The 115,343-nt window shown below is 64.9% G+C and carries 102 protein-coding genes (2 of these 102 running past the window's edge); 36 read left to right on the forward strand and 66 right to left on the reverse strand.

The genetic code is table 11. From position 1 onward, the window contains the following. From VSX77_RS04575 to rplQ, 5 genes are all read left to right on the forward strand, one after another. Positions 1-548, forward strand: the 3' portion of a protein-coding gene (locus tag VSX77_RS04575; protein WP_338426480.1) for an inositol monophosphatase family protein. It extends 244 nt beyond the left edge of the window; the window shows 548 of its 792 coding nt (coding positions 245-792); its start codon lies beyond the left edge, outside the window; its stop codon occupies positions 546-548. A 607-nt stretch (positions 549-1,155) separates the two neighbouring features. Further along, the gene (gene rpsM, locus VSX77_RS04580) at positions 1,156-1,524 is read left to right on the forward strand and encodes a 30S ribosomal protein S13 (RefSeq protein WP_338426481.1); all 369 of its coding nucleotides are present in this window, start codon (positions 1,156-1,158) and stop codon (positions 1,522-1,524) included. A 76-nt stretch (positions 1,525-1,600) separates the two neighbouring features. Beyond that, a complete protein-coding gene (gene rpsK / locus VSX77_RS04585; RefSeq protein ID WP_003040416.1) occupies positions 1,601-1,990 on the forward strand; it encodes a 30S ribosomal protein S11 in 390 nt (129 codons plus the stop codon). A gap of 104 nt (positions 1,991-2,094) precedes the next feature. Further along, positions 2,095-3,153: a DNA-directed RNA polymerase subunit alpha gene (locus VSX77_RS04590; RefSeq protein ID WP_338426482.1), complete on the forward strand. Its 1,059-nt coding sequence runs from the start codon at positions 2,095-2,097 to the stop codon at positions 3,151-3,153. A gap of 163 nt (positions 3,154-3,316) precedes the next feature. Next, positions 3,317-3,736, forward strand: coding sequence for a 50S ribosomal protein L17 (gene rplQ, locus VSX77_RS04595; RefSeq protein WP_338426483.1), 420 nt, complete (start codon positions 3,317-3,319; stop codon positions 3,734-3,736). 354 nt (positions 3,737-4,090) lie between these two features. On the opposite strand, the gene ctrA is transcribed toward rplQ, so the two are convergent. Further along, complete coding sequence (gene ctrA / locus VSX77_RS04600) at positions 4,091-4,798, reverse strand: response regulator transcription factor CtrA (RefSeq protein WP_037557325.1); 708 nt, start codon at positions 4,796-4,798, stop codon at positions 4,091-4,093. A gap of 195 nt (positions 4,799-4,993) precedes the next feature. Then, positions 4,994-5,929, reverse strand: a complete 936-nt coding sequence (locus tag VSX77_RS04605) for a LysR family transcriptional regulator (protein ID WP_338426484.1) — start codon at positions 5,927-5,929, stop codon at positions 4,994-4,996. A 243-nt stretch (positions 5,930-6,172) separates the two neighbouring features. Between VSX77_RS04605 and VSX77_RS04610 the strand changes: the two genes are divergently transcribed. Next, positions 6,173-6,871, forward strand: coding sequence for a pirin family protein (locus tag VSX77_RS04610; RefSeq protein ID WP_338426485.1), 699 nt, complete (start codon positions 6,173-6,175; stop codon positions 6,869-6,871). A 106-nt stretch (positions 6,872-6,977) separates the two neighbouring features. After that, positions 6,978-7,574: an FMN-dependent NADH-azoreductase gene (locus VSX77_RS04615; RefSeq protein WP_338426486.1), complete on the forward strand. Its 597-nt coding sequence runs from the start codon at positions 6,978-6,980 to the stop codon at positions 7,572-7,574. Between the two features lie 66 nt (positions 7,575-7,640). Here VSX77_RS04615 and VSX77_RS04620 read toward each other — a convergent pair whose 3' ends face one another. Both VSX77_RS04620 and ald read right to left on the reverse strand, forming a co-directional pair. Beyond that, positions 7,641-7,874 carry a hypothetical protein gene (locus tag VSX77_RS04620; protein ID WP_338426487.1) on the reverse strand — a complete coding sequence of 78 codons (234 nt, stop codon included), beginning with the start codon at positions 7,872-7,874 and terminating at the stop codon, positions 7,641-7,643. A gap of 21 nt (positions 7,875-7,895) precedes the next feature. After that, positions 7,896-9,011, reverse strand: a complete 1,116-nt coding sequence (gene ald / locus VSX77_RS04625) for an alanine dehydrogenase (protein WP_338426488.1) — start codon at positions 9,009-9,011, stop codon at positions 7,896-7,898. A gap of 157 nt (positions 9,012-9,168) precedes the next feature. Between ald and VSX77_RS04630 the strand changes: the two genes are divergently transcribed. From VSX77_RS04630 to VSX77_RS04645, 4 genes are all read left to right on the forward strand, one after another. After that, positions 9,169-9,636, forward strand: coding sequence for an Lrp/AsnC family transcriptional regulator (locus tag VSX77_RS04630; RefSeq protein WP_338426489.1), 468 nt, complete (start codon positions 9,169-9,171; stop codon positions 9,634-9,636). Positions 9,637-9,736: 100 nt separating this feature from the next. After that, the gene (locus tag VSX77_RS04635; RefSeq protein ID WP_338426490.1) at positions 9,737-11,089 is read left to right on the forward strand and encodes a methyl-accepting chemotaxis protein; all 1,353 of its coding nucleotides are present in this window, start codon (positions 9,737-9,739) and stop codon (positions 11,087-11,089) included. A gap of 164 nt (positions 11,090-11,253) precedes the next feature. After that, positions 11,254-11,946, forward strand: coding sequence for an SDR family NAD(P)-dependent oxidoreductase (locus VSX77_RS04640; protein WP_338426491.1), 693 nt, complete (start codon positions 11,254-11,256; stop codon positions 11,944-11,946). Continuing rightward, positions 11,947-12,918: a 50S ribosomal protein L11 methyltransferase gene (locus VSX77_RS04645; RefSeq protein WP_338426492.1), complete on the forward strand. Its 972-nt coding sequence runs from the start codon at positions 11,947-11,949 to the stop codon at positions 12,916-12,918. Positions 12,919-13,034: 116 nt separating this feature from the next. On the opposite strand, the gene phhA is transcribed toward VSX77_RS04645, so the two are convergent. From phhA to VSX77_RS04715, 14 genes are all read right to left on the reverse strand, one after another. Next, complete coding sequence (phhA, locus tag VSX77_RS04650; RefSeq protein ID WP_338426493.1) at positions 13,035-13,904, reverse strand: phenylalanine 4-monooxygenase; 870 nt, start codon at positions 13,902-13,904, stop codon at positions 13,035-13,037. A gap of 39 nt (positions 13,905-13,943) precedes the next feature. Next, positions 13,944-14,564, reverse strand: a complete 621-nt coding sequence (locus tag VSX77_RS04655) for a molybdenum ABC transporter ATP-binding protein (protein WP_338426494.1) — start codon at positions 14,562-14,564, stop codon at positions 13,944-13,946. Next, entirely contained in the window at positions 14,554-15,249 is a 696-nt protein-coding gene (gene modB, locus VSX77_RS04660; protein ID WP_338426495.1) for a molybdate ABC transporter permease subunit, read from the reverse strand. Before modB ends, VSX77_RS04655 begins: the two co-directional genes overlap by 11 nt. Beyond that, positions 15,249-16,010, reverse strand: coding sequence for a molybdate ABC transporter substrate-binding protein (gene modA, locus VSX77_RS04665; RefSeq protein WP_338426496.1), 762 nt, complete (start codon positions 16,008-16,010; stop codon positions 15,249-15,251). Before modA ends, modB begins: the two co-directional genes overlap by 1 nt. A gap of 8 nt (positions 16,011-16,018) precedes the next feature. Beyond that, the gene (locus VSX77_RS04670) at positions 16,019-17,377 is read right to left on the reverse strand and encodes a PepSY-associated TM helix domain-containing protein (protein WP_338426497.1); all 1,359 of its coding nucleotides are present in this window, start codon (positions 17,375-17,377) and stop codon (positions 16,019-16,021) included. Between the two features lie 14 nt (positions 17,378-17,391). Continuing rightward, complete coding sequence (locus VSX77_RS04675; RefSeq protein WP_338426498.1) at positions 17,392-19,398, reverse strand: TonB-dependent receptor family protein; 2,007 nt, start codon at positions 19,396-19,398, stop codon at positions 17,392-17,394. Positions 19,399-19,464: 66 nt separating this feature from the next. Further along, a complete protein-coding gene (locus VSX77_RS04680; RefSeq protein WP_338426499.1) occupies positions 19,465-19,857 on the reverse strand; it encodes a hypothetical protein in 393 nt (130 codons plus the stop codon). Positions 19,858-20,063: 206 nt separating this feature from the next. Then, the gene (gene ligA, locus VSX77_RS04685) at positions 20,064-22,208 is read right to left on the reverse strand and encodes an NAD-dependent DNA ligase LigA (protein ID WP_338426500.1); all 2,145 of its coding nucleotides are present in this window, start codon (positions 22,206-22,208) and stop codon (positions 20,064-20,066) included. Next, entirely contained in the window at positions 22,205-22,603 is a 399-nt protein-coding gene (locus VSX77_RS04690) for a putative quinol monooxygenase (RefSeq protein WP_422397286.1), read from the reverse strand. The genes ligA and VSX77_RS04690 overlap by 4 nt, the downstream gene beginning before the upstream one ends. Next, positions 22,600-23,283, reverse strand: a complete 684-nt coding sequence (locus VSX77_RS04695; protein ID WP_338426501.1) for a GNAT family N-acetyltransferase — start codon at positions 23,281-23,283, stop codon at positions 22,600-22,602. The genes VSX77_RS04690 and VSX77_RS04695 overlap by 4 nt, the downstream gene beginning before the upstream one ends. Continuing rightward, on the reverse strand, positions 23,280-24,269 hold the full coding sequence (locus VSX77_RS04700) for a restriction endonuclease (RefSeq protein WP_338426502.1): 990 nt from the start codon (positions 24,267-24,269) through the stop codon (positions 23,280-23,282). The genes VSX77_RS04695 and VSX77_RS04700 overlap by 4 nt, the downstream gene beginning before the upstream one ends. Positions 24,270-24,278: 9 nt before the next feature. Then, on the reverse strand, positions 24,279-25,961 hold the full coding sequence (recN, locus tag VSX77_RS04705) for a DNA repair protein RecN (RefSeq protein WP_338426503.1): 1,683 nt from the start codon (positions 25,959-25,961) through the stop codon (positions 24,279-24,281). A gap of 134 nt (positions 25,962-26,095) precedes the next feature. Next, the gene (locus VSX77_RS04710; protein WP_338426504.1) at positions 26,096-26,890 is read right to left on the reverse strand and encodes an outer membrane protein assembly factor BamD; all 795 of its coding nucleotides are present in this window, start codon (positions 26,888-26,890) and stop codon (positions 26,096-26,098) included. 85 nt (positions 26,891-26,975) lie between these two features. Next, the gene (locus tag VSX77_RS04715; protein ID WP_338426505.1) at positions 26,976-27,668 is read right to left on the reverse strand and encodes a peptidylprolyl isomerase; all 693 of its coding nucleotides are present in this window, start codon (positions 27,666-27,668) and stop codon (positions 26,976-26,978) included. Positions 27,669-27,805: 137 nt separating this feature from the next. Between VSX77_RS04715 and VSX77_RS04720 the strand changes: the two genes are divergently transcribed. From VSX77_RS04720 to VSX77_RS04730, 3 genes are read left to right on the forward strand one after another with little or no spacing between them, the layout of a single operon-like run. Next, a complete protein-coding gene (locus VSX77_RS04720; protein WP_338426506.1) occupies positions 27,806-28,486 on the forward strand; it encodes a hypothetical protein in 681 nt (226 codons plus the stop codon). 36 nt (positions 28,487-28,522) lie between these two features. After that, positions 28,523-28,927, forward strand: coding sequence for an ArsR/SmtB family transcription factor (locus VSX77_RS04725; RefSeq protein WP_338426507.1), 405 nt, complete (start codon positions 28,523-28,525; stop codon positions 28,925-28,927). Beyond that, positions 28,911-29,444, forward strand: coding sequence for an SRPBCC family protein (locus VSX77_RS04730; RefSeq protein ID WP_338426508.1), 534 nt, complete (start codon positions 28,911-28,913; stop codon positions 29,442-29,444). The genes VSX77_RS04725 and VSX77_RS04730 overlap by 17 nt, the downstream gene beginning before the upstream one ends. Positions 29,445-29,754: 310 nt before the next feature. Here VSX77_RS04730 and pnp read toward each other — a convergent pair whose 3' ends face one another. The 7 genes from pnp to VSX77_RS04765 all read right to left on the reverse strand — a co-directional run bounded on the left by pnp (position 29,755) and on the right by VSX77_RS04765 (position 37,176). Then, positions 29,755-32,070, reverse strand: a complete 2,316-nt coding sequence (gene pnp, locus VSX77_RS04735; RefSeq protein ID WP_338426509.1) for a polyribonucleotide nucleotidyltransferase — start codon at positions 32,068-32,070, stop codon at positions 29,755-29,757. A gap of 273 nt (positions 32,071-32,343) precedes the next feature. Next, complete coding sequence (gene rpsO, locus VSX77_RS04740; RefSeq protein ID WP_136173326.1) at positions 32,344-32,613, reverse strand: 30S ribosomal protein S15; 270 nt, start codon at positions 32,611-32,613, stop codon at positions 32,344-32,346. A 25-nt stretch (positions 32,614-32,638) separates the two neighbouring features. After that, on the reverse strand, positions 32,639-33,604 hold the full coding sequence (truB, locus tag VSX77_RS04745) for a tRNA pseudouridine(55) synthase TruB (protein WP_338426510.1): 966 nt from the start codon (positions 33,602-33,604) through the stop codon (positions 32,639-32,641). 204 nt (positions 33,605-33,808) lie between these two features. Next, a complete protein-coding gene (locus tag VSX77_RS04750) occupies positions 33,809-34,345 on the reverse strand; it encodes a GNAT family N-acetyltransferase (RefSeq protein ID WP_338426511.1) in 537 nt (178 codons plus the stop codon). Next, complete coding sequence (locus tag VSX77_RS04755) at positions 34,338-34,931, reverse strand: thymidine kinase (RefSeq protein ID WP_338426512.1); 594 nt, start codon at positions 34,929-34,931, stop codon at positions 34,338-34,340. Before VSX77_RS04755 ends, VSX77_RS04750 begins: the two co-directional genes overlap by 8 nt. Before the next feature lie 174 nt (positions 34,932-35,105). Further along, on the reverse strand, positions 35,106-36,050 hold the full coding sequence (locus tag VSX77_RS04760; RefSeq protein WP_338426513.1) for a hypothetical protein: 945 nt from the start codon (positions 36,048-36,050) through the stop codon (positions 35,106-35,108). A 166-nt stretch (positions 36,051-36,216) separates the two neighbouring features. Further along, positions 36,217-37,176 carry an IS1595 family transposase gene (locus VSX77_RS04765; protein ID WP_338426514.1) on the reverse strand — a complete coding sequence of 320 codons (960 nt, stop codon included), beginning with the start codon at positions 37,174-37,176 and terminating at the stop codon, positions 36,217-36,219. Between the two features lie 199 nt (positions 37,177-37,375). On the opposite strand from VSX77_RS04765, the gene VSX77_RS04770 reads away from it, so the two are divergent. Next, complete coding sequence (locus VSX77_RS04770) at positions 37,376-38,806, forward strand: WS/DGAT/MGAT family O-acyltransferase (protein WP_338426515.1); 1,431 nt, start codon at positions 37,376-37,378, stop codon at positions 38,804-38,806. An 86-nt stretch (positions 38,807-38,892) separates the two neighbouring features. Here the strand turns inward: VSX77_RS04770 and rbfA are convergent, their stop codons facing one another. Genes rbfA through rimP form a run of 7 tightly spaced genes read right to left on the reverse strand, consistent with a single transcriptional unit; the run spans position 38,893 to position 45,732 of the window. Next, positions 38,893-39,303, reverse strand: coding sequence for a 30S ribosome-binding factor RbfA (gene rbfA, locus VSX77_RS04775; RefSeq protein WP_338426516.1), 411 nt, complete (start codon positions 39,301-39,303; stop codon positions 38,893-38,895). Then, positions 39,300-39,854, reverse strand: coding sequence for a DUF1697 domain-containing protein (locus VSX77_RS04780; RefSeq protein WP_338426517.1), 555 nt, complete (start codon positions 39,852-39,854; stop codon positions 39,300-39,302). The genes rbfA and VSX77_RS04780 overlap by 4 nt, the downstream gene beginning before the upstream one ends. A gap of 47 nt (positions 39,855-39,901) precedes the next feature. After that, on the reverse strand, positions 39,902-40,198 hold the full coding sequence (locus VSX77_RS04785) for a GIY-YIG nuclease family protein (protein ID WP_338426518.1): 297 nt from the start codon (positions 40,196-40,198) through the stop codon (positions 39,902-39,904). Positions 40,199-40,255: 57 nt separating this feature from the next. After that, positions 40,256-42,790 carry a translation initiation factor IF-2 gene (gene infB, locus VSX77_RS04790; protein WP_338426519.1) on the reverse strand — a complete coding sequence of 845 codons (2,535 nt, stop codon included), beginning with the start codon at positions 42,788-42,790 and terminating at the stop codon, positions 40,256-40,258. Positions 42,791-42,807: 17 nt separating this feature from the next. After that, positions 42,808-43,578, reverse strand: coding sequence for a DUF448 domain-containing protein (locus VSX77_RS04795; RefSeq protein ID WP_338426520.1), 771 nt, complete (start codon positions 43,576-43,578; stop codon positions 42,808-42,810). Further along, on the reverse strand, positions 43,559-45,187 hold the full coding sequence (nusA, locus tag VSX77_RS04800; protein WP_338426521.1) for a transcription termination factor NusA: 1,629 nt from the start codon (positions 45,185-45,187) through the stop codon (positions 43,559-43,561). Before nusA ends, VSX77_RS04795 begins: the two co-directional genes overlap by 20 nt. Then, the gene (gene rimP, locus VSX77_RS04805; RefSeq protein WP_338426522.1) at positions 45,187-45,732 is read right to left on the reverse strand and encodes a ribosome maturation protein RimP; all 546 of its coding nucleotides are present in this window, start codon (positions 45,730-45,732) and stop codon (positions 45,187-45,189) included. The genes nusA and rimP overlap by 1 nt, the downstream gene beginning before the upstream one ends. Positions 45,733-46,024: 292 nt before the next feature. Here rimP and VSX77_RS04810 point away from each other — a divergent pair, with 292 nt between their 5' ends. Both VSX77_RS04810 and VSX77_RS04815 read left to right on the forward strand, forming a co-directional pair. Further along, the gene (locus tag VSX77_RS04810; RefSeq protein WP_338426523.1) at positions 46,025-47,152 is read left to right on the forward strand and encodes a cell wall hydrolase; all 1,128 of its coding nucleotides are present in this window, start codon (positions 46,025-46,027) and stop codon (positions 47,150-47,152) included. Positions 47,153-47,193: 41 nt separating this feature from the next. Next, positions 47,194-47,580: a VOC family protein gene (locus VSX77_RS04815; RefSeq protein WP_338426524.1), complete on the forward strand. Its 387-nt coding sequence runs from the start codon at positions 47,194-47,196 to the stop codon at positions 47,578-47,580. A 547-nt stretch (positions 47,581-48,127) separates the two neighbouring features. Here the strand turns inward: VSX77_RS04815 and VSX77_RS04820 are convergent. The 5 genes from VSX77_RS04820 to VSX77_RS04840 all read right to left on the reverse strand — a co-directional run bounded on the left by VSX77_RS04820 (position 48,128) and on the right by VSX77_RS04840 (position 54,302). Further along, complete coding sequence (locus tag VSX77_RS04820; RefSeq protein WP_338426525.1) at positions 48,128-49,837, reverse strand: ATP-binding protein; 1,710 nt, start codon at positions 49,835-49,837, stop codon at positions 48,128-48,130. A gap of 73 nt (positions 49,838-49,910) precedes the next feature. Continuing rightward, on the reverse strand, positions 49,911-50,684 hold the full coding sequence (locus VSX77_RS04825; protein WP_338426526.1) for a TIGR02186 family protein: 774 nt from the start codon (positions 50,682-50,684) through the stop codon (positions 49,911-49,913). Further along, complete coding sequence (locus tag VSX77_RS04830) at positions 50,681-51,589, reverse strand: sulfite exporter TauE/SafE family protein (RefSeq protein WP_338426527.1); 909 nt, start codon at positions 51,587-51,589, stop codon at positions 50,681-50,683. Before VSX77_RS04830 ends, VSX77_RS04825 begins: the two co-directional genes overlap by 4 nt. A gap of 107 nt (positions 51,590-51,696) precedes the next feature. Then, positions 51,697-52,824, reverse strand: a complete 1,128-nt coding sequence (locus VSX77_RS04835) for a hypothetical protein (RefSeq protein ID WP_338426528.1) — start codon at positions 52,822-52,824, stop codon at positions 51,697-51,699. Then, positions 52,821-54,302 (reverse strand): glycosyl transferase family protein, encoded by a 1,482-nt coding sequence (locus tag VSX77_RS04840; RefSeq protein ID WP_338426529.1) that lies wholly within the window; start codon positions 54,300-54,302, stop codon positions 52,821-52,823. The genes VSX77_RS04835 and VSX77_RS04840 overlap by 4 nt, the downstream gene beginning before the upstream one ends. 78 nt (positions 54,303-54,380) lie before the next feature. On the opposite strand from VSX77_RS04840, the gene nhaA reads away from it, so the two are divergent. Both nhaA and VSX77_RS04850 read left to right on the forward strand, forming a co-directional pair. After that, positions 54,381-55,655 carry a Na+/H+ antiporter NhaA gene (gene nhaA / locus VSX77_RS04845; RefSeq protein ID WP_338426530.1) on the forward strand — a complete coding sequence of 425 codons (1,275 nt, stop codon included), beginning with the start codon at positions 54,381-54,383 and terminating at the stop codon, positions 55,653-55,655. A gap of 9 nt (positions 55,656-55,664) precedes the next feature. Beyond that, positions 55,665-57,008: a hypothetical protein gene (locus VSX77_RS04850; RefSeq protein WP_338426531.1), complete on the forward strand. Its 1,344-nt coding sequence runs from the start codon at positions 55,665-55,667 to the stop codon at positions 57,006-57,008. A 5-nt stretch (positions 57,009-57,013) separates the two neighbouring features. Here the strand turns inward: VSX77_RS04850 and VSX77_RS04855 are convergent, their stop codons facing one another. Next, positions 57,014-58,021 (reverse strand): zinc-dependent alcohol dehydrogenase family protein, encoded by a 1,008-nt coding sequence (locus VSX77_RS04855; RefSeq protein WP_338427216.1) that lies wholly within the window; start codon positions 58,019-58,021, stop codon positions 57,014-57,016. After that, positions 58,021-59,760, reverse strand: a complete 1,740-nt coding sequence (locus VSX77_RS04860; protein WP_338426532.1) for an N-acyl-D-amino-acid deacylase family protein — start codon at positions 59,758-59,760, stop codon at positions 58,021-58,023. The genes VSX77_RS04855 and VSX77_RS04860 overlap by 1 nt, the downstream gene beginning before the upstream one ends. A gap of 293 nt (positions 59,761-60,053) precedes the next feature. On the opposite strand from VSX77_RS04860, the gene VSX77_RS04865 reads away from it, so the two are divergent. Together VSX77_RS04865 and VSX77_RS04870 are read left to right on the forward strand one after the other, a co-directional pair. Continuing rightward, positions 60,054-60,797, forward strand: coding sequence for a class I SAM-dependent methyltransferase (locus tag VSX77_RS04865; protein WP_338426533.1), 744 nt, complete (start codon positions 60,054-60,056; stop codon positions 60,795-60,797). Between the two features lie 4 nt (positions 60,798-60,801). Next, entirely contained in the window at positions 60,802-61,113 is a 312-nt protein-coding gene (locus VSX77_RS04870) for an alkylphosphonate utilization protein (protein ID WP_338426534.1), read from the forward strand. An 11-nt stretch (positions 61,114-61,124) separates the two neighbouring features. Here the strand turns inward: VSX77_RS04870 and VSX77_RS04875 are convergent, their stop codons facing one another. From VSX77_RS04875 to VSX77_RS04925, 11 genes are all read right to left on the reverse strand, one after another. After that, positions 61,125-62,012 (reverse strand): energy transducer TonB, encoded by an 888-nt coding sequence (locus VSX77_RS04875; RefSeq protein ID WP_338426535.1) that lies wholly within the window; start codon positions 62,010-62,012, stop codon positions 61,125-61,127. A gap of 207 nt (positions 62,013-62,219) precedes the next feature. Further along, a complete protein-coding gene (locus VSX77_RS04880; RefSeq protein ID WP_338426536.1) occupies positions 62,220-63,590 on the reverse strand; it encodes a DUF389 domain-containing protein in 1,371 nt (456 codons plus the stop codon). 11 nt (positions 63,591-63,601) lie between these two features. Further along, positions 63,602-64,531, reverse strand: coding sequence for an electron transfer flavoprotein subunit alpha/FixB family protein (locus VSX77_RS04885; RefSeq protein ID WP_338426537.1), 930 nt, complete (start codon positions 64,529-64,531; stop codon positions 63,602-63,604). 107 nt (positions 64,532-64,638) lie between these two features. After that, positions 64,639-65,388: an electron transfer flavoprotein subunit beta/FixA family protein gene (locus VSX77_RS04890; protein WP_338426538.1), complete on the reverse strand. Its 750-nt coding sequence runs from the start codon at positions 65,386-65,388 to the stop codon at positions 64,639-64,641. 273 nt (positions 65,389-65,661) lie between these two features. Further along, complete coding sequence (gene sucC, locus VSX77_RS04895; protein ID WP_338426539.1) at positions 65,662-66,870, reverse strand: ADP-forming succinate--CoA ligase subunit beta; 1,209 nt, start codon at positions 66,868-66,870, stop codon at positions 65,662-65,664. Positions 66,871-66,997: 127 nt separating this feature from the next. Next, positions 66,998-67,309, reverse strand: coding sequence for a hypothetical protein (locus tag VSX77_RS04900; protein WP_338426540.1), 312 nt, complete (start codon positions 67,307-67,309; stop codon positions 66,998-67,000). A gap of 7 nt (positions 67,310-67,316) precedes the next feature. Next, positions 67,317-68,447, reverse strand: a complete 1,131-nt coding sequence (locus VSX77_RS04905; protein ID WP_338426541.1) for a serine hydrolase — start codon at positions 68,445-68,447, stop codon at positions 67,317-67,319. A gap of 173 nt (positions 68,448-68,620) precedes the next feature. Next, entirely contained in the window at positions 68,621-69,286 is a 666-nt protein-coding gene (gene msrA / locus VSX77_RS04910) for a peptide-methionine (S)-S-oxide reductase MsrA (RefSeq protein ID WP_338426542.1), read from the reverse strand. Positions 69,287-69,726: 440 nt separating this feature from the next. After that, a complete protein-coding gene (locus tag VSX77_RS04915) occupies positions 69,727-70,938 on the reverse strand; it encodes a pyridoxal phosphate-dependent aminotransferase (RefSeq protein ID WP_338426543.1) in 1,212 nt (403 codons plus the stop codon). Positions 70,939-71,052: 114 nt separating this feature from the next. Next, on the reverse strand, positions 71,053-72,894 hold the full coding sequence (gene pabB / locus VSX77_RS04920; protein ID WP_338426544.1) for an aminodeoxychorismate synthase component I: 1,842 nt from the start codon (positions 72,892-72,894) through the stop codon (positions 71,053-71,055). 33 nt (positions 72,895-72,927) lie between these two features. Continuing rightward, positions 72,928-73,476: a hypothetical protein gene (locus VSX77_RS04925; protein WP_338426545.1), complete on the reverse strand. Its 549-nt coding sequence runs from the start codon at positions 73,474-73,476 to the stop codon at positions 72,928-72,930. A 137-nt stretch (positions 73,477-73,613) separates the two neighbouring features. Between VSX77_RS04925 and VSX77_RS04930 the strand changes: the two genes are divergently transcribed. Further along, entirely contained in the window at positions 73,614-75,278 is a 1,665-nt protein-coding gene (locus VSX77_RS04930) for a long-chain-fatty-acid--CoA ligase (RefSeq protein WP_338426546.1), read from the forward strand. Between the two features lie 159 nt (positions 75,279-75,437). Here the strand turns inward: VSX77_RS04930 and clpA are convergent, their stop codons facing one another. The 4 genes from clpA to VSX77_RS04950 all read right to left on the reverse strand — a co-directional run bounded on the left by clpA (position 75,438) and on the right by VSX77_RS04950 (position 80,492). Then, complete coding sequence (gene clpA / locus VSX77_RS04935) at positions 75,438-77,777, reverse strand: ATP-dependent Clp protease ATP-binding subunit ClpA (RefSeq protein WP_338426547.1); 2,340 nt, start codon at positions 77,775-77,777, stop codon at positions 75,438-75,440. A 150-nt stretch (positions 77,778-77,927) separates the two neighbouring features. Then, a complete protein-coding gene (locus VSX77_RS04940; protein ID WP_338426548.1) occupies positions 77,928-79,409 on the reverse strand; it encodes an AMP nucleosidase in 1,482 nt (493 codons plus the stop codon). Between the two features lie 189 nt (positions 79,410-79,598). Continuing rightward, positions 79,599-80,081 (reverse strand): peroxiredoxin, encoded by a 483-nt coding sequence (locus tag VSX77_RS04945; protein ID WP_338426549.1) that lies wholly within the window; start codon positions 80,079-80,081, stop codon positions 79,599-79,601. 90 nt (positions 80,082-80,171) lie between these two features. After that, the gene (locus VSX77_RS04950) at positions 80,172-80,492 is read right to left on the reverse strand and encodes a putative quinol monooxygenase (protein WP_338426550.1); all 321 of its coding nucleotides are present in this window, start codon (positions 80,490-80,492) and stop codon (positions 80,172-80,174) included. A gap of 165 nt (positions 80,493-80,657) precedes the next feature. Here VSX77_RS04950 and VSX77_RS04955 point away from each other — a divergent pair, with 165 nt between their 5' ends. Then, positions 80,658-81,221 (forward strand): YqgE/AlgH family protein, encoded by a 564-nt coding sequence (locus VSX77_RS04955; RefSeq protein WP_338426551.1) that lies wholly within the window; start codon positions 80,658-80,660, stop codon positions 81,219-81,221. 91 nt (positions 81,222-81,312) lie between these two features. On the opposite strand, the gene VSX77_RS04960 is transcribed toward VSX77_RS04955, so the two are convergent. After that, positions 81,313-81,711: a hypothetical protein gene (locus VSX77_RS04960; protein WP_338426552.1), complete on the reverse strand. Its 399-nt coding sequence runs from the start codon at positions 81,709-81,711 to the stop codon at positions 81,313-81,315. Positions 81,712-82,114: 403 nt separating this feature from the next. Here VSX77_RS04960 and ahcY point away from each other — a divergent pair, with 403 nt between their 5' ends. The 9 genes from ahcY to trxA all read left to right on the forward strand — a co-directional run bounded on the left by ahcY (position 82,115) and on the right by trxA (position 98,644). Further along, positions 82,115-83,533 (forward strand): adenosylhomocysteinase, encoded by a 1,419-nt coding sequence (gene ahcY, locus VSX77_RS04965; protein WP_338426553.1) that lies wholly within the window; start codon positions 82,115-82,117, stop codon positions 83,531-83,533. 148 nt (positions 83,534-83,681) lie between these two features. Further along, positions 83,682-86,687, forward strand: a complete 3,006-nt coding sequence (locus VSX77_RS04970; RefSeq protein ID WP_338426554.1) for a TonB-dependent receptor domain-containing protein — start codon at positions 83,682-83,684, stop codon at positions 86,685-86,687. A gap of 241 nt (positions 86,688-86,928) precedes the next feature. After that, a complete protein-coding gene (locus VSX77_RS04975) occupies positions 86,929-89,286 on the forward strand; it encodes a PAS domain-containing sensor histidine kinase (protein ID WP_338427217.1) in 2,358 nt (785 codons plus the stop codon). Positions 89,287-89,562: 276 nt separating this feature from the next. Further along, positions 89,563-90,012 carry a tRNA (adenosine(37)-N6)-threonylcarbamoyltransferase complex ATPase subunit type 1 TsaE gene (gene tsaE, locus VSX77_RS04980; protein WP_338426556.1) on the forward strand — a complete coding sequence of 150 codons (450 nt, stop codon included), beginning with the start codon at positions 89,563-89,565 and terminating at the stop codon, positions 90,010-90,012. After that, on the forward strand, positions 89,997-90,980 hold the full coding sequence (locus tag VSX77_RS04985) for an aminoglycoside phosphotransferase family protein (protein ID WP_338426557.1): 984 nt from the start codon (positions 89,997-89,999) through the stop codon (positions 90,978-90,980). Before tsaE ends, VSX77_RS04985 begins: the two co-directional genes overlap by 16 nt. Continuing rightward, the gene (locus VSX77_RS04990) at positions 90,971-91,696 is read left to right on the forward strand and encodes a nucleotidyltransferase family protein (protein ID WP_338426558.1); all 726 of its coding nucleotides are present in this window, start codon (positions 90,971-90,973) and stop codon (positions 91,694-91,696) included. The genes VSX77_RS04985 and VSX77_RS04990 overlap by 10 nt, the downstream gene beginning before the upstream one ends. 100 nt (positions 91,697-91,796) lie before the next feature. Beyond that, positions 91,797-94,805: a double-strand break repair protein AddB gene (gene addB / locus VSX77_RS04995; RefSeq protein WP_338426559.1), complete on the forward strand. Its 3,009-nt coding sequence runs from the start codon at positions 91,797-91,799 to the stop codon at positions 94,803-94,805. Then, complete coding sequence (addA, locus tag VSX77_RS05000) at positions 94,802-98,290, forward strand: double-strand break repair helicase AddA (RefSeq protein ID WP_338426560.1); 3,489 nt, start codon at positions 94,802-94,804, stop codon at positions 98,288-98,290. The genes addB and addA overlap by 4 nt, the downstream gene beginning before the upstream one ends. Positions 98,291-98,323: 33 nt before the next feature. Further along, positions 98,324-98,644 (forward strand): thioredoxin TrxA, encoded by a 321-nt coding sequence (trxA, locus tag VSX77_RS05005; RefSeq protein WP_338426561.1) that lies wholly within the window; start codon positions 98,324-98,326, stop codon positions 98,642-98,644. Between the two features lie 40 nt (positions 98,645-98,684). Here trxA and VSX77_RS16435 read toward each other — a convergent pair whose 3' ends face one another. The 11 genes from VSX77_RS16435 to VSX77_RS05055 form a co-directional block, all read right to left on the reverse strand. Further along, entirely contained in the window at positions 98,685-98,813 is a 129-nt protein-coding gene (locus VSX77_RS16435; RefSeq protein WP_422397304.1) for an SEC-C metal-binding domain-containing protein, read from the reverse strand. 186 nt (positions 98,814-98,999) lie between these two features. Then, positions 99,000-100,226, reverse strand: a complete 1,227-nt coding sequence (gene argJ / locus VSX77_RS05010) for a bifunctional glutamate N-acetyltransferase/amino-acid acetyltransferase ArgJ (protein WP_338426562.1) — start codon at positions 100,224-100,226, stop codon at positions 99,000-99,002. Between the two features lie 169 nt (positions 100,227-100,395). Beyond that, positions 100,396-101,829, reverse strand: coding sequence for an aldehyde dehydrogenase family protein (locus tag VSX77_RS05015; protein WP_338426563.1), 1,434 nt, complete (start codon positions 101,827-101,829; stop codon positions 100,396-100,398). A 91-nt stretch (positions 101,830-101,920) separates the two neighbouring features. Further along, entirely contained in the window at positions 101,921-103,222 is a 1,302-nt protein-coding gene (locus VSX77_RS05020; RefSeq protein WP_338427218.1) for a M20/M25/M40 family metallo-hydrolase, read from the reverse strand. 75 nt (positions 103,223-103,297) lie between these two features. Then, positions 103,298-104,764, reverse strand: a complete 1,467-nt coding sequence (locus VSX77_RS05025) for a PQQ-dependent sugar dehydrogenase (protein ID WP_338426564.1) — start codon at positions 104,762-104,764, stop codon at positions 103,298-103,300. Positions 104,765-104,948: 184 nt separating this feature from the next. Continuing rightward, complete coding sequence (glnA, locus tag VSX77_RS05030) at positions 104,949-106,361, reverse strand: type I glutamate--ammonia ligase (protein WP_338426565.1); 1,413 nt, start codon at positions 106,359-106,361, stop codon at positions 104,949-104,951. Positions 106,362-106,432: 71 nt separating this feature from the next. Then, positions 106,433-106,771, reverse strand: a complete 339-nt coding sequence (locus tag VSX77_RS05035; RefSeq protein ID WP_011540464.1) for a P-II family nitrogen regulator — start codon at positions 106,769-106,771, stop codon at positions 106,433-106,435. Positions 106,772-107,109: 338 nt separating this feature from the next. Then, the gene (locus tag VSX77_RS05040; RefSeq protein ID WP_338426566.1) at positions 107,110-109,296 is read right to left on the reverse strand and encodes a PQQ-dependent dehydrogenase, methanol/ethanol family; all 2,187 of its coding nucleotides are present in this window, start codon (positions 109,294-109,296) and stop codon (positions 107,110-107,112) included. A 279-nt stretch (positions 109,297-109,575) separates the two neighbouring features. Continuing rightward, entirely contained in the window at positions 109,576-110,415 is an 840-nt protein-coding gene (map, locus tag VSX77_RS05045) for a type I methionyl aminopeptidase (protein ID WP_338426567.1), read from the reverse strand. 80 nt (positions 110,416-110,495) lie between these two features. Further along, the gene (locus VSX77_RS05050) at positions 110,496-110,960 is read right to left on the reverse strand and encodes a Fur family transcriptional regulator (protein WP_338426568.1); all 465 of its coding nucleotides are present in this window, start codon (positions 110,958-110,960) and stop codon (positions 110,496-110,498) included. A 100-nt stretch (positions 110,961-111,060) separates the two neighbouring features. After that, positions 111,061-111,516 (reverse strand): MerC domain-containing protein, encoded by a 456-nt coding sequence (locus tag VSX77_RS05055; RefSeq protein ID WP_338426569.1) that lies wholly within the window; start codon positions 111,514-111,516, stop codon positions 111,061-111,063. A 172-nt stretch (positions 111,517-111,688) separates the two neighbouring features. On the opposite strand from VSX77_RS05055, the gene VSX77_RS05060 reads away from it, so the two are divergent. The 4 genes from VSX77_RS05060 to VSX77_RS05075 form a co-directional block, all read left to right on the forward strand. Continuing rightward, positions 111,689-113,212 carry a fumarate hydratase gene (locus VSX77_RS05060; protein ID WP_338426570.1) on the forward strand — a complete coding sequence of 508 codons (1,524 nt, stop codon included), beginning with the start codon at positions 111,689-111,691 and terminating at the stop codon, positions 113,210-113,212. A gap of 91 nt (positions 113,213-113,303) precedes the next feature. After that, positions 113,304-113,555, forward strand: coding sequence for a type II toxin-antitoxin system HicA family toxin (locus tag VSX77_RS05065; protein ID WP_338426571.1), 252 nt, complete (start codon positions 113,304-113,306; stop codon positions 113,553-113,555). Then, positions 113,552-113,782, forward strand: a complete 231-nt coding sequence (locus VSX77_RS05070; RefSeq protein ID WP_338426572.1) for a type II toxin-antitoxin system HicB family antitoxin — start codon at positions 113,552-113,554, stop codon at positions 113,780-113,782. The genes VSX77_RS05065 and VSX77_RS05070 overlap by 4 nt, the downstream gene beginning before the upstream one ends. A gap of 85 nt (positions 113,783-113,867) precedes the next feature. Further along, positions 113,868-115,343, forward strand: partial view of a M20/M25/M40 family metallo-hydrolase gene (locus VSX77_RS05075; protein ID WP_338426573.1) — the 5' portion only. The gene runs 57 nt beyond the window's last position; 1,476 of the gene's 1,533 nt are visible here — the first part of the coding sequence; the start codon lies at positions 113,868-113,870; its stop codon lies off the right edge, out of view.

The raw sequence follows: 115,343 nt of genomic DNA on the forward strand, positions 1-115,343 counted from the left end.
CCATGTGGTGCGTCGATCCCATCGACGGGACGCGCGATTTCATCCGCGGCCGCCCCGGCTGGTGCGTGTCGGTCGCGCTGATCGTCGATGGCCAGCCCGAACTCGGCGTGCTTTATGCCCCCGCGCTCGACGAATTGTGGGTCGCGCAAAAGGGCAAGGGGGCGACGCTCAACGGCGACGCACTGCGCGCCAGCCGCCGCATGATCTTCGACGGCGCGCGCGTGCCTGCCGACAGCCTGCCCAAAATCGACCGCGACCTCATCATGGTGACCAAGCCGAACAGCATCGCGCTGCGCATGGCGCTCGTCGCCGACGACCGCGCCGACCTCGTCGCGACGCTGCGCTGGGGCTTCGAATGGGACGTCGCCGCCGCCGCCTTGATCGCGAGCGAAGCAGGCGCGACCGTGAGCGATGCCTTTGGCGAGCGGCTCGTCTTCAACACCCCGCGCGCGCAGGCCTTCGGCGTCATCGCCTGTGCGCCGGGCATCCACCGCGCGGTCGTCGGCCGTCTGGCCGGGCGGGCAGAGGAATTGACGGCGCCGCGGTGAGGGCGGTTTTGGAGTGGTTAGCGGGCATACTATCCTCCCTGTGGCCGCAGGCCATGGGGAGGGGGACCGCCGCGAAGCGGTGGTGGAGGGGCTGAAACGTCGGCGCCAAAGCCCCTCCGTCAGCGCTTCGCGCTGCCACCTCCCCATGGCTTCGCCACAGGGAGGAGCTTTTTGGCCGCAATTGGTCGCTTCCAGCCATCTGGCATCCCGGCACGCGTATCCGCCGAAGAGAAGAATATGCACTTTCCTATTCGGTCGAAGGCTGGCATCTCCGCTCATGGACCGTGCCCGAACCGTCTAAAAGCGACAAAGGAGACAGTCTGGACGCGACCATGCGTATCTTTTGTCTCTTTAAGGCGGGCGCGGCGATCTCCGGCTGGGCAATGTCGGCGAGGCAGCATCTGTGGCGCTCAGGCGCGTCGCCGCAAATGACAGCGCTTCGCTTGACTTTCCGGGCGACTCAGCCTAGTTGCGCAGCCATTCCGACAGCATGACCGGACGGCGAAGCGCAACGGCGCGTTCGTGGTCCGTTTTTTGCGTTGGAAAACAGACGCTTTGAGATGGGGACGTTTGCCAGCGCGCCCTGTGGAGCAGGAGAAAGAATCACATGGCACGTATCGCGGGCGTCAACCTGCCCACCAACAAGCGCGTGATCATCGCGCTCACCTATATCCACGGGATCGGCCGCAAGACCGCCGTCGACATCGCCGACAAGCTGGGCATCGACCACCAGCGCCGCGTTCAGGACCTTTCGGACGCCGAAGTCCTGCAGATCCGCGAGACGATCGACGCCGACCTGACGGTCGAGGGCGACCTTCGCCGCAACACGGCGATGAACATCAAGCGCCTGATGGACCTCGCCTGCTATCGCGGCCTGCGCCATCGCAAGGGCCTGCCGGTTCGCGGCCAGCGCACGCACACCAATGCGCGCACCCGCAAGGGCAAGGCCAAGCCGATCGCCGGCAAGAAGAAGTAAGTCGGTTTTCCCGCGCCGGTGGCCGCCCTTATGGCTGCGCCCTGGCTGCACTACGGATTTAGGTTAGGATTTCATCATGGCTCGTGAACCACAGCGCCTTCGTCGGCGCGAACGCAAGAATATCTCGTCGGGTGTGGCCCACGTCAACGCGACCTTCAACAACACGATGATCACCATCACCGACGCCCAGGGCAATGCCATTGCCTGGTCGAGCGCCGGCATGATGGGCTTCAAGGGCAGCCGCAAGTCGACCCCCTATGCGGCGCAGGTCTGCGCCGAAGACGCGGGCAAGAAGGCCGCCGAACACGGCGTCCGCACGCTGGAAGTCGAAGTCAAGGGCCCCGGCGCGGGCCGTGAATCGGCGCTGCGCGCGCTGCAGGCCGTCGGTTTCCACATCACGTCGATCCGCGACGTGACGCCGATCCCGCACAACGGCGTCCGCCCGGCCAAGCGCCGCCGCGTCTGACGTCTTTCCGGGCGCGCCCCAACACCGGGGCGCCGCCCGCACCATATCCTCGCTGGACCGATGGCCGACCCCCCATCCGTCCCGCCCAAAGCAAAGGGAAATCCATGACTGTCAATATCCGGAACTGGCAGGAATTGAAGAAGCCCAGCAACCTGGAAATCAAGGCCGGCGGCGACGGCAAGCGCAAGGCGACCTTCGTCGCCGAACCGCTCGAGCGCGGTTTCGGCCTGACGCTGGGCAACGCGCTGCGCCGCGTGCTGCTCTCGTCGCTCCAGGGTGCGGCGATCACGTCGATCAAGATCGAAAATGTGCTGCATGAGTTCAGCAGCCTTGCGGGCGTGCGCGAAGATGTCACCGACATCGTCCTCAACGTCAAGCAGATCGCGCTCAAGATGGAAGGCGAAGGTCCGAAGCGGCTCCAGCTTTCGGCGACCGGCCCCGCGACCGTCAAGGCCGGCGACATCATGGTGTCGGGCGACATCAAGGTGATGAACCCGAACCATGTCATCTGCCACCTCGACGACGGTGCGACGCTGAACATGGAACTCGTCGCCGACACCGGCAAGGGTTATGTCCCCGCGACCGCCAACCGTCCGGCCGATGCGCCCATCGGCCTGATCCCGGTCGACTCGCTCTATTCGCCCGTGCGTCAGGTCGCCTACAAGGTCGACAATGCCCGCATCGGGCAGGAACTGGACTATGACAAGCTGAACCTGACCGTCGAAACCGACGGCACGGTCACCCCGGAAGACGCCGTCGCTTACGCCGCGCGCATCCTCCAGGACCAGCTCCAGGTCTTTGTCCACTTCGAAGAAGCGATGAACGACGGCGGCCTGATCGGCATGGCAGCGCCCTCGACGACCGCCGACGAATCGGACGTCAACCAGCTCAACCGCTTCCTCCTGAAGAAGGTCGATGAGCTCGAACTGTCCGTCCGTTCGGCCAACTGCCTGAAGAACGACAATATCATCTATATCGGTGACCTCGTTCAGAAGACCGAAGCCGAAATGCTCCGCACGCCGAACTTCGGCCGCAAGTCCCTGAACGAAATTAAGGAAGTACTGTCGTCGATGGGTCTGCGCCTCGGCATGGACATCCCCGGCTGGCCGCCCGAGAATATCGAGGAAATGGCCAAGAAGCTCGAACAAGAGCTGCTGGGTTAAGGCACGTCGTCCCCGCGAAGGCGGGGGCCGCCTGCTTGCCTTGCGCTATGCCTCCAGCGGCCCCCGCGTTCGCGGGGGCGACGGGGCAGGGAATGGGTCGGCCCGCAATCGACCTGGCTTGGGGTACCTCACACGGCCCCTCTGACAAACGAAGGAAGAAATCATGCGTCATAAATCGGGTGGCCGGAAGCTGCAGCGCACGAGCGCGCACCGCACGGCGATGTTCCGCAACATGTCGGCCTCGCTCATCAAGCATGAGCAGATCACGACGACCGTCGCCAAGGCGAAGGAACTGCGTCCCTACGTCGAAAAGCTCGTCACGCTGGCGAAGCGCGGAGGCCTTGCCAACCGCCGCCTCGCGATGAGCCGCCTGATGGACGACGCCCAGCTCACCAAGCTGTTCGACGTGCTCGCCGACCGCTACAAGGACCGCAACGGCGGCTATACGCGCGTCATCAAGGCCGGCATCCGCGCATCGGACGCCGCGCCGATCGCGATCATCGAATTCGTCGATCGCGACGTCGATGCCAAGGGCCAGGATTCGGGCCCCGTCATGACCGACGAGGAACTGGAAGACGCGTAAGCCGCGCTTCCGGAATACAGGAACAAGGGCGGCGTCCAATGGGACGGCCGCCCTTTTTCTTTGGTGCAGCCGGCGGCTTTGGGGTGGTGAGCGGACCTTAAATCCTCCCTGTGGCGCAGCCATGGGGAGGTGGCAGCGCGAAGCGCTGACGGAGGGGCTTTAGCGCAACCGTTGCCGCCCCTCCACCACGCCCTTCGGGCGCGGTCCCCCTCCCCACCGCTTCGCGGCAGGGAGGATTTTATGTGCGAAATCGGTCGTTACCGGACTGCCACCGCGCCCAAAAAAAGGAAAACCGGCGCGGATTGCTCCGCGCCGGCTTCCCTCGGTTAACTTATGTGTGCGATGCGCGGCGCGTCAAGCGACGCGGCGCACCTCATTGCCTTCGTCGTCGATGTCACGAAGGACATAACCGCGGCCCCAGACCGTTTCGATATAATTTTCGCCACCGCAGGCGAGCGCAAGCTTCTTGCGGAGCTTGCAGATGAAAACGTCGATGATCTTCAATTCGGGTTCGTCCATCCCGCCATAAAGGTGGTTCAGGAACATTTCCTTGGTGAGCGTCGTGCCCTTGCGCAGGCTCAACAGCTCGAGCATCTGATATTCCTTGCCGGTCAGATGCACGCGGATGCTGTCGACCTCGACCGTCTTGGTGTCGAGATTGACCGCAAGCTTGCCCGTCTTGATGACGCTCTGGCTGTGCCCCTTCGACCGGCGGACAACCGCATGGATGCGAGCGACCAGCTCGTCGCGGTGGAACGGCTTGGTGACATAATCGTCGGCGCCGAAGCCGAACGAGCGCACCTTGCTGTCCATTTCCGAAATGCCCGACAGGATCAGCACCGGCGTCTGCACCTTGGCGGTGCGCAGCTTTTTCAGCACGTCATAACCGTGCATGTCGGGCAGGTTCAGGTCGAGCAGAATGATGTCGTAATCATAGAGCTTGCCCAGATCGAGGCCCTCTTCGCCCAGATCGGTCGTATAGACGTTGAAGCCTTCGGTCGTGAGCATCGTGTCGATCGCTTTCGCGGTCGTCGGCTCGTCCTCGATCAGCAGTACGCGCATTGGGCACCCCTTGACTGTTTCCACGATGATCCCGCGAACCGATCGCATGACCATCAAGGATGTCACCGACCAACCCCCGTTGCAGGACTGCCGGAACATTAACCATGAAAGCAATGAAGGGAAAAGGTTAATTTTGATTTAACCCGCAGGAATCCACGAGTCGCGCCTTATTTGCAACAGTCGCCCGCCGCGCTTTCACTCCTTGTGGAGCGTCGCATAGTGCTCGTTGGCACCGCTGCACGACAGTTTGAGCGTATCGACGAGATGGTCCGAAAAGGCGCGAACGCGCGCCGGACGCAGCCGCGAGGGCGGCGAAAGAAGGTGCAGGTGCGATTGCGGCAGCGACCATTCGGTCAGGATGGGCACCACCGTTCCAGCGGCAAGTTCGTCGGCCGCGATGAAATCGGGCAGCACCGCAATACCGCCGCCCGCGACGATCATCGGCACCATCACATCGCCATTGTTCGTAAACAGCGGGCCTGTCGGGAGCACGGTCGCCTCTTCTCCCTTGCGCGAGAAATGGAGCGGCATCGCGCGCTGGCGGTGACCATAACCGATGAGACGATGGCGCGCGAGGTCGAGCGGATGCCGGGGCGTGCCATGTTTCTCCAGATAGGCGGGGCTGGCAATCACCGACGCCGCGACGGGCGTGATGGTGCGGGCGAGCAGGCTGGAATCGGCGAGCGGCGCGATGCGCAGCGTAAGATCGATGCCCTCGGCAATCGGATCGTTGCGCGCGTCGCTGAGCAGCAGGTCGATCTCGACCGCGGGGTGGCGATCGAGAAAGGCCGCGAGTACAGGGCCCAGCACCTTGATCCCGAAACTCATCGGCGCCGCAAGACGGATCGGGCCGGCAAGGTCGTTCCGGTCGCCCCGCGCTGCCTCGGTCGCCGCGGTCGCCGCCGCGACCATCGCGCGCGCATCCTCGAGCAATCCCGCACCCACGGTCGACACTGCGACGACGCGCGAGCTGCGGTGGAGCAAGGTGATGCCGAGCGCAGTTTCGAGCCGCGTCACGGCCTTCGACACGCTCGCTTTCGAAAGGCCGAGCGCGGCAGCGGCGGCGGTGAAGCTGCCGCCGTCGGCGACGGCGACGAAGCAGGCCCAGCCTTCATAATCGGGAAGCGCCAACAACTATCTCCTACCCACTTGTTCGTCATTGCGAGGAGCCCCGAACGCGGCAATCTCCAGCTTTCGTCCATGCGCTAGGCCGATGGCAGGAGATTGCTTCGCTTCGCTCGCAATGACTACAATATGGAAACGATGGTTTTCCATCTATGCTATTTTAGAAACGATCCCAATTCCTATTTTGTCCTCAACAGATGAACGCCGCCGGGCACCCCGGCCCAGCGGCGCCAGAGAAAGGACAAGGCCATGATCGACATTCGCAAATTCGACACGCTGGGCCACGCCAACCATGTCTGGCTCGACGCCCGCCATCATTTTTCCTTCGCGAACTATCACGATCCCGACCGCATGGGCTGGGGCGCGCTGCGCGTGTGGAACGACGACCGGATCGCAGGGCAATCGGGTTTCCCCCCGCACCCGCACCGCGACATGGAAATCATCACCTATGTCCGCACAGGCGCGATCAGCCACCGCGATTCGATGGGCAACGCCGGCCGCACCGCCGCGGGCGATGTTCAGGTGATGAGCGCCGGGACCGGCGTGACGCACAGCGAGTTCAACCTTGAGGATGAGGAAACGACGCTGTTCCAGATCTGGATCATCCCCGATCAGGCGGGCGGCAATCCCGGATGGGGGGCACGGCAGTTCCCCAAGGCCGATCGGTCGGGCCAGTTCGTGACGCTGGCAAGCGGGATCGAAGGCGACACCGACGCGCTGCCGATTCGCGCCAATGCCCGCGTTGCCGCGGCGACGGTGAACGCCGGTGAGAGCGTCTCTTATGACCTCGAAGCCGGACGCCACGCCTATCTGGTCGCTGCCAAGGGCCGCATCCGCGTCAACGGCCACGACGCCGACCCCCGCGACGGCATTGCGCTGCGCGATGTCGGCACGATCGAGGTCGAGGCGATCGACGACGCCGAACTCGTCCTCGTCGACAGCCTGTAACGAAGCCCCGGGCCGCCGACGTCCCTCCCTGACGGCGGCCCCCGGTGCCGCGAGCTCCCCCCGGCTCGCGGCACCCCCTCCCCGCTTGAATCCAAGGAGCCATATGATGTCCAATATCCTTCGTATCGATGCCAGCGCCCGCACCAGCGGATCGACCACCCGCCAGCTGACGGACCAGCTCGTCGCCCGCCTTGTCGAACAGGGCTATGACGCAGCGGTAACCATCCGCGACCTCGCGGCCACCCCGCCGCCGCTACTGACCGAAAACTGGGTCGGCGCCAATTTCACCGCCGATACCGAACGCAGCGACGACCAGAAGGCGGTGCTGGCCAGCTCCGACGAGCTGATCGCCGAGCTGGAAACCGCCGACACGATCGTCATCGGCGTCCCCGTCTATAATTTCGCGATCCCGGCGGCGCTCAAGGCCTGGGTCGACCTGATCGCCCGCGCGCGGCGCACCTTCCGCTACACCGAAGCCGGTCCCGAAGGGCTGCTGAAAGGAAAGAAGGCTTATCTGGTCGTCGCGTCGGGCGGCGTGCCCGTCGGCAGCGACTATGATTTTGCGACAGGTTATCTGCGCCACGTCCTTGGCTTTGTCGGCATCACCGATGTCACGGTCATCGCCGCCGACCAGCAGATGATGGATGGCGAAGCGGTCGCGCGCGCGACCTCGGTAATCGAGGCGCTGAAAGAAGCAGCCTGATCGACCGCATGATGAAAAAGGGCGGCCGCGATGGCCGCCCTTTTTGATTGCCGCGGTGCGGCGAGCCTATTTGAGCTTGTCGCGGTTGGCGTAAAGCAACGCCGCGATCACCGCCGCCGAGCCGATGCCGATCCCTGCCGCGGCGGCCGTCTTCCAGCCGCGCTTTGCCTTGGCCGCTTCCGCATCAGCGGCCTCGGCGGCTTCGGCCGCCTCGCGCTGTTGCCGCAACTCGCGCGCGGCGCGCAGCACTTCATTTTCCTGGGCTTCGTCGTCGGCGGGCGGCGGGCTTTGGTCGGTCATCGTCGTGTCTGATCCTTGTCGTCAGGCGAGCGCCTGTTCGACAGGCACATAATCGGTTCCGATCGCTTCGGCTACCGCTTCGAACGTTACCTTGCCATTCCATACGTTCAGACCCTGCAAAAGATGCGGATCGCGGCGCAAGGCTTCTTGCCAGCCCAGGTCGGCGATGCGCAGCGCGTGCGGCAAAGTGACGTTGTTGAGCGCGTAGGTGCTGGTGCGCGCGACCGCACCCGGCATGTTCGCGACGGCATAATGGACAATGCCGTCGACGACATAGGTCGGATCGGCGTGCGTCGTCGCATGGCTGGTTTCGAAACAGCCCCCTTGGTCGATCGCAACATCGACGAGCACCGAGCCGGGACGCATCGTGCCGAGCATTTCGCGGCTGACCAGCTTGGGAGCCTCGGCGCCGGGAATCAGCACCGCGCCGATCACCAGATCGGCCTCGGCAACGCATTCGGCCAGATTCGCGCGGTTCGAGAAACGCGTCTTGGCGCGTGCCTCGAAAAAAGTGCCGACGCGTTCGAGCACTTCGGGGTCGCGGTCGAGGATGGTGACGTCGGCACCGAGCCCCGCCGCCATCTGCGCTGCGTTGAAGCCGACGACCCCGCCGCCGATCACGCAGATCTTGCCCGGCGCGACGCCGGGAACGCCGCCGAGCAGCACGCCGCGGCCGCCATGCGCCTTTTCGAGCGCAGTCGCGCCGGCCTGGATCGACATGCGGCCGGCAACCTGGCTCATCGGTTTGAGCAAAGGCAGGCCACCGTGCGGGCTGGTGACGGTTTCATAGGCGATGCACACCGCCCCAGATTTCATCAGGTCGCGCGTCTGGTCGGGGTCGGGCGCAAGGTGAAGATAAGTATAGAGGATCTGCCCTTCGCGCAGCATCGCGCGCTCGACGGGCTGCGGTTCCTTGACCTTCACGACCATGTCGCACCGGGCAAAAATCTCTTCTGCGGTCGGGACGATCTCGGCGCCCGCCTGTTCGTAGAAGCTGTCATGCGCCCCGATGCCCTCGCCCGCGCCGGTCTGCACCAGCACGCGGTGGCCGTGGACGACCAGCTCGCGCGCGCTTTCGGGGGTCAGCCCGACGCGATATTCGTGATTCTTGATTTCCTTGGGGGTGCCGATGATCATGGTCGCTCTCCAGATATGCTTGCCCGCAGCATAGCCGATGGCCGCGCGAAGCCTTCGGACAAGAATAACAGAATAGCCCCGCGAGGTGCTTGCATATGATCTCTCAATTTGCCACGAATGTGCAAGATTTTGGCGTCATTAGGGGATTTTACGCACAATGATCGATCGGATCGATCGAAAGCTGCTCCATCTGCTGCAGCGCGAGGGGCCAAAACCGGCGGCTGAACTGGGTGAGATTGTCGGGCTTTCGCCTTCAGCCTGCCATCGCCGCATCCGTGCTCTCGAGGCGGCCGGGATCATCACCGGCTATGCTGCACGCCTGTCGCCCGAACGCATCGGGCTGGGCCTCGACGTCTTCGTTGACATCAGCCTGACGTCGCAGAGCGAGGAGGCGCTGACCGCGTTCGAAAGCGCGGTCAAAAGTTTCGACGAGATATTGGAGTGCCAGCTGTTGTCGGGCGCCTCCGATTACCGGCTGCGCGTCGCGGCGCGCAGCGTTGCCGATTTCGATCGGCTGCACCGCCATTGCCTGTCGCGCCTGCCGGGCGTCGCGGCAATGCACAGCGCTTTTGCGTTGCGGACGATCAAGGCGTTTGAAGGCTATCCGGTGCCTGTGCCGGGTTAACCCTCAATTTACCGTTCTTGCCGCATATTCCGTTCACCAGTTTCATGGGACGCAAGCGGGCGGCAGACTCGCGCGGCTCGGGTCGACCAGGGATGGGATCATGGTGAAGGATAATCCGATTCATAAACAACAGATCGATCCGATTTTGATGTCGGACCGTTTTCCCTATTATGATCTCGACGGACGGCTGGCCGCAAACGCAGCGGAGATTCATGCGATCGTCGGAGGCCGCGAAGATGCCGTCGCGCGCGCCTATTGGGACGCCTTCAATGCGCTGCCCAATATGGAGCGCCGGATCGAAGGCGAACTTCACGAAAGCTATGTCCGCGGCAGCGCGCGTCACATCTGGGTCAAATATGCCGACGCGGCAGGCCAGGAGGCCGCGACGATCGCGTGTCAGAATACACACATGGCGCGTCGCGTAAAAATGCCGCTTGCGTCGGTGATGTCGTGCATCGCCGAAAGCGAGCGGCTGACGGTCGAATATATCGTCGAAGCCTGTATCGGTGACGCCGAGCGACTGACACGCCTTATCAGTGCGACCAATCGCCTCGCGCTGCTCGAATTCGACATCATGCAGCGCTATGCGACCAAGCTCGACCGGGCGTTGGTTTCCAGCGAACGGCAGACCCTCGCGGGTGATTTCGACCGCTCGATCGCATCGCTGGTCCAGGACACCGAAGGTGTGCGCGAGCAGCTCGCCAAACAGGCGGCGTCGGCCGACCAGGCGGCCAAAGGCATGATCGCCAAAACAAGCGAAGTCGCCGCGGCGTCCGAGCAATCGGCAATGGCGATGCGCGAAGCCGCCTCCACCGCCGCAGGACTGATCCGCGCGATCGAGGATGCGCGCAGCGAAGTCGAAGCATCGGCCAGTGTCGCAACGCGCGCGTCGGAACAGGCGGGCGAAGCGGTCGCCATGTCGGAAACATTGTCGCATCATGCCGAGTCCATCGAGTCTATCCTCGGCCTGATCCGCGAAATCGCGGGGCAGACCAACCTGCTTGCGCTCAATGCGACGATCGAAGCCGCCCGCGCGGGCGAATCTGGCCGCGGCTTTGCCGTCGTCGCGCAGGAAGTGAAGAGCCTGGCCAATGAAACTGCACGCGCGACCGACGACATCGCCGGCAAGATCGCCGCGATCCAGCAGGCGACGCGCGGGTCGGTGAACGCAAACCAGTCGATCCAGCAGACAATTGTCGAAGTGCAGCAGTCGGCGCAGCGCATCCGCGACGCGATGGATGCGCAGGCGCAGACGGTTACGTCAATCACCGCGGCGGTCGACGAAACCGCGCTGGCGGCTGACAGCATGTCGTCGACGATCGCGAGCATTCGCAACGATTCGGGCATGGTCGCGAGTGAAATCAGCGTGCTGAGCCAGGAATTCGCCAAGATGGGCGGCCGGTTGCAGCAGCTCGAACAGGCCGCGAGCGAGTTCAGCCGCCGGGTGGCGTGACGGGGCGATGCGTTCATTCATTCCGTTCGTGCTGAGCTTGTCGAAGCACCGTCCTTCTTCGTGCGATTCTTGAAGAAAAGGACAGCCCTTCGACAAGCTCAGGGCGAACGGATATTTTGTGCGCGGACTTTGCGCCGAGCGCGCAGCGCCGCTAAAGCCGCATCATGACCACCCACATCCTGATAACCGGCGCGAGCCGCGGCATCGGCGCAGCCATCGCCGAAGCGCTGACCACGGACACAACGAAAGTCGTCGCACTGTCGAGCGCCGACGGTGACCTCGCCGACTCCGCGACCCCAGACCGGTTGTGGCAGGCAAGCCTTGACCGGCTGGATGGGCACATCGACATCCTGGTCAACAACGCCGGGGTGTTCGAGGCGAACCCGATTGACGCGGCCGATGCCGATTGGCTCGCGAACTGGAACCGCACGATGCAGGTCAACCTGACCGCGAGCGCGCAGCTTTGCCGCCGCGCGGTGCTACACTGGCGGGAGCGCCAATCGGGCGGGCGCATCGTCAATATCGCGAGCCGCGCCGCCTATCGCGGCGACAGCCCGGCGCACTGGCATTATGCGGCGTCGAAAGCGGGGATGGTCGCGATGACCAAGACGATCGCGCGCGCTTATGCCAAGGACGGCATCCTGGCCTTTGCGATCTGCCCCGGCTTCACGATGACGGGCATGGCCGACGACTATATGGAGAGCCGCGGCGGCGACAAATTGCTCGCCGACATCCCGCTGGGCCGCGTCGCGATGCCGGGCGAGGTCGGCGAAATGGCCCGTTGGTGCGCGATGCAGGCGCCCGCGTCGATGACCGGCGCGGTGCTCGACGTCAATGGCGCCAGCTATGTCCGCTGAATGAGCTGGATCGTCTCCCTCCCCTGCACGCGCGCCGAGGCCGAAGCGCTGTCGGGCGAGATTCCCGCGCTCGATGCAATGCTCGAGGCACCCGTGGTGGTGACGCGCGAGATCGACGAGGATGCGGGGCACTGGCAGCTCGACGCCTATCTGGATGACAAGCCCACCGCGGCATTGCTGACGCTGCTCCAGTCGCTGGTCCCGAGCGCCAGCGGTCAAAAACCCGTCGTCGCGGAATTACCCGAAGAGGATTGGGTCACGCTCTCGCAGCAGGGGCTGGAGCCGGTACGGGCGGGGCGGTTCTTCGTCCACACGAGCAGTCATGCGGGCTATATTCCCGCGGGGACCACGCCCTTCGTAATCGACGCGAGCCAGGCGTTCGGCACCGGCGGGCACGACACCACCGCCGGCTGCCTGTCGATGCTCGACCGGCTCGCGCGCCGCGGGGCCGCCGCGCGCAACATCGCCGACATCGGCACGGGCACCGGGCTGCTCGCCTTTGCGGCGATGGCGTTATGGCCGCACGCGCGGGTGATTGCTTCGGACATCGACCCTGCAAGCATCTCCGTCACCCGCGACAATGCCGCGATCAACGGCGTGCCGCTGGGGCAGGGCGGCGGGCGGCTCGCGCTCGCGGTCGCGCCGGGGACCGACCATCCGGCGATCCGTCACCGCGCGCCTTATGACCTGATCATCGCGAACATCCTCGCCGGGCCGCTCATCACCCTTGCCCCCGACATCGCCGCGGCGACCGCGCCCGGCGGCCATGCGATCCTCGCCGGCCTGATCGCGCGGCAGATGGAACCAGTGCTCGCCGCCTATCGCGCGCAGGGGTTCCGGCTGACGGCGCGCGACGGCAGCGCGGAGTGGCCGTGCTTGCTGCTCGTCAAACGGCGCCGCTATGGCTGGCGGCGCAAGGAACGCGCGTGGCATCGCGCAAACCCGGCGGATGCGAGTTTCGGAAGCTGGTAGGCAGGTGTCCCTCCTCCGTTCGCCCTGAGCTTGTCGAAGGGCCGTTCTTCCTTTTGACGCCGAAGAAAAGGACGGTCCTTCGACAAGCTCAGGACGAACGGGAATGAAGGAAGCGCCTAGACTTTGCCCAGCGCATATTCCTGCGTTCCGCGCGTAATCACTTCGTCGCCCGGCAATATGTCGGCGATCGGGATCGGCGGCAGCGCGGCGTTCGCGGCGTACAGCGGCGCGAAGTCGGTGTTGACCGTCACGTCGAGCAGCTGATCGAGGCTGTCGATCACAAAGTAATTCTGCTGGAAATCGTCGATCCGGTAATCGGTGCGCATCACGCGCGCGAGGTCGAAGCCGATACGGTTCGGACTGTCGCTGTCGAGCGCAAAGACGCTTTCGGCGTAACTCGACACAATACCCGCGCCATAGATGCGCAGGTTGTCCGCTTCACGGATCAGGCCGAATTCGACTGTATACCAGTAAAGCCGTGCGAGCTGTTTCAGCGCGTCGAACTTCAGGCTGCGCAGGCCCCCTTCGCCATAGGCGACCATATAATCGGCGAACACCGGGTCGGCGAGCATCGGGACATGGCCGAACACGTCATGAAAAACGTCGGGTTCCTGCAGATAGTCGAGCTGGTCCGGCGTGCGGATGAAATTGCCCGCGGGAAAGCGGCGGTTCGCAAGATGATCAAAAAACACGTCGTCGGGCACCAGCCCCGGCACCGCCACGACCTGCCACCCCGTCGCCGCCATCAGCCGCGCGTTGAGTTCGCGGTAATCGGGGATCCCCGGCTTTTCGAGCTTGAGCACGTCGATGCCGCGCAAAAAAGCGTCGGCCGCGCGGCCGGGCAGCATGTCCGACTGGCGCGCGAACAGCCGGTCCCACATCGCATGTTCGTCGGCGGTGAAGGCGTCCCAATTTTGCGGAATGGTCCAGTCAGCCGCGGCACCCGGCGGCGGCGTCTGGTGGACGTGGGTAAACTGGCTTTCCATGGGCGGGCTTCTATCACAAATATGGTTTCAAGTGAAACTTTATTCGCCGATCGCAACCACCGACGTCGCGAGCCGATCGACCTCGGCGCGGTCGTGGCTGACGTAAAGAATGGGGAGTTTGAGGTCGTCGCGAATCCGCTCGATCACCGCCATGATGTCGCCGCGCCGCGCCGCGTCGAGCGACGCGAGCGGTTCGTCCATCAGCAGGATGTCGGGACCGGCGAGCAGCGCGCGGCCGATCGCGACCCGCTGCGCCTCGCCCCCCGAAAGGCTTTGCGGCCAGCGGTCGAGCAGATGCGCAATCCCCAGGAACCGAACCGCCTCGTCCATTGTCATCCAGCGGTGCGCGGGCGGCGCAAGATCGTGGCCGTAAACAAGGTTCGCGCGCACGCGCCTGTGTGGAAACAGCCGCCCGTCCTGAAAGACATAGCCGATGCGGCGCGCCTCGGGCGGCAGGTCGGTGTCCGCGTCGAACAAGGTGCGATCGCCGATGCGAATATGGCCGCGGTCGGGGCGCAGCAGCCCGGCAACCATGTCCAATATGCTCGTCTTCCCCGCGCCCGACGGGCCGAACAGCGCGGTCAGCCCGGGTCCGGCGGCGAAGCGCGCGGCGATGACGCAGTCGCCGCGCCGCTTTTCGACGTCGATCTCAATCGTCATGCGCGCGCCGTCCGACATGGCTTCGCCGCACCAGCCATTCGGAAGCGAGCAGCGCGCCGAGCGACAGCAGGACCGAGAGCAAGGCAAGCCGCGTGACCATCGCTTCGCCGCCGGGCACCTGCAACGCCGAATAGATGGCGAGCGGCAGCGTGCGCGTTTCGCCCGGAATGTTCGAGACGAAGGTAATCGTCGCGCCAAACTCGCCGATCGAGCGCGCGAAGCCGAGCACCAACGCGGCGAGGATGCCGGGCAGCGCGAGCGGCAGGCTGATCGTGCGAAAGGCATGCCAGCGTCCGGCGCCGAGCGTACGCGCCGCACCCTCCAGCCGCCGGTCGACCCCCTCGATCGACAGCCGCATTGCGCGCACCATCAGCGGCAGCGCCATGATCGCCGCAGCGAGCGCGGCGCCGGTCCAGCGGAACATCAGGGTCACCCCGAACCAGCGTTCGAGCCAGCCGCCGATCGGCCCCAGCGGACCAAAGGCGATGAGCAGCAGCCAGCCGCTGACGACCGGCGGCAACACCAGCGGCAGATGGACGAACGCGTCGACGAGCATCCGGCCGGGAAAACGATACCGCGCGAGCGCCCACGCGATGAAGAAAGCGAGCGGCAGCGTCGCGAGCACCGCCAGCGCGCCGACCTTGAGCGACAACGCGACGATCCCCCATTCTTCCGCCGACAGCATCACGGCGTCGAAAAGCCGTAGCGAGCAAAGATCGCGCGGCCCTGTCGGGACAGGAGGAAGGCGCGGAAGGCCGCGGCATCCTTGTGTCGCGACACCGCCAGCACCGCGACCGGATAACGGATCGGCGGATGGCTGGCCGCGGGAAAGATGCCAAGAACGCGCACCGCCTTCGACGCGCGCGCGTCGGTCGCATAGACGATGCCGAGCGGCGCGGCGCCGCGTTCGACCAGCGCGAGTGCCGCACGGACATTTTCGGCAGGCGCAACCTTAGCCGCCACACTGCGCCAGACGCCAAGATGCGTCAGAGCGGCCTTCGCGTAGCGGCCCGCGGGCACCGCGCCGGGGTCGGCGATAGCGAGACGGCCGGAGCCAAGTGCGCGGGCAAGCGGAAAACCGCGCGCCGGGGTGAGCCGGCCGGTGCTGCGCGCGGGGGCGATCAGCACCAGCCGATTGCCGAGCAGCGTCGCGCGCGTGCCTGCGCGCAGCCTCCCCGCTTTCGCGATGGCATCCATCCATGACGCATCGGCAGAGATGAACAGATCGGCGGGTGCGCCCGCAATGATCTGTCGCGCGAGCGCCGACGAAGCGGCAAAGGATAGCACGGGCCGGGGGTGTCCCTTCGCCGCCCAGGCGTTCGCGGCGTTAGTGAGCGATTCCTGAAGGCTCGCCGCTGCAAGCACCACCGGACCCCGCGCCTCGGCTGTCGCTGCCGTCAGCAGCAGGCCGACGAGCGCGACGATCAGATGGAGCAAGCGGAGCATAGCGTCCACTATAGGCGCGCCGGGCCTCTTGCCGCAACGCCAAGCCAGCGCGCCGCGCGCGGCAGCCGCGGCAACACCAGCCGCTCGACGAACCAGAGCAGGATCAGTGACGCGGCCAGCAGTGGCAGCAGCGCCGCGAGCAGCAAGACGATCGCCACGACGCCCTTGAGCCGCGCCGGATCGCGCGGGCGCGGCGGTGCGCCGAGCGTGTCGTCGGGACGCCGCCGCCGCCACATCAGAAAGCCCGACACGGCCAGCGTGAACAGCGCGAGCGCAGTCGCGACGCCGATCAGCTGGTTGACGCGGCCGAACAACTGCCCCTCGTGCCAAGCGATCCCGTAACCGACCGCGCGGTCGATGACATGTTTGTCGGCAAAACCGCTGCGCGCCACTTCGGCGCCCGTGGCGGGATCATAGCTGATCTTGCGCACCTGCGGCCGGTTCTGCGTCAGCGTCGTCAGCGTCCAGGTCGCGCCATTGGGCGGGCCGAAAAGATTGGGCGCACCCGGCGGCTGGACGATCGCCGGGGCGGGCATCCGTTCACTTGCCGCGCGCGCGGCGATGCGCGCGAGCGGAACCGCAGGCGGCGCATCGGCTGCGTGATCGGCGGCCGCCATCGCGCCATGATCGTGCGCGGCGTGCGGGTCTACGCCGCCGCCTTTCCAGTCCTGTGCGCCCGCAATCCAGCCCATTTCGGCGCGCACCGTCCGAAAGCTGCTCGCCCAGACGTCGGTCCACGGCAAAGCGGTGAGGAGCAGCACGAGCGCAAAGCCCGACACCCAGAACCCCGTTACCGCATGAAGATCGCGCAGTGCGGTGCGGCCACCCCGCGACAGGCGCGGCCACACCACCCCCGCGAGCCCGCGCCCCCGTGGCCACCACAGATAGAGTCCGGTCAGGATCATCACGATCGCCCAGCTCGCCGCGAGTTCGACGAGCAACCCGCCCGCACGCCCGATAAGCAGGCTGCCGTGGATTTTCGCAAGCCACGCCGAAATCCGCGCATCGGGATTGGCGCTGCCGATCACGCGGCCCTGCGGCGAGACGGCCACATCGCGCATCGTCCCGTTCGTCAGCCCCAGATGGACCACCGCGGCGTCGCCTGCCGCTTCAGGAAGGCGGTAATAATGAAAGCGCGCGCCCGGAAAATCGGCGAGCGCGGCCGCCACCTGCGCATCGGCCTCGACTGCGCCCGCGATCGGAAGCCCGCGCCACGCGCGCTCCTGCCATCGGTCGAGATCGGGCTTGAACAGATAGGCGGCGCCGGTCACCGACAGGATGAGGATGAAGGGGATGACGAACAACCCGGCATAGAAATGCCAGCGCCAGATCGTGCGATAGAGCGGAATGCGGGTGGTGTCGGTCATCCCCTTCGCCCCTGTCAGAAGCGTGCGCGAATGCCGGCCGATACGGCGCGGCGTTCGACCGGGTAATAGGTCGCCGAGGCGTCGGTCACGGTGATCGCCGCGCTGATGTCGCCGATCGCTTTCTTGCCCGTGATATTGCGCACGTCGACAAAGGCGTCGATGCCCTCGGCCACCCGCGCCCCGCCGGTCACGCCGATCAGCGCATATCCGGGCGTGCGGACCTGGTTGCGATAGTCGGCATAAGGGCCGTCGGGCACCCACTCGACGTTCGGCGCGATGTGCAGCGCGTCGGTGCCGATGCGCGCCTCGGTGCGGTAGACGTGGCGCGGCACCACCGGCAGACGGTTGTCGCCATAGTCGGCATCGTCGCGGAAACGGAAATTGCTGTAGGTATAAACCTGTCGCACCCGCAGCCATGCGGCCGGATTGAGCTCGAGCGCCGCCTCTATCCCTTCATGCCGCGTGCGCCCGGCGTTGAAGGTCGATGCCGGAATCGCCGGACCAACGCTATATTGCAGCAGCTCGCCCTTGATGTCGCTGCGATAGAGGGTGAAATCCCAGCTGACAGGTCCGGCGCGGCCGCGCGTGCCGATCTCTGCCGTCCAGGCGCGCTGCGGATCGAGTGCGACGAAGCTCGCAATCTGCGCCAGTTCGGCAAACCCGGGAAACTCGACCGAGCGGCTGTAGTTGGCATAGATTTGTGTCCCCGCGACAGGCTCGAACAACAGGCCTAGTTTGGGCGAGAAGGCGTCGAAATCGGCGCGCCCGACGGTGCCGTTTTGCGCCGGCGTGGCGGCATTGAAATTGATTGTCTGCCTGCGCTTTCCGTCGGCGTAGATGCCGCCCGCGATCACCGACAATCCGGCCATCGGCTTCACGCGCACTTCGCCGTAAAGATTGGCCGCGCGCGCCTCGAGATCGGAATTGAACCGCACCGCGCCGCGCTTGCCCGCCAGATTGACGAAGCGTTTGGACCGGATGTCGCCGACGCGCAGTTCACCGCCCAGCGTCGCCTCGATCATGTCGCCCGTATAATCGAAACGGAAATAGCCGCCGCGATCGACGCCCTCCTGATCGATGACTTCAAAGATCGGATGATAGAGCGATTTCACGTTAAGGAAGGCGCCGACATCGAGCGTCATTGCACCCCAGTCGAAACGCGTGCGATTTTGCAAACGCAGCGAGTCGACGTCGCGCGCATGGTCGTTCGCGATACTGTTCGGATTGGCCATGCGCGGCGTCGTCAGCGCCTGCGCCCGGGTCAGGATGCTCGGGATTTCCTGATTCACATTGTTGAAGCTGACATAAACCCGCGAGGACATTACATCACTGAACTGCATCCCGACATTGCCGCGAAAGCGGAAGCTCCGCCGTTTCGCATGATCGCGGTCGCCGTCCGACGTGTCGGCGCTCACCGCGCCCCATGCGTCGACCACGCGGCCCTCAACCCCCGCTGAAACCAGCCCGCGATAGCTGTCGAAGCTGCTAACGTCGCCGCGCAGGTAAAAACCCTCGGCTGTCCGCCCGGTGGGCGTCACCCCATTCACCGCGCCGCCCAGCGTCCCCGACCCGAACCGCAGCGCATTAGATCCCCGATAGACTTCCAGATGGTCGAAGAAGATCGGTTCGAGCTCTTGGAAATCGCCGTTATCGTCGGCAAGATTGATCGGCACGCCGTCCTGCAACAGCGTGAGGCCGCGCATGTGAAAGCCGCGCGACAGTCCCGATCCGCGGATCGAAATGCGCACCTCCTGCCCATAGCGCGGCTGGAGATAGACGCCGGGCGAATAGGCGAGCGTATCGCGCAGGCTGACAATCGATTTATCCGCATAATCCTGATGGCTGACCACATCGGCGCCGCCCGCGGTTTTTTGGACCCGAGCTTCGGCGTCGTTGGTCAGTGCCGGGGCGGTGATGATGATTATCGAATCGTCTTCGGCTTCGGCGGCCTGCACCGCGGCAGGGACAAGTGAGAGGACGAGCGCCAGCAGAGGCGCCGCCCGATAGGCGTGAAGTGTCATGATGATGTCTTTCGCGTGAAATCAGCAAAGCGCCGCGCACTTGCGCGGCCGGCTATTTGATCCGTTTCAGGCGAAAGCAGGGGGTCCGGTACTCGGCGGCAGCGGCGAAGCGATGCCGGGCGCAAAGCCCAGCGATCGCACCGTGACCGGCGCCGGCGCCGCAACCATCGGCGCAGAAAGCAACACGGGTTCATCGGGGACGATGGGCGCATTGGCGAGCGCACCCCACGGGCAATGCTGCTGCCCCCCGGTGCTGTCGTGCTCGCCAGCCTTTTCGATCGGTATCGTCATCGTCGCGCCGGGATTTGCCGGGTCCGAACAGATGCGCACGGTGATCGACCCCGACGCATCGCTTTCGACCATCCAGCCGGGAGCGACAAGCATCCGCGCTGCGAGCGCGAGCAACACTGGCAACAGCAGGAGGATGCCGGGACGGCGAAAGGCGGCGAGCAGGCTCACGCCGCGCGCCTTATGGCGCGCCCGCACGGCTGGCAAGGGGACAAAGTGACACACCCGTTGTGGGAAATCCTCCCTGTGGCGAAGCCATGGGGAGGTGGCAGCGGCATAGCCACTGACGGAGGGGCGATGGCGCCACCGTCGCAGCCCCTCCACCACCGCCTATGGCGGCGGTCCCCCTCCCCATCGCTTCGCGACAGGGAGGATATTCAGCCCGCCGCCGCGACGATCGCCGCCCATTCGGCTTCGTCGATCACGCGGATGCCCAGCGCCGCCGCCTGCTTGAGCTTCGATCCCGCGCCGGGGCCGGCGACGACGAGGTCCGTCTTGGCGCTCACACTGCCCGCGGCCTTGGCGCCCAGCGCCTCGGCCTGCGCCTTGGCTTCATCACGGCTCATCGTCTCCAGCTTGCCGGTGAAGACGACGGTCTTGCCCGATACTTCGCTGTCGCGCGTTTCGACCACATAGGGCGGTGGCGACACTTCGGAGAGCAGATCGTCCCACAATGCGCGATTATGCGGTTCGTGGAAAAAATCGCCGAGCGCTTCGGCGACCGCGGGGCCGATACCGTCGGCGCGTACCTCGAGAATCGCCTTGATCGCGTCGAGCCGGCGCGACGCATATTTGCCGTCGGATTCGCCCTCGCTGCGTGGATTCGCTTCGACCCACGCTTGGAGTTCGGCGGCCTTTTCGGGGAGCCGCGCGATGTCGCCAAGGCCCTTCAACAGATCGCGCGCGGTCACCGCACCGACATGGCGAATGCCAAGCCCGAAGAGCAGGCGCGCCGCGTCGGGTTGCCGCTTCGCCTCGATCGCCGCGAGCAGATTGTCGACCGACTTTTCCTTCCACCCCTCGCGCCCGAGCAGTTCGGCACGATGGTTTTTCAGGCGGAAGATGTCAGCCGGTCCCTTGTCGAGCCAGCCGAGCTCCAGAAATTCGGCGATGCTCTTTTCGCCCAGCCCTTCGATGTCGAGCGCGCCGCGGCTCACGAAGTGGCGAAGCCGCTCGAACTTTTGCGCATTGCAGATGAGCCCGCCGGTGCAGCGAACATCGACCTCGCCCTCTTCGGCCACCGCCTCGCTGCCGCACACGGGGCAATGATCGGGAAAGACATAGGGTTCGCGCGGCGCGTCGCGGGTCAGATTTTCAACCACCTGCGGGATCACGTCTCCCGCGCGCTGGACGACGATGCGGTCGCCCGGCCGCACGCCGAGGCGCGCGATCTCGTCGCGGTTGTGCAGCGTGACGTTCGATACGACCACGCCGCCGACGGTGACAGGGGTGAGGCGTCCGACCGGGGTCAGCTTCCCCGTGCGCCCGACCTGAATGTGGATCGCCTCCAGCGTCGTCTGCGCGCGTTCGGCGGGAAATTTATGCGCGATCGCCCAGCGCGGCGCCTTGGCGACGAAGCCCAGCCGTCCCTGCCAGTCGAGCCGGTCGACCTTGTAGACAACGCCGTCGATGTCATAGGGCAGCTCGGCCCGCTCGGCCTCGATCATCCGGTAATGGTCCAGCAGGTCGGCAACCCCATCGCAGCGCCGCAGCAGCGGCGACACGGGCACCCCCCAGCTTTCGATCGCCTTCATCACCCCATATTGCGTGTCGGCGGGCAGCGCGCTGATCTCGCCCCAGCCGTGCGCGAGGAAGCGTAGCGGGCGCGACGCGGTGACATTCGCATCCTTTTGCCGAAGCGAGCCCGCGGCGGCGTTGCGTGGGTTGGCGAACTGGCGCGCCTTTTCGGGATCCTCGGCCTCGGCGAGCAGCCGCGCGTTCAGCGACGCAAAGTCGGCCTTCGCCATATAGACCTCGCCGCGGATCTCGAAAATGTCGGGCACATCGCCCGCCAGCTTGTCCGGAATGTCGGCAATCGTCCGCACGTTCGGCGTGACATCCTCGCCCACTGTCCCGTCGCCGCGCGTCGCCGCCTGCACCAGCACGCCCTTTTCATACCGCAGCGAACAGGACAGGCCGTCGATCTTGTCCTCCGCGGTAAACGCGACCGCCTCGCCTTCGCCAAGGTTCAGGAAGCGCCGCACGCGCGCGGCGAACTCCTCGATGTCCTCGGCCGCAAAGCCATTGTCGAGGCTCATCATCCGCTGCGCGTGCGTCACTTTCGCAAGCGGTGACGCCTCGACCGCGGCGCCGATCAGCCGGTTGGGGCTGTCGGCGCGGATCAGGTGCGGAAAGGCTTCCTCCAACGCATTGTTGCGGCGGACGAGCGCGTCATAATCGGCGTCCGAAATCTCCGGGCTGTCCTCGGCATGATAGAGCCGGTTGTGATGCGCGATCTGTTTTGCAAGCCGCATCAACTCATTCGCGGCTTCGGCTTCGCTCAGCGATTCGACGTCCTTCATGCGGGCGCTTTTGCCACCGGCACGAATTCGGCGCGAGTGCCGAATCCGGCAATCAACGGTCGCCCCTTCGCAATCGCCGCCTGAACGCCGGGCAATTGCAGCGACGCTGCGTGCGCAGCCTTGTCGGTCCACAGTTCGACGATCCAGATCGCATCGGGATTGGCGGCATCCTCGCCCACCAGATAGGCGAAATTGCCCGGCATCGCCTCCGTCCCCTCGGCCAGGATCGCGGCGAGCGCGGCGCGTTGTCCCGGCTTGGCGATCATCTGGCCGATCAGGCCATAGTGCGGCTGAGCTTCTTCCATCCTTGCCTCCAATGCGCGGAGTTTCGTCGCGGGCAGCAACATCGACGCCGTCGCCAGCATCGCGGCCAGATGCGCGCGCCGGTCCATCATTTCGCAATCACCAGCACATGCACCTGCCGCCGGAGGCGAAAGCCCAGCGATTCATAGAGCGCGATCGCGCCCGCATTGTCGGCATAGCTGTGCAGGAACGGCGTTTCGCCGCGCGCGACCATCGCGCGCATGACATGACCGATCAGCGCACGCGCCAAGCCGCGCCCGCGGCAATCGGCCCAGGTCGCAACACCGCTGACCTCCGCCATGCCGGGCATCAGCATCCGTTGGCCCGCCATCGCAAGCAGGCGGCCATCCTCACGCACGCCGAAAAAGGGGCCGTAGCGGTGGGTCGCCGGTCCCCACGGCCCGGGCCTGGCATGATCGGCAAGCGCCGCCATTTCGGGCGCATCCGAATCGTGCAAAGCGATGATAGGCGGTTCACCGTCGCGCGCCGCCGGCGGCGGCCCTTCGGCAACCATCTGTGCCAGCACCGCGCGCTTCACCTCACGCACGCCCGGCGGCACCGGCCAGGGATCGCCCTCGACTATCCAGAGTTCGCCGTCATCGGGCACGAGCGCGGCTAGCGCCGCCTGCGCCTCGGCCCCCGTATCGGCGGCGACCCCGAACACGCCATAACCGCGGTCGATCCGCAGCGCGCGCGCATCGCCCTGCGCCAGATGCGCCTGCCGTCCCGTGAGCATCGACCAGACGGGACGATCGAGGGGGTGGGATGTCATGTTGGCCAATATATCTTCGTCAGTGGCAAGAGGCGACGACCCTCTTCGTCCAACTTATCATATTGCTCAATGAGAGCCCGCGCGAGTTCGTCCAGTTCCATAAGGTGAGTCACGGTGGAGGCTCTTTCGCCCTCGTATCGCGCCTCGCGCGTGAAGCCGCCCGTGCTCACGTAAAGGCCGCGATCGTCGGGATGGCGACCGCCCAAGAAACTCCTGATTTCCTGCGAACCCATTTGCCCGCGACGATGCTTGACCTCTACTACAATGCGAGGCCGCTCGAAACCGAAGCCGTCCTTCGATGCAATTATGTCTTTCCCGCGATCCGGTCCGGCAGGCGAGACCGTTGTTCGATAGCCCAGCGCACGAAGCAGGGAGGCAACGACTTCCTGCATATCGTCCCAAGCGAGTGCGAGCAGGCGATCCTTAACGCGTTCGATGGCCTGATCTGCCAGACCTTCGAACGGATCGGCTGCCTCGTCCGCGTCCTCCGCCAAATCTGTCGGCGTCATCGGAATATTTTCAAGACCGGCGGCCAGGTTGCGAAGTTCTTGGGTCGCGGACGGAGCTACTTTGAACAAGGTCAGGATTGCACCAAGCCGCCCCCGCGCCGCATCGGACAATTTATCACGCGACACCGACGATTGCCATTCCACCGATCTTTGAACGGGCAGCAACTCGATTTGATCGGGAGCAAAAGCGGGCTCTCCTGTGACGACCCCCAGATGATACAGTCGGTTACGAGGATCATAGGTCATGACGGGGTCGCCGACACGCACCTCGGTCAAAAAGCGCCAAATCTGTCCAGCGCTGACGCGTTTCTGTTGTTCGCTATTCTCCGGGTAAGCTTCAGCAATTCGGTTCAGAACTTCCTCAAAACTACGTGCCCGAGAATAATCGCCAGCTTCACGCCAGCCGATTGCTACGACATTTCTGGTTAAAAAGTCTTCCGCGAGCGCACTCCGCCGTCCCGCATTCACTTTCCACACAAGTCTCTCCTATACGTTTTCCAGCAACCGCTCGGCCTGCGCCCTTGCTTCCTCGGTCACCTCGGCCCCCGAGAGCATCCGCGCGATTTCTTCGCGGCGGCCTCCGTCGTCCAGGGCGTGGACGCTCGTGCGCGTCACCGTTCCCTCGCTCGATTTGGCGATGATGAAGTGGAAGGCGCCCTTGGCCGCGACTTGCGGGCTGTGCGTCACAGCGAGCAACTGCTTTCCGGCGCCGTCCCCTGTTCCCTTGGCAAGCCTTGCCAGCCGCTCGCCAATCGCGCTTGCGACGGCGCCGCCGACGCCGCGGTCGATTTCGTCGAAGATGATCGTGTCGGCGCCGCCCTCTTCGGCGAGCGCGACCTTGAGCGCGAGGATGAAGCGCGACAGTTCGCCGCCAGATGCGATCTTGGCGAGCGGCGCAAAAGGCGCGCCGGGGTTGGTCGAAATGAGGAATTCGACGCGGTCCATGCCGTCGGCGCCCCACCGGTCGGCGGGAAGCCGCTCGACGAGCGTCTGGAAGCGTGCCGCATCGAGCTTCAGCGGCACCAGCTCGCCCGCGACCGCCGCATCGAGCCGCACCGCCGCCTTTGCGCGCTGATCGGAAAGCGCGGTCGCCGCATGGGTATAAGCGGCGGCAGTCTCGGCGACCGCGGCTTCAAGCTTCGCAAGCCCCGCGCTGCCGCCCTCGATCGCATCGAGTCGCGCGGCGAGCGTGCCGGTCAGTTCGGCGAGTTCGTCGGGCTGGCACCCGTGCTTGCGCGCCATTGCGCGCAGTTCGAACAGCCGCGTCTCGGTCGCCTCGAGCCGTTCGGGATCATATTCCAGCGCGCGCGCCGCCTCGTGCAGCTTGGTCTCCGCTTCGTCGGCCTCGATGATCGCACGGTCGAGCGCCGCGAGCGCTTCGGCGAGCAGCACATGGTCGCCCGCGAGCCGGTCGAGCCGCCGCGCCGCGCCGCGCAACAGCGCCGGGCCGCCGTCGCTGCCGTCGAACGTCTCCATGATCGCGCCGAGATCGCCTGCGAGCCGTTCGCCCTTCTGCATCGCCGCGCGCGCTTCGGACAGTTCGGCATCTTCGCCGGGTAGCGGATCGAGCGCCCGTAATTCGGCGACGCAATGGCCCAGCCATTCGCGGTCACGCTCGGCTTCGGAAATCGCGGCGCGCGCGGCGGCCAGCTTTTCCTCGGCGGCGCGCCATGCCGAATGAGCGGCGGCGACCGCGGCGGTGTCGGCGCGCGCATAGGCGTCGAGCAGCGCGCGGTGCCCCGCTGGCGCGAGCAAGCCGCGATCGTCGTGCTGGCCGTGGATTTCGACGAGATGCCCGCCGACCTCGCGCAGCAGCGCCGCCGAACAGGGCTGATCGTTCAGGAACGCGCGGCTGCCCCCGTCGGCTTTGAGCGTGCGGCGCACGATCAGCGGCTCGCCCGGTTCCTGCGTCAGATCATTGTCGGCGAGCAGCGCGGCGAGCGGGCTGTCTGCCGCGGGCGCGGTAAAGCTCGCCGTCACCTGCGCCTTGTCCGTCCCTTGCCGCACCAGCGCGCTGTCGGCGCGTGCGCCGAGCGCAAGGCCCAGCGCGTCGAGCAGGATCGATTTCCCCGCCCCCGTCTCGCCGGTCAGCACGCCCAGCCCGGCCTCGAAATCGAGGTCGAGCCGTTCGATCAGAACGATGTTGGCAATGGACAATGCGGTCAGCACGCGCCGTCCTTACCGCAGAACAAAATACGAATCTATTCGGTAGTCGCACGTCGCCCCCGCGAAGGCGGGGGCCGCTATCGGCATCGTGAATGGTCGCTGGCGGCCCCCGCCTTCGCGGGGGCGACGGCCAGGCATCAGGCGCTCGGCGCGTGCCGTTGCATCAGCTTATAGGCGCGCTCATACCATTCATTGCCCGGATAGTTGGCGCCGAGCACCGCCGCCGACTTCTTTGCCTCGGCCGGAATGCCGAGCGCGAGATAGGATTCGGTCAAACGGTACAGCGCCTCGGGCGCGTGGCTGGTCGTCTGATATTTGTCGACGACCTCGCGGAACCGGATCGACGCCGCCAGCCAGTTCGAGCTGCGCTGATAGAAGCGGCCGATTTCCATCTCCTTGCCCGCAAGATGGTCCTGCACCAGATCGATCTTGAGTCGCGCGTCGGCGGCATAGCGGCTATCGGGATAGCGGCGGACGATCTCGCCGAGCGCCGCCTGCGCCTGCTGCGTGATCTTCTGGTCGCGCGTGACGTCGCTGATCTGTTCATAATAGCTGAGCGCGATCAGATAATAGGCGTAGGGCGCGTCCTTGTTGCCCGGGTGGATCGCAAGGAAACGCTGCGCCGCCTCGATCGCCGGGGTATATTCGCGGTCCATATAATAGCTGAACGAGCTCATCAGCTGCGCCCGGCGCGCCCACGGCGAATAGGGATGCTGACGCTCGACCTCGTCGAACAGCGCCGCGGCGAGGCCATATTGCTGGCGGTCGAGCCGCTCCTGCGCAGCGCGGTACAGCGTATTGACGTCGCGCGCGACATACCGCGTGTCTTTCTTGACGCCGCTGCCCCCGCCGCAGGCGGCCAGCATGGGCGTGATCACAAGTGCGGCGGCGAGCAGGCGCAGAGGCGCGCGCGAAGGGACAAGCTGAGTCATGCGCGCGGTATAGCCACAGCGCGGATGAACGCAAAATAAATGATGGGCTGACTGTCGGGTTTCGCAGTCGCCTCGGGACGCGGGATCATCCGCCTTTGACGACGCAGCCCTTGGCCAGATCGGCGGGCGCGGGGACGCGGCGCGCGGTTCGGATCGTGACATGCGGCTCGAGGATCTGGCCCACCATCACCCCCTCGCCCGCGGTCGGCGAGATCGGCGCGTTGAAAATCGCCGCAGCAACGTCGGCGCCTGCGACAATCTCGCCAAACACCGCAAAGCCCGCGCCGTCGCCGCCCGGGGCGTCGGCGTCGAATCCCTTTATGTCGGAAAGCAGCAGGAAAAAGTCGGTCGTCGCATCGCCGGGATTGAGCCGCGCCATCGACAGCGCGCCCTTGCAATTGGTGAGACCGGTCTTGGTCGTCGGCTCGTGCGCGATCGGCGGGAAATTCCGGCTCGCGTCGCCGCGATTGCCTGCCTGGATCAGTTGGTTCGCCGAACCCCAGCTTTTGGTCGAGCGGTAAAATTTGAACCCATCCATCCGCTTCGTATCGACGTAGCGCAGGAAATTGGCGGCGGTCACCGGCGCGCGCTTGTCCTCGATCCGCAGGGTGATCGTCCCCAGATCGGTCTTGAGCGCGACATAGGGCCGCGTGTCGGCATCCACGACCGGCGTTGCGGGCGCGGGAATGGAGGGCACCGGCGGCGGCAAGTGCGTCGCCTGCGGTGGAATAGAGGGCGATTGGGCGGCGAAGATCAGCGCGGTAACAAGGTTCAGCATGGCGCCGATCATAAACGCAACCGCACCCCCGAAGCGAGTGGTTTTGGATCATCGCGTAGGACCGCCCGCACGATGCATGCTCGATTGGAAAATAGCGAAGGGCGCGCTAGGCCGTGCACGGTCAGGAGAGCCTTGCGATGCCCGATACCCCCGATGACGAGACTGCCCCCCAACCAGCGCCCCCGATGGCGACAGAGGTCGGATCGCGCTTTTTACGCTACCTGCCGCTCATCACGATCGCGCATTTCGTCATCGGCCTGCCTGCGCTGATCGCCTCGCTCGCGCTGGCCTATTTCGCCTTTGTTCAGGCCGACGCAACGCAGAAGATGCAGACCGGTGGGGCCATGCCCTTCGTGACTGTCGGGACGAGCAATGTCGATGCCGAAGGCAACCCCGACATCGCGCTGACGCTGACGAACAACGGCGTGGGTCCGGCAATCCTGGGGCCGATCGAAATCCGCTATAAGGGAAAGCCCGTGACAACGCCGATCGACATGCTCGAGCGCTGCTGCACCGCGACCGACGCGCGCGGCCTGTCGTTCGCCACCGCACCTTCGAGCCGTATCGCGGTGCGGCCCGGCGAGACTATCGAAATCCTCAGCCTGCCCCGCACCCCCGTGAGCGAAACGGTCTGGCGGACGTTCAACGTCGAGCGGTGGAAACTCGATGTTCGCTCCTGTTATTGCTCGATCTTCAACGATTGCTGGATAACCGAAGGGATGCAGGGACTGCCCAAGCCCGTCAAGCAATGCCCCGCCGACTGGTCGCTGTACGACGAAGATGCGCGACAGCGGTTCGCGACTGGCAATAAGGGATAATTAAACCGATCGGTTGACTATGACAATCGATGTGTCATGTTCAACCATATGGTTGAACATGATTCGTACACTCTCGACACCATCTTCCAGGCTCTCGGCGACGCGACGCGGCGGGCGATGCTGGGCGAGCTCGCCGACGGCGAACGCAGCGTCGGCGCACTGGCCGAACCCTTTACAATGTCGCTCGCGGCGGCATCGAAACATATCAAGGTCCTCGAAAAGGCGGGCCTTGTCCGCCGCGACGTCCGCGGAAGGACACATATGTGCAGCCTGAATCCGGTTCCGCTGATGCGCGCCGACCAGTGGCTCGATATTTATCGCCGCTTCTGGACGGGCCGTCTCGACACCCTCGAACGGCTGCTTGGCGCCGCGCCGACGCGGCCGCCCAACTCACCTGCTTCCCCGAACAACAAGGAGAATCATGATGACGACGACGCTTGACCAGGATCGTTTCGGCACGCTGACCGAACCGGCCACGCTGACGATTTCCCGTATGCTCCCCGGTCCAATCGATCGGGTCTGGACCTATCTGACCGACAGCGAACTGCGCCGGCAGTGGCTGGCGTCCGGGGCGATGGAACAAAAGGTCGGCGCGCCGGTCGAGCTCGTCTGGCGCAACGACGAACTCACCGACCCGCCGGGAACGGCGCCCGAGGGTGTGAGCGGTGACCACCGGATGCTGTGCAAGGTTCTCGCGATCGATCCGCCGCGGCTGCTGTCGATCAGCTGGGGCAGCACCGGCGGAGTGACCTTCACGCTCGAGGAAAAAGACGGCGAAGTGCTGCTCACCATCATCCACAAGCGCATCGAGGATCAGAGCGTCCTGCTCAACGTCAGCGCGGGCTGGCACGCGCATCTCGACGTCCTCGAGGCGCGCACGCGCGGAACCGAACCGGCGCCGCACTGGGACAATTGGGCCCAGCTGCGCGAACTATATGCGGAGCGCTTGTTCGACTGAGCACAAGGGAAAGGATGACGGAGGGGCCGCGCGCGCGGCCCCTTTTTTTGTGTTTGGCAGCGGGCCGAAGCGGACCAATATCCTCCCTGTCGCGCAGCGATGGGGAGGTGGCAGCGCGAAGCGCTGACGGAGGGGGCATGGCGCCGACATCGCGGCCCCTCCGCCACCGCCTGCGGCGGCTGTCCCCCTTCCCATGGCCTTCGGCCACAGGGAGGATTCAACTTCTCCCTCTCGCCCGAGACGGACATCCTCCGGAACGAAAAAGGGGCCACCTCGCGGCAGCCCCTTCTCTGTTCGCTAACCGAAAGACTTAGTCCTTCAGGAAATCAGGCACATGACCCTGATCTTCCGGACCGTCGCTGCGTTCGCGGCCGCGATCGCCTCTGGGACCACGATCGCCGCCACCATCGCGGCGGGGGCCACGATCGCGGCCGCCGCGGCCGCGGTCGCCGCCGTCGCGGCGCGGGCCGCGGTCGCCGCGGTCACCACGCTCGCGAGGCTCGCGCGGCGGGCGGGTGTCTTCGAGTTCCTCGCCGGTTTCCTGGTCGACGACGCGCATCGACAGGCGAACCTTGCCGCGCGGGTCGATCTCGAGCACCTTGACCTTGACTTCCTGACCTTCGGACAGGACGTCGGCTACCTTTTCGACGCGCTCATTCTTGATTTCGCTGACGTGGACCAGGCCGTCCTTGCCGCCCATGAAATTCACGAATGCGCCGAAATCGACGAGGTTGACGACCTTGCCGTCGTAGATTTTGCCGACTTCGGCTTCCTCGACGATGCCGCTGATCCACTTGCGGGCGGCCTCGATCTGGTCGAGGTCGCTCGACGAAATCTTGATCAGACCTTCGTCGTCGATGTCGACCTTGGCGCCGGTGGTTGCAACGATCTCGCGGATCACCTTGCCGCCGGTGCCGATGACGTCGCGAATCTTCGCCTTGTCGATCTGCATCGTTTCGATACGCGGAGCGTGCGCCGACAGTTCGGTGCGCGCTTCGCCCAGCGCCTTGTTCATCTCGCCGAGGATGTGCGCGCGGCCTTCCTTGGCCTGATTGAGCGCGGCCTCGAAGATCTCACGCGTAATGCCCGCGATCTTGATGTCCATCTGCATCGTCGTGATACCCTCCGACGTGCCCGCGACCTTGAAGTCCATGTCGCCGAGATGATCTTCGTCGCCAAGGATGTCGCTGAGGATCGCATAATCCTTGCCTTCGAGGATCAGGCCCATCGCGATGCCCGACACCGGCCGCTTGATCGGCACGCCGGCGTCCATCATCGCGAGCGAACCGCCGCACACCGACGCCATCGACGATGAGCCGTTCGACTCAGTGATGTCGCTGGTCAGGCGGATCGTATAGGGGAACTCGTCCTTCGTCGGCAGCACGGGGTGCAGCGCGCGCCACGCGAGCTTACCATGACCGACTTCGCGGCGGCCCGGCGCGCCGAAGCGGCCGACTTCACCGACCGAATAGGGCGGGAAGTTATAATGCAGCATGAAGTTCTGGTACGACAGGCCGTTCAGGCCGTCGATCATCTGCTCCGCATCCTTGGTGCCAAGCGTGCAGGTCGCGATCGTCTGCGTTTCACCGCGGGTGAACAGCGCCGATCCGTGCGCGCGGGGCAGGAAATGCGTTTCGGCGACGATCGGACGAATCTGCGTCGTCGTGCGTCCGTCGATGCGCTTGCCGTCCTTCAGGATCGCGCCGCGCACGATTTCCGCTTCGAGCTTCTTGGTCAGTTTGATGCCCGCCATCACCTGCTGCGGGTCCAGCCCGTCGGCGGTGAACTGCTCCTTCGCCTTCGCGCGCGCTTCGTTGAGCGCGTTCGAGCGGGCCGACTTGTCGGTCAGCTTGTAGGCGGCGGCGATGTCCTTGCCGATCAGCTTCTTGAGCTTGTCCTTGATGTCGGCATTGTCGTCCGACGATGCGATTTCCCACGGATCCTTGGCGGCCTGTTCGGCGAGCTTGACAATCGCCTTGACCACTTCCTTGCACGCGTCGTGCGCGAACAGGACGGCGCCCAGCATGACCTCTTCCGACAGCTCATTGGCTTCGGATTCGACCATCATCACCGCATCGTAAGTGGCGGCGACGACCAGGTCGAGGTCGCCTTCGGCAACCTGCGCGTCGGTCGGATTGAGGATATATTCGCCGTCGATATAGCCGACACGCGCGGCGCCGATCGGGCCCATGAAGGGCACGCCCGAAATGGTGAGCGCGGCCGACGCCGCGACCATCGCGAGGATGTCGGGCTCGTTATGGCCGTCATAGCTCAGAACCTGGGCAATGGCGTTGATTTCGTTATAGAAACCTTCGGGGAACAGCGGGCGGATCGGACGGTCGATCAGGCGGCTGACCAAAGTTTCCTTTTCGGTCGCGCCGCGTTCGCGCTTGAAGAAGCCGCCCGGGATGCGGCCTGCGGCCGAATATTTTTCCTGATAATGGACGGTCAGCGGGAAGAAGTCCTGCCCGTCCTTCACCGACTTGGCGGCGGTCACGGCGCACAGGACGACCGTTTCGCCCAGCGTCGCCATCACGGCGCCGTCGGCCTGACGGGCAACCTTGCCCGTTTCGAGGGTCAGCGTTTCACCGCCCCACTCGATCGATACTTTTTTCACGTCAAACATGTGGTTTCCTTCGCCCGCCGGGCCCTATGCCGGGCGGGGCCTCTGTGTCCGGGCAGTCCGGCCCGGGGCGGTGCGGGGCCGTTTCTTGGCCCCTTGCTTGCGAAACCGCCGCCGAATTGCGGCGGTTCCTCCAACTCCGTTCGCCCTGAGCTTGTCGAAGGGCCTTTCTTCCTTCTCGAAGAAAAGGACGGGGTTTCGACAAACCCCGGATCAAGTCCGGGGCCGAACGGATAAAATGAAAGCGGCTCCGAACCCGGAGCCGCCCTCGAATTCTTATTTACGAAGACCCAGCTTCGCGATCAGCGCCTGATAGCGGCCCTCGTCCTTCTTGCGAAGATAGTCGAGGAGGCTGCGGCGCTTGTTGACCATCATCAAAAGGCCGCGGCGGCTGTGGTTGTCCTTGTGGTGCGCCTTGAAATGCTCGGTCAGCGTGTTGATGCGGTCGGTGAGGATCGCAACCTGGACTTCCGGCGAACCGGTGTCGCCCTTTTCGCGGGCATTGTCCTTGATGACTTCGGCTTTGCGCTCGGCGGTAATCGACATAGTTTCTTTCCTCGAACATCATGGCTTAAAGATTGAAGCCGCGGACCACCTTCAGCGTTCCCGCCAAAGCCTCCACCAGGGCGACGGGACGCATATCGCTGCCCCTTCCCCAATAGAGCCCGTCATCCGCGCTTACCCCGGTCCAGACACGACCCTGACGGATCGCCCCTGCCGCTTCCGGGGAAAGGTTCAGAGCCGGGATGTCGACCAGCCCTGCCTCGAGCGGCAGAAATATTTCTGATTGCGCGGCCCCTTGGCCGAAAGCGTTCAATTTGTCCAGCGAAATCGCCTGTTCGAGCGTGAAGGGTCCGGCTTTGGTGCGGCGGAGCATCGTGACATGGCCGACCGTGCCGACGGCGCGCGCAATGTCGCGGGCAAGGCTGCGTATATAGGTGCCCTTCGAGACGTGGGCGGTAAGGGTGATGGAGCCGATCCGGCCTTCCCTACCCTCGTCACCCCGGACTTGATCCGGGGTCCCGCTCAGCGACGGTGACAAGCGGGGCCCCGGATCAAGTCCGGGGTGACGAAGTGAGAGCGCATAAACCGTCACCCCCCGCGCCTTCATCTCGACGGCCTCGCCCTTGCGCGCGCGATCATAGGCCCGCTCCCCGTCGATCTTGATCGCAGAGTAAGCCGGCGGAACCTGCTCGATCGGCCCGGTGAAGCGCGGCAACACCGCATCAATCTCCGCCAGCGTCGGCCGCACGTCGCTGGTCGCCACAACGTCGCCCTCGGCATCAAGGCCCGCGGTCTCGGTCCCGAACTGTATGGTAAAGTCGTAAACCTTGCTCGCATTGAGCATCCGCCCGCACAGCTTCGTCGCCTCGCCGAGCGCGATCGGCAGCACCCCCGACGCCAGCGGGTCGAGCGTCCCGCCATGCCCGACCTTGACCTTCCCCAGCCCCGCTTCGCGACACACGCGCTTGACCGCGCCGACCGCCTGCGTCGAGCCCAGCCCCAATGGTTTGTCGAGGATGATCCAGCCGTTCATCGCCGCGGCGCTAGGCGCGCCGGACCGCGCTTGTCAATTTGCCGCGGGCTTTTCGCCCATGATGTCCTTCGCCTTGTCGCGCTTCGACGGGGAGGTGGCAGCGGCTTTGGCCGCTGACGGAGGGGCCATGGCGCGACGTCGCTGGCCCCTCCACCCTTCGCTTCGCGAACGGTCCCCCTCCCCATCGCTGCGCAACAGGGAGGATTATTTCTGCCACTCCCCGGCCAATATCGACCACAGGCCCGTATCGCGCACATGCCCGGTCCACGTAATCCGCTCGGCGCGCAGCACACCCTCCTTGACGGCCCCCAGCTTGGCCATCGCCGCCTGCGACCGCTGGTTCCGTTCGTCGACGCGGAATTCGACGCGGCGGATGCCGACGGCGAAAGCGTGATCGAGCAAAAGCCGCTTCACGCGGCCATTGAGGCCGGTGCCGCGCACGGCGGGATGAATATAGGAGGTTCCAATTTCGACCGTCTGCGCCGACACATCGGCGCGAAGCCATGCCGTCATGCCGACCAGCACGTCACCGTCTATAATCGCATAGGGCATCCGGCTCTCATGGCCGATGAGCGCCGCAAAACTGGCATCGAAATGGCCGGGACCATAGCTGACCGCATAGATCGGCCAGATGTCGAGGTCCGCCGCGCAGGCAGCACGCAAGGCCTCGCGGTGCGCTTCGGCCAGCTTGACGAGCCGCAGGTCGCCGTCGGCCAGCTCGACATAAAGCCGGTCAAGCATCGGCCGCCGCCTCGCGCCGCTTGGCCATAAAATGCCGCCGGCACATCGCGACATAGCGGTCGTTGCCGCCGATCTCGGTTTGCGCGCCCTCGACTACCGCGCGGCCGCTTTCGTCGACGCGCAGGTTCATCGTCGCCTTGCGGCCGCATTCGCACACCGCCTTCAGTTCGACGAGTGCATCGGCAAGCCCGAGCAACGCCGCCGAGCCCGCAAACAGGTTCGCCGCAAAATCGGTGCGAAGGCCATAGCAGAGCACCGGAATATTGGCCTCGTCGGCGAGCCGGGCGAGCCCGAGCACCTGCTCGCGCGACAGGAATTGGGCCTCGTCGACGAGCACGCACGCGAGCGGGCGCTCGGCGTTCTCCGCGCTCACCGCCGCGAATAAATCGCTGTCGGGGTCGAATTTATGCGCCTCCGCCATCAATCCGATGCGGCTCGTCACCTGCCCGGCCCCATATCGATCATCGAGCGCGGCGGTCCACAGCATTGTCTCCATGCCGCGCTCGCGATAGTTGAAATCCGCCTGCAGCAGCGTTGTCGATTTGCCTGCATTCATGCTGGCATAATAGAAATAGAGCTTGGCCATACGTGCCGCGATAACGCGCCAATTCTCGTCCGTCACCCCGGACTTGATCGGGAGTGATATACATGACAAAGCGACTTGAATCTGCTAGGGGTGATAACCGACAGGCCGGTATTCGAGATATTGAAGAAGCGTTTGGGACACAGCTAAGCGGCGCGGAGTTCTACCGCGCAGCCGTCACCTTTTTGCGCGAGTATTTTGAGCGCGATGCCGATCTAACTCTTCCTTTATCCGAGGCAGAAGACATAGCTGCCGGTATCGTTCAGCGCGCCGCGCAGCCTGTTGATCACCTAGATACCCCACGAGATCGGCAGTAGAATGTGTCAGGTTTTCGATATCACGCGCTATTCGTTCCGCAACGCCGATTGGATAAACTGTAATGCCGCCGCGGAACTGGCGTTCGATATCAGCCATGTCATGACCAGCGGTAACCTTGATTCTAAGGGCGCTGTATTTCTCAGGCGGAACGACTAGAAGCGCGTCGTTCAACCCCGGGGCGATTCCAATCAAATAATGAGCAAAACAATTCCGGTGAGTTTCCAGCGAAGCCCTCCAGCGCGAGAATGCGAGCACCAATTCATTGTCCGCAGCATTGAACGAAGCGCTGGTGGCCGCATCGAGTGCTTCTCTCTTTGCTCGCGCATTACGCAGGGAGAGATAGACGGCAATTCCCGCTTCCGTTTCATGGGCGCCCATTGCTCGGCTCAAGATTCTCGCGGTCTGAGTTTCTAAACTCGACCACAGGCTGATTATTCTAGCAATGATCAACCCGAACTCTGGCCGCATCTCAATCGCGCCATGTCCAAAATACGGCATCAATTTCGAGTGCTTAGGTAGGAATGGATAAGGCTGCTGGTTTGTCGGCTTCGGTCGCTTGTCTATGACAGATGGGCGATCCTCATCTGCTTTTTTGGAGGCGAAGCCGACGTACTCGGCACTATGGTCACAGTGATAGCAGTGACCAACCAAGACAACGCCAACTGGCCATTGGTGTGGCGTTTTACCGTTCGAAGGATCTATTTCGACCGCAATGTGCTTCTCGCACTTCTTGCAAGTGACCCCAAAATACCAATTCCCAGCCTTTATTGACGGATGCACCGCAGAAGGTATCTTTGAAACCATGACCGCCCCCGATCACAAAGAAGAAGATGTTCTTCGCCGAATGCTGGCGACACCGCATAAGCCGCATAAACCGGCAAAGGAGTCGAGTCCGAAATCGCCTAAGGATCAGGATCAGCGAAAGTAGCGTTTTCGCTTCTCACCAAATTGACGAGGCGGCCCGACCTTCTCAGGCTGCGATGTTATCAGTCCGCCGATAAGTCAGGCGCTTGCCGGTGATGCCTTTAAGCGCCAGCTCGCAGCGCTCGAAATCGTTGCCTTTGCGGGTGTTGTAGCGGAAATCGAATTCCGCGCAGTAACGGTGCAGATGGGTCGCGCTCATGTGGTAATAGGTACCGACCACACCGCGTTTCAGGATCGAAAAATAACCTTCGACGGTGTTGGTGTGAGCTACGCCGCGCACGTATTCGCCGGATGAGTGGTTCACCACCTCATGTTTGAAAACGCGGCCCATGTGGCGATACTGGCCCGCATCGTCGGTGCAAAGCAGGGTTGCAGCGTCGATCTGGCTGGTAAGGATGGGGCGGAGGTTCGCGGCGGTGACGCTCACAACGTGCGTCGAACGAACGCTGCCGTCACGTTCAACGAGCGAGAACACGGTTTCCTTGCCCCAATTGCCGCCAACGCGACGGGTCGCTCGCTTACTCTTATGGCGGTTCTTTTCCTTGCCGCCGATGAAGGTTTCGTCGGCCTCGACAATCTTGCCTTCGCCACCAAGGGGAGGCTCGCCATCGACGGGGCGCATGGCCTCACGAATACGGTGCGACATGAACCATGCCGTTTTCTGTGTGACGCCCAACATGCGCGCAAGCTGATGACCGGACATGCCACGCTTGGACGAGCAAAGCAGGAAGGTCGCCAACACCCACTTATGAAGGGCAATCTTGCTGCTCTCAAATACCGTGCCGACCGTCACCGAATACTGCTTACGGCAATCGTTGCACTGGATCACGCCGTCGCGGATCGCGCCTTCGGGGTGCGCCTTGGTGGGGCGGCCACGTTGTGCAGGAAGGCGCTTTGCGGCGAACGAACCACAATGTGGGCAATACGGACCTTGCGGCCAGCGCAGCGCTTCGAGGTGCTCGCGAGCGGCGGTTTCGTTGGTGAAGCGGGGTGCGGTAATGTCCATACCTCTACCTACCGGCAGAAGGTTGCTTTGTCAAGTATATCATTCCCGACTTGATCCGGGGTCCCGCTTTTGATCGTCGCCAAGCGGGACCCCGGGTCGAGCCCGGGGTGACGACGTCTGGTGAGCATCGCTTGACTCCGCCCGCCCCCCTGTCATGCTGCGCACAAATATGCAGCACAATAAGTGGGGGAGAGCTGCCATGCGGCTGATGCCGGTGACCGATGCGATGTTCCTGTGGGGGGAAAGTCGCGAAATGCCGATGCATATCGGCGGCATCAATCTCTATACGCTGCCCGACGGGGTCGACGAGACCGAGTGGCTGAACGAACAGCTCGCGCTGCTGCGACAATCGGAAGGTCTCAGGCGACCGTTCAGCGAGGTGCTGAAACTGACGCCCTTCGGGCAGTATGGCCCGATCCGGCTCACGCCCGACCGGGACATCGACATGCACTATCATGTCCGCTCCGCCGCACTGCCCAAGCCAGGGCGTTACCGCGAAATGTTCGAGCTCGCCTCGCGGCTCCATTCGGGGCTGCTCGACCGGACGCGCCCCTTGTGGGAAATCACGCTCATCTCGGGGCTGCCCAATCGCCAGATTGCGACCTTCAAAAAGGTTCACCACGCGCTGATGGACGGGGCGGCGAGCATCCATTTCTACAACTCGATGTTTTCGGCCGACCCCGACGAGCGCCGCACCGCGTCCCCGCTCTCGGTCGAAGCCTATGAGGCGTACAAACGCAAATTCCCCGCCCCCAAGAAACCGCCGCGCCCCGACCTCACCGACATCAAGGCGATCGGCGATTTCCTGAAGGAGCAATGGGGCAACAGCGTCGGCGTCACCAAGGCAATGAACCAATATCTCGCCGCGATGTTCGGCATCGGCGGCGACGGCCTCGTCACGCCTTTCGCCGGGGTGCCGCGCACCAGCTTCAACCGCAACATCACCGGCGCGCGCCGCTTCGTCGCGCAAAGCTGGTCGCTCGAGCGCGTGCGCGCGATGGGCAAGGCCTATGACGGGACGATCAACGACGCGGTCCTCGGCATGTGCGCGGGCGCGATGCGCAAATATCTGCAATCGCTCAACGAGCTGCCCGACAAGCCGCTGAAAGCCATGGCGCCGGTGTCGATCCGGCCCAAGGACGACGTCGATTCGGGCAATTCGGTCGCGTCGGTGACCGCGAACCTCGCGACGCATATCGACGATCCGGCGGCGCGCATGGCGGCGATCCAGGAATCGATGAACTCGGCCAAGGCGCAACTGCGCGCGATGACCGCGCAGCAGATCCAGCTCTACACCGCGATCACCAGTTTTCCGCAGATGCTCACCGCGCTCACGCGCACCGCCGACAAATTCCCCGCCTATTCTGCAACGATCTCGAACGTCCCCGGGCCGCGCGAGCAGATGTACTGGAACGGCGCGCGCCTCGACGGAATGTATCCCGCGAGCATCCCCGTCGACGGCATGGCGATGAACATCACCCAGGTGTCGAATTTCAGGAACATCGACTTCGGCATCACAGCCTGCCGCCGCAGCGTTCCGCACGCGCAGCGGATGATCGATTATCTGGAGGACGCGCTGGTCGAGCTGGAGACGGCGGCGGGGATCAAGAAGGCGAATTCCAAAAACTAACCCGTTCGCATCGAGCGAAGTCGAGATGCCCATCGGCTTGGCGTAAGTTCGCGGGGTGTCTCGACTTCGCTCGACACGAACGGAATTCAGGCGTCGGTATCGTCTTCAGGCGTTGCCAAATCGCGCGCCACCTTCGGATCGCGCAGCAACTTTTCGATATGGCTCGCCTCGTCGAAGCTTTCATCGGCAAGGAACTTCAGCTTTGCGGCATATTTCATCCGCACCTTCGACGCGACGGTCTTCTGGAGGTATGCGGTGTTCGTGCGCAGCGCCTTCAGCACCGCCTCTTCGTCCTTGCCGAGCAGCGGCTTCACGAACACCGTCGCGTGGCGGAGGTCGGGGGACATCCGCACCTCGGTGATGCTGACGGGGTGCGTCGCAAGGACGTCGTCGTGGACGTCGCCGCGTGCAATGATCTCGCTCAGGATGTGGCGCACCTGCTCGCCGACGCGCAGCACGCGGACCGACGGCCCCTGATCCTTGTCGCCCTTTTTCACTTTGCCTTCTTCTCTTCGTCCAGTTTCGCGACGATGCGCGCGATCGAGCGCATGTTACGCGCGGTGCCCTTGCAGCCCAAGCGCCTTTCGATGAAGGCGCCGGTGAGCTTGCTGTCGGCGACGCCGTCGCCATAGTCGAGAAACAGCATGCGCTTGCCGAGCGCGAGCTTCTCGCCGCCGCGGCCAAGATGATCGCCAACCAATTGATCGAACTGCGCCTTTGTCGGCTGGTCAGTCAGATACATGGTGTGAACGAACTTGTCCTCATTCGTGCCTGCGAAGACATTGTCCGACACCCCCGCCGCCAATTCATCGCGGTCGCGCACCACCACCGCGCTCGTCATGTCGAAACGCTCGTCGACCATCATCGCAAGCTTTTCCTCGAGCCCGCGCGTCGGACGCGCGTCATGGTCGAACAGCACATTGCCGCTCGCCACGACGGTTTCGACGTTGCTGAAACCCTCAGCCTCGAAGGCCGAACGCAGATCGACCATCTTCAGCCGGTTGCCGCCGACATTGATGCTGCCGAACAGGGCGACGTAACGCGCCATGGTCCCGCCTTAATCCCGTGTCCCCGCGCAGGCGGGGACCCAGAGCGTCAGAGCGTCAACGTCGGATACAAATCTTGCCACAGCGGATTATTCTCTTCGATCTCGCGCAATTTCCAGACGCGATTCCATTTCTTCATACGCAGTTCGTGAGCGCGAGCATCCTGAATGTCGTCGAACGCAACGAACCATACCAGCAGCTTGCAACCATAGCGCTTGGTGAAACCCGACACGACGCCTTCGCGATGCTCCCAAACGCGTTTCAGCAAGTCGCTGGTCACACCAATGTAGATGGTACCGTTGCGACCGCTCGCCATGATATAAACATAGCCGGGTCGTCCGCCCATCTCGTCCGGTTCCTTGCCGCTCTGGGTCCCCGCCTGCGCGGGGACACAAAACAGGGTTTACAGCGTCCGGTCGCGAAGCTCGACCTCGAACACTTCGAGATTGTCGCCCGCCTTGATGTCGTTGGTATCGGACAGCACGACGCCGCACTCGAGGCCCGCGCGCACTTCGGCGACATCGTCCTTGAAGCGGCGGAGCGACGCGATCGTCGTGGCCGAGACGATGACGTCGTCGCGCGTAAGGCGTGCGTGCAGCCCCTTGCGGATGACGCCTTCGAGCACGAGCAGGCCCGCGGCCTTGTCGCGCTTGCCGGCGGGGAAGACGTCCTTGACCTCGGCGCGGCCGACGACGGTTTCGATCCGCTCCGGACCCAGCTCGCCCGCCATCTCCTTCCGGACCTCGTCGGTCAGGTGATAGATGACGTCATGGTACATGAAGCGCACTTTTTCGCGTTTCGCGATCTCGCGCGCCTTGGCGTTCGGGCGGACGTTGAAGCCGATGATCGGCGCGTTGCTCGCCGCCGCCAGCGTTACGTCGCTCTCGGTGATCGCACCAGCGCCCGACTGGAGCACGCGGACCTTGATCTCGTCGGTCGATATCTTGTTCAGCGCGTTGACGATCGCTTCGACCGACCCCTGCACATCGCCCTTGATGACCACCGGGAACTGGATGACGTTCGCCTTGTCGGCGAGTGCCTCGAACATGCCTTCAAGGCTGACCGGCGCCTGCGCCGTCCGCTTGCGAAGCGCCTGTTCCTGGCGATAGGCGGCGACTTCGCGGGCGCGCGCCTCGTTTTCGACAACGGTCAGCGTATCGCCCGCCATCGGCACGCCGCCAAGGCCGAGCACCTCAACGGGCATCGACGGCCCGGCAGCCTTGATCTGCTGACCCTTATCGTCGATCAGCGCGCGGACGCGGCCGCTTTCAGCGCCGCAGACAAAGATGTCGCCGACCTTGAGCGTGCCGCGACGGACGAGGATCGTCGCGACGGGGCCGCGGCCCTTGTCGAGCTTCGCCTCGACCACCGTGCCTTCGGCGGCGCGATCGGGGTTGGCTTTGAGCTCCATGATCTCGGCCTGCAACGCGATCGCATCGAGCAGCTTGTCGAGGCCGGTCTTCTTCAGCGCCGACACTTCGACATTCTGCACGTCGCCGCCCATTTCCTCGACCACCAGCTCATGCTCGAGCAGACGTTCGCGGACACGTTGCGGGTTGGCGCCTTCCTTGTCGACTTTGTTGATCGCGACGATGATCGGCACGCCCGCCGCCTTCGCATGGTTGATCGCCTCGATCGACTGCGGCTTCAGGCCATCGTCGGCCGCCACCACCAGAATGACGATGTCCGTGACATTGGCACCGCGCTGCCGCATCTCGGTAAAGGCTTCGTGACCCGGCGTATCGAGGAAGGTAACGAGCGAACCGTCGGGAGTCGTCACCTGATAGGCGCCGATATGCTGCGTGATGCCGCCGGCCTCGCCCGCCTGCACATTCGCGCCGCGCAGCGCGTCGAGCAGGCTGGTCTTGCCGTGATCGACATGGCCCATGATCGTCACCACCGGCGCGCGCGGCTTCAGATGTTCGGCATCGTCGACATCCTCGTCGTGACGGATGTCGATGTCGCCTTCGCTGACGCGCTTGATCTCGTGCCCGAATTCGGTGACGAGCAGTTCGGCGGTGTCCTGGTCGATCGTCTGGTTGATCGTGACGGGGCTGCCCATCTTGAACAGCGCCTTCACCAGATCGCTGCCCTTTTCGGCCATGCGGTTCGCCAGTTCCTGCACGGTGATCGTGTCGGGAACAACGACTTCACGGACCTGCTTCTCGCGCGGGCCGGAGAAGCTGGTGTGCGAGCGCTTTTCCTTTTCGCGGGCGCGCTTCAGCGCGGCGAGGCTGCGCGCGCGCGCGCCCTCGTCGTCGTTCAGCGCGCGCGTGACGGTCAGCTTGCCCGACTGGCGACGATTTTCCGCGCCGCGGTTGGCCTTGGGCTCGGGACGCTTGGGTTCGGGGCGCTTCGGCGCTTCGACCGGGGTAAAGCGGCGCGGCGCCGGGGCGGCGCTGGTCGTCGCGGGCCGCGGCGCGGCCTCGCCCTGCCGCTCGGCGGCGGCGGGCGCAGCATCGGCAGCTTTTTCCTGTTCCGCAGCCGGGGCGGGCGCCGGTTCGGCGGCCTCGACCGTTCCCTGTTCATCGCGCTTTTCGGCGCGGGCCTTTTCTTCCTCGGCGGCGCGCGCGCGCGCGGCTTCTTCGCGGCGGCGATTTTCCTCGAGCGCCGCCATGCGCGCCTCTTCGGCCTCGCGCAGCAGCTGCGCCTGACGCTCCTGGCGCGTCATCAGGCTGTCGGGCGCGGCAGGCTTGGGCGCTGCCGGCTTGGGCGCCGCGAGAGCCGGTGCGGGCGCGGGCGCAGCCTGGACCTCTTCGGTTTCGGGTGCGGGCGCAGCCTCGCCCGGCCGGCCCAGCACGCGGCGGCGCTTCACCTCGACCACCACCGTATTGCGGCGGCCGTGGCTGAATTGCTGCTGCACCTGTCCGGCCTCGACCGTCCGCTTCAGGCCCAGGGGCTTGCGGCTAAGGGTCGGCTTGTCCTGTTCGTCACTCATCGAAAACCATCATTCCTTCAAAACGCGTCCGACGCGGCGCTGCCCGGCGGCAACGCCCCAATATTTTCCGCGCCGGATACGGGCGCGGTGTGCGGGTCGGAATCGCGGTTGGCCGCGTCCCTACTCCATCCGGTGAAAAACTGCCAGCGGCTCAAATGCGCGAGCACCCGTGCCGCGGCGCGGGCATCGGTAATCGCCAGATGCACCGCATTCTCGCGCCCCAATGCCATAGATAGGGTGCCGCGGTCCACCGGCAAGACCAGACCTTCGCGGCCCGAACCTTCGTCATCCTCACCGACGCGCCACGCCTGCGCGAGTTTCTTGCGGCCATCCTCGCCCGCATCCTTGGCATGGAGGAGTAGGCGAACCTGCCCCTTGCGCGCCGCGGTTTCGATCTTTTCATTGCCGCTGAGCAGAGTTCCCGAACGCGATTCCAGCCCTAGCCGATCGAGCGTCGCGCGCTGAAGCTGCGCCTCGATCCGCGCACCGAGGTCATCGGGAATCGTGAAATTGCCCTCGTGAAGCGCACGCGCCAGCCCGCCTTTCAGCTTGCCTTTCGCCTGTGCGACTTCAAGCGCCGCGCGATCGACGCCGATCCACGCGCCGCGTCCCGGCGCCTTGCCGTGGACGTCGGGCGCGATCGTGCCGTCGGGCCCGAGCGCGAGGCGCACGAGCCGTTCGGCCGGCGAAACCTCGCCGGTGATGACGCAGCGCCGCTCGGGCACATGCTGGCCGCGCCGACCAGCGCGGTCTGGTTCGCTCAGCTGATCATTGTGCGGGGTCCGCATCGGCGGCCTCCCCGGCTTCGGCAGGCGCGGCTGCTTCGGGTTCGTCTTCGAACCAGTGCGCGCGCGCCGCCATGATGATCTCGTTGCCCTGCTCTTCGCTCAGGCCATATTCGCCGAGCACGCCGCCCTTGTCCTCGGCGCGCTCGCTGCGCGCCGGGCCACGGCGATTGTCCTGGCGCTTTTTCGCGATCAGTTCGTCGGTCGCGAGGTCGGCAAGGTCGTCGAGCGTCTTGATTCCCGCCTTGCCGAGCGTGACGAGCATCGCTTCGGTCAGGTGCGGAATGTCCGCAAGCGCGTCCTCGACGCCCAGTTCGCGGCGTTCTGCGCGCGACGCTTCCTCGCGGCGCTCGAGCCCTTCGAGCGCACGGCTTTGCAGCTCCTGCGCCAGTTCGTCGTCGAAGCCTTCGATGCTCGCCAGTTCGTCGATGCCGACATAGGCGACTTCTTCCAGCTCGCTGAACCCTTCGGCGACCAGCAGCTGCGCGAGCGTTTCGTCGACGTCGAGTTCTTCCTGGAACATCGTCGAACGCTCGACGAATTCGCGCTGCCGCTTCTCGCTCGCGTCGGCCTCGGTCATGATGTCGATCTGGCTGCCGGTCAGCTGGCTGGCGAGGCGGACATTCTGGCCGCGGCGGCCGATGGCAAGGCTCAGCTGATCGTCGGGAACGACGACTTCGATGCGGCTGTCATCCTCGTCGATCACGACGCGCTGCACCGTTGCCGGCTGGAGCGCGTTGACGACGAAAGTCGCGGTATCTTCGGACCAGGGGATGATGTCGATCTTTTCGCCCTGCATTTCCTGGACGACCGCCTGCACGCGGCTGCCCTTCATGCCGACGCAGGCGCCGACGGGGTCGATGCTGCCGTCATAGCTGATGACGCCGATCTTCGCGCGCGAACCCGGATCGCGCGCTGCGGCCTTGATCTCGATGATGCCGTCGTAAATTTCGGGCACTTCCTGCGCGAACAGCTTCTTCATGAAGTCGGGGTGCGCGCGGCTGAGGAAAATCTGCGGCCCGCGCGTTTCGCTGCGCACCGACAGGATCAGCGCGCGGACGCGGTCGCCGACGCGCATCAGTTCGCGCGGGATCTGCTGGTCGCGGCGGATCACACCCTCGGCGCGGCCCAGGTTGACGACGATATGGCCGAATTCGACCGATTTCACGACGCCGGTGATGATCTCGCCCGCGCGGTCCTTGAACTCCTGATACTGGCGCTCGCGGTCGGCTTCGCGGACCTTCTGGAAAATCACCTGCTTCGCCGACTGCGCGTCGATGCGGCCAAGGTCGACCGCGGGCAGCGGATCGACGATGAAGTCGCCGATCTTGGCGTCCTTCTGCAACTTCTGCCCGGCAGCGAGATCGACCTGCTTGAAATAATCCTCGACCGTCTCGACCACTTCGACGACGCGCCACAGGCGAAGGTCGCCGGTCTGCGGGTCGAGCTTCGCACGAATGTCGTTCTCGGCGCCGTAACGCGCGCGCGCGGCACGCTGGATCGCTTCCTCGATCGCCTCGATGACGATCGCCTTGTCGATCATCTTCTCGCTGGCGACGCTGTTGGCAATCGCGAGCAGCTCGGCCTTGTTGGCGGAAATGGCAGTGGCCATCAGTCCTGTCCTTCTTCTTCCATTTCGTCGGCGCCCTCGGTGGAGAGCGGAACGGTTGCGGCAATCAATTTGTCGGTGAGGACCAGCTTCGCCGTGTCGATCGCATCGAACGGCAGCTTATGCTCCACCCCTTCCTTATCCGAAATCGTGACGACATCGCCGTCGATGCCGACGAGCGTGCCGTTGAAGCGCTGGCGCCCGTCCAGCTTTTCCTTGAGCGCCACCTTCACCTCATGCCCCGCCCAGTCGGCGAAGTCGGCGGGCCTCGTCAGCGGCCGGTCGATGCCGGGCGACGAGACTTCGAGCCGATAGGCGACATCGATCGGGTCCTTGCCCGCTTCCTCGAGCGCGTCGAGCCGGTCGGAGATGCGGCGCGACAGTTCAGCGCAATCGTCGATCGTCAGCTGGCGCGTGTCGGGCCGCTCGGCCATCACCTGCAAGGTCGGGTCGCTGTCGCCGCCAAAAAAAGCGACGCGCACAAGCGCGAGGCCCATCGCCTCGGCTTCGGGCGCGATGATCGCATTCAGGGCGTCGAAATCGACCAAGCTCTGTTTCCAAATCGGACGACCGGAAAGCCATGCAGAAACAGCCGCCGCGGCCCGCGGCCCCGACGTCCCAACTGGCTAACCATGTCAAGAAGTAAGGCGCATATAGGCGCGCGACGGTGAGTCGGCAAGGGGGAATGGCGTCGGCGTATCGCGGCGTTTGCGGCGCTTCCCCATCTCCTTGCAGACCGCGCGATATGCCTTGAAACATTTTATTGGCGTTTCAGGGTATAAGGCGGGCTGGCCTGCTCTCAGCGAATCGCCTGAAGCACCGACGGATTGTAACGCACGCATGAAGCCCGAACTGACCCTGACCGCCCGTTCGACGCGGCGCGACCCGCCGCCCGAACGGCCGGCGGGGCCGGGGCGCGCCTTTTGGGCCGCGATTGGGGCAGTGTCGATTGTCGCCTGTCTCGCCTTTCTGCTATCGAGCGGACAGTTTCGTGCGCCGGCGTTTTTCGGCCCGTACAGCGTATCGGTGCCGGTCGATTTCAGGCCCTATGACCCTGAACGCTGGGCGATCATGACCGCCGAGGATTATGCCGCGGCGCTGAAAATCGACCCGACGCTGCCCGATCCGAACGGCGTCGGTTACAGCGATGCCACCGCGCTACCCCCCGCCGACCCCGCCTTGCTGCGCGAAGAGGCCTTTGCCGGCCCGCCCGCCAAACCCTATGTGTTTCGCGGAGTAACCGCGCTCGACCGCGAGCGCGCGCATTATTGCCTGACCGCTGCCATCTATTACGAGGCCGCGTCCGAAAGCGACGACGGAATGCGCGGCGTCGCCCAGACGATCATCAACCGCGTCCGCCACCCAAGCTTTCCGAACACGGTGTGCGGCGTCGTTTTCCAGGGGTCGCAGCGCGCGGGGGTGTGCCAGTTTACCTTCAGCTGCGACGGCGCGATGGCGCGCGCGCCCAGCCGCGCCAACTGGCTGCGCGCCAGCCGCGTTGCGTCGGCGGCGCTCGGCGGTCAGGTTTTTGCCAAGGTGGGGCTCGCGACCCATTATCACACGCAGGCGATCTGGCCGCGCTGGGGCAAAAGCCTGGTGATGACCAACATCGTCGGCGCGCATATCTTTCACCGCTGGCGCGGACGCTGGGGGATGCCCGACGCCTTCCGCGCACCTTACGCGGGCCGCGAGCCGGTGCCCGGCCCCTATTTGCCCATCGCGCAGCAACTCGCGATTCTGAAGGGTCAGGGCATTGCCCCCGGTGCCGGCCCGCTTCCCGCGCTCACGGGCGCGGCGGCGCCGCTTCCCGATGCCGCGCCCGCGCCGCTGCCCGGCTCTCTCACCCCCGCAACTCCCGGCGCTCCGGCCGCCGCGGTCCCTGCCGTGCCAAGCTACGCCGACCCCCGACTCAACCAATCCGGACAAATCCGCGACGAATTTTCGAAGAGCGGCGAGTGGAAACGTTGAGCCAAGCGGTCTAGGTTGCCGTCTTTCAAAGGAGCGTGGCCATGGGGCATGTCAAAGGAATCGGCGGACTTTTCTTCCGCGCGCGCGACCCGGAGGCGCTGAACGCCTGGTATCGCGAGTGGCTCGGCGTTGGCGCAGGGTGCAGCGCCGACGATAACGGGCCGGTCGACGAATGGACATGGACCACGGCCGGAGGGCCACTCGGCTTTTCGGCGTTCAAGGCCGACACCGACTATTTCGCGGCCGACCGCCAGTTCATGATCAACCTGCGCGTCGACGACCTCGACGCCGTGCTCGCGCCGTTTCGTGAGGCGGGCGCGGACATCATCACCAAGCCCGAATGGGACGATCCGGCGGTGGGCCGCTTTGCGCGCGTTCACGATCCGGAGGGGAATCCGATCGAATTGTGGGAGCCGCCCAGGAGCTGACGGCGCCGAGACTGGAACGAGCGGGCCCAACCCCCGATCGCCCTCTCCTTCGTCATCGCGGACTTGATCCGGTATCCATAGCCGCGCTGAAGCCATGGATCCCGGATCAGGTCCGGGACGACGAATGGCTGGTTCCGACCGATCGCGGTCATAGCGCATACCTAAAAACTTTGTCATTCCCGCGAAAGCGGGAACCCAGAGCGGGCTTCAGCTGACCCCTCCCTGGGTTCCCGCTTTCGCGGGAATGACAAAAGGAGGACGTCCGCTCCCCACCCCAAAGCCGCCTTCGTAAGCGCCAAAAGAAAACGCTGTCCTACACGGCCCGGCCGTGCCAATCCTTGTTTCGGCTCTTTCAACATGTGGATAATGCGATAGCGGCTCCGGCTAAAGGAGCAGCGCGCGGCGAATTAAACGCGCGCAAGGCTGACTTTTACTGACCTTTGAAATGATCGCGCCGCTCCGGTGCCAAAAGGCGGCCGCGTAGGGCTGACCTTTCCTGACCTTTGGGAGGATCGGGAGCCGCGTACCGACCGGATCGCGGACGCGCTTACCGCCCCTGGCTGCGCCAGCGTTTGACCACGCGCTCGATGATCTCGGCCTCACCGCCCGTTTCGCGCCACAGTTTCGAGAAGAGCGGATCGCTCGACGCCGGCCGCTTCTCCTCTTCGAGCGTGTCGAGATAGACGCGGATCGGGATCGACACGCCCTCGCCGCAGACGATGCACTCACGGTTGCGTAGCGCCGGGATCGAATCGATGAAGCCGCGCGCGCCTTCGGGCATCGCCGATTTCACGAAATGCTGGTCGCGTTCGTTGTTGAGGCGCATCGAGATGATCGTGCCGCACTGCGACAGCACGCCTTCTGCGAGGTCCGACGGGCGCTGGGTGATGAGTCCCAGCGACACGCCATATTTGCGGCCTTCCTTGGCAATCCGCTCGAGGATCTTGCGCACCGCCTGTCCCGTCCCGATGTCCTTCGAGGGTATATAACGGTGCGCTTCTTCGCACACGAGCAGGATCGGGCGCTGCGGCTCGCCGCGCGACCAGATCGCATAATCGAAGGTCAGGCGCGACAACACTGCGACGACGACGCCGGTGATGTCGCTGGGAACGCCCGACACGTCGATGATCGAAATCGGGCGACCGTCCGATGGCAGGCGGAAAATCTTGCCGAGGAAATTGGCCATCGTGTCGGCGACGAGCATCCCGGAGAACATGAAATTATAGCGCGGGTCGGCGCGCATTTCCTCGATCTTGCCCTTGATGCGCATGAAGGGCGCACTCGACGTCGCCTTGTCGAGCTTGCCCATCTCGTTTGTGAGGATGCTGAGCAGGTCGGACAGCAGATAGGGGATCGGCGAATCGACCGTGATCTTCGTCATTCCCTCAGCCAGCCGGTTCTTCGTCCGCGCCTGGAGCAGACAACGCGCCAGCACGTCGCAGTCGGCCTGGCGGTCGCGACCCTCCGCCGTGACGAACACTTCGCAATGTTCCTCGAAATTCATCAGCCAATAAGGCATCGCGAGATTGTCGACGTCGAACAGCGCGCCGGTGCCCTTGAACGCGGCCGAATATTCGCCGTGCGGGTCGATCATCACAATATGGCCCTGCGGCGCGAGCTCGCAGATCTTGTGGAGGATCAGCGCGGCGCTCGTCGATTTACCCGTACCGGTCGATCCCAGCAGCGCGAAATGCTTGCCGAGCATCGCATCGACATAGAGCGAACCACGGACATCCTTGGTCGGGTGGACGGTGCCGATCTCGACATGCGCCCGCTCGTCAGCGGCGTAAATCTGCTTGAGATCGGCGCTGGTCGCCGCAAAGACAGGGCTGCCCGGAACGGGGTAGCGCGTCACGCCGCGGCGGAAATTATGGATGCGGCCGGTGATCTTTTCCTCTTCGCCTTCGCCGAGGAAATCGATCGTCGCGACGATCAGCCCCTCGCCGCGTTCGTGCAATTGCTGGTCGCGGATGCTGGCAATCAGCCAGATGTTGCCGACGCGAACCTTGACCTGCGCACCGACCTGTCCGGCCATCGCGACCGCGGCATCGCTCGACGACGACAGCTTGCCGATCGTCGCCGCGTCGAGCAGGACGCGCGACGCCGACCCCGAAATATCGACGACTTCGCCGATCAGCAGGTCATCGCGGTGATGGGTCGTAACCGGTGCCACGGGCGCCGCAATGCCGCCGCCCGCCAGCCGCACATGCTGCACCGCCGTCGAATCCCCGGCGCCAAATCCGCCCTGCATGTCCATACCCCAGCCCCCGCCTGTTGTGGTCCCGGCTCGGGCTATCGCAGACGAGGGTAAACAAAGCGCTTATGATGGGTCAGCGGCGGCGGAAAATTGCGGATGCGGCGTAGCCGAGACCCAGCGACAGGAGCACCGCCGACAGCCCGTAAAAAAAGCCATGCTCCTCGGCCGCGAGGGCGACGAAGCGTTCGAACCCCGTCTTGCGAATCTGGACGTCGCGCGACGCCACCGCGAGCACGCGCCCGCGGCTTATCAGATAGGTTTCGGCGCGATAGGTCCCCACGGGAACGCGCGCCGGTACCGGGATGCGGGCGCGATAGAGCACGCCTTCGGTAATCTCGACCGCAGCGGGATTTTCGACGAACAGCCCGGCGCGGCGATAAAGGTCGATCAGCCCGGCCTCGAAGCGCTCGAGCGTCTTCGCTTCCGAAAAGCCGGTCGGCGACATCGACAGGTTGGCAAGGCCGAGCTCGAAGATCGCCGCGGTGCGTTCATCCACCAGCTTGTCGATCGGCCGTGACGAGCCGATCGCATAAAAGCTGGGCGACGTGCGCAGGCGGATGCTGCTGGCGTTGACCCAAATGCCCGCGACGCGCCGTTTTTCGCGCAAAACGATCGGCCGCACCGGGCCCTTGAGCACGACGACGATGTCGGCGCGGTCGTCGGGCAGGCGCTGACCAGGATAGAGGATCGCGCCGAAAAGCAACAGTTCCTCGCCCGTAAAGCTGTACTGGATGTCGATCGCGCGGCTCGACACGTCGGGGACAAGCCGCGGATCGGCCGCACGCGCCCCCGAGAGCGGAAGCAGCGCCAGTGCGAACCACAGAAGCAGGGCGCGCAGCGCGGTCATTGCACCGTGTAGATTTCGTCGGGGCGGATAAAGAGATCGACGGCCATGCGCGCCGCGACGAGCAGGACGATAACCGCCAGCGCCATGCGGAGATACTCGGGCTTGACGCTCTGCGCAAAGCGCGCGCCGATCTGCGCGCCCGTCACGCTGCCGAGCAGCAGCAGCCCGGCGAGCACGATATCGACCGCGCCGGTCGTCAGCGCGTGGACCATCGTCGTCGCGATCGTCACGAACAATATCTGGAACAGCGACGTGCCGACAACGACCTGGGTCCCCATGCCGAGCAGAAAGAGCATCGCGGGCACCATGATGAACCCGCCGCCGACGCCGAGCAGCATCGTCAAAACCCCCACCACCATGCCGAGGATCAGCGGCGCGAGCGGCGAGATGTAAAGGCCCGATCGGTAGAAGCGCCAGCGCAGCGGCAGGTTGGCGACCACCGGATGATGGCGCCTTTTGCGTGCCGGGGCAGGAAGTCCGGCGCGCATGTTCTGCAGGGCGCCCCACGCCTCGCGCGCCATGATGCTGCCGACCGAGCCGAGCAGCGCCACATAGAGCATGTTGATCACCGTATCGATCTGCCCCCACGCGGTGAGCAGTTCGAACAGCCCCGCGCCGATCAACGACCCCAGAAGGCCGCCGACGACGAGCACTGCGCCCATGCGCAGATCCACCCCGCCGCGTTCGAGATGCGCGAGCGCGCCGGAAACGCTGGCACCCGTCACCTGCGTTGCCGCCGATGCCGCTGCGACCGTCGGCGGAATGCCATAGAAGATCAGCAGCGGCGTCGTCAGGAAGCCCCCGCCAACGCCGAACATGCCCGACAGGAATCCCACACCGCCCCCGAGCAGGATGATGACCAGCGCGTTGACCGACAGATTGGCGACTGGAAGGTAAAGATCCACGGGAGCCCCGAAACATGTGTTCAAGGCGCAAAACTGCGCCGAGTCCGGCGACCGTAGAGCATTTTTTCGCGGCGGGGAATCGGCTGCAGCGGCTATTTTTTCCGCGGTCAGAAGTCGCTCGCGAGCGTCAGCGCCAAGCCGCTGGTCGGTCGGGCATCGCCCGCGACGCGCTGCCGCCAGTCGAGCGCGATCCGGCTGCCCTGCCCCACGTCGGGCAGGCGCAACGTCAGCCGCGGCCCGACATCGACGCGCGCCGCGCCGGGCTGGACGGCGCCCGCCGCAAGAGCACCGAGGCGCAGCGAGGCATCTTCACGCCCAATTCCGCGGTCGATCACCATCGAGCCATCGGCAAAAACATCGCGGCTTCGTGCACCGACCACGCCCGCCTGCGCGTAGGCATCAAGCCGGAATCCCATGGGAAGCCCGACTTCGGACACCCCGCCGCTCATCATGGCGGCGAGCGCGGTTCGGCCTTCGCTCCCGGCGGCAACGCGCTGTTCGATCGCCACGTCTATCGGCAGATGCCCAAGCGGCGCAAAGGTAAGCCCGAAGGCCGCGTCGCGCTGGCGCGGACGCTCGAGAGCCATGGTCGCCCGTGCATAGGCGCGCAACCGCCCGGCCGCACCAAAGCCATAGGCCAGGCGGACGCCGCCCTGGCTGCCGCCAAGTTGACTCGACGACCCGATTCCGCGCGGCGCCGCGCCCGACCCGTCACGAAAATAGAGCCAGGCAGCCGTCGACCAGCCCGACAGCTGCCGCCGCATCCAGAAGGGCTCGCCCTGTGCAGGGTCGCCCCGCGGCGCCGCGATACGCCACGGCGGCTCGGCAAAAGCCGCCGCCGTGCGAACATCGCCACGCGGGGATGAAGGGAGCAGCCGCGCCATCAGGGCAAGGCGAAGATCGTGGCGATCCACCATCATTTCCCCGCTGCCGGCGCGGGTGGTAGCGACCGATCCGCCGTGAAGCGGGGCAATCCGGAGGTTCGCCCGCGCCGCGAAGATTCGCGGCTTCGCTGAAGTCGGCGGCATCACCGCGTATTGCACATTGGCCCGAACGCCGCCGGTCCCGACTAAGCGCGATGGCGCCACCCACGGGACCGGGGCGGCCGGCGGCGCAGCGGGAATCGCGGGGTTCCAGAGCATCATGGTGCGGAGCACCACCCACCCCCCAACGCACCCGATCAGGAATCGCAGCGCGGGAGCATCGCGGCGCGCATCGGCCCGGCGCATCATCATCGCGTCGGCACCCGGGCAAGCGCGTCGGCGACCAAGTCGTCGGCTTCGCTATGATCAGTCTTGTCCCAGATCACCTCACCCGACCGCAGTATCCGCCAATAAAGCAGGACGGCGCGGCGCGCTGCGAGCATTGCGATGACGTTTGCGACAAAGGCGCGCGGCACCGCGAACATTCCTTCGCGCCAGCCATGGCGGCGCGCGGTGAAATGGACGCGAAGCGTCATGCGCCAGCCGAGCAGCAGCAGGTTGAGCGCAAGAAGCCATTGCAACGGCCCGCCCGGTGCGATGGCTTCCCAGCCGAAGAAAAACTGCCCCGCCAGTCCTGCGGCGACAAGAAACAGGCTAACATAAGCTGCAAGCAGGATGAGCGCCGCGAGCGGCGCCCGGCGATCACGCCAGAGCATCCAGCGCGCGAGGAGGTCGCGCCCGGCCGAGCGTTGCGCGTCCCGCAAGCGTGAGCCCGGCCATCCCAGATGGTCCCAGCCCGCAAGGGCAATCCCCGCGATCCAGCGCGATTTTTGCCGAACCGCGGCATCAGCGCGGCCCGGGAAAGCGCCGCGCGAGACGATGCGCTCGCCCGCGCGATCGACGGCATCGACGAAGCACGCGCCGAGGCCATAAGCGCCGATCACCATGCCCATCTCGTAATCTTCGGTCAGGCTGTCGCTGCCAAAGGGCTCCCCCCCTCGCTCGATCGCGAGCAACGCGAGCGTGCTGCGCGTCAGCGCACAGCCCACCCCCGCCGACGGCAGCGGCAAACCAAGACGCGACCGCACCACCAGGTCCTTGCCATGCGCCTCGGCAAATTCGTCCGCATAATGCCCCCCGACCAAGCGCGCGCGCCGATCGATGATCGGCATTACGGGAATCTGCACCATCGCATTATCGACAAGATGCCAGCGGTAGAGCGCGAGTTCGTGCCGGTGGACATGATCCTCGGCATCGTGGAGCACGACCGCCGCAAAGCGCATCGCCTCAGCGCGCTCGTCGGCGCACAGCGCCGCCCAAATCTGGTTCAGATTGTCGCCCTTTGTCGTCGGGCCGTCATTCTCGCCGATTACCAGCCGCACCCGCAGATCGCGCGCAACCAACGGCGAAATTGCGAAAATCGTCGCCGCGTCGTTGGGATAGCATCCGACATACAGACGAAAATCCTCCCCTTCCCATGCCGCGAGGGTCCTGCGAAGCATTGCGGGCAGGGCTGCGGCTTCATCCCATGCGGGAATGAACACGGCGATGCGTCCCTCGATTGGCGTGGTTTCAACACCTTCGGTCCGGCGCTGTCCGCGCGTGGCCAGCCACAGGGCGTCGAGGAACAGATCGTCGAGGCCGATCAGCAAGATGCCCACCGATGCGAACAGCATCAGCTCGCGGCCCGCCACAAGGACCAGCCATTCCAGCCATGCGGTCGATAGCCCCACTTGCCAGCCTTGCCCCGCCGATGGCATGGCGCCATCCTCGACGTCAGTGCTAATCAAGCGCATCGATTTGTAAAGCGGCGCACCCGTCGCTAGGAAACTGTCATAACAGTTGACAATCTAAGGAAATAATTGACCGTGGCCCGCAGTTTTCCGCCCCCATCCGCGTTACGCGATTTCCTCGAAAGCGAAAGCGCGGGCGGAATGCTGCTTATTTTCGCGGCCATTTTGGCAATGATTGTTGCCAATTCACCCTTGTCGGGTCTGTATCATGACCTGATCCATGCGGTGACGGGGCCGGTACTCACCGACAAGCTCGGCCCGATGACGGTCCATCTTTGGATCAACGACGGGCTGATGGCGGTGTTTTTCCTGCTCGTCGGGCTGGAGATCAAGCGCGAGTTCGTCGATGGACGGCTTGCGAGTTGGGATCGGCGGCGCCTGCCCTTCATCGCCGCCGCCGCCGGCATGGCGGTGCCTGCAGCGCTTTACATGGCCTTTGCCGGCGATGAGCCGGGACTGGCGCAAGGGTGGGCGATCCCCGCCGCGACCGACATCGCCTTTGCGATGGGCGTGCTGGCCCTGCTCGGCAAGCGCGCGCCGACCTCGCTCAAACTCTTTCTCGTCACCGTCGCGATCGTCGACGACATGGGAGCGGTCGCGATCATCGCGCTTTTCTATACCGCCAAGATCAACCTGTTCGCGCTCGGCGCTGCGGCGGCGATCCTTGGCGTCATGTTCGCCTGCAACCGCGGCGGAGTGAAGAATCTCCTAGTCTATATGACCCTGTTCCTCCTGCTCTGGTATGCGATGCTGCTCTCGGGCGTCCATGCGACGATCGCCGGCGTCCTCGCGGCGATGACCATCCCCTTCGAGCGGACGCCGGGTACCCCCGACAGCCAGACGTCGCCGCTGCACCGACTCGAACATGCGCTGCATCCTACAGTGGCCTTTGCCATCGTCCCGCTGTTCGGCTTCGCGAATGCGGGCGTCGATGTGCGCGCGCTGGGCATCGACCAGATTTTTGCGCCCTTGCCGCTGGGCATCGCCGCGGGGCTGTTCCTCGGCAAGCAGATAGGAATTTTTGGCAGCGTCTGGCTGTCGGTCAAGCTCGGCATCGCCGGGCGGCTGCGCGGCGCGACCTGGCTTCAGGTCTATGGCGTCGCGATGCTCTGCGGAATCGGCTTTACGATGAGCCTGTTCATCGGCGGGCTGGCTTTCCCGGGCAATGCGCTGCTGATCGAAGAGGCAAAGATTGGCATCCTGATGGGGTCGCTCGCCGCCGCGCTGGTCGGCTTTGCCGTCCTCCGCTTTGCCCCGCTGCATCCGCAGCACGACGCCATCGAAACCGCTTCCGACGGCGAGATTGCCGCCGACGGCGATGTGCGTGACACATCCGAAGCAACTCGCTAATCCGTCGCAATGACAAAGCTTTTTCTGCCCTCCCTATTGGCTGTCGCGACGCTGGCGGGATGCGCCGCCGGTCCCACGAAAGCGCCTCCGGGCGAAAGGGACCTCGCTGCGCTCGATGTCCGTCGGACGGCTGCGACCTCCGACGCGCTCGACAAGATCGCCGCCTCCTACCTCCGCCTGTCGCTCGAAATCGGCACGCACGAACCCGGCTATATCGATGCTTATTATGGCCCGCCTGAACTTAAGGCGGCAGCCGAAGCCAGCCCACGCGACAAGACCGCGCTTCTCGCCGCAACCCGCGCGCTGATGGCCGAGACCCAACGCACCGCGCGGCGCCTGGCGGACCCTCTTGCGAAGCGGCGTGCCACCTTCCTCAGCGCCCAGCTTCGCGCCGCCGAGACGCGGCTGCTGATGATGGAGGGGACGCGCTTCGCCTTCGTCGACGAGGCCGAGCGATTGTTCGGCGTGCGCCCGCGCCTGAAGCCGCTCGCAAGTTATGACGCCGAACTGGTCAAGATCGAAGCGCTGGTCCCCGGCGATGGCGCGCTCGCCGATCGGGTCGAGGCTTATCTCGACGCCTTCACTATTCCCAAGGACCGTCTGCAACCGACGTTCGAGGCCGCGATCGCGCGCTGCCGCGGGCGTAGCGCGGCGCATATCCCGATGCCCGCGGACGAGAGCTTTCGCCTCGAGTTCGTGACCGGCAAAAGCTGGAGCGGCTATAATTATTATGAGGGTCGCTATCACAGCCTGATTCAGGTCAATACCGACCTGCCGATCCGCCTGTCGCGCGCGCTCGATCTCGGCTGCCACGAGGGCTATCCGGGCCACCACCTCCTCAACATGAAGCTTGAGGAAAAGCTGGTGAAGGAGCGAGGCTGGGCCGAGTTCAGCGTCTATCCCCTCTACAGTCCGCAAAGCCTGATCGCTGAAGGCAGCGCCAATTACGGCATCGACCTGTCCTTTCCCGGCGAAGCCAAGGCAGCGACCGAACGCGACATACTAATGCCGATCGCCGGGATCGCAGTGCCCGCCGACGACCGCTACTGGCGGTTGCTTGCGGCGATCAAGCGTGCATCGGGCGCGCGGTTGACGATCGCCCAGCAATATCTCGACGGCGAAATCGACCGGCCGACCGCAGTGGCGCTGACGCAAAAATATCTGCTCGTCTCGCAGCCGCGCGCCGAACAGTCGGTGCGCTTCACCGACCAGTATCGCAGCTATGTCATCAACTATGGCCTCGGCGAAGCGATGGTGCGCGCGCATGTCGAACGCGGGCGGCCGAGCCGCGACGAAATGTGGCGACGGATGGAACGGATCATCAGCGAACCGACGCTCCCTTCGGACCTGTAAGCGCGCTAAATATCGACGACAATCTTGCCGAAATGCTTGTTCGCCGCCTGATGGCGGAAGGCTTCGGCGAGCTGATCGAGCGGAAAATGGTCGCTGATGACCGGGCGGATAGCGTTCGCCTCGATCCCTGCGATCATGTCGAGCTGTTGCTGGCGGCTGCCCACGGTCAGCCCCTGCACGCGCAGATTCTTCGCCATCAGCAGCGCGGTCTGGACCGGCCCGGCGAAGCCCGCAAGAACACCGATCAGCGCGACATGGCCGCCGACGCGCGTCGCCATCATCGATTGGTCGAGCGTTCCCGCGCCGCCGATTTCGACGACCGTATCGACGCCGCGCCCGCCGGTCAGCTCCAGCGCCTTGGCGCCCCATGCGGGCACCTCTTTGTAATTGATAAGCTCGTCGGCGCCGAGCGCCTTCAGCCGTTCGAGCTTGGCATCGGACGAGCTGGTCGCGATCACCCGCGCGCCTGCGGCCTTGGCGAATTGCAGCGCGAACACCGACACCCCGCCGCTCCCTTGCACCAGTACCGTCGATCCCGGCCGCGTTGCGCCGTCGACGAACAGGGCGCGCCATGCGGTCAGCCCGGCACAGGTCAAGGTCGCGGCCTCTGCGGCCGAATAGCCCTGCGGAACGCGCGTGAACCAGTGCTGCGGCGTGACCACGACCTCGCGTGCACAGCCATCAATGCCGTCGCCCGGCACGCCGCGGAACGCCGTCGCGGGCGGGACGCCGTCGATCCATTCGGGGAAGAAGATCGACACCACGATGTCGCCGGGCTTGAACTGCGTCACCCCCTCGCCCACCGCCTCGACCGTCCCCGCACCGTCAGACATCGGGATGCGCCCGTCGGCGGCGGGGATCATCCCCATGACGACGGCATAGTCGTGGAAGTTGAGCGACGAGGCCGTCAGTCGCACCCGGATTTCGCCCGGCCCCGGATCGCCGGGATCGGCGAGGTCGACGAGCGTCAGATTGTCGAGCGAAGCGGGGGCGCGAAGCTGGACCGCGCGCATCATTCCGCCGCCATCGCCATTTCGACGCGCTGCGGGCCGCGGATCACGCCGCCGGGGGTCGGACCCTGCATTTCACCATCCCTGAAGGTAACGACGCCGGACTTGATCGTCGCGACATAGCCGTCGGCCTTTTGCAAGAGGCGCTTGCCGCCCGCGGGCAGGTCGAAGGCGAGCCAGGGTTTGCCCAGTTTCAGCCTCTCCATATCGATGACATTGAGGTCGGCGAGATAGCCGGGCGCGAGGAGGCCGCGGTCTTCGAGGCCATAGAGCATCGCGGTGTCGCGGCACTGGCGTTTGACCGCATGTTCGAGCGCAATCCGCTTGCCCGCGCGGTCGCGCACCCAATGCTGAAGCATGAAGGTCGGCGACGCGGCGTCGCAGATCGTCCCGCAATGCGCACCGCCGTCGGACAGGCTGTTCACCGTGTCATCGGCATGTTGCAGATCCTCAAGGAAATTGAGGTTCCCGTCGCGGTAGTTGAGGATCGGGAAATAGATGAAGCCCTTGCCGTCATCCTTCATCAGCAAGTCATAGGCATATTCGTCGGGCGACACCCCCGCCGCCGCGGCGCGCGCGGCGATGCTTTCATCCATCTTCGGCTCGTAATTGAAATCGGGGTCCATTTCGAACTGCACCGGCCAGCCGAGCGCAACGATTTTCAGGAAATCGATGATATCGCTTTCGGGCCAGACATTTTCCTCGGCAATCATCCGCGCCTTGAACGCGGGATCTTTCAGCTTCGCGAGCTGCTGATCCCACGGCAGGTCGATGATCTCGTTCCACGCGGGCTTGAACCGGAACGGATGCACCGTCCCCTGCCACGCCATGATGATGCCATTGCCGCGCAGCGCAATTTGCGCAACGATGTTGGCGCCGGTGGCATTCTGGCGCCGCATTTCCTCGATCTGCTCCTCGAGCGGCAGCTCCTTCGCAATCGACTGGAGCGCGGCGAAGGTGACCGGCAGGCCGGTTTCGCGGCTGAGGTCGCCCATCCACTGAAACTCGTTCCACTCGCGCTTCAGATCGCTCGCCATTTCGAACACGCCGTAACCGACGCGCCCCATCGCGCGGCCGATCGCGATCAATTCCTCCGCGGTCGCGGTCGTACCGGGCACGAGCTCGCCGTCGACCGACTTGTGCAGCACGGTGCGGCTGGTCGAAAAGCCGAGCGCGCCGGCGCGGATGCCTTCCTCGACGATCCGCGACATTTCCGCTACATCGGCGTCGGTCGGGACCGCGCCGGGTTTCTCGCGGTCGCCGAGCACATAGGCGCGCACCGCGCCGTGCGGCACATGGCACGCGACATCGACGGTGCGCGGCAGCTTTTCGAGCGCGTCCATATATTCGGGGAAGGTTTCCCAATCCCACGTCATCCCTTCGGCCAATGCGGTGCCGGGAATATCCTCGACGCCTTCCATCAACGAAATGAGCCAATCGTGGCGGTCGGGCCGCGCGGGGGCGAAGCCAACGCCGCAATTGCCCATAACGACGGTGGTCACACCGTGCCAACTCGAAGGCGCCATTTCGGCATCCCACGTCGCCTGCCCGTCGTAGTGCGTGTGGACATCGACGAAGCCGGGGGTGACGATCTTGCCGCCGGCGTCGATTTCTTCGCGCGCCGCGCCCAGATTTTCGCCCACCGCGACGATCCGGTCGCCGTGGACCGCGACGTCCGCAACAAAGGGCTTTCCACCCGAACCATCAACGACGGTGCCGCCGCGAATCAACAGATCATACATGTCCGCTCTCCCGAATCTTTTGGCCGATTTTTCGTTTCACGACGAAACCTATCACGGATTCGCGCGATGCCAAGGGCTGTCGAAGCGTCTTAAAGCGACAAAAGATTCGCATGTGCTGCGCCCAACTGTCTCCTTTGTCGCTTTAAGCGAAGAACATCATCGGGCGGCGGCAAAGAGGCTGACACCCGGGAAACGGGTAGGAAAGAAAAAACAGCCGGTCGCTCGTTCGATAAAGCGCGCACGGTTGGCGCTGCGCTGTTATAGCGACGCGATACACCGGAGGAGTCGATGCCATGATCCGTTCGCTGACCTTTGCCCTGCTGCTCGCCGCGAGCCCGCTCGCCGCCGCGCAGACGGCCGCCCCCGATTATGCCGCGGCGCTCGCCGATCCGGCACGCCCCGCCGCCGACCGCGAGCGTGACGCCGCGCGCAAGCCCGCCGAACTGCTGGCGTTTGCCCAGATCGCGCCGGGCGAAAAGGTCGGCGATTTCGTCATGGGCAGCGGCTATGTCACGCGCCTGCTCGCCGCCGCGGTCGGTCCGACGGGCAAGGTCTATGGCTTCCAGCCGGCCGAATTCATCGCTTTTCGCAAACAATATGGCGACGACCAGGCGGCGGTCGATGCCGCCTATGACAATGTCGATGCGGTCGCCGGACCGTTCGCGGCGCCCGCCTTTCCCGAACCGCTCGACACGATCATCACCGTGCAGAATTTCCACGACCTGTACCTCAAACCCTTCCCCGAAGGCACGGGCACCAAGGGGAGCGCGGCGCTGTTCGCCGCACTGAAGCCCGGCGGGACGCTGGTCGTCGTCGACCATAGCGCGGCGGGCGGCAGCGGCACGACGCTGGCCGACAGCCTGCACCGGATCGACAAGGCGGCGGTGGTCGCCGCGCTGACCAGCGCGGGCTTCACGCTCGAAGCCGAAAGCGATCTTTACGCGCGCGCCGACGACCCCCGCACAGCCAATGTTTTCGACACGGCGATCCGCGGCAAAACCGACCAGTTCGCGCTGCGTTTCCGTAAACCGGAGTGATGCGATGAGCGGCGGCGACGAGGATTATGTCTATGACGAGGCGAGCGGCGAGTGGCTGTCCGCCGGCGACGCGCGCGACCGTGCAGCCGCCGCGGCGGCTGGGCCCGAGGTGCGCGATGCAGTCGGCAATCTGCTCGCCGACGGGGATTCGGTCGTTCTGGTAAAGGATCTGGCCGTCAAGGGCGCGGGGCAGACGCTGAAGGTCGGAACCGTCATCAAGTCGATCCGCCTGACCGGCGACGCGCAGGAAATCGACTGCCGCCACGCGGGGATCAAGGGGCTGGTGCTGCGCGCGGAGTTTGTGCGAAAGCGGTGAGGTTTGCGCGGCTACATCATGAAGCGGACGGAGTTCAGATAATAGGAGGTGATGGGCTGTCCCCCGGCGTCGAGCGCGGGGGTAAAACGGGCGCGGTTCATGATCCCCCTGCACACCGCATCGTCGAAAGCCTGCGGCCGCGTCGATTGCTGGATGTGACAGCTCGCCGGCTTGCCTTCGCGATCGACGACGAGCCGGAAAAACACCAGACCCTGACGGCCTTCCCACCGCATTTCCGACGGATAGTCGCTGCTGCTAAGCCATTTTCCGGGGTTGCCAACCGGCACGGCGCGCCGCGACAAGGTCCGGTGCGCCGCGACGTCGATACCCCAGCCGCGCAACAGGTCATCGGTGCAGGCAGCCAGTGCGCGTTCAGCAGCGCGCATCGGCCCGGATTCGAGAACCACCGTCTGCTTGCCCGGAATCCGCAGTTCCAGATATTCGATCGCGTCATAAAGCGCTGGATCGACGACCGGCAACGGTTGGGTACCGTCGTCCTCGCGGTCCGCGGCGGCCCAAGCAGGATCATGGCCGGTGATGAAAAACCCGCCGACAAGAACGAGCGCTGCCTTGCCGCTCTCCACCGTCGCCGGTTCGAATGCCTTGTCAAAGGGCTGATCGCCGGGCCCGAATCGCAGCGTGATACGGCGATTGTCGCTGCGCACCTTCAGCGGATTGCCGACCAGCGTCATATTGACGCGCGGCCCTGGCTGGAACCGGTCGAGCAGGAGCAAAACCTCCTCATCGCCGGTGCCAAACGACCGCGCGAGGCGGCAGCTGTCAGGGGCATAGTTGACGTGCCACTTCGACGAAGGTGCGAGCCGCAGCGGCTCCTTTGCGGCGGCCGCGGGTGCGGCGATCGCGGCCACCAGGGCCAATATTGCCAGACGATCGTTCATATTGCCCCCTTTTGTCCGAGAGCCAGCTTATCGCACTGGATCGAAAGAACAATCAGCCGATTGCACCGTAGGAGGTATAATCTTCAACATGCGCATTGGCACGGCGGAAGCCGGTAAAGCTCATGCTCGCCGACAGGCCGAGGGCCTCGATTGTTCGGCGACAAAAATGTGACCGGCCGATGACGCGCCGTGCCGATGCGCAGACGCCTATTCGGCCGCAGGGGCTTCGGCCGCCGCTTCGTCCCCGGGCTCCTCGGCCGCCGTCAGCGCGCCGTTCTGGACAAGCCAGCGCGGATAGCCCGTCTGCACCGCCGCCATGATGCGGTCGATCGCGGCGGCGACCTGTTCGCCCTCGGCCTCGCGGTCGCGCTGAACGATGACGCGGCGCGCTTGCGGGTCGATCAGCACGCGGTCGCGGCGGACGAGTTCGCCCACGGTCAGTCCGGCGAGGATCGCGCGTGAATCTTCTTCGCGCTGTTCGAGCGTCGCGAGGCGGCGGTTGAGTTGTTCTTCGACCTGCACCGCAGCATTCGTCTGTTGCCTGAGCTGGACGATGCTGACGCGCGCCTCGCGATCGAGCGCCTTGCGGATCCGTTCGGCGAGCGCGGTATCGAGCTTTGCCGCGTAGCGATCGACGAGCACCACGCCATCGACCGCTACCGCGTCGCGCTCCATGCGGACATTCATACTATCGACGCGGTCGCTTTCGCCCAGCAACGCACGCAGTTCGGTCTGCACCACCGACCGCGCGCGCACTTCGCCCGCGAGGCTGTTGAGCGTGAGCGCAAGCGGAATCGACAAGATGCCGAGCGTTACCACGATGCCCGCGACCTGCATGGCCGTATGCTGCGGCGTCAGCGACGGCCCGAAGCGATTGATGCGCGCAATGATCGTCGCCGCAAAGGCAATCGCGAGCGTGTTCGTCAGGAACAGCAGTGCGGCGCCGACGGCAAAGTCGAAGCGCCCCGTTGCGAGGCCGAAACCGATCGTCGACAGCGGCGGCACCAGCGCCGTCGCGATCGCGACGCCCACCATCACCCCCGAAAGCTTGCGCATGATCGCATAGACGCCGGCGATGCCGCCGACGACCGCGACGCCAAGGTCCAGCAGGGTCGGCTCCGTTCGTGCGCGAAGTTCGGGCGTAACGTCGCGGATCGGCGACAGCCAGATCAGCACCATCGCGACGAGGATCGCGAGCGCCATGCCCGCGGCCATCGTTACCAGCGACCGCTTGATAAGATTGCTTTCGAGCGTCGCGAGGCCGAACCCGATGCCCATAATCGGGCCGAGCAACGGCGAAACGAGCATGGCCCCGATGACGACCGGCGCCGAGCTTTGCAGCAGCCCCAGCGTCGCGATCGCCGACGACAGCGTGATCAGCAGCAGGAATTTCCTGTCGAGGCGGGCGTCGCGCGCGACGCTGGCCAGGACAACCGCGCGGCCATGGTCGCTGCCAACGCCGTCGTCGTCGCTGTCGTCCTCGGCATCGCTGGTCTCACCCCGACGGGCCGACCGGCGACCACCGGCATTGAACGGCGCATCGCCGAGGCCCGGCACGCCAGGATGATGGCCGGCCATGGCGCGGCGGGTCAGATCTTGCCGGTCAGTTCGGGCACCGCGCTGAACAGGTCAGCGACGAGGCCGAAGTCGGCGACCTGAAAGATCGGCGCATCCTCGTCCTTGTTGATCGCGACGATGGTTTTGGAATCTTTCATGCCCGCAAGGTGCTGGATCGCACCCGAAATGCCGATGGCGAAATAAACCTCCGGCGCGACGATCTTGCCGGTCTGGCCGACCTGATAGTCGTTGGGAACATAGCCCGCGTCGACCGCGGCGCGGCTGGCGCCGAGCGCGGCGTTGAGCTTGTCGGCGAGCGGCACGATGACTTCCTGATACTTCTCGCTCGAACCCAGCGCGCGGCCGCCCGACACGATGATCTTCGCCGAGGTGAGTTCGGGGCGATCCTGCTTGGCGATCTCGGCGCCGACGAAGCTCGAGATACCGGCATCGCTGCCGCCACCGACCGCTTCGATGCTGCCCGAACCGCCCGTGGTCGCCGCCTTGTCGAACGCGGTGCCGCGCACGGTCAGGACCAGCTTGGCGTCCGACGATTCGACGGTCGCAATCGCGTTGCCGGCGTAGATCGGGCGGGTGAAAGTCTTCGGACCTTCGACCGACAGAATTTCGCTGATCTGCATCACGTCGAGAAGCGCGGCGACGCGCGGCGCGATATTCTTGCCGGTCGTGGTCGCGGGTGCGACGAACGCATCATGCGACGACATCAATTCAGCGACGAGCGGCGCGATATTTTCGGGCAGATTGTGACCGAAAGCGGCATTGTCGGCGACATGCACCTTGCCGACGCCTGCAATCTGCGCGGCATCCTTGGCCACGCCATCGACGCCCGAACCGGCGACGAGCAGATGGACCTCGCCGAGCTTCGACGCGGCGGTCACCGCGGCAAGCGTGGCATCCTTGACGGCGGTGCCGTCATGTTCGACCCAAACCAGAGTTTTCATATCTAAACTTCCCTCTATTCCGTTCGGGCTGAGCCTGTCGAAGCCCTGTTTTTCTTCAAGAAGAACGGCCCTTCGACAAGCTCAGGGCGAACGGGGGTTGGAATATCTTAGCTGTGGACGCCCATCGCTTTGAGCTTGGCAACCAGTTCGTCGACATCGGCGACCTTGACGCCCGCCGAGCGGACGGGCGGTTCCGAAACCTTGACCGTCTTGACGCGCGGCGCGGTATCGACGCCATAATCGGCGGGTGACTTCACATCGAGCGGCTTCGACTTCGCCTTCATGATGTTCGGCAGCGAAGCATAGCGCGGTTCGTTGAGGCGAAGGTCGGTGGTGACGATCGCGGGAAGCTTGAGCTTCACCGTCTCGAGGCCGCCGTCGACTTCGCGCGTCACGCTGACATGCTCCCCGTCGACATTCACCGCGCTGGCAAAGGTGCCCTGCGCCCAGCCAGTGAGCGCAGCCAGCATCTGGCCGGTCTGATTGTTGTCGCCGTCGATCGCCTGCTTGCCGAGAATGACAAGGCCGGGGGCTTCGGCGTCGGCGATGGCTTTGAGGATCTTTGCAATCGCCAGCGGCTCAACCTCATCGTCGGTCTGGACGAGGATCGCGCGGTCGGCGCCCATCGCGAGCGCGGTGCGCAGCGTTTCCTGCGCCTTGGCCGGGCCAATCGACACCGCGACGATCTCGGTCGCGACACCCTTTTCCTTCAGGCGGATCGCTTCTTCGACTGCGATCTCGTCGAACGGGTTCATCGACATTTTGACATTGGCGAGGTCAACGCCGGTGCCGTCGGCCTTCACTCGCGGCTTGACGTTGTAATCGAGCACCCGCTTCACGGGGACGAGGATTTTCATGGGCTCAAAGCTCCTCTCAGCAAATTGTGCACTGCGCCATAATTGGCGTTTACGTAAACGTCAACCAGTGGTCCCCGATTACCTTCTCCCTTGAGGGGAGAAGGATAGGGAGCCTTATCGCCGCAGGCGATTAGGCGGACTTGGATGAGGGTTAGCGGAGCAAAGCTCCGCGCGAGCCGTTGGCTCGCTTACCCCTCACCCAGCTTCGACTAGCGAGCAAGCTCGCAAGTCTCCGCAACCCTCTCCCGCAAGGGGAGAGGGTTTAATCGGTCATCACGCCGCCTTGGCGACTTCGGCGACGATCTTTTTCGCCGCGTCGCCCAGGTCGTTCGCCGCGACGATCGGCAGGCCCGAGTTCGCGAGGATGTCCTTGCCCTGCTGGACATTAGTTCCTTCGAGGCGGACGACGAGCGGGACCGAAAGGTTCACTTCCTTCGCCGCGGCGACGATGCCCTCGGCGATGATGTCGCACTTCATGATGCCGCCGAAGATGTTGACGAGGATGCCCTCGACCGCGGGATCTTTCAGGATGATCTTGAACGCCGCGGTGACCTTTTCCTTGCTCGCGCCGCCGCCGACGTCGAGGAAGTTCGCCGGGAAGGCGCCGTTCAGCTTGATGATGTCCATCGTCGCCATCGCGAGGCCCGCGCCGTTCACCATGCAGCCGATGTTGCCGTCGAGTTTGATATAGGCGAGGTCATATTCCGACGCCTCGACCTCGGCCGGATCTTCTTCGGTCAGGTCGCGCAGTTCGGCAATGTCCTTGTGGCGGAACATCGCATTGCCGTCGAAGCCGAGCTTTGCGTCGAGGACGAGCAGTTCGTCGCCGTTCGCGCCTTCGCAGACGGCGAGCGGGTTGATCTCGATCTGCTCGGCATCGGTCGCGATGAAGGCGTTGTAGAGGCCCGTCAGCACTTTCGCCGCCTGCTTGGCCAGATCGCCTTCGAGTTCGAGCGCCGCGGCGACGCTGCGCCCGTGGTGCGGCATCAGCCCCGTCGCCGGGTCGATGACGATCGTGTGGATCTTGTCGGGCGTGTTGTGCGCGACGGTTTCGATGTCCATCCCGCCCTCGGTCGAGGCGACGACCGCGATGCGGCTGGTGGCGCGATCGACGAGCAGCGCGAGATAATATTCCTTTTTGATGTCGGCGCCGTCGGTGATGTAGAGGCGGTTGACCTGCTTGCCGGCTTCGCCCGTCTGGATCGTCACCAGCGTGTTGCCGAGCATGTCCTTGGCGTGCGCCTCGACCTCTTCGAGTGTCTTGGCAAGACGGACGCCGCCCTTGGCGTCGGGGCCGAGCTCCTTGAACTTGCCCTTGCCGCGACCGCCCGCGTGGATCTGCGATTTCACGACATAGAGCGGCCCGGGCAGTTGCTTCGCCGCCGCGACGGCCTCTTCGACGCTCATCGCGGCGATGCCCTTGGGCACGGCGACGCCAAATTTCGCGAGCAGTTCTTTCGCCTGATATTCGTGAATGTTCATGAGGTCTGCCGGGCCTTTCGACTCTGGAAGGAGAGAAGATCGGCGCCGCCTAAGCACAAGTTGCGCAGCAAGGCTACCCCTGCCGCGCCCAGTTTATCTTGGATGGGCCAAAGCTCGGCCTATGGCATCACCGCAGCGCGCAAACGGCTGCCGAGCTGGTCGATACCGCCAATATCTCCGGATCCTTGAGCGCGCGCACCTTGTGCAGGAACTGCGCAAGCGTCAGGTCGGTAATATGCTTGTCCTTGAGACTGCCCAGCGAAGCCAGGCGGCGAAGCTGGAGCAACGACAGTCGGTCGACCATGCGTTCGGCCATGCACGCCGACATCGCTTTCGACAGCCCGGCATTGTTGAGCCCTGTGCGCAGCCGCGTCTCGGGTGTCGCGCAGGCCGACAGGAGGAGGACCAGCGCGGCGGCCGGCACAATGGCGCGTTTCATGGCACGATCACTTTCCGTGAAATTCGGCGACGGCGCCCGACACCGCCTGCATCAGCTCCATCCGCGCGGGCACCGATGCCGTGGTGTCGCCCAACAGCACGACGATCGCATAGCGGGTGCCATCGGGCGCGGTCGCGATACCGATGTCGTTATAGCCAGCGGTCGCGCCCTTGTAATTCTGGCCCGTTCCCGTCTTGTGCAGAAATTTCCAGCCCGCCGGAAGTCCGGCCTTGAGCCGCTGCGGTCCGCTCTTGGTCCGGCTCATCACGTCGAGCACATATTCAGTCGATTCGGGCGATAACAGCGCGCCCCGCGCGAGCCGGGTCAGCGCGCTGGCGATCGCCGCGGGGCTCGCGCCATCGGGCGGATTGGCAAGATAGGCGTTGCGCGCCGCCAGCCGTATCGAATCGGGCAGCGCCGCGCGCGCCTGTTCAAAATTGCGGCCGACCGAATAGGCCTGCTGCCATTTGAGGCCCGCGGTCCCCGCCTGAAGCAATCGCTCGCCAGGGCCGAAACGGATCGCGCCGAGCGCCTTGTTGTCGATGAAGCGCCGCACCGCTTCGGGGCCCCCGACAGTACGCAGCAAGCTGTCGTTCGCGGTATTATCGCTGCGCGTGATCGCGGTTTCGATAAGCTCGCGTACGCTCATCGTCACCGACCCTTCGGCGCGGACGCGCGCCGCGAGCGGCTGATAAAAGAGCGTGAGATCCTCAGGCCCGATGCGCACACGCTGGTCGAGCGTGAGCCGTCCCCGATCGACAGCGTCGAGCGCGGTCAGCACGACCCAAAGTTTCGATACGCTTTGCTGCGGAAACAGGTCGCCCCCGCGCTGCGCCAATGCCCATTCGCCGTCGATCCTCTGGACGGCGATACCCGTCTTGCCGGGAAAGGCACGCCACAGTGCCTCGATGCGATCCTGCAACCCGGCGGGCGCGCGACGAAAGCCGGGGTCGACCGGCCCCGAAACGCGCGGCATTGCTGCAGGCACCGGCTGCCCGATCGGCACCGTTACCGACCCACTCGGTCCGCGCGCCGCCTGAGGCTGCTTTTGCGGTTGTTGCTGCGGCGCCTGCGCGCGCGGAACTGGGATGACGGCGGCGCTGCTGACGCAGCCCGCGAGCACCGCGGCGCTCATCATAATCGCGAGGAGCTGCCTGCCGGAAAACTCAACCTTCATTCGAACCCCGCAATTGCGACCTTTATTACCCCGATCCCCCGTCGGCACCGGATGGTGGTCGCGCACGCGCATTGAGCGGGCCAGCGATTTGCGACGAACGATTCTTCCACCGCGATAAGTTGCGGAACCGCAGGTCAGGGAGCAGGCGTCGCGCGCACCATGGCAGGAAACAGTCGCTTCAGGGCCGCCAGCTTGGGCGCATCCCAGCGCAATATATACGCGTTGCGCGGGTTGCGGCGCATGAAATCCTGGTGACCGGCTTCGGCCGGATAAAAGCTTTTGTAGCGTTCGATCGGCACGACGATGGGTTTGGCAAAATATCCGCCGCGGCCGATTTGCGTCAGATAGGCGGTCGCAACCTGGCGCTGCACCGCGTCGAGCGGCACGATCGCGGCGCGATATTGCGGTCCCACATCGGGGCCCTGCCGGTCCTTCAGCGTCGGGTCGGCGACCACCGAAAACAGGATACGCAGCAAGGTGCCGTAACTGACCTGCGTGGGATCATAGACGATCCGCACCGCCTCGGCATGGCCCGATGCACCGTCGTGCGTCCGTTCATATTGGGCGGTCGTGGCGCTGCCGCCATGATAGCCCGATTCGACCGAAATCACGCCTTTCACATGCGAAAAGACGCCCTCGACGCCCCAGAAGCATCCGCCCGCGAGCACCGCGGTCGCGCGCTTCGCGGACACCGCCGGATCGGTGAGCGCGGCGGGCAGCTTCACGAAGCTTTCGGCCTGCGCCGGCGCGCATTGCGCGAGCAATGCGCCCGCAACGAGCGCCGTAAACGCGCGAAGCATCGACCGGCCGCGTCCTTGCATCAGACCGGAATCGCGACCGCAGGCTGGTTCAAAACGATATAGGTCGCGCCGATCGCAAAGCCGGCGAGCATGGTCAAAAACCAGTCCGAACGAAGAATGGAGAGCATAGGGGCCTCGTGTCATTATATCTGTTTCGCGGCCTAGGCCGCCTTGGGTACACCGGCGATATGACGCGCCCCTGCCATATGTTCAGTGATAGCGGTCACTCTATCCAGAATGGCTTACTATCCGGTGAACCGGGTGCTTAACCGTCGTTCAGGTTCAAATAGGGCAGGTAAAATCTATTTCAAGACCGATCGGTATAAAATATCGCTTACAGTTCTCGTCATCCCGGCGAAGGCCGGAATCTCGCTGGTGCATCAGGCCGAGAGGGTGAAATCCCGGCCTTCGCCGGGATGACCACTCAGAGAGGAAAGCCGTTAGGACAGCGCCGCGCACGCCTGCTGGATCCGCACGCATGCTTCCTTCAGCACCGCTTCGGACGTCGCGTAAGACACGCGGAACGCCGGCGACAGGCCAAAAGCGGCGCCATGCACCGCAGCGACGCGTGCCGAATCGAGGAAATAGTCGATCAGCGCCTCGTCGCTGTCGATGACCTGACCCGAAGGTGTTTTCTTGCCCATGCAGCCTGACGCATCGGGATAGACGTAAAAGGCGCCGTCTGGGACCGGACAATTGAGGCCGGGCGCGTCGTTGAGCATCGCGACGACCATGTCGCGGCGCTTGCGGAAAGCCGCGTTGCGATCGTCGAGGAACTGCTGCGGCCCGCCGAGCGCGGCGGCGGCGGCGGCCTGCGCGATCGAGCAAGGGTTCGACGTCGACTGCGACTGAAGCTTGCCCATCGCCTTGATCAGCCAGGCGGGACCGCCCGCATAGCCGATACGCCAGCCGGTCATCGCATAGGCTTTCGAACAGCCGTTTACCGTCAGGATGCGGTCGATCAGGTCGGGACAGCGCTGCGCGAGCGTCGAAAAGGCAAAGTCGGCGTACCAGACATGCTCGTACATATCGTCGGTCATCACCATCACATGCGGATGGCGGCGGATGACTTCGCCGATCGCGTCAAGTTCCTCCGGCGAATAGGCGGCGCCCGACGGGTTCGACGGCGAGTTGAAGATCACCCAGCGCGTCCTGGGCGTGATCGCCGCGTCGAGCTGTTCGGAGGTGATCTTGTAATGCTGCGCTGCCGACGCCGCGATGACGACGGGGGTGCCGCCCGCGAAGGCGACGATATCGGGATAGCTGACCCAGTAGGGCGCGGGGATGATGACTTCGTCGCCGGGATCGACCGTCGCGACGAGGGCGTTGAACAGCGTGTGCTTGCCGCCGACATTGACGGTGATCTGGTCGAGGCCATAGTCGAGGTCGTTGTCGCGGCGGAACTTGCCGCGGATCGCTTCCTTCAGCGCCACCGTTCCATCGACGAGCGTATATTTGGTTTGCCCGGCACGGATCGCCTCGATCGCCGCTTCCTTGACGAAATCGGGGGTGTCGAAATCAGGTTCCCCCGCCGACAGGCCGATGACATCAACGCCTTCGGCCTTCAGCTTGGTAACGCGCGCGGTCATCGCGAGCGTGGCGGAGGGCTGGATGCGCCCGAGGGCGGCGGAGATATGCGGCTTCAGCGACATGGAGAGGCGTTCCTTCGCGAGCGGATGGACAGGAAATTGCGCGCGGCCGCGCCTAAAGCCTCCGTCCGCAAATCGCAAGGCGGCGGCGCGATAATTTCCTATGCAAACGGCAATTCAGCCCGCCGCGTTACCCGCATCCTCGGCCAGCCGCGCCGGCACCAGCCCGCGCAGGCTGTTGCCGATGAAAAAACCGTGCGCGAGATCGGCGAGCCGAAGGTGCGATTCGACCGCGCGCCCCTTGTCGATCAGTTCGCCGCGAAGCACGCCGGGTAGCAGTCCGAGCGCGAGCGGCGGGGTAAGGAGCACGCCGTCGCGCTCGACAAAGATGTTGCTCCAGCTCCCCTCGGTCACAAAGCCCGGTTCATTGACGAACACGACCTCGGCGGCGCCGCTGTCCTGCCGCGCCCTGTCATAGGGCGCGCGCAGGCTGGTCTTGTGCAGGGCGCGAAAATCATCCGGCCCCATCGGCGCGGGGCGCACCGCGACCGGCACCGGCAGTTCGGCCAGCCGCGGCAGCGGTGACACCTCAACCGCGAGGGCGCCCGACGGCGCAAGCCGCATCCGCACGCGCGCCGCGCTGCGCAGGCGGAAGGTCGCCGATTGCAGGCTGTTGCGTGCGGCATGCCGGTCAAAGGAAAAGCCGAGCGCCGCGGCGCTCGCCTTCATCCGTGCCAGATGCCCCTCGAGGCGCTGAACCCCGTCGACGGGGTCGAATAGCATCGTTTCAATCAGGTCGAAACTTTCGCCCGCTGCGCCCACAAATTCCCCCTTGGCCAGACATTCGCGCCATTCCTCGGCTGGCACGCTGTCGGCAACGATTCCCGATCCCAATCCCAGCGTGGCGCATGACGGCGCGCCCTGCAACCCGCCTTGCGCGGCGACCGGGGGAAAGACGAGCGTCCGGATCGCGACATTGAACGCGGCATCGCCGCCCGGCTCGATAAAGCCGATGGACCCAGTGTAGAGGCCGCGCGGCTCCTTCTCCAGCGCGTCGATGATTTCCATCGCGCGCACCTTGGGCGCGCCGGTGATCGACCCGCAGGGAAAGGCGGCGCGGAGCACATCGACGGCGCCGGCACCCGGCGGCAGGCGCGCGCTGACATCGGACACGAGCTGGTGGATCGTCGGGAAACTTTCGACGCGAAAAAGGTCGGGCACCGCGACCGATCCCGGGTCGGCGACGCGCGACAAGTCGTTGCGGATCAGATCGACGATCATCAGATTTTCGGCGCGCTGTTTGGGGTCTTCGGCCAGTTCGCGCGCCGCCGCCGCATCGTCTTTGGGACCGGCGCGTCGCGATGCGGTGCCCTTCATCGGCCGCGCGATCACCGTGCCGTCGCGAAGCGCGAAGAAAAGTTCCGGCGACAGCGACGCGATCGCCTGCTCGCCCGTCCAGACAAAGCCGCCATATCCGGCACGCGCCGTCCGCCGCAGCCGCGCGTAGACGGCGAGTGGATCGCCCGCTACTGGCACGTCGGCGCGAAGCGTCAGGTTCGCCTGATAGATATCGCCCGCGCGGATCAGGGACAGCACATCTTCGACGGCCGCGAGATAATCGGCGCGCGCGATGCGCGGCGCGACCGGACCGACCCACGCCGACGCCGGATCGGGAAGCAGGCGCTCGACGTCACCGGCGTCGATCCGCTGCACATCGGCGAACAGGCCGAACCAGCCGAGCGGCACGGTCCCCGCCGCGGCGTCGACCGCGCCGCGCCATGCAGGCGCAAGTCCCTTCCCCGCCTCATAAGCCAGATAGCCCGCGGCGTGGAGGCCGCGTGCCCGGGCCGCGCCGAGCCTGTCCAGCAGCGCCGGAATTTCGGCAGCGTTATCGACCGCAACAATGTCCACCGGATCGGCGAAAAGCCGCGCCGGCGCTGCGCCCTCGACACGTGCGTCGTCGAGCAGGACAAAGGGCGCGCTGCCTGTCGTCGCAAAGCCAATCGTGTAGCACGGCATTATCGGCTCGTTCGTTCGGCGTGCCGCGCAGCGTCAACGTTCGCGGCGGACGCGAATACGCTTCATGTGGCCGATCTCGGCAAAATAGCTTCCCATGGCACCCGGATAAATAACCACTTGCTCGCCCGGTTTAGGATCCCGTGGAACGTCTGTCTGGTCGGTTTGCATCCAGATTGCTCCATCCTCAATCTCGAACCGCATCTTGTTATAACCCTCGCGCCGCGCCCATTTGATCTTGGTTTCCAGCCGCGCCATCTTTTCCTTGTCGTCATCGCCCCCGCCGAAAAAGGGCAAGTCGCGCAAAGTGAAGCCGAACAGTCCGCGCCGCGCCCTTTGCGCCGCAGCGCGGTCAAAAAAGGTCACATCATTCGCCGTTTGCGCTTGCTCCAGCGCGTCAACCTGTCGATCGAAACAGGCCAGGCGCGCTGCGGCATCGCCAATTGCGCGGCAGTCATAGACTTGCTGCACCTGCACCGGCGTTCCCGAGGCATCTGTTTCCTTTGCGGCGGCGGACGCAAATCCCGGGGTCAGCGACAAAAGCGCAGCGGCCAGAATGGTCAAACGCGGTTGCTTCAACGCCATGGCTTTCCCCTGTCGATCCCAGCGCACAACTAGCTGTCCCGCCGCCATACCGCAAGCGCGGGGCGCCATTGCGATTGACGGCGCCGCTGCTTAAAGTGATGTCAATAACGCATAAACAGAGAGGTCGCCTCAATTTCATGAACAGCCGCTTTTCCTGGTCGACCGATTATCACCACCCCACCGACTGGGACCAGAGCTTCGCGCCGCTGTCGCTGCCCGACATGCTGGCGGCGAGTGTCGCGCGAAAGGGCCATGCGCCGATGCTCGATTTCATGGGGCGGCAGTTCGGCTATGTCGAGGTTGCGCAGGGCGCCGCGCGCGTTGCCCGCGGGTTGCAGCAATTGGGGCTGGGCAAAGGCAGCCGCATCGGCCTGTTCCTGCCCAACGTTCCCCATTATGTCGCGGCCTATTATGGCGCGCTGATGACGGGCGCGACGGTGGTCAATTTCTCGCCGCTCTATACCGTCGCCGAACTCGAAGCGCAGGTTGAGGATTCGGGCACCGACACGCTGTTCACGCTGAGCGCCGCAGCGCTGCTGCCCACTGCGCTCAAGGTTCTCGACGGATCGAGCCTGAACCGGCTGATCGTCGGGTCGGTCGCGGGCGGACTGCCGCGGACCAAGTCGCTGCTCTATCGCCTGTTCAAGCGCGGCGAGGTCGCGCCGATGCCCGATGATCCGCGCGTGATCCGCTTTTCGGCGCTCACCGACAATGACGGGCGGCCCGACGCCGTCGCGATCGATCCCGAAACCGACGTTGCGCTGATCCAATATACCGGCGGCACGACGGGGACACCGAAAGGCGCTAAGCTGACGCACCAGAATCTGACCGCGAATGCGCGGCAGGTGAATGCCATTGACCCCGACCATGACGCCGACGACCGCATCCTCGGCGTCCTTCCCTTCTTTCACGTTTTTGCCAACACCTGCGTGCTCAACCGGACGGTGCTCAATGGCGGGTCGATCACCATGCTGCCGCGCTTCGACGCCAAACAGGCGCTGGCGGCAATCAACCGCACGCGGACGACGGCGCTGCCCGGCGTCCCGACGATGTATCAGGCGCTGCTCGACCATCCCGATCTGGCGCGCACCGATTTCTCCTCGCTGCGCGTCTGCATCTCCGGCGGCGCGCCGATGCCCGCCGAGCTGCGCGAAAAATTCGTCGCCGCCACCGGCGCGTCGCTGGTCGAGGGCTATGGCCTCACCGAAAGTTCGGGGGTCGTGGCGACCAATCCTTATAACGGTCCCGTCCGTCCCGGCACGATCGGCCAGCCTTTGCCAGCAACCCACATCCGCCTGCTCGACAAGGAAGACCCGACAAAGGATGCGCCGGGCGGCGAGCCCGGCGAACTGGCGGTCAAAGGGCCGCAAATCATGCAAGGGTACTGGAACCGGCCCGACGCCGACACCGACAGTTTCACCGCCGACGGCTGGCTGCGCACCGGCGACGTCGCGATTGTCGAGGAGGGCGGCTATATCCGCATCGTCGATCGGCTGAAGGACATGATCGCGGTCGGCGGCTTCAAAGTCTATCCGAGCGTGATCGAGGCGCATCTGTACGAGCATCCCGCGGTCAAGGAAGCGATCGTGCTAGGCGTTCCCGACGCCTATCGCGGCGAGGCACCCAAGGCCTTTGTGACGCTGGAGGAAGGGTTCGAGGTCAGCGGCGAAGCGCTCGCAGCCTGGCTCAACCCGCAGATCGGCAAGCATGAACGGGTGATCGCGGTCGAGGTGCGCGACGCGCTGCCAAAGACGATGATCGGCAAGCTCGACCGCAAGGCGCTCAGGGCCGAGGCGGGGTAGCGCCCGATCTAGAACACGGCCCAGTGAGACAAGCGTGCGCACCCGCGAAGGCGGGTGCCCATCTCCCGCCAGTGCAAGTTTGCACCGGCCGGTGATGGATCCCCGCCTTCGCGGGGATACACGTTTTTTTTTGTCGATCCTGCCGGAAACGCTCGCGCCCTATTCGGCCGCCTTCTCCGGCTTGGCTTTCGCTTTGCCCTTGGCGCCCTTGGGCGCCGCGGGGGTGATCTCAAAGGCTAGCGGATTGCCGACATGGGCGTCCTCGCCGGTCTTCATCTTCACCTTCACCTCGCCGCCGTGGACCAGCTTGCCGAAGAGCAACTCCTCGGCGAGCGGCTGCTTGATCTTTTCCTGGATCAACCGGCCCATCGGACGCGCGCCATAGAGCTTGTCATAGCCCTTGCCGGTCAGCCATTCGCGCGCCGCATCGTCGAGCTGGATATGGACGTTGCGGTCGGCGAGTTGCAGCTCGAGTTCGAGAATGAACTTGTCGACAACGCGCGCGACGACTTCGGGCGGCAGGTAGCCGAAGGGAACGATCGCATCGAGGCGGTTGCGGAATTCGGGGGTGAACATGCGCTTCACCGCCTCTTCCTGCACATCCTCGCGCGTCGACTGGCCAAAGCCGATCGATTCGCGCGCCATGTCGCTGGCGCCCGCATTGGTCGTCATGATCAAAATGACGTTGCGGAAATCGACGGTCTTGCCGTGGTGATCGGTCAGGCGGCCGTTGTCCATCACCTGAAGCAGGATGTTGAACAGATCGGGATGCGCCTTTTCGATCTCGTCGAGCAGCAGCACGCAATGCGGGTTCTGGTCGATCGCATCGGTGAGCAGCCCGCCCTGATCGTAGCCGACATAGCCCGGCGGTGCGCCGATCAGGCGGCTGACCGAATGGCGTTCCATATATTCGCTCATGTCGAAGCGCTGGAGCGGGATGCCCATGATCGACGCGAGCTGCTTCGCCACCTCGGTCTTGCCGACGCCGGTCGGGCCGCTGAACAGATAATTGCCGATAGGCTTTTCGGGATCGCGCAGGCCCGCACGGCTCAGCTTGATCGCCGACGACAGCACCTCGATCGCGGTGTTCTGGCCGAAGACGACGCGCTTGAGGTCGGTTTCGAGGCTCGCGAGCGTCGCCTTGTCGTCGGTCGATACCGATTTGGGCGGGATGCGCGCCATCGTCGCGATGACCGCCTCGATCTCTTTCGCGGTGATCGTCTTCTTGCGCTTCGACGGGGCGACGAGCATCTGCATCGCGCCGACCTCGTCGATCACGTCGATCGCCTTGTCGGGCAATTTGCGGTCGTTGATGTAGCGCGCCGACAGATCGACCGCGGCGTTGATCGCGTCGGGGGTGTAACGCACCTGGTGATGCGCCTCGAACGCGCTGCGCAGCCCCGCAAGGATTTTCTTGGTATCCTCGAGCGTCGGTTCGACCACGTCGATCTTCTGGAACCGGCGGAGTAGCGCGCGGTCCTTTTCGAAATGGTTGCGGAACTCCTTATAGGTCGTCGAGCCGATGCAGCGGATCACGCCGCCCGAAAGCGCCGGTTTCAGCAGGTTCGACGCATCCATCGCGCCGCCCGACGTTGCGCCCGCACCGATGACGGTGTGGATCTCGTCGATGAACAGGATCGCGTGCGGCAGACCTTCGAGTTCGGTCACGACCTGTTTCAGCCGCTCCTCGAAGTCACCACGATAGCGCGTACCGGCGAGCAGCGCGCCCATGTCGAGCGAATAGATGACCGCGGGCAGCAGCACCTCGGGCACGTCGCCCTCGATGATCTTGCGCGCGAGGCCTTCGGCGATCGCGGTTTTGCCGACGCCGGGATCGCCGACATAGAGCGGGTTGTTCTTCGACCGGCGGCAGAGGATCTGGATCGTGCGATCGACCTCGGCATTGCGGCCGATCAGCGGATCGACCTTGCCGGTCTTTGCCTTTTCGTTGAGGTTGACGGTGAACTGGTCGAGCGCGGTTTCCTTCTTGGTCTTGCCGCTGCTGTCCTTGTCCTTCGTTTCTTCCTTTTCTTCGGGCTCGGCCTGCGGCGAAGGCTTGCCGCCCTTGCCGACGCCGTGGCTGAGGTAGGAGACCGCGTCGAGCCGCGTCAGATCCTGCTGCTGAAGGAAATAGACGGCGTAGCTTTCGCGTTCGGAAAAGAGCGCGACAAGGACGTTGGCGCCCGTGACCTCATCCTTGCCCGACGACTGGACGTGCAGGATCGCGCGCTGGACAACGCGCTGGAAGCCGCTCGTCGGCGACGGATCGCTGTGCCCTTCGACTTTCAGGCTGTCGAGTTCGGTGTCGAGATAGTGGACGACGGCCGTTTGCAGGTCATCGAGCGCGACACCGCACGCGCGCATCACTTCGGCGGCATGATCGTCATCGATCAGCGCGAAGAGCAGATGCTCCAATGTCGCATATTCATGGTGACGCTCCGAAGCGGCCTTCAGCGCGTTGTGCAGGGTCTTTTCGAGGCTTTCCGAAAAGGACGGCATGGTCTTCATCTCCTTGCGGGGACCAGGCCGGGGAGAGCGGCCCCCTTAAGAATCCAACGTGGCGATGCCGCCGCCGCACCGCAAGGGAAAAGCGGCAGCGCATGTGAAATTCCAATGACAGACTTGCTTCATGGTTGTCGAAGCGGCGGATCAACGGAACGGTGGTTCGTTGAATGCGCGCAGTTTCCGGCTGTGCAGCTTGGCCCCCTCGTCGCGCATCGTTTCGCACGCGCGGATACCGATCTGAAGGTGCGCGGCGATCGCTTCCTCGTAGAAACGGTTCGCCTGTCCGGGCAGCTTGAGCTCGCCGTGAAGCGGCTTGTCGCTGACGCAGAGCAGGGTGCCATAGGGGACGCGGAAACGATAGCCTTGCGCGGCGATCGTTGCGCTTTCCATGTCGATACCGATCGCGCGCGATTGCGAAAAGCGCAGCGCGCTGTCGGTGTAGCGCAGCTCCCAATTGCGGTCGTCGGTGGTAACGACGGTGCCCGTGCGCATCCGTTTCTTGAGGTCGGCGCCGGTCGCGCCCGACACGCTTTCGGCCGCGCTGGCGAGCGCCTGCTGCACTTCGGCGATCGGCGGGATCGGGATTTCGACCGGCAGCACCGCGTCGAGAATATGGTCGTCGCGAAGATATGCGTGCGCGAGCACATAATCGCCGATGCGCTGGCTGGGACGGAGCCCGCCGCAATGGCCGATCATCAGCCAGGCTTCGGGCCGCAGCACCGCGAGATGGTCGCAGATCGTCTTGGCGTTCGACGGGCCGACGCCGATGTTGACGAGCGTGATGCCGCCGCCATCGGGCGCGATGAGGTGATAGGCGGGCATCTGGTGCCGCCGCCACGCGCTGTCGGCGACGAGCGCGCTCGCATTGACGCCGGGCTGATCGACGTAAAGCCCCGCGGCGCCCGCGAGCGCAGTATAGCGCCCCTGCCCCACCTGCGCGCCCGCCCAGGCGACGAATTCATCGACATAGCGATGATAGTTGGTGAACAGGATATAACGCTGAAAATGCTCGGGCGCGGTACCGGTATAGTGGCGCAGGCGCGCAAGGCTGAAGTCGGTGCGCAGGGCGTCGAACAGCGCGAGCGGCTGATCTGCGGCCGGATCCTGTCCAAACAGCCCGTCGGCCAATTCGTCGCCGATGTCGGCAAGCTCGGTGGTCGGGAAATGGCGCGCAAGCTCGAGCGGGGTGACCCCGCCCATGTCCGACCCGTCGCTGGCGTCGAGCACATAGGGAAAGGGGATCTGCTGCCCCGTCCGCGTCACTTCAAGTTCGACGTCATAATGGCGCGCGAGCAGCATCAGCTGTTCGCGGAGGTAATCGGCAAACAGATCGGGACGTGTCACCGTCGTGACGAAGGTGCCCGCACGCTCGAAGCGGCCGAAGGACAGATTATGCCCCGCCTGCCCCTCGCGCTGCTCACCCGTGGTCGTCAGGCGGATCGCCGGATAGTCGAACAGCCCCTTTGCCGCGGCATCGGCGGGCGGCAGGCTGCGGTCGCGGACATAATCTGCGATGGCGGATTTGAGGTTGGAAACCGATGCGCGGAACTTGTCCTGAAGCTCGGCGATGATGGCGTCGACGCGCGCGGCGGGATCGGTGTTTTCTTGCGATGATCTGGATGTCATCGCGTCGCTGTTGCACGAAATTATGACAAAAGGGAAGAGGGGGGAGACTCCTCCCTGTCGCGCAGCGATGGGAGGGGGACCGCGCCCGGAGGGCGTGGTGGAGGGGCGGCGGCCGTCGCGCCATAGCCCCTCCGTCAGCGCTTCGCGCTGCCACCTCCCCATGGCTTCGCCACAGGGAGGATCAAGCTCTTACAACTGTTCCAGCATATGATCGGCGCTCGACACCTTGAACTCACCGGGCGCTTCGACGTTCAGCTGTTCAACGACGCCGTCGTTGACGATCATCGAGAAACGCTGGCCACGCTTGCCCATCCCAAAGGCGGTGCCGTCCATGGTGAGGCCCACCGCTTCGGCGAAGGCGCCATTGCCGTCGGCGAGCATCGTCACCGTATCGCCGGCATTGGCGCTCTTGCCCCACGCACCCATCACGAATGCATCGTTGACCGCGGTGCAGGCGATTTCATCGACGCCCTTCGCCTTCAGTTCATCGGCCTTGTCGACGAAGCCCGGCAGGTGCTTGGCCGAACAGGTTGGCGTAAAGGCGCCGGGGACCGAGAAAAGCGCGACCTTGCGGCCCTTGAAATAATCAGCGCTGCTGACCTGTTCGGGACCGTTTTCGGTGACCTTTACAAAGGTCGCGTCGGGCAGCTTGTCACCGGTCTTGATTGTCATGTCAGCATCCTTTTTTGCTGGAGAATTTCGGAGGCGCAGACATCGTGATGCGCAGCAGTGGTGTCAAGGCGCGGACTAGGCTCGCCGCGATTAACTGCCGGGGTCGCGCGCCAGAACCAGTCGCCAATGCTGGCTGTCCACGCCTTCCAACATCGGCAGCAATGTCGCGCGATGCGCCTGAAAGGCCGGCGTCGCGGCAAAATCGTCCTGCGCCTGCGCGTCGGTAAAGCTTGAAAGCAACAGAAAGCGTCGCCCGCGCTCTTCGGCAAAAAATCGTGTTCCGTGCCATCCAGGGATATTGCCGAACAAGGGCAACCGTTCGCTTTGCGCCCTCAAAAAATCTTCGCGCTCGGCGGCGTGCGGCGTGAAAATCGTCGTCGAAAAAAGCAGGGTGTCGTCGAACATCGTCATCATTGGCTCCTTCAAACCCAGGCTCGGACCTGGCGGGGAGCAAGACGATAAAAGCTCAACCGGAATTGAGGTAAAGTGGATTATCACGGCGGCGCGACAGATGGATCACCGCTGCGCAGTGTCGCGGCACTGGACCGCGCGGAATTGATCCGGCAAAGTGACCCTATGGATATGGCCCCCACCTGGTTTACCGGCCAGCTGCTGCTCGCACTGCCCGGGATTGGCGATCCCCGCTTCGAGCATTCGGTGATCGCGATGATCAGCCATGACGAGGATGGCGCGATGGGAATCGGCATCGCCGACCCGATCGAGGGGATGACCGTCGGCGCGGTTCTCGATCAACTCGAGATCGGCCACGAGGTACCGCTCGAGGAGCCCGTCTATCTGGGCGGCCCGGTCGAACCCTCGCGCGGCTTCGTCCTCCACAGCCTCGACTGGGGCGGCGAAGGCGCAGTGCAGGTCTCCGATCGCTGGATGGTGTCGAGTTCGCACGACATTTTGCGCGCGATCGGCGAAGGCCGCGGGCCGTCGCGCTGGCTGGTCGCGCTGGGCTATGCGGGATGGTCGCCGGGGCAGCTGGAGGGTGAGCTAGTGCGTCACGGCTGGCATGTCACGCCGGGCAGCGACGCCCTGCTGTTCGACACGCCGCCCGCCAAACGATGGCAGGCGGCGTTTGCCGAGGCGGGAGTGGACGCCCGCCTGCTGACAACCGAGGGTGGCGAGGCTTAGTGAGAGCCGTCGCCCCCGCGAAGGCGGGGGCCATTATCGACGTCGCGCAAGGTTGCTCGCGGCCCCGCCTGCGCGGGCGCGACGATTATTGTTACCGCGCGAGCGCCAGCAGCGGCCGACCCTGCTTCAGATTGGCGAGAGCCGTCCGTGCCGCCCAGCGCGAATCGACATAACGGCCGCTCGCGAGTTCGACGTCGTAACGGATCGGGCTGTCGATCGCGGCGTCATAGGCGGCGGCGGCATCGGCGGTGCGACCCAGCCGGGCATAAGCGGTGCCAAGATTGATGAGGCGCGAAGGATCGCGCGCGCCGAGCGTGGTTTCGCCGGTGAGTGCGTCGACCGCGGCCTGGTTCTCGCCGGCCTTGAGTTCAGCATAGGCCACCGGCAGCGTCTGCGAATCGGCCTGCGGCGCGGTGACCACGACGATCGATTGCGCCGCAGCGGGGCTTGCAACAGCCAGTGCGATCAGCGGCAACAGGATTTTTTTCATCTCGACTATCTCCCCGAAAACTTTCGCCGATTTTCTCGCGCACGACAGGAAAAGTCAATGTTTTCGGCGGGTTGTAACACTATTGTCACAAAAACAAATTATGCTGATCGCAGGGCGCATTATAAATCAAGATTTTCAGAATCTTGGACTTTGCGACTCCGTGTCACAAAAGTGCGGCACCGACTGTCACAATTGTGGCCTGCGAAAATTTTTTCACGCGGGGGCTTCCCGTCGCGCGCCGATTCGCATGTTCGGCGCGATCGCCAGGCGGTGCCGGGCTTGCGATATAAAGAAAAGTTTATATTTGATCGGCGGCGCGCTTTCGGTTAGGACGCGCAAGAAAATTACAGAGTTTTCGTGGCCGCTCGCCTGCGGTCGTTCATGCCAATATGGAGAATTCCCCGTGGCCACTCTCGCCGCCGACACCCGTGATTATGTCGTTGCCGACATCGGCCTTGCCGATTTCGGGCGCAAGGAAATCAACATCGCCGAAACCGAAATGCCCGGCCTGATGGCGCTGCGCGCCGAATATGGCGCAGCGCAGCCCCTCAAAGGTGCACGCATCACCGGTTCGCTGCACATGACGATCCAGACCGCGGTGCTGATCGAAACGCTGACTGCACTCGGCGCCGAAGTCCGCTGGGCGACGTGCAACATCTTTTCGACGCAGGACCATGCGGCCGCCGCGATTGCCGCGACGGGCGTGCCGGTATTCGCGGTGAAGGGCGAAAGCCTGGCCGATTATTGGGATTATGTCGGCCGCATCTTCGACTGGGAAAGCGACAATGACGGCCAGACCGCCAACCTGATCCTCGACGATGGCGGCGACGCCACCATGTTCGCGCTGTGGGGCGCAAAGCTCGAAGCCGGCGAGACGATGCCCGCACCCGAAAATGAGGAAGAGGTCGAAATGCAGCGCGCGCTCAAGGCGTTCATCGCCGCGCGTCCCGGCTATCTCACCAAGACCGTCAAGGCGATCAAGGGCGTATCCGAAGAAACGACGACCGGCGTCCACCGCCTGTACCACATCGCCAAGAAGGGCGAGCTGCCCTTCCCCGCGATCAACGTCAACGACAGCGTCACCAAATCGAAGTTCGACAACCTTTATGGCTGTAAAGAGTCGCTCGTCGACGCGATCCGCCGCGGCACCGATGTCATGCTCGCAGGCAAGGTCGCGACCGTCGCGGGCTTCGGCGACGTCGGCAAGGGCAGCGCGCAAAGCCTCCGCAACGGCGGCGCGCGCGTGCTCGTCACCGAAATCGACCCGATCTGCGCGCTGCAAGCGGCGATGGAAGGGTTCGAGGTCGTGACGATGGACGAAGCCGTGAAGCGTTCGGACATCTTCGTCACCGCGACGGGCAACGCCGACGTCATCACCGCCGAACATATGGCCGCGATGAAGAATATGGCGATCGTCTGCAACATCGGCCACTTCGACAGCGAGATCCAGATTGCGGCGCTCGCCAACTACAAGTGGACCGAAGTGAAGCCGCAGGTCGACCTGGTCGAATTCCCCGACGGCAAGCAGATCATCATCCTGTCAAAGGGCCGCCTGGTGAACCTCGGCAACGCCACGGGTCACCCGAGCTTCGTGATGTCGGCGAGCTTCACCAACCAGACGCTCGCGCAGATCGAACTGTGGACGCGCAGCGAGCAGTACAAGAACGACGTTTACGTCCTGCCCAAGCATCTCGACGAAAAGGTCGCGGCGCTGCACCTCGAAAAACTCGGCGTTCAGCTCAGCAAACTTTCGCAGAAGCAGGCCGATTATATCGGCGTGCCGGTCGAAGGCCCGTTCAAGCCCGACCATTATCGGTATTGAGGCAAGGCCGCGGAGATACGTGACAATTTTGCAACAGCTTAATGGCAGATTGCTTAGGAATCGAATTTTAATAGAACCATAAACGCGGAGATGTATTGTTCCTTTGATCCGGGGAGGCTTGGCCTCCCCGATAACCGGGGAGCTTTATATGAACAGGATTTCCAAGACCGCTTTTGGCGCCTGCGTTTCCGCTATCGCGCTGACCGCGTCGATCGGCACCGCTCAAGCTCAGGACACAGCTGCACCTGAGCCCCTGGCCAGCGAAAATGAGCAAGACACACAAGAGCAAGAGATTGTCGTTTCAGGAACGCGTATCCGCACGCCCCAATATGATTTTGCCAACCCGGTGGTGTCCGTCGAAGCCGATGCTATCCAAAATTCCGGCATTACCAATCTCACGCAATTTTTGACCGAATTGCCCGCGCTAGCCGGATCAAGCGATTCGAACGACGGGTCAGGTACTAATGCTGGCATTGGCGGTGTAGGCCTTAACCTACTCGATCTCCGCAATTTGGGCACGCAGCGGACTCTAGTGTTGATCGATGGCAGGCGGCATGTGGCCGCGGTTCCGGGGTCTTCGTCTATCGACACCAATACGATCCCGATCGACCTGATCGAGCGTGTCGATATCGTAACTGGGGGGGCGTCGGCAATCTACGGCGCAGATGCGGTCAGCGGTGCGGTCAACTTCGTCATGAAACGCAATTTTGAAGGTTTGACGGCCCGCGCGCAAGCAGGGGTTTCTGAACAAGGCGACGGAACGGCCTATTTTGCAACGATTACCGGCGGCATGAACTTCGCAGAAGATCGTGGAAATGTCGCGCTTTCACTGGAATATGGCCGCGACGACCGCTTCCTGCGCGAACAACGCCGGCGCTTGCTTCCCGAAAATTTTGTTACTTTCAGCGACAATCTCGACGATATTGGCGACGACCCGAATGTTCCTGACCTGATCCCGTATCGCGATGTTCGCTATTTCGACTCCAACCCGTCAGGGGCAGTGGACGTTGACTTGGACTTCACGCCCGACTTCGTCGGTGACGGATCCGTTTTTGACCCGGGGACATATGCTGGCGGAATTTTTCAGGTCGGCGGCAGCGGCACTCCCGTTTCGACCTATGGCGGCGAACTTTTGCCTCTGATCGAACGTTATGTCGCGAATGCGCTGTTCAACTATGAGATAACCGACAACATCAGATTTTTCGCGCAAGGCAAGTACGCGCGCGTGGATTCATCCTCAGAAGGCCAGCCGACGTTTGATTTCACGCTGCTGATTCCGACCGACAATGCGTTTATGCCCGCCAACATCCGCGATGCGGCACAAGCCGCTGCAGGTGATTTCGGCGTTCTAGTGAACCGCGATAATCTTGACATCGGGCGGCGCGGCGAAAGCAATCGCCGAGAAACTTATCGCGGAGTACTTGGCCTCGTAGGTGATCTGACAGACAATTTGGGCTTTGAGCTGTCCTATGTTTATGGTCGTTCTGACGCCACGATCCGTCAAACGCGTACGCGATTCAACGATCGCTTTTTCGCGGCGATCGATGCTGTCGATGAAGGTGCATTTCTTACGGGAACGCCGAACGGGAATATTGTTTGCCGGTCAAACATTGCTCCTGTGGGGCTGAGTGATCAGCCATTTTATAATTTTGTGTCCCAGCCTTTTGCATTCGACGATCAACCATTGTCGTTCACCCCCGGACCGAACAGCGGATGTGTTCCGTTCAATGTCTTCAGCGAAACTCAGCTTCCCGGCGCAATCGATTTCCTCCTGACCGATGCGATCGATCGGTCGCGCATTCAACAGCACGTCATTTCGGGTTCCATTTCGGGTACATTCGGCGACAAGCTAAAGTTATGGGGTGACGAGATCGGATTCGCCGTGGGTGCCGAATATCGTAAGGAAAAGAGCGAATCCAATCCGGACCCTGTCAATACAACCGGTCTGACCTTTGGCAATGCGCTTTTCCCCGAAAAAGGGTCGTTCGACGTCAAAGAGGTGTTTGGTGAATTGCGTGTTCCCATCGTTAGCGGACGTCCGGGATTCCACGAGCTCACGCTCAACGGGGCCATCCGCATTGCCGACTATTCGACAATCGGTACCGCGACGACCTTCCAAGTTGGTGGCATATATTCCCCGATACCCGACATTCGGTTCCGCGGTACCTATGCCCAGGCGGTTCGTGCTCCCAATATCGGGGAGCTATTCGGGCCATCGAACCAGACTTTCCAATTCATCACTGACCCGTGCGCACCCGACAATATCAATGACGGGACGAGTACACGTGCAGCAAATTGTCAGGCTATATTCCAGCAGCTCGGTCTATCCGCCCAACAGATTGCCGACTTCACGGGCGATACCAGCTCCAGCCTGCCCGGCTTGGCGGGCGGTAACCGTAATCTTAGTGAAGAAACCGCCAAGACAATCACCGCGGGTGTCATTCTACAACCTCGTTTCATCCCGGGTCTGACCCTTTCAGCCGATTATTATGATGTTAAAATTGAGGACGCTGTTTCGACGCCTTCATTGACGACCGTTGCCGAGCTTTGCGTCGATGCGCCGGATCTGAACAATGTGTTTTGCGAAGCCATCGATCGTAACCCGGGTACCAATACGGCTGCTCCCGGCGTCGTATCGGGTTTCCGGCTCCTGCCACAAAATGTCGCCGAGTTTACGACAAGAGGTGTCGATTTCTCAGCGCGTTACCGGTTTCAGCCCCGCGCTGGCATCGGAACATTTCAGCTGAGTCTGGTAGGTAATTATCTTGAGAAATTGACTTTCATCGCTACGCCGGGCGGAAACGTCATTGACAGCCGTGGCACAGTAAATGCACCGAAGTGGCAGGTGAACGGTAATATCAATTGGCAGCTCGACAAGTTCGGGCTCAACTATCGGGTAAATTATTTTAGTAAGACCCTTCGGTTTTCGAAGCAGACGATCGAAGCAGACCCGGACATCGTCGCGCCCGAATTTCTGAAATTCAAGGCGCGTTTCACGCATGACGTGCAAGCGTCGATGGATGTCGATGACAATTTCACTTTCTATGCGGGGGTTAATAACCTGTTCGACCAACAGCCGGACGTAGGAGCGACATTCTATCCTGTCAGCGCGGTCGGCCGTTTCTTCTATTTTGGCTTCCGAACCAATTTGTGATCATGGAACTTGGAGCCGGTCTCGCCCGCGCTTGCGTGGGAGCCGGCTCCACGAGTCTCTTTCAACGTTTGTCCCCGTTCGCGATCGGATATCTGACAAAATAAACATCTCGCCTCGAAGCAATCGTTCAAAGGTCAAAGGCCCTCGTCGGGTCATTGAAGAAGCGATGAACAGGCGATAGGGCCGGGCGCATGGCTGACCGCTTCGACCCTTGTTTTTCGCACCCGTCGGCGCGCCCGCGATGATCCTGTCTTCGGCGGCGATCTTTGCCCTTGGCCTGTTCGCGGCGCTGTGGCTGCTCGCCGGCGTGTGGGCGACCTTGCGCGGGATCGCGATGCAGCGGCGTTCGGCGTTTGTCGCGGGGCAGGCCGAACGGCTGGCGAGTCTGGTCGAAGCCTCGCCGCAGCTGCCGGTGATCGTCCGCGCCGACTGGCGGATCGAGGCGAGCGAGCGGCTGGGCCGCTGGCTCGGGCTCGACCGCGGGCCGCGCAGTTTCGACGAACTGCGGGGGATCGGCGCTGGCCTGGACGCGGCGGCGCACGACGCGCTGCGCCAGGCGATCCTTGGCGCGCAGCGCGGGGCCAAGCCCTTTCAGCTCAGCCTGAAACCCGAGGGCAGCCACCGCACGATCATCGTCCACGGCGCCGCCGCTCCGGAAGCGGTCGGCGGGGCGGGATGCGTGTTGTTGTGGCTCAGCGATGCGACCGACGGGCAGCAGGCGCTCGCGCATGCGCGACAGGAGCGCGACGAAGCAATGGCGGCGTTCGAGGCCTTGTCGGGACTGATCGAAGCCGCACCCTTCCCGATGTGGTTCCGCGACACCGACTTGCGGCTTGCGCTCGTCAACGCCGCCTATGTCCGCGCGGTCGAGGCGAAGAGCGCCGCCGCGGTGATCGACGGCGGCATCGAGCTGTGCGAAACCGTCGCCGGGGTCAGCGCCGTCGATGCCGCCGAGGCCGCGCGCGCTTCGGGGTCGGCTGAGCTCCGCACCATCCCGGTGACGATCGAGGGTGAGCGGCGGATCATGCGCGTCGTCGACGTACCGCTCGCGCCCGAGGGGGGCCGCGTGATCGGCATCGCGGGCTATGCAATCGACATTCAGGAACTGGAAAGCGAGCGCGGCGCGCACCGCCGCTTCGTCGATACGCAGCGCGAGCTGCTCGACCGATTGTCGGCGGCGGTCGCGCAATTCGGCCCCGACCAGGGCCTTGCCTTTGCCAACCTGCCCTTTCGCCGCCTGTTCGGGCTGGAGCCGGAAGATGTGGCGGAGGCGCGGCCGTTCGCGCGGCTGCTCGACGCATGGCGCGAACGCGGGCGGACGCCCGAGGTGCGCGACTATCCCGAATGGCGACAGACGCATGTCGACTGGTTCGCGCTGCCGCACGCGAGCGAAGAGGATTGGCTGCTGCGCGACGGCACCCACCTGCACGTCGTCGCGCAGCCGACGCCCGACGGCGGATTGCTGCTGATCGCCGAGGACAAGACCGAGCAGGTGCAGCTGGCCGGCGCACGCGACACCCTGCTGCGCGTGCGCACTGCGACCTTCGACAATCTGTTCGAGGCGGTGGCCGTCTTTGCCCCCGATGGCCGCCTCCATCTCTGGAACCAGCGCTTCCGCCGCCTGTGGGGCATCGACGAGCCCACGCTCGCTGCGCACCCGCGCGTCGACGTGCTGATGGGCGGGCTCGCCGACCGGCTCGTGAAGCCGAACCAGATCAGCGTGGTGCAGGAAGTCATCCGCGCCGCGACGCTGGAACGGCAACAGCGCGGCGGCGAAATCGGTTTCGCCGACGGACGCTGGTTCGACTTCGCCTCGATCCCGCTGCCCGACGGAAATGCGCTGCTCATCATGCTCGACATCACCGCAAGCCGGAAGGTCGAGGGCGCACTCCGCGAGCGCAACGAAGCGCTGGAGGCGGCCGACAAGGCCAAGACCGCCTTCCTGTCGCGGATGAGTTACGAACTGCGCACGCCGCTGACCTCAATCGGCGGGTTCGGCGAGATGCTGCAGTCGGGCTATGCCGGCAAGCTGGGCGACCAGCAGCGCGCCTATGTCGATGCGATCATGGATTCGGTCGCGGTGCTCGGTCGCCAGATCGACAATGTGCTCGATCTGGCGCAGGGCGAGGCCGGGACGCTGGCGATCGAACGCGCGCCGGTCGACGTCGGCGCGCTGCTCGAAAAGGCGCTACAGGACACGCGGCCCTTCGCGGATGCCGAAAGGGTCGAACTGGTCGGCAACATCGCCGCCGACCTTGGCGAGATCGACGGCGACGCGCCGCGGCTGTCGCGCCTTGTCGCCGGGCTGCTCGACAATGCGGTGCGCTTCACCGCGCCGACGCGCAAATCCGACGGCCGCGTGCTGCTGCACGCCAACGGCGACAAGCGCGGGATCGACATCATCGTGTCCGACAACGGGCCCGGAATGCCCGAAGACGCCGCCGCGGTCGCGAAGGGGCAGCAGGCGGGCACCGACACCGGCGGCATCGGCCTCGCGCTCGCGCGCCAGCTCGTCGCCGCGCACGGGGGCACGATGGAAGTGGTGAGCGAGGCGGGACAAGGAACGCTGGTGCGCATCAGCCTGCCGCGCGGGACGTGATGCTGTTTCGCGCTTTGCCTCTTCCTGGAGCGACGAAGGATTCGCGCAGAGGCGCAGAGCGCGCAGAGAAAAAAAGATTCGCGCGGAGACGCGGAGACGCGGAGAAATTGTGCGTTCCGCGAAGCGGCTTCCCTCTTCCGACCTCGCTTCAGAATTCAGCATTCGAGAGATTGAAGGGCCTGTCGGCCCGGATATTCTCCGCGTCTCCGCGTCTCCGCGTGAGCCAAAAATCTCTGCGATCTCTGCGCCTCTGCGCGAATCAATCCCGACACGGCCATGCAATTCCGTCGCCCCTATAGTCTCGACGAAGCCGACGCCATCGGCGCGGCGATCGGCGGTGTGCTCGCACCCGGCGACGTCGTGCTGCTGTCGGGCGGTCTTGGCGCGGGCAAGACGACGCTGGCGCGCGCGATGCTGAAGGCGCGCGGGCTCGCCGGCGACGCGCCCAGCCCGACCTTCGCGATCGTCCAACCCTATGCGCCGCCCGAGGTCGACCTGCCCATCGCGCACGTCGATCTGTACCGGATCGAGGAGCCCGACGAGCTCATCGAGCTCGGCCTCGACGATTATCTTTACGACGGCGCACTGCTGATCGAATGGCCCGAGCGGCTCGGCGGCGAAGTCTGGCCCGATGCGCTCGCGCTCACGATTTCCGGCGAAGGCGAGCGCCGCGTCTTGACAGCGACAGTGCCGCCCGCTTGGGAGGCGCGATGGCCGCTCCCATGATTCCGCCCGACCATGCGCCCGCTTTCCTCGCCGCGCATGGCTGGGGTGACGCCCGGATCTTGCCGCTGGCGGGCGATGCGTCCTTCCGCCGCTATTTCCGGATCGTCGATGGCGACCGGCGCGCAGTGCTGATGGACGCGCCGCCGCCGCACGAAGACCCGCGGCCCTTCATCGCTGTCGCCGAATATCTGTGCGGCGCGGGGCTGAACGCGCCGACGATCCTCGCGCGCGATCTGGAAACCGGCCTGCTGCTGATCGAGGATTTCGGCGACGTGCGGCTGCGCGAGACGGTCGATGCCGCACTCGACCGCGAAACCGCCTGGTACAGCGGCGTCACCGACCTGCTGATCCATCTCCATGCACAGCCGCCGATGCCGGGGCTTGTGGTACACGGGCTCGAGCAATGGCTGGATGAGGTGATGCTGTTCGCCGACTGGTATTGCCCGGCGCTGGAGATCTCCGTCGATCGCGATGCGTTTCGCACCGCATGGGAGGCGGCGTTGTCGCCGGTCGAGAAGGATGGCTTGCCGCGCGTTACCGTGCTGCGCGATTTCCACGCCGAAAACATCATGCTCGTCGGGGGGCAGGACGGGCTTGCCCGTTACGGACTGCTCGATTTTCAGGACGCGCTGATCGGCCACCCGGCCTATGACCTCGCCTCGGTCCTCGAAGATGCGCGGCGCGACGTCAGCCCGGCGGTCGAGGCAGCGATGCTCGCGCGCTACCAGGCGGCGACGGGACGCGACATCGAGGATGCCTATTGGGCGCTCGCGGCGCAGCGCAACACGCGCATTCTGGGCGTTTTCGTCCGCCTTTGGAAACGCGACAACAAGCCATATTACCGCCAGTTCCAGCCGCGCATGTGGGGCCTGCTCGAACGCGACCTGGCGCACCCGGCGCTTGTCCCCGTCCGGCAATGGTTCGACGCCAACATCCCCGCGGCAAAGCGGGCGGAGGCATGGCTGTGACGGCGACGATCGAAAGCGCGATGGTGATGGCGGCGGGGATCGGCAAGCGGATGCGCCCCTTGACCGCGACGCGGCCCAAGCCGCTGGTGCGCGTCGCGGGCAAGCCGCTGATCGATCACAGCCTCGACCGGATCGAGGCGGCGGGGATCGGCCATGTCGTCGTCAACGTCCATTATCTCGCCGACGCGCTGGAGGCGCATCTGGCCAAGCAGAAGCGCGGCTTCACCATCGCTATATCCGACGAGCGCGCGCAGCTGCTCGAAACCGGCGGCGGGATGGTAAAGGCGCTGCCGCTGCTCACCGGCGACCCGATCCTGATCGTCAACAGCGACAATATCTGGACCGACGGGCCGCAGGACAGCATCCGCCACCTCGCGCGCCACTGGGACGATGCCCGGATGGACGCGCTGCTGCTCGTCATCCGGCAGGCGAGCGCGACGGGGCATCGCGGCCGCGGCGACTTCCACATGGACGGCGACGGCAAGCTGTCGCGCCGCAAGCCAGGGCGGATCGCGCCGTTCGTCTATACCGGCATCCAGCTCGTTTCGCGGCGCTTGCTGGACGGGGCGCCCGAAGGCCCTTTTTCGACGAATATCCTGTGGGACCGCGCGATCGCGGCAGGGCGGCTCTACGGCCTGTCGCACATGGGACAATGGTTCGACGTCGGCACCCCAGCGGCGATCGCGCCGACCGAAGCGGCGTTGAGTGAGGTTTGATAATCTCAATTCGTCATTGCGAGCGCAGCGAAGCAATCCAGAGTTGCGTAAACCGCTCTGGATTGCTTCGCTGCGCTCGCAATGACGACGTTTGAACTCGATGGCTGATACCAAGCCCACCCTGTTCTCCATCCCCGTCCAGCGGGCGTTCGCCGATGCCCTCGTCGCCGGGCTGATCGACCGCTTCGCCGACGGCGCGCTGGGGCTGGCCAAGGGTCTGGTCGTGCTGCCGAGCAACCGCGCGCGCAGCGCGGTGCAGGCGGCGTTTGTGCGCGCGGGCGGTGCGGGGCTGTTGATGCCGCGGCTCGTCGTGATCGGCGATGCCGACCTCGACGAATCGGTGGCGCTCGCGCTCGATCCGATCGACGAGAGCGACGCTCTTCCCCCCGCGATCGACGCGCTGAAGCGCCGGTTGATGCTCGCTCGCCTGATCGAGACGCACCACCCGCCGAGCGAAGAGCCGGTCACCGGCGCCGCCGCGTTCCAGCTTGCCGAGGGGCTGGGGCGGGTGATCGACCAGCTGCATTATGAGGAAGTCGCACCTGCGCGGCTCGCCGACATCGAAAGCGCGCTCGGCGACCTTGCCGAGCATTGGCAGGCGTCGTGGCGGCGGCTGTCGCTGCTCGTCGAGCATTGGCCCGCGCTGCTCGCCGCGACGGGGCATATCGACCGCGCTGACCGCCGCAACTGGCTGCTCGACCGCGTCAGCCGGAACTGGCGGATCGCCCCGCCCGCGCGCTTCGTCGTCGCGGCGGGCGTCACCACCGCCGCGCCCGCGATCGCGCGGCTGCTGCGCACCGTCGCCGATTTGCCGCAGGGCATGGTCGTGCTGCCGGGGCTCGACCTTGGCATGGCGTCGGAGGAATGGGAGGCGCTCGGCCCGGTAAAACCCGACCCCGAAAATCCGGCACGCCCGCTCGAAACCCACCCGCAATATCATCTGAAGCTGCTGCTCGGCCGCATGGGCGTGTCGCGCGACGAGGTATTGGAATGGGACGCGGCCTCGCCCTTCGACGGACCCGATGCCCGCGCCGCCTTCACCTCGCTACTCTTCGCGCCCGCCGCTTTTACCGCGCGCTGGCAGCATGCGGGCGATGTCCGCCCCGGCATCGCCGGGGTCAGCGCCGCGACCTTCGCCGACGACGGGCAGGAGGCGCAGGGGATTGCGCTGATGATGCGCCACGCGCTCGAAACGCCGGGCCGCACCGCGGCGCTCGTTACCCCCGACCGCGCGCTGGCGTCGCGCGTCGCGGCGGCGCTTGCGCGCTGGGACATTGCGGTTGACGACAGCGCAGGCCAGCCGCTCGGGCAGTTGCCCCCGGGCGCGTTACTGTTGCTGCTCGCCGAATTTGCCGCGGCGTTCGACCCGGTGCGGCTGATCGCGCTGCTCGGCCATCCGCTGGTACGAGCGGGTGGAGGGCGGCTCGACTGGCTCGATCAGGTCCGGCGGCTCGACCTCGTGCTGCGCGGGCCGGGACTGGTGCCCGGATGGGACGGCATCGCCGCACGGATCGCCGAACGCGCCGCCGACGCCACGGCGCGCGGCCATGGTGAGGCCAGGCTGGTCGGCGACTGGTGGAGCGAGGTCGCCGCCGGTCTCGGCGCCGCGCTCGCGCCCTTTACGGCGGGCCATGCCGTTCCGCCCGCTACCCTGCTTGGTGCATTGCAGGCCGCGCTTGGCTGGTTGACCGGCGAGGGGGCGTGGACGGGACATGCAGGCCGCGCGCTGTCCGATCTGTTCGACCGCTGGACGATGGCGAAGGGCGATGGCCCGGCACTGGTCGCGCCCGCCGACTTCCCTGCGATGCTCGCCGACCTGCTGTCGGGCGAAAATGTCCGCCCGCCCTATGGCGGCCACCCCCGGCTGTTCATCTGGGGCTTGCTCGAGGCGCGGCTCCAGCGCGCCGACCTGATGATCCTCGGCGGGCTCGACGAGGGGCGCTGGCCGCCGCAGCAAAGCCCCGACCCGTGGCTCGCGCCCGGCATCCGCCGGATGCTCGGCCTCGCCGCGCCCGACCGGCAACAGGGGATGGCCGCGCACGATTTCGCGGGCGCATTCGCCGCGCGCGAAGTGGTGGTGACGCGCGCGATGCGCAGCGGCGGCGACCCCGCGGTCGCCTCACGCTTCTGGCTGCGGCTGACGGCGCTCGCGGGCGAACTCCCCGAAGCGCGACTCGACGGGCAGCCGGTCACCGCGCTCGCCGCCGCGCTCGATGTGCCGCCGGGGCCGGTCGAACCCGCGCCGATGCCGCGCCCCTGCCCCCCCGCCGACGCGCGCCCCGGCCAGATCAGCGTCACCGGCGTCGATCTGCTCGCCAAGGATCCCTACGCCTTTTACGCCGGGCGCATCCTCCGCCTGTCGGTGCTCGACCCGCTGCGCGCCGGGCCCGATCCGCGCTGGCTCGGTACGCGCGTCCACGCGTTCATGGAGGATTGGCAGCGCGCGGGGGCGACGCCCGAAGCGCTCGAAGCCGAACTCGCGCGCCTCCATGACGACCCCGCGCTCGATGCGCTCGCGCGCGCCTTTTGGTTTCCGCGTATCGAACCCGCGCTGCGCTGGGCCGCCGCGCGCGTGTGGGAAGGTCGCGCCGCGGGTCGCGAACCCGTCGCGAGCGAGGCCAGCGGCGTCCATGAGCTCGGCGGCATCCGCCTGACGGGCAAGGCCGACCGCATCGACCGCCTTACCGACGGCAGCCTCGCTGTCGTCGATTACAAGACCGGCGCCGCGCCGAGCGGCAGCGCCGCCGCCGAAGGCCTCGACAACCAGCTCGGCCTGCTCGGCCTGCTCGCTGAAATGGGCAAGATCGACGGCGTCGCCGCGGGGCCGATCCACGCGCTCGAATATTGGAGCCTCAAGCCCGATCGCGCCAAAGGAACCGACGGCAGCATCGCGCCGACGCACGGCAGCCGCCGCAAGCTCAAGACCGCCGAGGAGGCGGTCGCGCGCGCTTTTGACGCCTTCGCCGACCTCACCGCCGACTACCTGCTCGGCGATAGCCCGTTCGCGCCAGGCGACGCCGCGCGGCGCTTCACCGATTACGATCAGTTGATGCGCCGCGACGAATGGTTCGGGCGCGGCGGCGAGCGGGACAATGGAGGCGCGCCATGACGCGGCTTCACGATCTCGACCCTGCGCAGCAAGCCGCCGCCCGGCCCGACGAGCATGTCTGGCTCGGCGCGTCGGCGGGGACGGGCAAGACGCAGGTGCTCTCGGCGCGCGTGCTGCGGCTGATGCTCGCAGGCGTCGCGCCCGACGCGATCCTCTGCATCACCTTTACCAAAGCGGGTGCCGCCGAAATGGCGCACCGCATCCACGAACGGCTGGCAATGTGGGTGCGGATGAGCGACGGCGATCTCCGGCTCGATCTCAACGCGCTGGGTGCCGACTGGCAGGAGCCGGGCATCCTCGACCGCGCGCGGTCGCTGTTCGCCACGGTGATTGACAGCGCGGCGGGCGCGATCCGGGTGCAAACGATCCACAGCTTCTGCCAGACCTTGCTCGCCAGCTTCCCGCTCGAGGCGAAGATCTTGCCCGGCTTCCGCGCGCTCGAAGAGGGCGAGGCCGCCGAATTGCAGCGGCAGGTGCTGTCGAAGCTGCTCGCCGAACCGGGCAGCGACGGTGAGACAATGCGCGCTGCGGCGGCGATGCTGTCGCGGCGGATGGGACAGGATGCAGCGATGACGTTCCTGACACGCTGCGCCCACGCCTTCGCCGCCCCGTTCCAGACGCGCCTCCTGCCGCCGCGCGGTCGCGATCTGCGCGCCGCGCTCGGGCTTCCCGACGGCGATGCCGAAGCGTGGCTCACGACCGAACTTGCCGCGGACGCGATCAGCGATGCTCATGTTCGCGCGGTTGCGACGAGCGGAACGAGCTGGGGCACCAAGACCGGGCTCGGCTGCGCCGACGCCATGGCGCGGTGGCTCGCCGCCGACGCGCCCGTGCGCGCCGCGATGCTTGGCGAACTGCTCGGCTGCTTCCTCACCGGCAAGGGCGAATTGCGCGCCGATTTTGCAGGCGACAAGGGGCGGATGACCGACTGCATCGACAGCGCGGTGGCGATCGTCGAGGCGGCACAAGCGCTGCTTGCCACCGCGCGCGCAATGGCGGTCACCGACGATCTCGCGGCGGCATGGGATCTGGGCAGCCGTTTTGCCGAGGCTTATGCGCTCGCCAAGCGTGAGGGCGGGCTCGCCGATTTCGACGATTTGATCGCGATTGCCGGGTCGCTGCTCCGCCTCGGCCAGTTCGGCGAATGGGTGCGTTTCAAGCTCGACCAGCGCACCGATCATATTTTGGTCGACGAGGCGCAGGATACCAACACCCGCCAATGGGCGATCGTCGCCGCGCTTGCCGGGGAATTTTTCGCCGGTGCGGGCGCCAAGGACGAACGCGTCCGGACGATGTTCACCGTCGGCGACCGAAAGCAGGCGATTTTCGGCTTTCAGGGCACCGAGCCCGCGGCATTCGAGGCGGCGCGCATCCGGTTCGGCGAGCGCGCGCTCGACGGCGGTCACCCCTTTGCCGAGGTCGATCTGGTCACCAACTACCGCTCCAGCCCCGCGGTGCTCGACGTCGTCGATGCATGGGTTGCCGATGGCGGCACCGAACTGATGGGGCTGGCGAGCGACGAGCCGCCGCACCTCCCCTTCCGCAGCGCGCACCCCGGCCGCGTCGAGCTGTGGCAGCCGCTGCCCGTCGGCAAGGCGCTGGCGGCGGAAGGCGAGAGCGAGGAAGCGGCCGACGTCGACGCCGGGGACGACGGCACCGGTGCGCTCGCGCCCGCGAGCGATCCCGCGAGCCTCCGCCTGTCGCGCGCGCTTGCCGACGAGGTGCAGGACTGGATCCGCCACGGCAAGGACGGGCGCAGCGTTGCACCGGGCGACATTCTGATCCTCGTCCGCCGCCGCCGCGACCTTGCCGCGCGCATCGTCGCGCGGTTGCAGTCGCTGGGCGTGCCCGTCGCGGGGGTCGATCGCTTCGCGCTGACGCAGCCGCTCGGCGTGCAGGATCTGCTCGCCGCGATGCGCTTTGCGGTCCAGCCGCTCGACGACCTCAATCTCGCCGCCTTGCTCGTCTCGCCGCTGATCGGCTGGTCGCAGGAAGATCTCTTCGCCTTTGCGCACGGCCGCGGCAAGCGCGCGCTGTGGGAACAACTCCGCACGCGCGAAGCCGAGGTGCCCGCCGGAACCATGGCGGCGCTCCGCCAGTTGCTCGGCATGGCCGATTTCACGACGCCGCACCGCTTCCTCGACCGCATCCTGTCGGGGCCGATGCAGGGGCGGCGGCGGCTATATGCGCGGCTTGGGCGTGAGGCGCGCGATCCGATCGACGAGCTTTTGAACCAGGCGCTCGCCTTTGAGCACCAGCACACGCCCTCGCTGCTCGGCTTCCTGAGTGAAATCGAGGCGAGCCGCGCCGACATCAAGCGCCAGACCGAAGCGCGCAGCGACGTTGTGCGTGTGATGACCGTCCACGGCTCGAAAGGCCTGCAGGCGCCGATCGTTATCCTTGCCGATGCGACCGACGATCCCGACCAGCGTCTGCGCGGTTTCGATCTCGCGCTCGAAGGTTGGGACAAGCTGCCCGTCTTTGCGCTGTCCAAAGAGGAACGTCACGGGCGGATCGCCGCCGCGCACGACGCCAAGGCGCGCGCCGAGATCGAGGAACATTGGCGCCTGCTGTACGTCGCGATGACGCGCGCCGAGGAATTGCTGGTCGTCACCGGCATCACCAAGGCGGAGGACCGCTCGGTCCCCGACCAATGCTGGCACGGCGCGGTCGACCGGGTGATGGAGGGCATGGGGCTCGGCTGGCAGGACGCTGGACCGCGCTGGGGGCAAAAGCGCGTCCACGCCGCGAATGCCAAGGCGTGGGGGCGGCGACGCGAGACGCCGGTTATCGCCGCACCTCTGCTTTCGATCCCCGCTTGGGCGACGCGTCCCGCACCCGAGGAAGCACGCCCGCCGCGTCCGCTCGCCCCGTCGGCGCTCGGCGACGACGATGTCGCCGCGCCGCCGCAGGGGGGCGAGCGCGGCGCCGCGGTGACGCGCGGCCTGCTGCTCCACGCATTGTTCGAGCGGCTGCCGCCCGTTGCGCCCGAACGCCGCCGCATCGCCGCAATGCACTGGTTGGCGGTGCAAGCTCCGGCGCTGGACGATCCGGCACGCGCGGCGATGGTCGATGAGGTGCTCGCGGTGCTGGACGATCCCGCGCACGCGCCGCTGTTCGGTCCCGGCAGCCTCGCCGAAGTGCCGTTGTCGGCGGTGGTCGATGGCGTGGTCGTCGCGGGGATCGTCGACCGCCTGCGCGTCACGGCCGACGCGGTGACGGTAATCGACTACAAGACCGGGCGCCATATCCCTGCAAATGCCGCCGAGGTCCAGACCGCCTATCTGCGCCAGATGGCGGCGTATCGCGACGCGCTGCGCGTGATCTTTCCGGGGCGGCGCGTTGCGGCGGCGCTGCTCTACACGGCCGCGCCGCGGCTGATCGGCCTCGACGACGCGCTGCTCGACGCGCACAAGCCCGGCTTGGCGGCAACCAAGGCGAATTTGCCGGGTTCCGCCCTTGAGCCGGACGCGCCGACGCCCTAGCTTGGCAACAACGATATTTCAGGAGTGCAGATCATGGGTACCAAAGCCATTACCGACGCGAGCTTTCAGGCCGACGTGCTCGACAGCGACACCCCCGTGCTTGTCGATTTCTGGGCCGAATGGTGCACCCCGTGCAAGATGATCGGCCCTGCGCTCGAAGAGATTTCGGACGAACTCGCCGGCAAGGTCGTCATCGCGAAGCTCAACATCGACGACCATCCCGACGCGCCGGGCAAATATGGCGTGCGCGGCATCCCGACGATGATCCTGTTCAAAAATGGCGAAATCGCCGACACCAAAGTCGGCGCCGCGCCGAAAAGCGCGCTCAAGGGCTGGCTGGAAGGCGCGCTGTAATCAAAAGTTCCCCGACGTCGGAGCCGACGTCGGGGTTCTTCTATCGGTCATTAACGCCAATAGTCATGGCGTTCGGATCCGTCGAAACCGACCCGATGTCAGGCAGCAGTTGCGGAAACCTCTGCCCTGACCCACACGGACATGGATCCTTGCGACCGAGTTTTTCGATGAGTTCCTTGTCGCCGTGGACGAAGCGGTGTCCCCGCTTGACCTGTGTTTCGGAGGGATAACCTTTACGCCGTTTCGAGCTGGCCTCGAAAGCAGGGCAGGTCGGCGAAGTCCTTTTGGCGTACCATGACGGCCTCCTATGATTGGCGCGCTGTGTTGCGCGCCGGCGGCCCCTAACAAAAAGAGATCAACTGCGATAGTCGGCGTTGATGCTGATATATCCATGCGTCAGGTCGCACGTCCACACCGTCGCACGGCCTTCGCCCAGCCCCAGGTCGGCGCCGATGCGGATGTCCTGTCCTTTGAGGTGCGCTGCCACCGGCGCCTCCTCATAACCGTCGACCGGCAGCCCGTCCTTCGCGACCCAATGATCGCCGAAACGGATCGCGAGGCGATCGCGGTCGGCGGGTTCGCCCGCCTTGCCCACCGCCATCACCACGCGGCCCCAGTTCGCATCCTCGCCCGCGATCGCGGTTTTGACCAGCGGCGAATTGGCGATCGACAGCGCTACGCGCCGGGCGCTGTCGTCGCTGACGGCTCCGCTCACCTGCACCTCGATGAATTTCGACGCGCCCTCGCCGTCGCGCACCACCTGTTGCGCAAGGTCGAGCGCGACCTCGCGGATCGCTGCGTACAGCGCATCGGCACCGGGATCGTCGCGCGTGGTGAGCATGGTATTGCCCGCCTGCCCCGTCGCGAACAGCAGCACCGTGTCGCTGGTCGAGGTGTCGCTGTCGACGGTGATGGCATTGAACGTCCCGCCGGTCGCCTCGCTCAGCATGTCCTGCAAGAGCGCGGGCGCGACCGCGGCGTCGGTGAAGATATAGCCGAGCATTGTCGCCATGTCGGGCGCGATCATCCCCGATCCCTTGACGATGCCCGCCACTTGGACGGTCCGACCTTCGACGATCGCACTCGATGCCGCCCCCTTGGCAAAGGTGTCGGTGGTGCCGATCGTTTCGGCCGCGGCTTCCCACGCGCAAGGCTCGGCCGTCAGCGCCGCCGCCACGCCCGCGCGCGCCTTGTCCTTCGGCAAAGGCACGCCGATGACCCCGGTCGAGCTCACGAACACCTCGCCCGGCGCGCAGCCGAGATGGTCCGCGACCTGTGTCATGATCGCCTCGACCGCCTCGCGCCCGCGATAGCCGGTGAACGCATTGCTGTTGCCCGCATTGACGATCAGCGCGCGCGCGGCGCCGCCCTTCACCTGTGCGCGCCCCATCTCGACTTCGGACGAGCAACAGACATTGCGCGTGAACACGCCTGCGACGGTGGTGCCGGGGGCCAGCTCGACATAGGTAAGGTCGCAGCGATCCCAATCCTTGTACCGCGCACGCGCAACGCGGCGCGTTACCCCGGCAATGTCGGGGAGGTCGGGGAAGGCGGCGGGGGCGAGCGGAGAGCGCGTGATCATGCGGGGCGCATAGCGGTTGGTAGCGGGAATCAAAAGCCCCTCCCCTTCAGGGGAGGGGTTGGGGTGGGTCCATCGGCCTTGCGCAAGGCCGATGAACCCCACCCGCTGCAACTAGGCAGCAAGCTGCCTAGTTTCGCTGCCCTCCCCTAAAGGGGAGGGCGCAAGTAGATTACGCCGGAATGCCGCTGATCGACTTCACTTCCATGAAATCCTTCAGCCCGAATACGCCGCCTTCGCGGCCGTTGCCCGACGCCTTGTACCCGCCGAACGCCGCGCCCGGACCGGGGCCCCAGGCGTTGACGGCGACCATGCCGGCGCGAAGCTTCGGTGCTACATCGGCCGCCTTGGCCGGATCGCCCGAGATCACGGCAGACAAGCCATATTCGGTGTCGTTGGCGATCTCGACCGCTTCGTCGAGCGTGTCATAGGCCATCACGGTGGCGACGGGGCCGAACACCTCTTCCTTCGCGATACGCATGTCGGGGGTGACCCCCGAAAAGACCGTCGGCTTGATGTAATAGCCGCGGTTGACGTTGCTCGGCAGGCCGGTGCCGCCGGTCTCCAGCGTCGCCCCTTCGTCGATCGCCGACTGGATCAGGCCCTGGATCTTTTCGAACTGCGCCTTGTTGACGACGGGACCGATATGGCCGCCCTCGCTCATCGGATCGCCGACCTGCGTCCCGTCGAACATCGCCTTGATGACGCCGACCGCTTCGGCCTCGCGCTCCTTCTGGACCAGGATACGCGTCGGCGCGATGCAGCTCTGGCCGGTGTTGACCAGCACGCCCTGCACCGTCGGCGGCAGCACTGCCTCGAAATCGGCGTCGGGCAGGACGATGTTCGGCGACTTGCCGCCCAGCTCCTGATGCACGCGCTTAACCGTATCGGCCGCCGCCTTGGCGACGAGGATGCCCGCGCGGGTCGATCCGGTGAAGCTCACCATGTCGATGCCGGGATGCGCGCTGATCGCATGGCCGACGGTCGGGCCGTCGCCCTGCACCAGATTGAACACGCCCGGCGGCACGCCCGCAGCTTCGAGAATCTCGGCAAAGATCACCGCATTGCCGGGGCATTCCTCCGACGGCTTCAGCACCATCGTGTTGCCCGCGGCGAGCGCGGGAGCGACCTTGAGCGCGATTTGGTTGAGCGGCCAGTTCCACGGCGTGATCATGCCGACGACGCCGATCGGTTCATAGGCAATGACGCCCGCGGCATATTTTTCGGTGAAGCTGAAATCTTTGAGGGCCGCGATCGTGCCCAGGAAGCCGCCGATGCCCGCGCCGACCTGCGCGGTGCCCGCAAAGCTCACCGGCGCGCCCATTTCGGCCGCCATCGATTTGGCAAGGTCGGCCCCGCGCTTCTTATATTCCTCGACGATGCGGTTCAGCAGCTCAAGCCGCTCTTCGCGCGTCGTCTGCGAGAAGCTCTTGAAGGCTTCCTTCGCCGCCGCGACCGCATCGTCGACGTCGGCCGCGGTGCCGAGCACGACGGTCGACGCCGGCTCTTCGGTGGCGGGATTGATGACGTCGTGGAGCTTGCCACCCTTCGAATCGACCCACCGGCCGCCGATGTAATGCTGCTTGAGGTGCGTTTCGGTGCTCATGTCCTGTCTCCCATCGGCGTGTCTGAATGCGTCTCGGATTGCTACCTAATGGCCGCTGCGAATGAATCAAGCGCCACGCCCACTTTCATCATCAACGCGTTTCAGCAGAAAGGCGTGACATCAATATGGCGGCGCGCGTCGCCTGACGCGCGATGCTGGGGATGTCGATCGTCTCCTCAGGGCCATGGTCACCCGTCGAATAGGCTCCGAGACCCGCAAGGCTGTCGACGTGGGGCGCGACGAAGCTGATGTCGGCGGCGCCGCGCTTCAGCGGATCGAGCGCCGGCATTTCGGGCAGGCCAAGGTCGCGGTTGACGGCGTTGAGCCGCGTCAGCAGCGCGCGGTTGCCGCCGGTCGGCGCCATCGCCGGATAACCGCCGGGATCGAACGCCAGCGTCGCGCTCGCCTTCGGCGCATGATCGGCGACGATCGCCGCCATCTTTGCCTTCACCCGCGCCGCCTGCTCGGCCGACAGGGTGCGCAGGTCGCCCCGCGCGATCGCGGTCGCGGCGATTATATTGGTCTTGCCGTTCGCGCTGGCGCGAATCTTTCCGTCGTCGAGCGTCACCTGCTCGCCCCCTGCGATCAGTCCGACGTTGAAGGTCAAATTCGGTTCGGGCAGCTCGGTGCGGAATCGGTGGATGATCCGCGCCAGCTCGTAAATCGCGCCATCGCCCGCGTCAGCGCCGAAAATGCCCGAGCTGTGCCCGGTCTTCCCCGTCGCGGTTACGGTCCAGCTTTCCGACGATCGCCGCGCGATCGAGCTCATGTCGGCGCCGCCATCGCGGACCAGCCCTTCGAAATCGAGCGCGACGTCGGCGCGCTTGCCCGCGGCGATCAGGTCGGCGCGCGCCTTCTCGAGCGGGTCGCCCGTGTCTTCCTCGTCGCCCGTCATGTGAAATTCGATATTCGCGTCCTTGAGCGTGCCCGCCTTGTGCATCGCGCGCAGCGCCGAGACGACGACGACCATCCCGCCCTTGTCGTCGCCGACCCCCGGCCCCTTCGCCTTGTCGCCCATGCGCTCGAAGCGTTGAAAGGGCGAATCGGGTTCGAACACCGTGTCGAGGTGCGCGATCAGGAGCAGACGCTTGCCGCCCGGCCTGCCTTCATGCGTCGCGATCAGATGTCCTGCGCGGCCGGTGTCGCGCATCGGTTTCCACGTCACGGTAAAGCCCAGCGGCTCCAGTTCGGCGCGCATCATCGCCCCGACCTTTTCGACGCCATCGAGATTGAGCGAGCCGCTGTTCTGGTTCACCAGCTTTTCGAGCAGCGCGACGCTGCGCTCCTGTTCGGCCGCAACGGTCGCTGCCATCGCGCTTTCGGCCTTGCTGAGCTTCGCCGCGGCGACGGGCGCAAAGGCGAGCTGAAGCGCGAGCAGGGCGACGAATGGCAGCGATTTCACGGAGGCCTCCCGGATTGCATATTATCGTCGGTCCATGTGCCCCGCCCGCGGGACGAGGGCAAGGCGTCAGCCCGGCCGCACCATGAAAATATCGCCGCCGATGCTGACGATGAACAGATTGCCCGCACTGTCCTCGCCAAAGGAGGCGATATTGGCGATCGTACCCGCGTCGGGCGCAAAATCCTCATTGCGCACCGCAAGGCGCGAAGCCGGCAAGGTCTGCCCGGCGATCAGATCAGCAAAGGGCAATGTCCAGATATTGCCCGACACGAAATCGCCGAAGACATATTGGCCCTGCAGCGATGTCACCGGCCCGCGATAGACATACCCCCCGGTTATCGAAGCTCCCTGACGCGGCCCGCTGCCATGGCCATATTCGGCGACGGGCGGCGTCAGTCCCGCGGGGGCGCTTCCAGAATAGGGCTGCGTGCCCTCCAGAAAGCGCCAGCCGAAATTCAGCCCCGGCTGGGTGGTCGTCACCATGTCAATTTCCTCGACCGCTCCCTGCCCGACATCGCCGATAATCAGCGTCGATCCCGAAAAGGAGGCGCGGAAAGGATTGCGCAGGCCTAAGGCAAAGACATAGGGGTCGCCGCCGCCCGCAAGAAAAGGGTTGCCCGGCGCCGGGGCATAGCTGCTGCCCCCAGCGCCGACGGCAAAGCGCAGGATCTTGCCGAGCTGCACATTGCGGTTCTGGGCGTTGTTGTTCGGGTCGCCGCCACCCCCGCCGTCGCCGACCCCGACATAGACATGGCCGTCGGGGCCGAACCCGATCCAGCCGCCATTATGATTGTCGAAACCGGGATGCGGAATATCGAGCACGAGGTCGTAATTGGTCGAGCTGTCGGGCTGGCCCAGCGTATAGCGCCGCACCTGCACGTTGCCGTTCGGCGCTGTCGCGACAGCGAACAGCCGCTGCGACGCCGCATGATCGGGATAAGGCGCCAGGCCAAGCAGCCCGCGCTCGCCGCTGGTCGAAATGTCGGTTATGTCGAGCACTAGCGTCCGGGTGCCGTTCGCGGGGTCGAAACGATAGACGTTGCCACCCTTCTCGACGACATAGACGCGGCTGTCGCCGGGGATTGGTGCGACGTAAAGCGGCTGGTTGAACCCCGTGCCGACGCGCATAACCGCGATGCCTTCGCGGCTGTTGGTGACGGTGATGTTGACCGCCTGCGTCGCGCTCGCCCGCCCGTCGCTGACGCGCAAAACGACCGCATAGACATTGTCGCCATCGGCATCGCCCGGCAGGTCGAAATCGGGCGCTGCATTGAAGTGCAGCGCGCCGGCGCTCGTGATTGCAAAGCGCGCCGCGTCGGCACCGCCGTCGATCGTAAAGGTAAGCGCGTCGCCATTGGGATCGCTCGCGGTCGCCTGATAGGCGTTGCTGATATTTTCAGCGACGCTGGCGGTTTGAAGCGAGGTGAAGGCCGGTGGATTGTTCGCCGTCGGCGGATTGCTACCGTCGGAATCGCCTCCGCCACAGGAGGCGAGGATCAGGGGGATAAGGGCAAACAGGACGCGCATCCGCATGGCCAACCAGCCTTTCGCGATAATCCCCCGCGCTACTCTGCCATCCGTGTGGCCGCGCCGCAAGCGCGGCCGTTTACCATTGGCCCTGCAAGGCTGACGATACAGAACGCGACGCCCATGAAAAAGGGCGCCCGGCTCCCCCGAACCGGACGCCCTTTAACAGCGTCGCTGACCCGCGGAGGGATCAGGCGCTGTAATACATGTCGAACTCGACCGGGCTCGGCGTCTGTTCGAAATTATAGACTTCAGCCCACTTCAACTCGACATAGGCTTCGATCTGGTCCTTCGAAAACACGTCGCCCTTCAGGAGGAAGTCGTGGTCGGCCATCAGGCTGTCGAGTGCTTCGCGAAGCGAGCCGCACACGGTCGGCACTTCGCTCAGTTCTTCGGGCGGCAGGTCATAGAGATTCTTGTCCATCGCGTCGCCGGGATGGATCTTGTTCTGAATGCCGTCGAGCCCCGCCATCAGCAGCGCCGAATAGCAGAGATAGGGGTTCGCCATCGCGTCGGGGAAACGGAACTCGACGCGCTTTGCCTTGGCCCCCGCACCATAAGGAATGCGGCACGAGGCAGAACGGTTGCGGCTCGAATAAGCGAGCAGCACCGGCGCTTCGAACCCGGGAACGAGGCGCTTGTAGCTGTTCGTCGTCGGGTTGGTGAAGGCATTGAGCGCCTTGGCATGTTTGATGACGCCGCCGATGAAATAGAGGCACATGTCGCTGAGACCGGCGTAGCCGTTACCCGCAAACAGCGGCTTGCCCTTTTCCCAGATCGAAATGTGCGTGTGCATCCCCGAGCCGTTGTCGTCCTTGATCGGCTTCGGCATGAAGGTTGCGGTCTTGCCATAGGCATGCGCGACCTGGTGCACGACATATTTGTAGATCTGCATACGGTCGGCGGTCTGCGTCAGCGTGCCGAAGGTCAGGCCCAGCTCGTGCTGCGCCGCGGCGACCTCATGGTGGTGCTTGTCGCACGGCAGGCCCATTTCGAGCATGGTCGAGACCATTTCGGCGCGGATGTCGACCGCGCTGTCGACCGGCGCGACCGGGAAATAGCCGCCCTTGGCGCGCGGACGGTGCGCGAGGTTGCCGCCCTCATAGCTGCGGCCCGTGTTGGTCGGCAGTTCGATGTCGTCGATCTCGAACCCCGACTTGTTATAACCGGTTTCGAAGCGGACATCGTCGAACATGAAGAATTCGGCTTCGGGACCGACATAGACGGTGTCGCCGATGCCGGTCGAGGCAACATAGGCCTCGGCGCGCTTCGCCGTGGTGCGCGGATCGCGCGAATAGCCTTCGCCGGTCGATGGCTCGACGATGTCGCAGAACATCACCAGCATCGGCGTCGCCGAGAAAGGATCGTCATAGACGGCATCAAGGTCGGGCTTCAGGATCATATCGCTTTCGTTGATCGCCTTCCAGCCTTCGATCGACGACCCGTCGAACATCAGCCCGTCTTCGAGCGAATCCTCGTCGATCACCCCGGCGCACATCGTCAGGTGCTGCCATTTGCCCTTGGGGTCGGTGAAACGCAGGTCGACCCACTCGATGTCGTTTTCCTTGATCCGCGCGATGATGTCCTTGGGCTTCGTAGCCATGGTCTATGCTTCCTTCTTGCGTAATGGTCCGGCGTGCCGGGGATTGCTGGGATGAAATGGATGTGGAGCGGTCAGAGCGCGTCCTCGTTGCGCTCGCCGGTGCGGATGCGCAGCGCGGTCTCGACCGGGATCACGAAAATCTTGCCGTCGCCGATGCGGCCGGTCTGCGCGGCGGCGGCGATCGCCTCGACCACGCGCTCGGCCATCCCATCCTCGACGATGACCTCCAGCTTCACCTTGGGCAGGAAGTCGACGACATATTCGGCGCCGCGATAGAGTTCGGTATGGCCCTTTTGCCGACCGAAGCCCTTTGCCTCGGTGACGGTGATGCCGCTGACGCCGACTTCGTGCAGCGCTTCCTTCACTTCGTCGAGCTTGAACGGCTTGATGATCGCCTCAATCTTCTTCACGCTTATCGTCCCCCACTGGGTCTGTCTCGTCGCTCGCAGTCAAAGCCGGATCAGGCGCGCCTGGTCCGGTTCTGAGTCGCTGCGAGCCCCCCTCATCTTGCACCAATCAAGAGCCGTGCCAATTGGCGAATCGCAAGCTTTCGGTAAGATTTGTGGCAGGAAACTGCGGCATTGCCCAAGGGGTGAGCAATCGAGCGATTGCGGTGCCTAAAAAAGCGGCAATTAGACTTCGATCGTCATTGCGAGCGAAGCGCAGCAATCTCCAGCTATCGTTCCGCCATGCCGATAGCTGGAGATTGCGTCGTCGCTACGCTCCTCGCAATGACGGGTGGTGAGGGTCACCGCCCCACCGGCGCCGCGCTGTCGGCGAGGTTCGCCTTGGTCCAGATCGACCGGTCGATGACATAGGCGCGCAGCGCCTCGGCATCTTGCGGGCTCAGCACCTTTGCAAAGCTCACCATACCACGGTCCTTCAGCGCACCGCCCAAGATCACCGATTTCCACGCGTCGGCATTCGCAAGCGTGGCCGAAACGCGCAGGTCGGGGGTGAAGCCGTTGCCGATCGCGCTGTCGCCGTGACAGACGATGCAATAGCGCCCGAAATGCGCCTTGCCCGCCGCGACCTGCTGCGCCGTCCCGAACTGCGGCGGCGGGTTCCACGCGAGCGCCGCGGCCGTCGGCAGCGCCGGAAGCTGCACCGTCCCGCCCAGCTTCAACACGACGAGCCGCGGGATGTTGGGCAGCTTGCGCGTCACCCCGCCCGCAACCCCGGCGACGAGCGGAAAGGCGCCGCCCTTGCTCGTCTGAAACGCGACATATTGCACCCCGCCGACGCGGAAAGTCGACGGCGCGCTGACGATCCCCGACTGCATGTCGAGGTCGAGCAGTTGCTTGCCCGTGTCGGCGGCATAGGCGCGGAACCGCCCCGTGCTCGTTCCCTGAAACACGAGGTTGCCCGCGCTCGTCATCGTCCCGCCGTTCCACGCCGCCGGATGATCCACGCCCCACGCCACCTTGCCCGTGCGCGGGTCGAAGGCGACGAGGCGGCCCGTCGTTGCGGCGACCGCGGCGCGATACGCTGCCTTGTCGTCGGGCATCATCGTGCCGGTGAGCGAGGAGCCGACGTTAAAGCCGACGACCTTGCGCTGGTCGAGCTCGTTCATGTCGGCAAGATAAGCCTGCGGAATCTGCTGCGCCGGAATGTAAACGAGCCCCGTCGCCGGATTATAGCTCATCGGGTGCCAGTTGTGCGCGCCCAAGGCGCCGGGGATCGCGATGAACGGCTTGCCGGTCTTATAGAAGCGCGCCTCGGGATTCTCGATCGGACGGCCGGTCGCCAGATCATAGCCGCTCGCCCAGTTGATCCCGTCGACGAACGGCTTGGCATCGATCAGCTTGCCGGTGGCTCGGTCGATGGTGAAGAAAAAGCCGTTCTTCGGCGCATGGTACAGCACCTTGGTCGGCGTGCCGTCCACCGCCTGCTCGGCGAGAATGATCGGCTGCGTCGCGGTATAGTCCCACGTCTCGCCGGGGGTTTCCTGATAATGCCATTTATACGCGCCCGTGGCCGCATCGAGCGCGACGATTGAGGAGAGGAACCAGTTGTCGCCCTCGCCGTTCGAGCGCGTCCCATGGTTCCACGGATTGCCGTTGCCGACGCCCAGATAGACCTGGTCGAGATCCTTGTCATAGACGATCGCGTCCCAGACGGTGCCGCCGCCGCCCGAGGTTTGCCACTCGCCCGTGTCGGACCAGGTGGCATTGCCCTTGCTCGCGAAAATCGCGTCGCTCGCCGCACCGTCCTTTTCCTTCTTCGGATTGGGCGCGGTATAGAAACGCCAGCGCTGCTTGCCCGTGTCGGCATCATAGGCGGTGACATAACCGCGCACCCCGAATTCGGCGCCGCCGTTGCCGATCAGCACCATGTCCTTCACGACGCGCGGCGCGCCGGTGATCGTATAGGGCCGGTCGGCGTCGAACGTCTGCGTCGACCAGAGTTCCTTGCCGGTCTTCTTTTCGAGCGCGATCAACCGCCCGTCGAGCGCGCCGACAAAAACCTTGTCGCCCCACACGGCAACGCCGCGGTTGACCACGTCGCAGCAGGCGTGGACCGCGCGCTCGCCCGGCACCTTGGGGTCATATTTCCACAAGGGCTTGCCCGTCGCGGCGTCCCACGCGCTGACCTTGGACCAGGCGTGCGTCACATACATCACGCCGTCGACAACGACCGGCGTCGCTTCCTGGCCGCGCGCATCCTCCAGATCGGCGAACCAGGCGATACCCAGCTCGCCGACATTCTTGTAATTGATGTCGGTCAGCGGGCTGAAGCGCTGCTCGTCATAGCCGAAGCCGATCGCCCCCCAATCGTCGCCATTGCCGCCGGTCTTGAGCAAGGTTTCGCTGGCCCTTTCGGCATCGTCGAGCGATCCGCCCGCCGCGACGCTCGTGTTCTCTGATGCGTTGCACGCTGCCAAAGCCAAAGCTGCGCAGCCCAGCAGCGCGGCCGAAAAGATCCGTTTCGCCATATCTCTCTCCCACGCCTATCGTTGACGTTAACGTCAAGACTGCGCGCGAAGCGGCGAGGGTGCAAGCAGGAAATTGGGGGTGTGGGTGCGGGGGCCTGCTTATCCTCCCCCTTGATGGGGGAGGCAGCGAGACTTGCCAGCTTGCTGGCTAGTCGCGGCGGTGGGGGTGCGGTCGCGGCCCGATGTGACGGCGCCATGACGCACCGTCACCCTCATCCAACTTCGCCTAGCGCCAAGGGCGCAAGGCTTCGCATCCTTCTCCCATCGAGGGAGAAGGAATCAGCCCCAAGGCGGGGCGTTCAGTCCCTTCGGGCTCGCGGTGAAAATTTCGCAGCCCGTCTCGGTGATACCGATGCTGTGCTCGAACTGCGCCGACAGCGAGCGGTCGCGCGTCACCGCGGTCCAGCCGTCGTTGAGCATCTTCACCGCATATTTTCCGGTGTTGATCATCGGCTCGATCGTGAAAAACATGCCGGGCTTGAGCTCGGGCCCGGTGCCGGGACGCCCCGCGTGGACGACCTCGGGCGCATCGTGGAACATCTGGCCAAGCCCGTGCCCGCAGAAATCGCGCACGACCGAATAGCGATGGCGCTCGGCATGGCTCTGAATCGCGTGCGCGACATCCCCCATGCGATTGCCCGGCTTCGCCTGCTCGATCCCCAGCATCAGGCATTCGTACGTGACCTCGACCAGCCGCCGCGCCTTGATCGGCACCTCGCCGACCAGATACATGCGGCTCGTGTCGCCGTGCCAGCCGTCGACGATGCTGGTGACGTCGATATTGACGATGTCGCCCTCGCGCAGCGGCTTGTCATCGGGGATGCCGTGACAGACGACATGGTTGATGCTGGTGCAGCAACTGTGCGTGAAGCCGCGATAGCCCAAGGTCGCGGGGATGCCGCCGCCGTCGAGCATCATCGTGCGGACAAGGTCGTCGATCGCCGCGGTGGTCACGCCCGGCTGGACGAAGGGGACGAGCGCGTCGAGGATTTCGGCCGACAGCCGTCCCGCCTTGCGCATCCCGGCAAAGCCCGCTTCGTCGTGGAGCTTGATCGTGCCGTCGCGAACGCGGGCCGGCGCAGCCGCATCGGCGGCGCTTATCGAAACATAATCATACATGTGGGTGATATAGGCGATGTCGCGCCGAATTGCGAGCGCGACCGTCGGCCGGTCAGCGACCGCCTGCGCCGCGGCTCACCCTATTGGCACTCGGCGCATTTGCCGCGCACCTCGATCACCGGGCGTTCGGCGGCGAAGCCCGTCTTTTCGGCCGCGGCGCGCACCCCGGTCGACAGCGTGTCGTCGTCGACATGCACCGCGGAACCGCAGCTGTCGCAAATCAGGAAAATGCAGTCGTGCAGGCAGCCGGGATGGCTGTTGGCGACAAAGGCGTTGGCGCTTTCGACGCGGCGGACGAGGTTGTTCGCCACAAACAGGTCGAGGATGCGGTAGACGCTGTTCGGTGCGACGCGACGCCCGCGCTTTTGCGAAACGATGTCGGCGATCTCATAGGCGCTCGCCGGCTTGCCGATGGCGGCGACGGCCTCGAAAATCTGCGCGCGCATGTCGGTCCACGCCTCGCCCGCGCCTTCGAGCGCGGCCTGCGCTGCCTTGGCAAGCGAGGCGCCGCTGGCTTCGACGTGCGGATGGTCATGCTTGCCCATGGCGGCTCCTATCGCGCGGCAAATCGCGCGCTATCCAATGCCAATGTAGGCTCTTTACGGAGTGCCCGCAAGCAGCGGGCCGCTTCGCTTAGGCAGCGGGTCAGCCGCGCGCGCGGCGGTTGAGGTCGTGGCCGAGAGCGACTACCGCGACGCCGATCATCGTCGCGACCACTTCGCTGCCGTCGTGCGGCCGCGCCAGCGCGCCCGCCATCATGCCGAGCCCGAAGCTGCCGACCGCGAAGGGCATCATATAGCCGTGGCTCAGCACACCCGCGACGAGCGTGATGAGCGCAAAGCCGATCGCAACGATCAGCCCGATCTCGTGGAATAGATGATTGTCGAGGAACACGCCGCCGACCGAGGCGATCGAGGCAAAGAAGATCGTCGTCGCCAGGCAGTGAACAAGGCACAGCCCCGACAATCCCATCGCCAACTGGTCGCCCGACAGCGAGGTCAGCGGCCGCGAACCGCGCGCAGCCCGAACCAGCGCGCCCCCCCGACTCAAGAAAGAGGCAGCGCGCGTCAGAACAGGGGCAGGGCTGGCGACGTGGGTCACCCGATTCTCCGGTTACGGCAATTGCTGCGCGGGATATGGCATAACATGACCAAGGTTACAACATCACATTACACCGGATTTCGCTTTTTGCGCGCGCGCCAAACCCCTTTGCGTCTCGGCCCCCCGGGTCTAGGGAGGCGCCGAATCGCATGAAAAGGGCGAAAGGCTGCACATGAACACCGTCATCATCCGCGAAGACGATCTGATCGAAACGATCGCCGACGCGCTCCAGTACATCAGCTATTTTCATCCGATGGACTATATCCGCGCGCTCGGCGCCGCGTACGAACGCGAAGTGTCGCCCGCCGCGAAGGACGCGATGGCGCAGATCCTCTCGAACAGCCGCATGTGCGCCGAGGGGCATCGCCCGATCTGCCAGGACACCGGCATCGTCACCGTCTTCATCAAATGGGGCATGGATTGCCGCCTCGACAGCCCGCGCAGCCTTCAGCAGGTCGTCGATGAAGGGGTTCGGAAGGCCTATCTCCACCCCGAGAACAAGCTGCGCGCCTCGATCCTCGCCGACCCGGCGTTCAGCCGCGTGAATACGAGGGACAATACGCCTTCGGTCCTCAACGTCGAAATGGTCCCCGGCGCCAAGGTCGTGATCGACGTCGCGGCGAAAGGCGGCGGCAGCGAGAATAAGTCGAAGTTCAAGATGATGAATCCGTCGGATTCGATCGTCGACTGGGTGCTCGAAATGGTGCCGCAGATGGGCGCCGGCTGGTGCCCGCCCGGGATGCTCGGCATCGGCATCGGCGGCACTGCGGAAAAGGCGATGCTGCTTGCCAAGCAATCGCTGATGGACCCGATCGACATGACCGAACTGCTCGCGCGCGGGCCGTCGTCGCCAACCGAGGAACTGCGCATCGAGCTCTATGAAAAGGTCAACGCGCTCGGCATCGGCGCGCAGGGGCTCGGCGGCCTCGCCACCGTGCTCGACGTCAAGATCGCCGACTGGCCGACGCATGCGGCGTCAAAGCCCGTCGCAATGATCCCCAATTGCGCCGCAACGCGCCACGCGCACGTCACGCTCGACGGCAGCGGCCCTGCCTTTCTCGAACCGCCGGTGCTCGCCGACTATCCGCAGATCGACTGGAAACCCGACCAGGCCGCGATCCGCGTCGATCTCGACAATCTGACCCCCGAAGTCGTCGCAAGCTGGAAACAGGGCGATCGCCTCTTGCTCAACGGCAAGATGCTCACCGGCCGCGACGCCGCGCACAAGCGTATCGCCGACATGCTCGCCAAGGGCGAACAGCTCCCCGTCGAGTTCAAGGGCCGCGTCATCTATTATGTCGGTCCGGTCGACCCGGTCGGCGAGGAAATCGTCGGCCCCGCTGGCCCCACGACCGCAACGCGCATGGACAAGTTCATGGACATGATGCTGGGCCAGGGCCTGCTCGCCTGCGTCGGCAAGGCCGAACGCGGCCCCGCCGCGACAGAGGCGATCGCGAAGCACAAGAGCGCATACCTCATGGCCGTCGGCGGCGCCGCCTATCTCGTCGCGCGCGCGATCAAGGGCAGCAAGGTGGTAGGCTTCGCCGACCTCGGCATGGAAGCGATCTACGAGTTCGAGGTCAGCGACTTCCCGGTGACCGTCGCGGTCGACAGCGAAGGCCAGAACGTCCACGTCAACGCGCCGAAGCTGTGGCAGCAGCGGATCAGGGACGAGGGGTTGCTGGCGGGGGCGTAGAAACGCTGTTTTGGGCGTTACAGGCTTGTAATTTTGAGTTCCGAAGTGTCGTAGATTACTAAATATGCTCACCGAAAACGGAGCATTACTCGTGACCAGCATCGCCAAGCTGTATACCCGCATCCGCATGAACGGTCGCGCCAGTTTCAAGGAGTTATGCGGGATCGCCGAAGCCTTCGGATTTGAACTCAAGCGCACCAGCGGCAGCCACCACATCTTCCAGCATCCCGATATACCGGGCAATCTGAACCTCCAGCCGAGTGGCAAGGATGCGAAGCCCTACCAAATCCGGCAATTGCTTGATATGATCGACAGCAACGGACTGGATATGATCAAGCCATGAGCATTCATTATCACATCAACCTGTTCTGGTCGGCGGAGGATGACTGCTGGATCGCCGACGTGCCCGACCTCAAATATTGCAGCGCGCATGGCGCCACCGCCGAAGAGGCCGCGCGAGAGATCGAAATCGCCATGCGGCTGTGGCTGGAAGTCTCCGCCGAACGGGGCGAGACGCCGCCCGAACCGCGCTACCGACCGGCCATATACGCGGTTCGCGACGCCGCCTGACCAGCGCGCCGTTCGCGCGACGCTTGCCTTCTATTCGCAATCCGCCAACACTCCCCGCGACACGGACACCGCAGGGGGACGAACCATGGATTTTCATAACGACCGACCGAACCGCCGCGAGCTGATCCGCGGCGCCGCCATGCTCGGCGCGGGCGCCGCCGTTATGCGCCCGCTGCCTTCGCTCGCCGCCGACGGTCCGATGGCCGCGATCCGCAAAGCCGCCGAAGCCGGCAAGGACGCCTCGATCCAGCGCATCCGCGACTGGATCGCCCTCCCCTCGATCGCCGCCGAGAACCGCAACATGGCCAAGGGCGCGGCCTTCATGGCCGAACTCGCGCGCGACGCCGGCTTTACCAATGTCGAGATCGTGCCGACCGACGGCCATCCCGGCGTCTTCGGGATGATCGACGTCGGCGCGCCGCGCACGCTCGGCATCTATTTCATGTACGACGTCAAGCAGTTCGACCCGGCCGAGTGGTCATCGCCGCCGCTCGAAGGGCGGATGGTCGAACGCCCGGGTTTCGGGCAAGCGATCATGGGCCGCGGCGCGGTAAACCAGAAGGGCCCCGAAGCCGCCTTCCTCGCCGCGCTCCACGCGATCCGCGCCGCCAAGGCCAAGCTGCCAGTGAACATCGTCCTGATCTGCGAGGGCGAGGAGGAAATCGGTTCGCCGCATTTCCGCCAGATCGCGACCAAGCCCAACATCCTCGCCGCGCTCCGGAAGTGTGAAGGCATCTTCATCCCCTTCGCGTCGCAGGGCCAGACGGGCAATGTGACGGTCAGCCTGGGATCGAAGGGCATCGTCGAGCTCGAACTGGTCGCCAGCGGCGAAAAATGGGGCCGCGGGCCGAAAAAGGACGTCCATTCCAGCCTGAAGGCAATGGTCGATTCGCCCGCTTGGCGGCTGGTGCAGGCACTGCAAACGCTCGTGACCAAGGACGGCAACACCCCCGCGATCGACGGCTGGTTCGAAAATGTCCGCCCTTTGACCGCGCGTGAAAAGGCCTTGATCCGCGAAACGGCGAAAGCAAGCAATGAAGCGGAGATGAAGGCGGCGTTGGGCATTACCCACTGGATCGACGATTTGAGCTTCGAACATGCACTGACCCGCCTCGCACAGGAGCCGACGGTGAATATCGAAGGGTTGGTCGCGGGTTACACCGGCCCCGGCGGCAAGACGGTCCTGCCCGGTCGCGCCGTCGCGAAGCTCGACCTGCGCCTCGTCCCCAACCAGACGCGCGCCGAGGCTGAAAAGAAGCTCCGTGCCCATCTCGACAAGCACGGCTTCACCGACGTCGAAATGAACGTGTCGGGGGGTTACGACCCGACCGAGGTCGATGAAAACAGCCGCCTCATCCGCTCCGAACTTGCGACCTACCAAAGGCTGGGCGTCGGAACGAGCCTCAACCCGCGCATGGCGGGCAGTTGGCCCGGCGCGACCTTCACCGCGCCGCCGGTGTCGATTCCGGCGGGGCATTTCGGATTGGGCCATGGGTCGGGCGCGCACGCTCCCGACGAATATTTCCTGATCGATTCGACCAACCCGAAAGTCGCCGGGCTG

It is taken from the genome of Sphingopyxis sp. TUF1 (genome assembly GCF_036687315.1).
GTDB classification, from domain to species: Bacteria; Pseudomonadota; Alphaproteobacteria; order Sphingomonadales; family Sphingomonadaceae; genus Sphingopyxis; species Sphingopyxis kveilinensis.

Coding starts and splice junctions, on each gene's coding strand:
- VSX77_RS04865 (WP_338426533.1), top strand. CDS start 60,054: ATGATCCGTTCGCTGACCTTTGCCCTGCTGCTCGCCGCGAGCCCGCTC.
- VSX77_RS04990 (WP_338426558.1), top strand. CDS start 90,971: ATGGCTGTGACGGCGACGATCGAAAGCGCGATGGTGATGGCGGCGGGG.
- VSX77_RS04675 (WP_338426498.1), bottom strand. CDS start 19,398: ATGACACTTCACGCCTATCGGGCGGCGCCTCTGCTGGCGCTCGTCCTC.
- msrA (WP_338426542.1), bottom strand. CDS start 69,286: ATGCTTCGCGCGTTTACGGCGCTCGTTGCGGGCGCATTGCTCGCGCAA.
- VSX77_RS04880 (WP_338426536.1), bottom strand. CDS start 63,590: ATGGCCGGCCATCATCCTGGCGTGCCGGGCCTCGGCGATGCGCCGTTC.
- addB (WP_338426559.1), top strand. CDS start 91,797: ATGGCTGATACCAAGCCCACCCTGTTCTCCATCCCCGTCCAGCGGGCG.
- VSX77_RS04940 (WP_338426548.1), bottom strand. CDS start 79,409: ATGACATCCAGATCATCGCAAGAAAACACCGATCCCGCCGCGCGCGTC.
- addA (WP_338426560.1), top strand. CDS start 94,802: ATGACGCGGCTTCACGATCTCGACCCTGCGCAGCAAGCCGCCGCCCGG.
- VSX77_RS04710 (WP_338426504.1), bottom strand. CDS start 26,890: ATGACTCAGCTTGTCCCTTCGCGCGCGCCTCTGCGCCTGCTCGCCGCC.
- VSX77_RS04970 (WP_338426554.1), top strand. CDS start 83,682: ATGAACAGGATTTCCAAGACCGCTTTTGGCGCCTGCGTTTCCGCTATC.
- VSX77_RS04725 (WP_338426507.1), top strand. CDS start 28,523: ATGTTCAACCATATGGTTGAACATGATTCGTACACTCTCGACACCATC.
- VSX77_RS04975 (WP_338427217.1), top strand. CDS start 86,929: ATGATCCTGTCTTCGGCGGCGATCTTTGCCCTTGGCCTGTTCGCGGCG.
- glnA (WP_338426565.1), bottom strand. CDS start 106,361: ATGGCTACGAAGCCCAAGGACATCATCGCGCGGATCAAGGAAAACGAC.
- VSX77_RS04715 (WP_338426505.1), bottom strand. CDS start 27,668: ATGCTGAACCTTGTTACCGCGCTGATCTTCGCCGCCCAATCGCCCTCT.
- VSX77_RS04855 (WP_338427216.1), bottom strand. CDS start 58,021: ATGCGCGCGGTCCAGCTTCGCGCCCCCGCTTCGCTCGACAATCTGACG.
- modA (WP_338426496.1), bottom strand. CDS start 16,010: ATGCTCCGCTTGCTCCATCTGATCGTCGCGCTCGTCGGCCTGCTGCTG.
- VSX77_RS04695 (WP_338426501.1), bottom strand. CDS start 23,283: ATGACATCCCACCCCCTCGATCGTCCCGTCTGGTCGATGCTCACGGGA.
- VSX77_RS04870 (WP_338426534.1), top strand. CDS start 60,802: ATGAGCGGCGGCGACGAGGATTATGTCTATGACGAGGCGAGCGGCGAG.
- VSX77_RS04825 (WP_338426526.1), bottom strand. CDS start 50,684: ATGACCGCGCTGCGCGCCCTGCTTCTGTGGTTCGCACTGGCGCTGCTT.
- VSX77_RS04795 (WP_338426520.1), bottom strand. CDS start 43,578: ATGCGGACCCCGCACAATGATCAGCTGAGCGAACCAGACCGCGCTGGT.
- VSX77_RS04810 (WP_338426523.1), top strand. CDS start 46,025: ATGAAGCCCGAACTGACCCTGACCGCCCGTTCGACGCGGCGCGACCCG.
- VSX77_RS04640 (WP_338426491.1), top strand. CDS start 11,254: ATGACCACCCACATCCTGATAACCGGCGCGAGCCGCGGCATCGGCGCA.
- VSX77_RS04645 (WP_338426492.1), top strand. CDS start 11,947: ATGAGCTGGATCGTCTCCCTCCCCTGCACGCGCGCCGAGGCCGAAGCG.
- VSX77_RS04915 (WP_338426543.1), bottom strand. CDS start 70,938: ATGTCGCTGAAGCCGCATATCTCCGCCGCCCTCGGGCGCATCCAGCCC.
- ctrA (WP_037557325.1), bottom strand. CDS start 4,798: ATGCGCGTACTGCTGATCGAGGACGAGCCGACGACCGCGAAAGCGATC.
- VSX77_RS04730 (WP_338426508.1), top strand. CDS start 28,911: ATGACGACGACGCTTGACCAGGATCGTTTCGGCACGCTGACCGAACCG.
- VSX77_RS04610 (WP_338426485.1), top strand. CDS start 6,173: ATGATCGACATTCGCAAATTCGACACGCTGGGCCACGCCAACCATGTC.
- VSX77_RS04885 (WP_338426537.1), bottom strand. CDS start 64,531: ATGAAAACTCTGGTTTGGGTCGAACATGACGGCACCGCCGTCAAGGAT.
- VSX77_RS04950 (WP_338426550.1), bottom strand. CDS start 80,492: ATGACGATGTTCGACGACACCCTGCTTTTTTCGACGACGATTTTCACG.
- rpsO (WP_136173326.1), bottom strand. CDS start 32,613: ATGTCGATTACCGCCGAGCGCAAAGCCGAAGTCATCAAGGACAATGCC.
- VSX77_RS04860 (WP_338426532.1), bottom strand. CDS start 59,760: ATGTATGATCTGTTGATTCGCGGCGGCACCGTCGTTGATGGTTCGGGT.
- VSX77_RS05070 (WP_338426572.1), top strand. CDS start 113,552: ATGAGCATTCATTATCACATCAACCTGTTCTGGTCGGCGGAGGATGAC.
- VSX77_RS04905 (WP_338426541.1), bottom strand. CDS start 68,447: ATGATGAGCGCCGCGGTGCTCGCGGGCTGCGTCAGCAGCGCCGCCGTC.
- argJ (WP_338426562.1), bottom strand. CDS start 100,226: ATGATCACGCGCTCTCCGCTCGCCCCCGCCGCCTTCCCCGACCTCCCC.
- VSX77_RS04670 (WP_338426497.1), bottom strand. CDS start 17,377: ATGACCGACACCACCCGCATTCCGCTCTATCGCACGATCTGGCGCTGG.
- VSX77_RS04655 (WP_338426494.1), bottom strand. CDS start 14,564: ATGACGATTGAGATCGACGTCGAAAAGCGGCGCGGCGACTGCGTCATC.
- VSX77_RS04890 (WP_338426538.1), bottom strand. CDS start 65,388: ATGAAAATCCTCGTCCCCGTGAAGCGGGTGCTCGATTACAACGTCAAG.
- VSX77_RS04620 (WP_338426487.1), bottom strand. CDS start 7,874: ATGACCGACCAAAGCCCGCCGCCCGCCGACGACGAAGCCCAGGAAAAT.
- clpA (WP_338426547.1), bottom strand. CDS start 77,777: ATGCCGTCCTTTTCGGAAAGCCTCGAAAAGACCCTGCACAACGCGCTG.
- VSX77_RS04985 (WP_338426557.1), top strand. CDS start 89,997: ATGGCCGCTCCCATGATTCCGCCCGACCATGCGCCCGCTTTCCTCGCC.
- trxA (WP_338426561.1), top strand. CDS start 98,324: ATGGGTACCAAAGCCATTACCGACGCGAGCTTTCAGGCCGACGTGCTC.
- VSX77_RS04930 (WP_338426546.1), top strand. CDS start 73,614: ATGAACAGCCGCTTTTCCTGGTCGACCGATTATCACCACCCCACCGAC.
- infB (WP_338426519.1), bottom strand. CDS start 42,790: ATGAGTGACGAACAGGACAAGCCGACCCTTAGCCGCAAGCCCCTGGGC.
- VSX77_RS04690 (WP_422397286.1), bottom strand. CDS start 22,603: ATGATGGACCGGCGCGCGCATCTGGCCGCGATGCTGGCGACGGCGTCG.
- VSX77_RS04630 (WP_338426489.1), top strand. CDS start 9,169: ATGATCGATCGGATCGATCGAAAGCTGCTCCATCTGCTGCAGCGCGAG.
- rpsK (WP_003040416.1), top strand. CDS start 1,601: ATGGCTCGTGAACCACAGCGCCTTCGTCGGCGCGAACGCAAGAATATC.
- VSX77_RS04635 (WP_338426490.1), top strand. CDS start 9,737: ATGGTGAAGGATAATCCGATTCATAAACAACAGATCGATCCGATTTTG.
- ald (WP_338426488.1), bottom strand. CDS start 9,011: ATGATCATCGGCACCCCCAAGGAAATCAAGAATCACGAATATCGCGTC.
- truB (WP_338426510.1), bottom strand. CDS start 33,604: ATGAACGGCTGGATCATCCTCGACAAACCATTGGGGCTGGGCTCGACG.
- VSX77_RS04960 (WP_338426552.1), bottom strand. CDS start 81,711: ATGAAAAAAATCCTGTTGCCGCTGATCGCACTGGCTGTTGCAAGCCCC.
- VSX77_RS04770 (WP_338426515.1), top strand. CDS start 37,376: ATGCGGCTGATGCCGGTGACCGATGCGATGTTCCTGTGGGGGGAAAGT.
- VSX77_RS05025 (WP_338426564.1), bottom strand. CDS start 104,764: ATGCGGATGCGCGTCCTGTTTGCCCTTATCCCCCTGATCCTCGCCTCC.
- VSX77_RS04590 (WP_338426482.1), top strand. CDS start 2,095: ATGACTGTCAATATCCGGAACTGGCAGGAATTGAAGAAGCCCAGCAAC.
- VSX77_RS04820 (WP_338426525.1), bottom strand. CDS start 49,837: ATGGACATGCAGGGCGGATTTGGCGCCGGGGATTCGACGGCGGTGCAG.
- rpsM (WP_338426481.1), top strand. CDS start 1,156: ATGGCACGTATCGCGGGCGTCAACCTGCCCACCAACAAGCGCGTGATC.
- VSX77_RS04900 (WP_338426540.1), bottom strand. CDS start 67,309: ATGAAACGCGCCATTGTGCCGGCCGCCGCGCTGGTCCTCCTCCTGTCG.
- VSX77_RS04765 (WP_338426514.1), bottom strand. CDS start 37,176: ATGGACATTACCGCACCCCGCTTCACCAACGAAACCGCCGCTCGCGAG.
- VSX77_RS04955 (WP_338426551.1), top strand. CDS start 80,658: ATGGATATGGCCCCCACCTGGTTTACCGGCCAGCTGCTGCTCGCACTG.
- VSX77_RS05050 (WP_338426568.1), bottom strand. CDS start 110,960: ATGGGCAAGCATGACCATCCGCACGTCGAAGCCAGCGGCGCCTCGCTT.
- VSX77_RS04780 (WP_338426517.1), bottom strand. CDS start 39,854: ATGGCGCGTTACGTCGCCCTGTTCGGCAGCATCAATGTCGGCGGCAAC.
- VSX77_RS04755 (WP_338426512.1), bottom strand. CDS start 34,931: ATGGCCAAGCTCTATTTCTATTATGCCAGCATGAATGCAGGCAAATCG.
- VSX77_RS04760 (WP_338426513.1), bottom strand. CDS start 36,050: ATGGTTTCAAAGATACCTTCTGCGGTGCATCCGTCAATAAAGGCTGGG.
- VSX77_RS05040 (WP_338426566.1), bottom strand. CDS start 109,296: ATGGCGAAACGGATCTTTTCGGCCGCGCTGCTGGGCTGCGCAGCTTTG.
- modB (WP_338426495.1), bottom strand. CDS start 15,249: ATGCTGTCGGCGGAAGAATGGGGGATCGTCGCGTTGTCGCTCAAGGTC.
- VSX77_RS04785 (WP_338426518.1), bottom strand. CDS start 40,198: ATGGGCGGACGACCCGGCTATGTTTATATCATGGCGAGCGGTCGCAAC.
- VSX77_RS04835 (WP_338426528.1), bottom strand. CDS start 52,824: ATGATGATGCGCCGGGCCGATGCGCGCCGCGATGCTCCCGCGCTGCGA.
- tsaE (WP_338426556.1), top strand. CDS start 89,563: ATGCAATTCCGTCGCCCCTATAGTCTCGACGAAGCCGACGCCATCGGC.
- pabB (WP_338426544.1), bottom strand. CDS start 72,894: ATGCCGTGCTACACGATTGGCTTTGCGACGACAGGCAGCGCGCCCTTT.
- VSX77_RS04615 (WP_338426486.1), top strand. CDS start 6,978: ATGTCCAATATCCTTCGTATCGATGCCAGCGCCCGCACCAGCGGATCG.
- sucC (WP_338426539.1), bottom strand. CDS start 66,870: ATGAACATTCACGAATATCAGGCGAAAGAACTGCTCGCGAAATTTGGC.
- pnp (WP_338426509.1), bottom strand. CDS start 32,070: ATGTTTGACGTGAAAAAAGTATCGATCGAGTGGGGCGGTGAAACGCTG.
- VSX77_RS04850 (WP_338426531.1), top strand. CDS start 55,665: ATGACAAAGCTTTTTCTGCCCTCCCTATTGGCTGTCGCGACGCTGGCG.
- VSX77_RS04750 (WP_338426511.1), bottom strand. CDS start 34,345: ATGCTTGACCGGCTTTATGTCGAGCTGGCCGACGGCGACCTGCGGCTC.
- rplQ (WP_338426483.1), top strand. CDS start 3,317: ATGCGTCATAAATCGGGTGGCCGGAAGCTGCAGCGCACGAGCGCGCAC.
- VSX77_RS04815 (WP_338426524.1), top strand. CDS start 47,194: ATGGGGCATGTCAAAGGAATCGGCGGACTTTTCTTCCGCGCGCGCGAC.
- map (WP_338426567.1), bottom strand. CDS start 110,415: ATGTATGATTATGTTTCGATAAGCGCCGCCGATGCGGCTGCGCCGGCC.
- phhA (WP_338426493.1), bottom strand. CDS start 13,904: ATGGAAAGCCAGTTTACCCACGTCCACCAGACGCCGCCGCCGGGTGCC.
- VSX77_RS04875 (WP_338426535.1), bottom strand. CDS start 62,012: ATGAACGATCGTCTGGCAATATTGGCCCTGGTGGCCGCGATCGCCGCA.
- VSX77_RS05015 (WP_338426563.1), bottom strand. CDS start 101,829: ATGAGCACCGAAACGCACCTCAAGCAGCATTACATCGGCGGCCGGTGG.
- VSX77_RS05060 (WP_338426570.1), top strand. CDS start 111,689: ATGAACACCGTCATCATCCGCGAAGACGATCTGATCGAAACGATCGCC.
- VSX77_RS04925 (WP_338426545.1), bottom strand. CDS start 73,476: ATGGCGTTGAAGCAACCGCGTTTGACCATTCTGGCCGCTGCGCTTTTG.
- ligA (WP_338426500.1), bottom strand. CDS start 22,208: ATGAAGGACGTCGAATCGCTGAGCGAAGCCGAAGCCGCGAATGAGTTG.
- VSX77_RS04945 (WP_338426549.1), bottom strand. CDS start 80,081: ATGACAATCAAGACCGGTGACAAGCTGCCCGACGCGACCTTTGTAAAG.
- VSX77_RS04720 (WP_338426506.1), top strand. CDS start 27,806: ATGCCCGATACCCCCGATGACGAGACTGCCCCCCAACCAGCGCCCCCG.
- nusA (WP_338426521.1), bottom strand. CDS start 45,187: ATGGCCACTGCCATTTCCGCCAACAAGGCCGAGCTGCTCGCGATTGCC.